The 111,022-nt window shown below is 58.3% G+C and carries 115 protein-coding genes, 3 tRNA genes and 2 pseudogenes (2 of these 120 only partly in view); 81 read left to right on the top strand and 39 right to left on the bottom strand.

The genetic code is table 11. The features are described 5' to 3' along the window. From R0140_RS12070 to gstA, 10 genes are all read left to right on the top strand, one after another. Positions 1–166 carry the 3' end of a DUF2569 domain-containing protein gene (locus R0140_RS12070; protein ID WP_008804647.1) on the top strand. It extends 275 nt beyond the left edge of the window, so 166 of the gene's 441 nt are visible here — the last part of the coding sequence; its start codon lies off the left edge, out of view; its stop codon occupies positions 164–166. Positions 167–244: 78 nt separating this feature from the next. Then, positions 245–826: an electron transport complex subunit RsxA gene (gene rsxA / locus R0140_RS12065; RefSeq protein ID WP_002907658.1), complete on the top strand. Its 582-nt coding sequence runs from the start codon at positions 245–247 to the stop codon at positions 824–826. Beyond that, entirely contained in the window at positions 826–1,404 is a 579-nt protein-coding gene (gene rsxB / locus R0140_RS12060; protein ID WP_048268499.1) for an electron transport complex subunit RsxB, read from the top strand. The genes rsxA and rsxB overlap by 1 nt, the downstream gene beginning before the upstream one ends. Continuing rightward, positions 1,397–3,352 carry an electron transport complex subunit RsxC gene (rsxC, locus tag R0140_RS12055; RefSeq protein WP_109910295.1) on the top strand — a complete coding sequence of 652 codons (1,956 nt, stop codon included), beginning with the start codon at positions 1,397–1,399 and terminating at the stop codon, positions 3,350–3,352. The genes rsxB and rsxC overlap by 8 nt, the downstream gene beginning before the upstream one ends. Then, a complete protein-coding gene (gene rsxD, locus R0140_RS12050; RefSeq protein WP_032754544.1) occupies positions 3,353–4,405 on the top strand; it encodes an electron transport complex subunit RsxD in 1,053 nt (350 codons plus the stop codon). It abuts the gene before it with no gap. 10 nt (positions 4,406–4,415) lie between these two features. Next, entirely contained in the window at positions 4,416–5,036 is a 621-nt protein-coding gene (gene rsxG, locus R0140_RS12045; protein ID WP_032691405.1) for an electron transport complex subunit RsxG, read from the top strand. A 2-nt stretch (positions 5,037–5,038) separates the two neighbouring features. After that, positions 5,039–5,737 (top strand): electron transport complex subunit E, encoded by a 699-nt coding sequence (locus tag R0140_RS12040; RefSeq protein ID WP_008804642.1) that lies wholly within the window; start codon positions 5,039–5,041, stop codon positions 5,735–5,737. A gap of 1 nt (position 5,738) precedes the next feature. Beyond that, positions 5,739–6,374 carry an endonuclease III gene (gene nth, locus R0140_RS12035; RefSeq protein ID WP_317704037.1) on the top strand — a complete coding sequence of 212 codons (636 nt, stop codon included), beginning with the start codon at positions 5,739–5,741 and terminating at the stop codon, positions 6,372–6,374. A 601-nt stretch (positions 6,375–6,975) separates the two neighbouring features. Next, a complete protein-coding gene (gene dtpA, locus R0140_RS12030; RefSeq protein ID WP_008804640.1) occupies positions 6,976–8,481 on the top strand; it encodes a dipeptide/tripeptide permease DtpA in 1,506 nt (501 codons plus the stop codon). A 110-nt stretch (positions 8,482–8,591) separates the two neighbouring features. Further along, on the top strand, positions 8,592–9,197 hold the full coding sequence (gstA, locus tag R0140_RS12025; protein WP_008804639.1) for a glutathione transferase GstA: 606 nt from the start codon (positions 8,592–8,594) through the stop codon (positions 9,195–9,197). A 42-nt stretch (positions 9,198–9,239) separates the two neighbouring features. Here the strand turns inward: gstA and pdxY are convergent, their stop codons facing one another. From pdxY to anmK, 5 genes are all read right to left on the bottom strand, one after another. Continuing rightward, entirely contained in the window at positions 9,240–10,100 is an 861-nt protein-coding gene (gene pdxY / locus R0140_RS12020) for a pyridoxal kinase PdxY (RefSeq protein ID WP_008804638.1), read from the bottom strand. A 60-nt stretch (positions 10,101–10,160) separates the two neighbouring features. Then, positions 10,161–11,435, bottom strand: coding sequence for a tyrosine--tRNA ligase (gene tyrS, locus R0140_RS12015; protein ID WP_012968045.1), 1,275 nt, complete (start codon positions 11,433–11,435; stop codon positions 10,161–10,163). A 124-nt stretch (positions 11,436–11,559) separates the two neighbouring features. Continuing rightward, entirely contained in the window at positions 11,560–12,216 is a 657-nt protein-coding gene (pdxH, locus tag R0140_RS12010) for a pyridoxamine 5'-phosphate oxidase (protein WP_032731006.1), read from the bottom strand. Positions 12,217–12,273: 57 nt separating this feature from the next. Then, positions 12,274–12,597 carry a C-type lysozyme inhibitor gene (gene mliC / locus R0140_RS12005; protein ID WP_032691200.1) on the bottom strand — a complete coding sequence of 108 codons (324 nt, stop codon included), beginning with the start codon at positions 12,595–12,597 and terminating at the stop codon, positions 12,274–12,276. 92 nt (positions 12,598–12,689) lie between these two features. Continuing rightward, on the bottom strand, positions 12,690–13,814 hold the full coding sequence (anmK, locus tag R0140_RS12000; RefSeq protein ID WP_032735788.1) for an anhydro-N-acetylmuramic acid kinase: 1,125 nt from the start codon (positions 13,812–13,814) through the stop codon (positions 12,690–12,692). A gap of 268 nt (positions 13,815–14,082) precedes the next feature. On the opposite strand from anmK, the gene slyB reads away from it, so the two are divergent. Continuing rightward, positions 14,083–14,550 (top strand): outer membrane lipoprotein SlyB, encoded by a 468-nt coding sequence (gene slyB / locus R0140_RS11995; protein WP_008804633.1) that lies wholly within the window; start codon positions 14,083–14,085, stop codon positions 14,548–14,550. Between the two features lie 220 nt (positions 14,551–14,770). Next, positions 14,771–16,132, top strand: coding sequence for a sensor domain-containing diguanylate cyclase (locus R0140_RS11990; protein ID WP_048268501.1), 1,362 nt, complete (start codon positions 14,771–14,773; stop codon positions 16,130–16,132). A 36-nt stretch (positions 16,133–16,168) separates the two neighbouring features. On the opposite strand, the gene slyA is transcribed toward R0140_RS11990, so the two are convergent. Continuing rightward, positions 16,169–16,609: a transcriptional regulator SlyA gene (gene slyA, locus R0140_RS11985; protein ID WP_008804631.1), complete on the bottom strand. Its 441-nt coding sequence runs from the start codon at positions 16,607–16,609 to the stop codon at positions 16,169–16,171. 172 nt (positions 16,610–16,781) lie between these two features. Here slyA and R0140_RS11980 point away from each other — a divergent pair, with 172 nt between their 5' ends. The 3 genes from R0140_RS11980 to R0140_RS11970 are packed head-to-tail and all read left to right on the top strand — an operon-like array spanning position 16,782 to position 19,949. Continuing rightward, on the top strand, positions 16,782–17,018 hold the full coding sequence (locus R0140_RS11980; protein ID WP_004143834.1) for a DUF1656 domain-containing protein: 237 nt from the start codon (positions 16,782–16,784) through the stop codon (positions 17,016–17,018). Positions 17,019–17,028: 10 nt separating this feature from the next. Beyond that, a complete protein-coding gene (locus tag R0140_RS11975) occupies positions 17,029–17,925 on the top strand; it encodes an efflux RND transporter periplasmic adaptor subunit (RefSeq protein WP_012968041.1) in 897 nt (298 codons plus the stop codon). Further along, positions 17,925–19,949, top strand: coding sequence for an FUSC family protein (locus tag R0140_RS11970; RefSeq protein ID WP_012968040.1), 2,025 nt, complete (start codon positions 17,925–17,927; stop codon positions 19,947–19,949). Before R0140_RS11975 ends, R0140_RS11970 begins: the two co-directional genes overlap by 1 nt. On the opposite strand, the gene sodC is transcribed toward R0140_RS11970, so the two are convergent. The 3 genes from sodC to R0140_RS11955 all read right to left on the bottom strand — a co-directional run bounded on the left by sodC (position 19,942) and on the right by R0140_RS11955 (position 21,720). After that, on the bottom strand, positions 19,942–20,463 hold the full coding sequence (gene sodC, locus R0140_RS11965; protein WP_022066457.1) for a superoxide dismutase [Cu-Zn] SodC: 522 nt from the start codon (positions 20,461–20,463) through the stop codon (positions 19,942–19,944). The two genes, R0140_RS11970 and sodC, sit on opposite strands and share 8 nt — an antisense overlap. Positions 20,464–20,532: 69 nt before the next feature. Continuing rightward, entirely contained in the window at positions 20,533–21,429 is an 897-nt protein-coding gene (locus tag R0140_RS11960) for an aldo/keto reductase (RefSeq protein WP_008804627.1), read from the bottom strand. A gap of 48 nt (positions 21,430–21,477) precedes the next feature. Beyond that, complete coding sequence (locus R0140_RS11955) at positions 21,478–21,720, bottom strand: DUF1289 domain-containing protein (protein ID WP_008804626.1); 243 nt, start codon at positions 21,718–21,720, stop codon at positions 21,478–21,480. 139 nt (positions 21,721–21,859) lie between these two features. Between R0140_RS11955 and R0140_RS11950 the strand changes: the two genes are divergently transcribed. The 4 genes from R0140_RS11950 to rnt all read left to right on the top strand — a co-directional run bounded on the left by R0140_RS11950 (position 21,860) and on the right by rnt (position 24,881). Then, positions 21,860–22,459 carry a TetR/AcrR family transcriptional regulator gene (locus R0140_RS11950; RefSeq protein ID WP_008804625.1) on the top strand — a complete coding sequence of 200 codons (600 nt, stop codon included), beginning with the start codon at positions 21,860–21,862 and terminating at the stop codon, positions 22,457–22,459. A gap of 53 nt (positions 22,460–22,512) precedes the next feature. Further along, positions 22,513–23,610 (top strand): alkene reductase, encoded by a 1,098-nt coding sequence (locus R0140_RS11945; RefSeq protein WP_008804624.1) that lies wholly within the window; start codon positions 22,513–22,515, stop codon positions 23,608–23,610. A gap of 78 nt (positions 23,611–23,688) precedes the next feature. Continuing rightward, positions 23,689–24,096, top strand: a complete 408-nt coding sequence (gene gloA, locus R0140_RS11940; RefSeq protein ID WP_002907764.1) for a lactoylglutathione lyase — start codon at positions 23,689–23,691, stop codon at positions 24,094–24,096. Between the two features lie 137 nt (positions 24,097–24,233). Continuing rightward, positions 24,234–24,881, top strand: a complete 648-nt coding sequence (rnt, locus tag R0140_RS11935) for a ribonuclease T (protein WP_008804623.1) — start codon at positions 24,234–24,236, stop codon at positions 24,879–24,881. 47 nt (positions 24,882–24,928) lie between these two features. On the opposite strand, the gene R0140_RS11930 is transcribed toward rnt, so the two are convergent. Next, positions 24,929–25,276 carry a Grx4 family monothiol glutaredoxin gene (locus tag R0140_RS11930; RefSeq protein ID WP_002907768.1) on the bottom strand — a complete coding sequence of 116 codons (348 nt, stop codon included), beginning with the start codon at positions 25,274–25,276 and terminating at the stop codon, positions 24,929–24,931. 340 nt (positions 25,277–25,616) lie between these two features. Here R0140_RS11930 and R0140_RS11925 point away from each other — a divergent pair, with 340 nt between their 5' ends. Further along, the gene (locus R0140_RS11925; RefSeq protein WP_012968037.1) at positions 25,617–26,489 is read left to right on the top strand and encodes a C40 family peptidase; all 873 of its coding nucleotides are present in this window, start codon (positions 25,617–25,619) and stop codon (positions 26,487–26,489) included. On the opposite strand, the gene R0140_RS11920 is transcribed toward R0140_RS11925, so the two are convergent. Continuing rightward, the gene (locus tag R0140_RS11920) at positions 26,444–26,929 is read right to left on the bottom strand and encodes a helix-turn-helix domain-containing protein (protein WP_032740455.1); all 486 of its coding nucleotides are present in this window, start codon (positions 26,927–26,929) and stop codon (positions 26,444–26,446) included. The two genes, R0140_RS11925 and R0140_RS11920, sit on opposite strands and share 46 nt — an antisense overlap. A 482-nt stretch (positions 26,930–27,411) precedes the next feature. On the opposite strand from R0140_RS11920, the gene sodB reads away from it, so the two are divergent. Then, complete coding sequence (sodB, locus tag R0140_RS11915; RefSeq protein WP_002907771.1) at positions 27,412–27,993, top strand: superoxide dismutase [Fe]; 582 nt, start codon at positions 27,412–27,414, stop codon at positions 27,991–27,993. Between the two features lie 62 nt (positions 27,994–28,055). On the opposite strand, the gene R0140_RS11910 is transcribed toward sodB, so the two are convergent. Then, a complete protein-coding gene (locus R0140_RS11910; RefSeq protein WP_002907773.1) occupies positions 28,056–29,222 on the bottom strand; it encodes an MFS transporter in 1,167 nt (388 codons plus the stop codon). A gap of 167 nt (positions 29,223–29,389) precedes the next feature. Then, entirely contained in the window at positions 29,390–29,482 is a 93-nt protein-coding gene (locus R0140_RS11905) for a cytochrome bd-I oxidase subunit CydH (protein ID WP_012968036.1), read from the bottom strand. A 292-nt stretch (positions 29,483–29,774) separates the two neighbouring features. Between R0140_RS11905 and purR the strand changes: the two genes are divergently transcribed. Further along, positions 29,775–30,800: an HTH-type transcriptional repressor PurR gene (gene purR / locus R0140_RS11900; protein WP_004202888.1), complete on the top strand. Its 1,026-nt coding sequence runs from the start codon at positions 29,775–29,777 to the stop codon at positions 30,798–30,800. 19 nt (positions 30,801–30,819) lie between these two features. Here purR and punR read toward each other — a convergent pair whose 3' ends face one another. Continuing rightward, positions 30,820–31,731, bottom strand: a complete 912-nt coding sequence (punR, locus tag R0140_RS11895; RefSeq protein ID WP_012541515.1) for a DNA-binding transcriptional activator PunR — start codon at positions 31,729–31,731, stop codon at positions 30,820–30,822. A gap of 112 nt (positions 31,732–31,843) precedes the next feature. On the opposite strand from punR, the gene punC reads away from it, so the two are divergent. Beyond that, positions 31,844–33,025 carry a purine nucleoside transporter PunC gene (gene punC, locus R0140_RS11890; RefSeq protein ID WP_012541514.1) on the top strand — a complete coding sequence of 394 codons (1,182 nt, stop codon included), beginning with the start codon at positions 31,844–31,846 and terminating at the stop codon, positions 33,023–33,025. Between the two features lie 293 nt (positions 33,026–33,318). Beyond that, positions 33,319–34,467, top strand: a complete 1,149-nt coding sequence (gene cfa, locus R0140_RS11885) for a cyclopropane fatty acyl phospholipid synthase (RefSeq protein WP_008804616.1) — start codon at positions 33,319–33,321, stop codon at positions 34,465–34,467. 35 nt (positions 34,468–34,502) lie between these two features. On the opposite strand, the gene R0140_RS11880 is transcribed toward cfa, so the two are convergent. Next, a complete protein-coding gene (locus R0140_RS11880) occupies positions 34,503–35,138 on the bottom strand; it encodes a riboflavin synthase (protein ID WP_012541513.1) in 636 nt (211 codons plus the stop codon). Positions 35,139–35,367: 229 nt separating this feature from the next. Between R0140_RS11880 and mdtK the strand changes: the two genes are divergently transcribed. Continuing rightward, the gene (mdtK, locus tag R0140_RS11875) at positions 35,368–36,741 is read left to right on the top strand and encodes an MdtK family multidrug efflux MATE transporter (protein WP_012541512.1); all 1,374 of its coding nucleotides are present in this window, start codon (positions 35,368–35,370) and stop codon (positions 36,739–36,741) included. Between the two features lie 177 nt (positions 36,742–36,918). Further along, the gene (asr, locus tag R0140_RS11870) at positions 36,919–37,383 is read left to right on the top strand and encodes an acid resistance repetitive basic protein Asr (protein WP_117122270.1); all 465 of its coding nucleotides are present in this window, start codon (positions 36,919–36,921) and stop codon (positions 37,381–37,383) included. Between the two features lie 140 nt (positions 37,384–37,523). Here asr and R0140_RS11865 read toward each other — a convergent pair whose 3' ends face one another. Next, positions 37,524–38,102, bottom strand: a complete 579-nt coding sequence (locus R0140_RS11865) for an LOG family protein (RefSeq protein WP_008804612.1) — start codon at positions 38,100–38,102, stop codon at positions 37,524–37,526. 254 nt (positions 38,103–38,356) lie between these two features. On the opposite strand from R0140_RS11865, the gene R0140_RS11860 reads away from it, so the two are divergent. The 3 genes from R0140_RS11860 (at position 38,357) to R0140_RS11850 (ending at position 38,595) form a co-directional block, all read left to right on the top strand. Further along, positions 38,357–38,433 (top strand) — tRNA-Val (locus R0140_RS11860). Between the two features lie 4 nt (positions 38,434–38,437). Further along, a tRNA-Val gene (locus R0140_RS11855) sits at positions 38,438–38,514 on the top strand. A gap of 4 nt (positions 38,515–38,518) precedes the next feature. Continuing rightward, positions 38,519–38,595 (top strand) — tRNA-Val (locus R0140_RS11850). 1,309 nt (positions 38,596–39,904) lie between these two features. Here R0140_RS11850 and R0140_RS11845 read toward each other — a convergent pair. Next, positions 39,905–40,657, bottom strand: a complete 753-nt coding sequence (locus R0140_RS11845; protein ID WP_012968033.1) for an SDR family oxidoreductase — start codon at positions 40,655–40,657, stop codon at positions 39,905–39,907. A gap of 98 nt (positions 40,658–40,755) precedes the next feature. Between R0140_RS11845 and R0140_RS11840 the strand changes: the two genes are divergently transcribed. Beyond that, positions 40,756–41,682, top strand: coding sequence for an AraC family transcriptional regulator (locus tag R0140_RS11840; protein WP_110184907.1), 927 nt, complete (start codon positions 40,756–40,758; stop codon positions 41,680–41,682). Here the strand turns inward: R0140_RS11840 and R0140_RS11835 are convergent. After that, the gene (locus R0140_RS11835) at positions 41,679–42,563 is read right to left on the bottom strand and encodes a LysR substrate-binding domain-containing protein (protein ID WP_032700936.1); all 885 of its coding nucleotides are present in this window, start codon (positions 42,561–42,563) and stop codon (positions 41,679–41,681) included. The two genes, R0140_RS11840 and R0140_RS11835, sit on opposite strands and share 4 nt — an antisense overlap. A gap of 156 nt (positions 42,564–42,719) precedes the next feature. Between R0140_RS11835 and R0140_RS11830 the strand changes: the two genes are divergently transcribed. Together R0140_RS11830 and R0140_RS11825 are read left to right on the top strand one after the other, a co-directional pair. Further along, positions 42,720–43,235: a DUF4286 family protein gene (locus R0140_RS11830; protein WP_008804604.1), complete on the top strand. Its 516-nt coding sequence runs from the start codon at positions 42,720–42,722 to the stop codon at positions 43,233–43,235. A 7-nt stretch (positions 43,236–43,242) separates the two neighbouring features. Further along, complete coding sequence (locus tag R0140_RS11825; RefSeq protein WP_023340263.1) at positions 43,243–44,079, top strand: MBL fold metallo-hydrolase; 837 nt, start codon at positions 43,243–43,245, stop codon at positions 44,077–44,079. Positions 44,080–44,150: 71 nt separating this feature from the next. On the opposite strand, the gene R0140_RS11820 is transcribed toward R0140_RS11825, so the two are convergent. Continuing rightward, the gene (locus tag R0140_RS11820; RefSeq protein ID WP_012541503.1) at positions 44,151–44,300 is read right to left on the bottom strand and encodes a hypothetical protein; all 150 of its coding nucleotides are present in this window, start codon (positions 44,298–44,300) and stop codon (positions 44,151–44,153) included. A 401-nt stretch (positions 44,301–44,701) separates the two neighbouring features. Between R0140_RS11820 and R0140_RS11815 the strand changes: the two genes are divergently transcribed. The 4 genes from R0140_RS11815 to R0140_RS11800 all read left to right on the top strand — a co-directional run bounded on the left by R0140_RS11815 (position 44,702) and on the right by R0140_RS11800 (position 47,363). Then, positions 44,702–45,136: a winged helix-turn-helix domain-containing protein gene (locus R0140_RS11815; RefSeq protein ID WP_012968028.1), complete on the top strand. Its 435-nt coding sequence runs from the start codon at positions 44,702–44,704 to the stop codon at positions 45,134–45,136. 45 nt (positions 45,137–45,181) lie between these two features. Continuing rightward, positions 45,182–45,898 (top strand): hypothetical protein, encoded by a 717-nt coding sequence (locus R0140_RS11810; RefSeq protein ID WP_032735800.1) that lies wholly within the window; start codon positions 45,182–45,184, stop codon positions 45,896–45,898. Positions 45,899–45,982: 84 nt separating this feature from the next. Then, positions 45,983–46,192, top strand: coding sequence for a YdgH/BhsA/McbA-like domain containing protein (locus R0140_RS11805; RefSeq protein ID WP_004202908.1), 210 nt, complete (start codon positions 45,983–45,985; stop codon positions 46,190–46,192). 154 nt (positions 46,193–46,346) lie between these two features. Then, on the top strand, positions 46,347–47,363 hold the full coding sequence (locus tag R0140_RS11800) for a zinc-dependent alcohol dehydrogenase family protein (RefSeq protein WP_196530643.1): 1,017 nt from the start codon (positions 46,347–46,349) through the stop codon (positions 47,361–47,363). 36 nt (positions 47,364–47,399) lie between these two features. On the opposite strand, the gene R0140_RS11795 is transcribed toward R0140_RS11800, so the two are convergent. Then, entirely contained in the window at positions 47,400–48,035 is a 636-nt protein-coding gene (locus tag R0140_RS11795; protein WP_008804599.1) for a carbonic anhydrase, read from the bottom strand. Positions 48,036–48,284: 249 nt separating this feature from the next. Between R0140_RS11795 and R0140_RS11790 the strand changes: the two genes are divergently transcribed. Then, positions 48,285–48,914: a LysE family translocator gene (locus tag R0140_RS11790; protein WP_032735801.1), complete on the top strand. Its 630-nt coding sequence runs from the start codon at positions 48,285–48,287 to the stop codon at positions 48,912–48,914. Between the two features lie 4 nt (positions 48,915–48,918). On the opposite strand, the gene R0140_RS11785 is transcribed toward R0140_RS11790, so the two are convergent. After that, positions 48,919–49,689 carry a DeoR/GlpR family DNA-binding transcription regulator gene (locus tag R0140_RS11785; protein WP_012541499.1) on the bottom strand — a complete coding sequence of 257 codons (771 nt, stop codon included), beginning with the start codon at positions 49,687–49,689 and terminating at the stop codon, positions 48,919–48,921. Between the two features lie 90 nt (positions 49,690–49,779). On the opposite strand from R0140_RS11785, the gene R0140_RS11780 reads away from it, so the two are divergent. From R0140_RS11780 to R0140_RS11720, 13 genes are all read left to right on the top strand, one after another. Next, a complete protein-coding gene (locus R0140_RS11780) occupies positions 49,780–50,163 on the top strand; it encodes a VOC family protein (protein ID WP_012541498.1) in 384 nt (127 codons plus the stop codon). A gap of 31 nt (positions 50,164–50,194) precedes the next feature. Further along, positions 50,195–50,878 (top strand): CatA-like O-acetyltransferase, family 1, encoded by a 684-nt coding sequence (locus tag R0140_RS11775; RefSeq protein WP_008804595.1) that lies wholly within the window; start codon positions 50,195–50,197, stop codon positions 50,876–50,878. 270 nt (positions 50,879–51,148) lie between these two features. Next, positions 51,149–52,375 carry an SfnB family sulfur acquisition oxidoreductase gene (locus R0140_RS11770; RefSeq protein ID WP_023322749.1) on the top strand — a complete coding sequence of 409 codons (1,227 nt, stop codon included), beginning with the start codon at positions 51,149–51,151 and terminating at the stop codon, positions 52,373–52,375. 1 nt (position 52,376) lies between these two features. Beyond that, the gene (locus tag R0140_RS11765) at positions 52,377–53,051 is read left to right on the top strand and encodes a methionine ABC transporter permease (protein WP_008804593.1); all 675 of its coding nucleotides are present in this window, start codon (positions 52,377–52,379) and stop codon (positions 53,049–53,051) included. 31 nt (positions 53,052–53,082) lie between these two features. Beyond that, the gene (locus R0140_RS11760; protein ID WP_008804592.1) at positions 53,083–53,859 is read left to right on the top strand and encodes a MetQ/NlpA family ABC transporter substrate-binding protein; all 777 of its coding nucleotides are present in this window, start codon (positions 53,083–53,085) and stop codon (positions 53,857–53,859) included. A gap of 52 nt (positions 53,860–53,911) precedes the next feature. Beyond that, positions 53,912–54,955, top strand: a complete 1,044-nt coding sequence (locus R0140_RS11755; protein WP_008804591.1) for a methionine ABC transporter ATP-binding protein — start codon at positions 53,912–53,914, stop codon at positions 54,953–54,955. Positions 54,956–55,103: 148 nt separating this feature from the next. Then, entirely contained in the window at positions 55,104–56,807 is a 1,704-nt protein-coding gene (locus R0140_RS11750) for an ABC transporter substrate-binding protein (protein ID WP_008804590.1), read from the top strand. Between the two features lie 45 nt (positions 56,808–56,852). After that, positions 56,853–57,812, top strand: coding sequence for an ABC transporter permease (locus R0140_RS11745; RefSeq protein ID WP_012968022.1), 960 nt, complete (start codon positions 56,853–56,855; stop codon positions 57,810–57,812). Beyond that, positions 57,809–58,759, top strand: a complete 951-nt coding sequence (opp4C, locus tag R0140_RS11740; RefSeq protein WP_012541495.1) for an oligopeptide ABC transporter permease — start codon at positions 57,809–57,811, stop codon at positions 58,757–58,759. Before R0140_RS11745 ends, opp4C begins: the two co-directional genes overlap by 4 nt. Next, on the top strand, positions 58,756–59,736 hold the full coding sequence (locus R0140_RS11735) for an ABC transporter ATP-binding protein (RefSeq protein ID WP_032754557.1): 981 nt from the start codon (positions 58,756–58,758) through the stop codon (positions 59,734–59,736). The genes opp4C and R0140_RS11735 overlap by 4 nt, the downstream gene beginning before the upstream one ends. Further along, the gene (locus R0140_RS11730) at positions 59,733–60,704 is read left to right on the top strand and encodes an ABC transporter ATP-binding protein (RefSeq protein ID WP_032754559.1); all 972 of its coding nucleotides are present in this window, start codon (positions 59,733–59,735) and stop codon (positions 60,702–60,704) included. The genes R0140_RS11735 and R0140_RS11730 overlap by 4 nt, the downstream gene beginning before the upstream one ends. A 377-nt stretch (positions 60,705–61,081) precedes the next feature. After that, entirely contained in the window at positions 61,082–61,600 is a 519-nt protein-coding gene (locus tag R0140_RS11725) for an anti-virulence regulator CigR family protein (RefSeq protein WP_008804585.1), read from the top strand. A gap of 117 nt (positions 61,601–61,717) precedes the next feature. Beyond that, positions 61,718–62,206, top strand: a complete 489-nt coding sequence (locus R0140_RS11720) for a DinB family protein (protein ID WP_032735805.1) — start codon at positions 61,718–61,720, stop codon at positions 62,204–62,206. 36 nt (positions 62,207–62,242) lie between these two features. Here the strand turns inward: R0140_RS11720 and R0140_RS11715 are convergent. The 3 genes and pseudogenes from R0140_RS11715 to R0140_RS11705 all read right to left on the bottom strand — a co-directional run bounded on the left by R0140_RS11715 (position 62,243) and on the right by R0140_RS11705 (position 64,969). Further along, positions 62,243–62,498: pseudogene (locus R0140_RS11715) on the bottom strand (transcriptional regulator). A gap of 681 nt (positions 62,499–63,179) precedes the next feature. Continuing rightward, a pseudogene (locus R0140_RS11710) lies at positions 63,180–63,293 on the bottom strand (LuxR family transcriptional regulator); the annotation flags it as partial. Positions 63,294–63,436: 143 nt separating this feature from the next. Then, entirely contained in the window at positions 63,437–64,969 is a 1,533-nt protein-coding gene (locus R0140_RS11705; RefSeq protein WP_032735807.1) for an MFS transporter, read from the bottom strand. A 116-nt stretch (positions 64,970–65,085) separates the two neighbouring features. Here R0140_RS11705 and R0140_RS11700 point away from each other — a divergent pair, with 116 nt between their 5' ends. Continuing rightward, positions 65,086–66,003 (top strand): LysR family transcriptional regulator, encoded by a 918-nt coding sequence (locus R0140_RS11700; RefSeq protein WP_048268506.1) that lies wholly within the window; start codon positions 65,086–65,088, stop codon positions 66,001–66,003. 61 nt (positions 66,004–66,064) lie between these two features. On the opposite strand, the gene R0140_RS11695 is transcribed toward R0140_RS11700, so the two are convergent. After that, entirely contained in the window at positions 66,065–67,591 is a 1,527-nt protein-coding gene (locus R0140_RS11695; RefSeq protein WP_008804580.1) for an APC family permease, read from the bottom strand. 14 nt (positions 67,592–67,605) lie between these two features. Continuing rightward, positions 67,606–68,376, bottom strand: a complete 771-nt coding sequence (locus R0140_RS11690; RefSeq protein WP_004898667.1) for an SDR family oxidoreductase — start codon at positions 68,374–68,376, stop codon at positions 67,606–67,608. Positions 68,377–68,803: 427 nt separating this feature from the next. On the opposite strand from R0140_RS11690, the gene R0140_RS11685 reads away from it, so the two are divergent. From R0140_RS11685 to R0140_RS11675, 3 genes are all read left to right on the top strand, one after another. Then, positions 68,804–69,859, top strand: a complete 1,056-nt coding sequence (locus tag R0140_RS11685) for a phosphotransferase enzyme family protein (protein WP_224252322.1) — start codon at positions 68,804–68,806, stop codon at positions 69,857–69,859. Continuing rightward, on the top strand, positions 69,849–71,186 hold the full coding sequence (locus R0140_RS11680; RefSeq protein ID WP_096834679.1) for an aspartate aminotransferase family protein: 1,338 nt from the start codon (positions 69,849–69,851) through the stop codon (positions 71,184–71,186). The genes R0140_RS11685 and R0140_RS11680 overlap by 11 nt, the downstream gene beginning before the upstream one ends. A gap of 92 nt (positions 71,187–71,278) precedes the next feature. Next, positions 71,279–72,061: a DeoR/GlpR family DNA-binding transcription regulator gene (locus R0140_RS11675; protein ID WP_004898673.1), complete on the top strand. Its 783-nt coding sequence runs from the start codon at positions 71,279–71,281 to the stop codon at positions 72,059–72,061. Positions 72,062–72,076: 15 nt separating this feature from the next. Here the strand turns inward: R0140_RS11675 and R0140_RS11670 are convergent, their stop codons facing one another. From R0140_RS11670 to R0140_RS11655, 4 genes are all read right to left on the bottom strand, one after another. After that, positions 72,077–73,066: an isopenicillin N synthase family dioxygenase gene (locus R0140_RS11670; protein ID WP_023322760.1), complete on the bottom strand. Its 990-nt coding sequence runs from the start codon at positions 73,064–73,066 to the stop codon at positions 72,077–72,079. Positions 73,067–73,086: 20 nt separating this feature from the next. After that, a complete protein-coding gene (locus R0140_RS11665) occupies positions 73,087–74,505 on the bottom strand; it encodes an amidohydrolase family protein (RefSeq protein ID WP_008804574.1) in 1,419 nt (472 codons plus the stop codon). Positions 74,506–74,516: 11 nt separating this feature from the next. Next, entirely contained in the window at positions 74,517–75,506 is a 990-nt protein-coding gene (locus tag R0140_RS11660; protein WP_012541484.1) for an ABC transporter substrate-binding protein, read from the bottom strand. Between the two features lie 295 nt (positions 75,507–75,801). Continuing rightward, the gene (locus tag R0140_RS11655) at positions 75,802–76,701 is read right to left on the bottom strand and encodes a LysR family transcriptional regulator (RefSeq protein ID WP_317704036.1); all 900 of its coding nucleotides are present in this window, start codon (positions 76,699–76,701) and stop codon (positions 75,802–75,804) included. 207 nt (positions 76,702–76,908) lie between these two features. Between R0140_RS11655 and R0140_RS11650 the strand changes: the two genes are divergently transcribed. From R0140_RS11650 to R0140_RS11585, 14 genes are all read left to right on the top strand, one after another. Further along, positions 76,909–77,877, top strand: a complete 969-nt coding sequence (locus R0140_RS11650; RefSeq protein WP_032741070.1) for a PDR/VanB family oxidoreductase — start codon at positions 76,909–76,911, stop codon at positions 77,875–77,877. A gap of 11 nt (positions 77,878–77,888) precedes the next feature. Continuing rightward, positions 77,889–79,172: an amidohydrolase family protein gene (locus R0140_RS11645; protein WP_046879009.1), complete on the top strand. Its 1,284-nt coding sequence runs from the start codon at positions 77,889–77,891 to the stop codon at positions 79,170–79,172. After that, positions 79,162–79,641, top strand: coding sequence for a RidA family protein (locus R0140_RS11640; RefSeq protein ID WP_023297766.1), 480 nt, complete (start codon positions 79,162–79,164; stop codon positions 79,639–79,641). The genes R0140_RS11645 and R0140_RS11640 overlap by 11 nt, the downstream gene beginning before the upstream one ends. Continuing rightward, positions 79,638–80,519: a creatininase family protein gene (locus tag R0140_RS11635; RefSeq protein ID WP_016161231.1), complete on the top strand. Its 882-nt coding sequence runs from the start codon at positions 79,638–79,640 to the stop codon at positions 80,517–80,519. The genes R0140_RS11640 and R0140_RS11635 overlap by 4 nt, the downstream gene beginning before the upstream one ends. Then, complete coding sequence (locus R0140_RS11630) at positions 80,519–81,502, top strand: ABC transporter substrate-binding protein (protein ID WP_016161232.1); 984 nt, start codon at positions 80,519–80,521, stop codon at positions 81,500–81,502. Before R0140_RS11635 ends, R0140_RS11630 begins: the two co-directional genes overlap by 1 nt. Beyond that, positions 81,499–82,329, top strand: a complete 831-nt coding sequence (locus R0140_RS11625; RefSeq protein ID WP_032754584.1) for an ABC transporter ATP-binding protein — start codon at positions 81,499–81,501, stop codon at positions 82,327–82,329. Before R0140_RS11630 ends, R0140_RS11625 begins: the two co-directional genes overlap by 4 nt. Position 82,330: 1 nt before the next feature. Then, complete coding sequence (locus R0140_RS11620; protein WP_004175779.1) at positions 82,331–83,146, top strand: ABC transporter permease; 816 nt, start codon at positions 82,331–82,333, stop codon at positions 83,144–83,146. Between the two features lie 26 nt (positions 83,147–83,172). Then, on the top strand, positions 83,173–84,594 hold the full coding sequence (locus tag R0140_RS11615; protein WP_163593040.1) for an FAD-binding oxidoreductase: 1,422 nt from the start codon (positions 83,173–83,175) through the stop codon (positions 84,592–84,594). A gap of 232 nt (positions 84,595–84,826) precedes the next feature. Then, positions 84,827–85,459, top strand: coding sequence for a hypothetical protein (locus R0140_RS11610; RefSeq protein ID WP_131028791.1), 633 nt, complete (start codon positions 84,827–84,829; stop codon positions 85,457–85,459). Continuing rightward, positions 85,456–85,764, top strand: coding sequence for a hypothetical protein (locus R0140_RS11605; RefSeq protein WP_129670988.1), 309 nt, complete (start codon positions 85,456–85,458; stop codon positions 85,762–85,764). The genes R0140_RS11610 and R0140_RS11605 overlap by 4 nt, the downstream gene beginning before the upstream one ends. A 74-nt stretch (positions 85,765–85,838) precedes the next feature. Further along, a complete protein-coding gene (locus R0140_RS11600) occupies positions 85,839–87,392 on the top strand; it encodes a hypothetical protein (protein WP_032741077.1) in 1,554 nt (517 codons plus the stop codon). After that, complete coding sequence (locus R0140_RS11595) at positions 87,389–88,078, top strand: hypothetical protein (protein WP_032730595.1); 690 nt, start codon at positions 87,389–87,391, stop codon at positions 88,076–88,078. The genes R0140_RS11600 and R0140_RS11595 overlap by 4 nt, the downstream gene beginning before the upstream one ends. Before the next feature lie 10 nt (positions 88,079–88,088). Beyond that, on the top strand, positions 88,089–89,024 hold the full coding sequence (locus R0140_RS11590) for a peptidoglycan-binding domain-containing protein (protein ID WP_049153698.1): 936 nt from the start codon (positions 88,089–88,091) through the stop codon (positions 89,022–89,024). A 52-nt stretch (positions 89,025–89,076) separates the two neighbouring features. Then, positions 89,077–89,556, top strand: coding sequence for a C40 family peptidase (locus tag R0140_RS11585; protein WP_032730596.1), 480 nt, complete (start codon positions 89,077–89,079; stop codon positions 89,554–89,556). Positions 89,557–89,694: 138 nt separating this feature from the next. Here R0140_RS11585 and chrA read toward each other — a convergent pair whose 3' ends face one another. The 4 genes from chrA to R0140_RS11565 form a co-directional block, all read right to left on the bottom strand. Continuing rightward, the gene (gene chrA, locus R0140_RS11580; RefSeq protein WP_048268510.1) at positions 89,695–91,062 is read right to left on the bottom strand and encodes a chromate efflux transporter; all 1,368 of its coding nucleotides are present in this window, start codon (positions 91,060–91,062) and stop codon (positions 89,695–89,697) included. Further along, the gene (locus R0140_RS11575) at positions 91,031–91,990 is read right to left on the bottom strand and encodes a chromate resistance protein ChrB domain-containing protein (protein WP_077274165.1); all 960 of its coding nucleotides are present in this window, start codon (positions 91,988–91,990) and stop codon (positions 91,031–91,033) included. The genes chrA and R0140_RS11575 overlap by 32 nt, the downstream gene beginning before the upstream one ends. Positions 91,991–92,118: 128 nt before the next feature. Then, complete coding sequence (locus R0140_RS11570; RefSeq protein ID WP_223861307.1) at positions 92,119–93,312, bottom strand: MFS transporter; 1,194 nt, start codon at positions 93,310–93,312, stop codon at positions 92,119–92,121. A gap of 186 nt (positions 93,313–93,498) precedes the next feature. Then, entirely contained in the window at positions 93,499–93,747 is a 249-nt protein-coding gene (locus R0140_RS11565) for a tautomerase family protein (RefSeq protein WP_004175772.1), read from the bottom strand. A 60-nt stretch (positions 93,748–93,807) separates the two neighbouring features. On the opposite strand from R0140_RS11565, the gene R0140_RS11560 reads away from it, so the two are divergent. Both R0140_RS11560 and R0140_RS11555 read left to right on the top strand, forming a co-directional pair. Next, positions 93,808–94,269, top strand: a complete 462-nt coding sequence (locus R0140_RS11560) for a winged helix-turn-helix transcriptional regulator (protein ID WP_009307678.1) — start codon at positions 93,808–93,810, stop codon at positions 94,267–94,269. Positions 94,270–94,446: 177 nt separating this feature from the next. Beyond that, positions 94,447–95,664, top strand: coding sequence for an MFS transporter (locus R0140_RS11555; RefSeq protein ID WP_044650154.1), 1,218 nt, complete (start codon positions 94,447–94,449; stop codon positions 95,662–95,664). An 82-nt stretch (positions 95,665–95,746) separates the two neighbouring features. On the opposite strand, the gene R0140_RS11550 is transcribed toward R0140_RS11555, so the two are convergent. Beyond that, the gene (locus R0140_RS11550; RefSeq protein WP_012967984.1) at positions 95,747–96,655 is read right to left on the bottom strand and encodes a DUF535 family protein; all 909 of its coding nucleotides are present in this window, start codon (positions 96,653–96,655) and stop codon (positions 95,747–95,749) included. Positions 96,656–96,945: 290 nt separating this feature from the next. Here R0140_RS11550 and R0140_RS11545 point away from each other — a divergent pair, with 290 nt between their 5' ends. Beyond that, positions 96,946–97,086, top strand: coding sequence for a hypothetical protein (locus R0140_RS11545; protein ID WP_002908189.1), 141 nt, complete (start codon positions 96,946–96,948; stop codon positions 97,084–97,086). A 47-nt stretch (positions 97,087–97,133) separates the two neighbouring features. Here the strand turns inward: R0140_RS11545 and R0140_RS11540 are convergent, their stop codons facing one another. Further along, positions 97,134–98,024, bottom strand: a complete 891-nt coding sequence (locus R0140_RS11540; protein WP_012967981.1) for a LysR family transcriptional regulator — start codon at positions 98,022–98,024, stop codon at positions 97,134–97,136. A gap of 140 nt (positions 98,025–98,164) precedes the next feature. Here R0140_RS11540 and R0140_RS11535 point away from each other — a divergent pair, with 140 nt between their 5' ends. From R0140_RS11535 to R0140_RS11510, 6 genes are read left to right on the top strand one after another with little or no spacing between them, the layout of a single operon-like run. Continuing rightward, complete coding sequence (locus R0140_RS11535) at positions 98,165–98,872, top strand: CoA transferase subunit A (protein WP_023340302.1); 708 nt, start codon at positions 98,165–98,167, stop codon at positions 98,870–98,872. 1 nt (position 98,873) lies between these two features. Beyond that, a complete protein-coding gene (locus R0140_RS11530) occupies positions 98,874–99,530 on the top strand; it encodes a CoA transferase subunit B (protein WP_032741087.1) in 657 nt (218 codons plus the stop codon). 9 nt (positions 99,531–99,539) lie between these two features. After that, complete coding sequence (locus R0140_RS11525) at positions 99,540–100,721, top strand: acetyl-CoA C-acetyltransferase (RefSeq protein WP_032741088.1); 1,182 nt, start codon at positions 99,540–99,542, stop codon at positions 100,719–100,721. An 11-nt stretch (positions 100,722–100,732) separates the two neighbouring features. Next, a complete protein-coding gene (locus tag R0140_RS11520) occupies positions 100,733–101,656 on the top strand; it encodes a 3-hydroxyacyl-CoA dehydrogenase family protein (protein WP_048268513.1) in 924 nt (307 codons plus the stop codon). A gap of 44 nt (positions 101,657–101,700) precedes the next feature. Continuing rightward, entirely contained in the window at positions 101,701–103,095 is a 1,395-nt protein-coding gene (locus R0140_RS11515; RefSeq protein WP_008804551.1) for a GntP family permease, read from the top strand. A 23-nt stretch (positions 103,096–103,118) separates the two neighbouring features. Next, the gene (locus R0140_RS11510) at positions 103,119–103,889 is read left to right on the top strand and encodes a 3-hydroxybutyrate dehydrogenase (RefSeq protein ID WP_032730606.1); all 771 of its coding nucleotides are present in this window, start codon (positions 103,119–103,121) and stop codon (positions 103,887–103,889) included. Between the two features lie 19 nt (positions 103,890–103,908). On the opposite strand, the gene R0140_RS11505 is transcribed toward R0140_RS11510, so the two are convergent. Then, positions 103,909–104,781, bottom strand: coding sequence for a LysR family transcriptional regulator (locus tag R0140_RS11505; RefSeq protein WP_008804549.1), 873 nt, complete (start codon positions 104,779–104,781; stop codon positions 103,909–103,911). Between the two features lie 106 nt (positions 104,782–104,887). Between R0140_RS11505 and budA the strand changes: the two genes are divergently transcribed. Genes budA through R0140_RS11490 form a run of 3 tightly spaced genes read left to right on the top strand, consistent with a single transcriptional unit; the run spans position 104,888 to position 108,150 of the window. After that, positions 104,888–105,667: an acetolactate decarboxylase gene (gene budA / locus R0140_RS11500; protein ID WP_008804548.1), complete on the top strand. Its 780-nt coding sequence runs from the start codon at positions 104,888–104,890 to the stop codon at positions 105,665–105,667. A gap of 9 nt (positions 105,668–105,676) precedes the next feature. Beyond that, the gene (alsS, locus tag R0140_RS11495; protein ID WP_023297780.1) at positions 105,677–107,356 is read left to right on the top strand and encodes an acetolactate synthase AlsS; all 1,680 of its coding nucleotides are present in this window, start codon (positions 105,677–105,679) and stop codon (positions 107,354–107,356) included. A 23-nt stretch (positions 107,357–107,379) separates the two neighbouring features. Next, positions 107,380–108,150: a (S)-acetoin forming diacetyl reductase gene (locus R0140_RS11490; protein ID WP_008804546.1), complete on the top strand. Its 771-nt coding sequence runs from the start codon at positions 107,380–107,382 to the stop codon at positions 108,148–108,150. A 94-nt stretch (positions 108,151–108,244) separates the two neighbouring features. Here the strand turns inward: R0140_RS11490 and sfnG are convergent, their stop codons facing one another. Both sfnG and R0140_RS11480 read right to left on the bottom strand, forming a co-directional pair. Then, on the bottom strand, positions 108,245–109,372 hold the full coding sequence (sfnG, locus tag R0140_RS11485; RefSeq protein ID WP_022066442.1) for a dimethylsulfone monooxygenase SfnG: 1,128 nt from the start codon (positions 109,370–109,372) through the stop codon (positions 108,245–108,247). A gap of 673 nt (positions 109,373–110,045) precedes the next feature. Further along, positions 110,046–110,912, bottom strand: coding sequence for a LysR family transcriptional regulator (locus R0140_RS11480; protein ID WP_012541460.1), 867 nt, complete (start codon positions 110,910–110,912; stop codon positions 110,046–110,048). 107 nt (positions 110,913–111,019) lie between these two features. Between R0140_RS11480 and R0140_RS11475 the strand changes: the two genes are divergently transcribed. Next, positions 111,020–111,022, top strand: the start of a protein-coding gene (locus R0140_RS11475; protein WP_032735822.1) for a quinone oxidoreductase family protein. The gene runs 978 nt beyond the window's last position; only the first 3 of its 981 coding nucleotides appear in the window; its start codon is at positions 111,020–111,022; its stop codon lies beyond the right edge, outside the window.

Raw genomic sequence — 111,022 nt, 5'->3', positions numbered from 1 at the left:
CTGGCTGCTCATCACCCTGCTGCTGGCGATAAAGGCATTTGCCTTCTCTCCCGTCTCGGATGTCCTTGCTTTGCGCCAGCTGCTGTTTCCACTCTTGGCTGCCGCGCTCCTGGCGCCCTATTTTCGCCGTTCCCAGCGGGTAAAGCGGACCTTTGTTCATCCGTAATAACCCCACACTTAACCTGTTGTCGCCGGTATCGTTTTATTCGATAATAAGCGGCTTTTTTTCGTTTCAGGTCGCATGATGGCTGATTATTTACTGCTCTTTATTGGTACAGTCCTGGTCAATAACTTCGTTCTGGTGAAGTTTCTTGGTCTGTGCCCGTTTATGGGGGTTTCCAAAAAGCTGGAAACCGCAATGGGGATGGGGCTTGCCACCACCTTCGTGATGACGCTGGCCTCTATATGCGCCTGGCTGATTGATACCTGGATCCTTATCCCCTTAAATCTGGTCTATTTACGCACGCTGGCCTTTATTCTGGTCATCGCCGTGGTGGTTCAGTTCACTGAAATGGTCGTGCGTAAAACCAGCCCGGCGCTCTATCGCCTGCTGGGTATTTTTCTGCCGCTGATCACCACCAACTGTGCCGTACTCGGGGTGGCGCTGCTGAATATTAATCTGGGGCACAATTTCCTGCAGTCCGCGCTGTACGGCTTTGCCGCCGCCGTCGGTTTCTCGCTGGTGATGGTGCTGTTCGCGGCGATCCGCGAACGCCTGGTGGTGGCCGATGTGCCCGCGCCGTTTCGCGGTAATGCCATCGCATTGATTACCGCCGGTTTAATGTCTCTGGCCTTTATGGGCTTTAGTGGTTTGGTGAAGTTGTAATGAGCGCAGTCTGGATAGCCGTGATCGCCATCAGCCTGTTAGGGCTGATTTTCGGCTTAATACTGGGGTATGCCTCCCGCCGTTTCGCGGTGCAGGACGACCCGGTGGTGGAAAAAATTGATGAACTGTTGCCGCAGAGCCAGTGCGGGCAATGCGGCTACCCCGGCTGTCGTCCCTATGCGGAAGCTATTGGTGCCCAGGGTGAAAAAATTAACCGCTGTGCGCCGGGTGGCGAAGCCGTAATGTTAAAAATCGCCGCCTTACTGAACGTCGACCCGCAGCCGGTCGATGGCGATGAACAGGAGGCGGAGCCAGTTCGTATGCTCGCGGTAATCGACGAGCCGAACTGCATTGGCTGCACCAAATGCATCCAGGCGTGTCCGGTGGATGCGATTGTCGGGGCAACCCGCGCCATGCATACCGTGATGAACGACCTGTGCACCGGTTGTAATCTGTGCGTAGCCCCCTGCCCGACCCAGTGCATTTCGCTCGTTCCGGTGGCGACCACCCCGGAAACCTGGAAATGGGATCTCCATGCGATCCCGGTGCGCAATATTCCTGTGGAACAACATGTTTAAGTTATTTTCCGCTTTCCGAAAAGATAAAGTCTGGGATTTTAACGGCGGTATTCATCCGCCCGAAATGAAAACCCAGTCTAACGGTACCCCACTGCGCCAGGTGTCCCTGCCGCAGCGCCTTATCATTCCGCTCAAGCAGCATATTGGCGCCGAAGGCGAACTGTGCGTCAAGGTGGGCGATCGGGTGCTGCGCGGCCAGCCGTTGACCCGCGGATGGGGAAGAATGCTGCCCGTACACGCCCCGACCTCCGGTACCGTTACCGCCATCGCCCCGCACACCACCGCTCATCCTTCGGGGCTGGCGGAGATGAGCGTGATCATTGACGCCGACGGCGAAGACCGCTGGATTGAGCGCGATGGCTGGAGTGATTATCAGGTCCGCACGCGCGAAGCGCTTATCGAACGCATTCATCAGTTTGGCGTCGCAGGCCTCGGCGGCGCCGGTTTCCCCACCGGCAGCAAACTGCGCGGCGGCGGCGATAAAATTAAGACGCTGATTATTAACGCCGCCGAATGCGAACCCTATATCACGGCGGACGACCGCCTGATGCAGGACTGCGCCGCGCAGATTGTCGACGGGATCCGCATCCTCGCGCATATTCTGCAGCCTGACGAAGTGCTGATCGGCATTGAAGACAATAAACCGCAGGCCATTTCGATGCTGCGGGCGGTGCTCTGCGACGCCCATGGCATCTCGCTGCGCGTGATCCCCACTAAATACCCCTCCGGTGGGGCCAAGCAGCTTACCCAAATTCTCACCGGCAAGCAGGTACCGCACGGCGGTCGTTCGTCGGATATTGGCGTGCTGATGCAGAACGTGGGGACGGCCTATGCGATAAAACGCGCGGTGATTGACGGCGAGCCGTTAACGGAGCGCGTGGTCACCCTGACCGGCGAGGCGGTCTCGCGGCCGGGCAACGTCTGGGCGCGCCTTGGTACACCGGTTCGCCATCTGCTTAACGACGCCGGCTTCTGCGCCAGCGCCGAGCCAATGGTGATCATGGGCGGCCCGCTGATGGGCTTTACCCTGCCGGGGCTGGATGTCCCGGTGGTGAAGATCACCAACTGTCTGCTGGCGCCTTCCGCCAGCGAGATGGGCGAGCCGCAGGAAGAGAAAGGCTGCATTCGCTGCAGCGCCTGCGCCGACGCCTGTCCGGCCGATCTGCTGCCGCAGCAGCTGTACTGGTTCAGCAAAGGCCAGCAGCACGATAAAGCCACCGCGCACAATCTGGCGGACTGCATAGAATGCGGCGCCTGCGCGTGGGTTTGCCCAAGCAATATTCCGCTGGTGCAGTACTTCCGTCAGGAGAAAGCGGAGATCAGCGCGATTCGCCAGGAAGAGCAGCGCGCCGCAGAAGCTAAAGCGCGATTCGAAGCCCGACAGGCGCGCCTGGAGCGTGAAAAAGCCGCCCGCGCCGAACGGCATAAAAAAGCCGCCGTTCAGCCTGCTGCCAAAGATCAGGATGCGATTAACGCCGCCCTCGCCCGGGTACGCGACAAACAGCGTGATGCCGCGCAACCGATCGTGATTCAGTCTGGCGCCAAACCGGATAACAGCGAGGCGATCGCTGCACGCGAAGCGCGGAAGGCCGAAGCCCGGGCACGCAAGGCACAGCAGCAGGCCGCGTCGGTGGAAACCCTGTCGACCGACGCAGCAGATCCACGCAAGGCGGCGGTGGAAGCCGCTATCGCCCGCGCCAAAGCGCGTAAAGCCGAACAGCAGGCCGCGCCGGTGGAAGCCCCGGTAGCCGAGCCGGTCGACCCGCGTAAAGCCGCGGTGGAAGCCGCCATCGCCCGCGCCAAAGCGCGCAAAGCCGAACAGCAGGCCGCACAACCGGATCTCGCGTCAGCCGCAGCCAATGACGACCCACGCAAAGCGGCCGTCGCCGCGGCGATCGCCCGCGTTCAGGCGCGTAAAGCAACACAGCAGGCAGTTAACGAGGAATAAATGGTTTTCAGAATCGCAAGCTCCCCCTATACCCATAACCAGCGGCAGACCTCGCGTATTATGCTGCTGGTGCTGCTCGCCGCCGTGCCTGGCATTGTGGTCCAGACCTGGTTTTTCGGCTGGGGTACCGTACTGCAGATTGTCCTCGCCGCATTGACGGCCTGGGCAACGGAAGCCGCTATTCTCAAACTGCGCAAACAGCATATTGTGGCGACCCTGAAGGACAACTCCGCCCTGCTCACTGGCCTGTTGCTGGCGGTGAGTATTCCGCCGCTGGCCCCCTGGTGGATGGTGGTGCTCGGCACTGCCTTTGCCGTGGTGATCGCCAAGCAGCTGTACGGTGGATTAGGCCATAACCCCTTCAACCCGGCGATGATCGGCTACGTCGTGCTGTTGATTTCATTTCCGGTACAGATGACCTCCTGGCTGCCTTCATATGAAATTGCCGCCCAGGTTCCGGCGTTCAGCGATGTGCTGCAGATGATCTTCACCGGGCATACCGCCGCCGGGGGCGACATGGCCAGCCTGCGACTGGGTATCGACGGCGTCAGCCAGGCCACCCCGCTGGATACCTTTAAAACCTCTCTGCATGCCGGGCATAGCGTCCAGCAGGTGCTGCAATTGCCGGTTTACGGTGGCGTACTGGCGGGCCTCGGCTGGCAGTGGGTGAATATCGCCTGGCTGGCGGGCGGTCTGTTCCTGCTGTGGCAGAAAGCGATCCGCTGGCATATTCCGGTCAGCTTTCTCCTTAGCCTTGGGCTGTGTGCCACCCTCGGCTGGTTATTCTCGCCGCAAAGCCTGGCGTCGCCGCAGATGCATTTGTTCTCTGGCGCCACCATGCTCGGTGCTTTCTTTATTCTGACCGACCCGGTGACGGCTTCAACAACCAACCGCGGCCGCCTGATCTTCGGCGCCCTCGCCGGCCTGCTGGTGTGGCTTATTCGCAGCTTCGGCGGTTACCCGGATGGCGTGGCATTTGCCGTTCTGCTGGCGAATATTACCGTGCCGCTGATCGATTATTACACGCGCCCGCGCGTGTACGGCCACCGTTGAGAGAGCGATGATGTTAAAAACGATGCGAAAACACGGCGTCACGCTGGCGCTGTTTGCCGCCGGTTCCACCGGGCTGACGGCGGCGATCAATGAACTGACGAAAAGCACTATCGATCAGCAGGCGGCCCTGCAGCAGAAAGCGTTATTTGATCAGGTCTTACCCGCCGACCGCTATAATAACGATCTGCTCAAGAGCTGCTATCTGGTCAGCGCCCCGGCGCTGGGCAAAGGCCAGCATAAAGTGTGGATAGCCAAAAATAACGACCAGCCGATCGGCGCGGTGATGGAAGCCACCGCGCCAGATGGCTATTCCGGGGCAATACAGCTGTTGGTTGCTGCCGATTTTAGCGGCACGGTCCTCGGCACCCGCGTGACCGAGCATCATGAAACGCCGGGCCTGGGCGATAAAATCGAGCTTCGCCTGTCGGACTGGATCACCCATTTTGCCGGGAAAGTCATCCACGGTCAGGGCGACAGCCATTGGGCGGTCAAAAAAGACGGCGGCGATTTTGACCAGTTCACCGGCGCCACCATCACCCCCCGGGCGGTGGTCAATGCCGTTAAGCGCGCAGGCCTGTATGCACAAACGCTGCCTGCGCAACTTCCTGAATTCACCGCCTGTGGAGAATGACCATGAGCGAAGTTAAAGACGTCATCGTCCAGGGCCTGTGGAAAAATAACTCCGCCCTGGTTCAGCTGTTAGGGATGTGCCCTCTGCTGGCGGTCACCTCGACCGCCACCAACGCCCTCGGGCTGGGTCTGGCGACCACCCTGGTGCTAACCTTAACCAACCTGACCATCTCCAGCCTGCGCCGCTGGACGCCGGCGGAGATCCGGATCCCCATCTACGTGATGATCATCGCCTCGGTGGTGAGCGTCGTGCAGATGCTGATCAACGCCTATGCCTTCGGCCTCTATCAGTCGCTGGGGATTTTCATCCCGCTTATTGTGACCAACTGCATCGTGGTCGGCCGCGCCGAAGCCTTTGCCGCCAAAAAAGGGCCGGCGCTGTCGGCACTGGATGGCTTTTCTATCGGCATGGGCGCCACCTGCGCGATGTTTGTGTTGGGCTCCCTGCGCGAGATCCTTGGCAATGGCACCCTGTTTGACGGCGCCGACAGCCTGCTTGGTAGTTGGGCAAAGGTGCTGCGCATCGAGGTTTTCCATACGGATACCCCCTTCCTGCTGGCTATGCTGCCGCCAGGCGCCTTTATTGGCCTCGGCATGATGCTGGCGGTAAAATACCTCATCGATGAACGTAGCAAGCAGCGGAAGGCGCAAGCGGCCCGGGCCGTTTCTGTCGCCCCGTCTGACGTGACAGGGAAAGCGTAACATGAACAAAGCCAAACGCCTGGCGATCCTCACCAGGCTGCGGGAAAACGATCCCCACCCCACTACCGAACTGCATTTCAGTTCGCCGTTCGAGTTGCTGATTGCCGTTCTGCTTTCTGCGCAGGTCACCGATGTCAGCGTCAACAAAGCGACAGCCAAACTCTATCCGGTGGCCAATACGCCCGCAGCGATGCTGGCGCTGGGGGTGGATGGGGTGAAATCGTATATCAAGACTATCGGCCTGTTTAACAGCAAAGCGGAAAACGTCATCAAAACCTGCCGCATCCTGCTGGAGCAGCACAACGGCGAGGTGCCGGAAGACAGAGCGGCGCTGGAGGCGCTGCCCGGCGTGGGCCGTAAAACCGCCAACGTGGTACTCAATACCGCCTTTGGCTGGCCGACCATCGCTGTGGACACGCACATCTTCCGCGTCTGCAATCGGACGCAATTCGCCCCTGGCAAGAACGTTGAGCAGGTGGAAGAGAAGCTTCTGAAGGTGGTCCCCGCCGAGTTTAAGGTCGACTGTCATCACTGGTTGATCCTGCATGGACGTTATACCTGCATTGCCCGCAAGCCGCGCTGCGGCTCCTGCCTGATTGAAGACCTCTGCGAATTTAAAGAGAAAGTCTACGCCTGATCCCTTCTTCTGAGCCATAACTTAACCCTGAGTTATGGCTCGAATTTATGCATTTAACCCGCCGTTAACACCAGAAAATGTCTCTTATGGTGGGTAATAATCCGGCTATATAACGAACAATCAGTGCTTTCATTTTTTCTCGATGCAAAATTTCTATACATTTGTGATCGAGATCATGCTCGCAACTTTATGTTGATTACATGTTGTGAAAATGAAAACAAATGTCAGGCAATACAACGATTGAGCAAAGATTACCAGGATAATAGACCATTAATTTTTAGGATAATGGACCATATCACTACCTATAAGGTCAATCAGTAGAATATGTCGCCTTTTTAACGAAATCAGACTGATGAAAAAGATAAAAATAGCAATCATAACGAAACGGTGAAATTTAACTCTGGATAACATTCATATGTCCGGAGCATTATGCCACCCACATTATGTGTAACAGTTTATTACAAAGGCCTTGCCTGATGCGCCAAGATAGTGAACATTACCTGCCGTTTTCCCTCCCAAAATAACTATAAAGGCGGCGGTCCAACGAGATTGCGCCCCGAACACCCCCCAGTAAATATGGGATGTAAAAAAAGAGGTATATGTGTCTACTGCAAACAATAAACCAGCAGAAAGCGTGAGTCTGAACGCTTTCAAACAACCACGCGCGTTCTATCTCATTTTCTCGATCGAGTTATGGGAGCGTTTTGGTTATTACGGCCTGCAAGGGATCATGGCCGTTTACCTGGTAAAACAGCTGGGTATGTCGGAAGCGGATTCCATTACTCTGTTCTCCTCCTTTAGCGCGCTGGTCTATGGTCTGGTTGCTATTGGCGGCTGGCTGGGCGATAAAGTGCTGGGCACCAAACGTGTCATCATGCTGGGCGCTATCGTGCTGGCCATCGGCTATGCGCTGGTGGCCTGGTCCGGCCATGATGCTGCCATCGTCTATATGGGTATGGCGACCATCGCCGTCGGTAACGGCCTGTTCAAAGCCAACCCGTCCTCCCTGCTTTCTACCTGCTACGACAAAAACGATCCCCGTCTGGACGGTGCATTCACCATGTACTACATGTCCATCAACATCGGTTCGTTCTTCTCGATGCTGGCAACCCCGTGGCTGGCTGCTCGCTTCGGCTGGAGCGTGGCGTTTGCCCTCAGCGTGGTGGGGATGGTGATCACGATTATTAACTTTGCCTTCTGCCAGAAATGGGTAAAACAGTACGGTTCGAAACCGGACTTTGCCCCAGTGCACATGGGCAAACTGCTGGCGACCATCGCTGGCGTGGTGGTGCTGGTCGCCATCGCCACCTGGCTGCTGCACAACCAGGGCATCGCACGTATGGTGCTGGGCGTCGTCGCACTGGGTATCGTCGTGATTTTCGCCAAAGAAACCATCGGTCTGAAAGGTGCCGCGCGTCGTAAAATGATCGTCGCCTTCCTGCTGATGGTAGAAGCGATTGTCTTCTTCGTACTGTACAGCCAGATGCCGACCTCTCTGAACTTCTTCGCGATTCGTAACGTTGAGCACTCGATCCTCGGTATCGCCTTCGAACCGGAACAGTATCAGGCGCTGAACCCGTTCTGGATCATGATTGGTAGCCCTATTCTGGCAGCCATTTATAACAAGATGGGCGACCGCCTGCCGATGCCGCACAAGTTCGCTATCGGCATGGTACTGTGCTCCGGCGCGTTCCTCGTCCTGCCTTTAGGGGCGAAGTTCGCCAGCGACGCCGGCATCGTCTCGGTTAACTGGCTCATTCTGAGCTACGCGCTGCAGTCTATTGGTGAGCTGATGATTTCCGGCCTCGGCCTGGCGATGGTCGCTCAGCTGGTTCCGCAGCGTCTGATGGGCTTCATTATGGGCAGTTGGTTCCTCACTACCGCCGGCGCGGCGATCATCGCCGGGAAAATCGCCAACCTGATGGCGGTGCCGGAAAACGTCACCGATCCGCTGGTGTCGCTGGAAGTGTACGGCCACGTGTTCCTGCAGATTGGTATCGTCACCGCGGTTATCGCCGCCCTGATGCTGCTCACGGCGCCGAAGCTGAACCGTATGACTCAGGACGACAGCGCGGACCTGAAAGCACGCGAAACCGCGGCAGCCTGACGCCGCAGGGAAAACCAATTATTTTTAAGCCGCTAACGTTAGGTTAGCGGCTTTTTTTTTACCCCTGCCGGGACTAACATACAGAAAACTGCAGCCACGAGGAGTTACGCATGAAACTGTTCTACAAACCCGGCGCCTGTTCCCTGGCCTCGCATATCGCCCTGCGCGAAAGCGGCCTGGATTTCACGTTGCAGAGCGTGGACCTGGCCAAAAAACGGCTGGAAAACGGGGATGATTATCTGCTGATCAACCCGAAAGGTCAGGTGCCGGCGTTGCTGCTGGATGATGACATCCTGCTCACTGAGGGCGTGGCTATTATGCAGTACATCGCCGATCAGGTGCCGGACCGCCATCTGCTGGCGCCAGTGGGCTCCATTGCCCGCTACCAGACCCTGGAGTGGCTGAATTACGTGGCCACCGAGCTGCATAAAGGCTTTACCCCGCTGTTCCGCCCGGATACCCCGGAAGACTATAAGCCTGTCGCGCGGGCGTTGCTCGAGAAGAAACTGCAGTATGTTGATACGTCGCTGGAAGATAAACAGTGGCTGACCGGCCATCGCTTTACTATCGCCGATGGCTATCTGTTCACCGTGCTGCGCTGGGGCTATGGCATAAAACTGGATATGGCTGCCTATGGTCATATCGACAGCTGGATGGCGCAGGTGGCAGCGCGTCCGGCGGTGGCGGCCGCACTGGCGGCTGAAGGCTTAAAATAAGGCCTGAACCTGCCCGGCGGACCGTCGGGCAGGCCCGGGGAGTTACAGCCGGGTGGCGCTGAAGCAGTGCTCCGGTACGGCAATGCGATCCTGCGCCGCCACCACCTGCAGTTCATACTCTTGCATGTTTTTGGTGGTGAGCATGATCTCGTACACCGCGGCGGTAACGTGCTCAAGCGCATCGCGCAGGCTGGCACCCTGCAGCAGTTTCACCAGCAGCAGTCCACTGGTCACATCGCCGACGCCAACCGGCTGACGCAGGCCAAAATCCACCAGCGGCCGACTGATATGCCAGGCTTCTTCGGCCGTCACCAGCAGCATCTCAAAACGATCCATGCTCAGACCGGCGCGGGAAAGATGTTTAACCAACACCACCTCCGGCCCCTGGGCAATCAGCTCCCGCGCAGCAGCTACCGCTTCGCTGACGCTGGCGACCGGATGACCGCACAGGATCTCCAGTTCAACCAGATTCGGCGCAATAATATCGCTGGCCGGCAGCGCATAGCGCACGTGGAATTCCGCCACGCCGGGCGCGACGATACACCCTTTCTCCGGATGGCCCATCACCGGGTCACAAAAGTACTTCGCCGCCGGATTGGCCGCTTTCACCTGACGCACGATACCGAGGATATGCTCGCCCTGTTCAGCGGAACCGAGGTAGCCGCTCAGAACCGCATCGCAGGTCTGCAGCTTGTCGATGTCGGCAATGCCCTGGACGATCTCCGTCAGGTGTGAAGGCGGCATCACGCAACCGGTCCATTTACCGTATTGCGTATGGTTGGAGAACTGAACGGTATTCAGGGGCCAGACATTGGCGCCCAGACGGCGCATCGGAAACTCGGCGGCACTGTTGCCGGCGTGGCCAAACACAACGTGAGACTGAATGGCGAGGATGTTCTTCATTTTCTTACCATAACCCTAAAAAGAAAAAGGGCGTGGTTTCCCACGCCCTGGTTTTATTTTTTATTTCCAGCAGACCAGGCAGTAATTCTTTTTACCGCGACGCAGTAAGGTGTAGCGGCCGAACAGACGGTCGCTGTCGCTGAATACATATTCCGGGTCGGCCTGTTTTTCACCGTTGATGGTCACCGCGTTCGAGGCAACGGTTTTACGCGCCTGACCGCGGGACGGCTGCAGCTCGGAATCCACCAACGCCTGCAGGAGATCGGCGCCTTTTTCCATTTCGATCATCGGCACGCCATCCTGCGCCAGCTGTTCGAAATCTGCTTCGCTCAGGTCGCTCAGGTTACCGTTGAACAGGCTTTCGGTAATGCGCTTCGCCGCTTCCAGGCCTTCTTCGCCGTGGACCAGGCGCGTCACCTGCTCTGCCAGCACGTACTGGGCGCGCGGCGCTTTACCGCTGTTTTTGTCTTCTTCTTCCAGAGCATTGATCTCCGCCATGTCCATAAAGGTGAAGAACTTGAGGAAGCGATAGACATCAGCATCCGCGGTGTTGATCCAGAACTGGTAGAATTTGTACGGACTGGTTTTCTTCGGATCCAGCCACACGGCGCCGCCTTCGGTTTTACCGAATTTGGTGCCGTCTGCTTTGGTGATCAGCGGAACCGTCAGGCCAAACACCTGGTTCTGGTGCAGGCGACGGGTCAGATCGATACCGGAGGTGATGTTGCCCCACTGGTCGGAGCCGCCGATCTGCAGCGCTACGCCGTGCAGCTTGTTCAGGCAGGCAAAGTCGTACCCTTGCAGCAGGTTGTAGGAGAACTCGGTAAAGGAGATACCCTGATCGTCACGATTCAGACGCTGCTTCACCGCTTCTTTGTTGATCATCTGGTTAACAGAGAAGTGTTTGCCGATATCGCGCAGGAAGGTCAGCACGTTCATGCTGCCAAACCAGTCATAGTTGTTCGCCGCGATCGCCGAGTTGTCGCCACAGTCAAAATCAAGGAACGGGGCCACCTGTTTGCGGATTTTATCCACCCACTCCTGCACGGTATCCTCGGTATTTAGCTTACGCTCAGCGGCTTTAAAGCTTGGGTCGCCAATCAGACCGGTTGCGCCGCCCACCAGCGCTACAGGTTTATGACCTGCCTGCTGGAAGCGTTTCAGGCATAACAATGGAACAAGATGCCCCAAATGCAAGCTGTCAGCGGTAGGGTCGAAGCCGCAATAGAGCGCGATCGGGCCTTGCGCCAGTCGCTCTGCTAACGCTTCCTCGTCCGTCACCTGGGCTACCAGCCCCCGCTCTTGCAATTGTTTAATCAAGTTACTGCTTGCCATCAAATTCTCCATGTATAAACGACTGCACCTCTGCCGGTACACGACTTTTCGCCAGATGCGAAAAGTACATAGAATAAAGCGCCGGCCCTTTCAGCGCCAGCGCTTCGATAACTAATTTCGGCGTTTACGGTGCCAGGCGGTCTATTTTCCAGGCGCCATTATCACGCTGGTATAAAAAGCGGTCATGCAGCCGATGTTCGCCCCCCTGCCAGAACTCCATCTGCTCGACGCTGACGCGGAATCCGCCCCAGAAACTCGGCAGCGGCACTTCCCCCTGCTGGAATTTCTGCTTCAGCTCGAGGAATTTGCTCTCCAGGATCCCGCGGGCGGAAATGCGACTGGACTGCTGGGAGACCCAGGCGCCGATTTGGCTATCGCGCGGACGGCTGTGGAAATATTTGACCACCTCCAGCGTCGACAAGCGCTCCGCTTTGCCGATCACCATCACCTGGCGCTCCAGCATATGCCACGGAAACAGCAGGCTCACCTGGGGATTTTTTTCAATCTGATGGGCTTTGCGGCTGCCAAGGTTGGTATAAAACACCAGCCCTTTTTCATCGTAATGCTTCAGCAGCACAATACGCTGGTAAGGTTGGCCGCGCTCATCAACGGTAGCAACCACCATCGCGGTCGGGTCTGCGAGTTTCGCGTCACAGGCCTGACGCAGCCAGCGTTCAAACAGCGGCAGGGGTTCAGCAGGAAGATCGTGGCGACGCAAACCGCCACGGGTATATTCACGGCGCAAGTGCGCGATTTGCTGGAGTTCGTCGTTATCAGACATGGCCATTGAGGATGTAGTCATAAGGTGGCGTTATTGTGCGCCCCCCCGACAGAAATCTCAACGTTTGGCCGTCTGCAGCTGACAGTTATCGAGGATGATGCGATCGCGTTTATAGACGGTAGCGGTATCGCCCTTCGACCAGAAGACGTAGACGCCGTCGGTGTAGCGCGCCCCCGAAGCCGACAGCCCCTCAGCCAGGTTCAGTTGCTGATTATCATAGATAAAACTCACCTGTTGGCGGGTGTTATTGCGATGGACCGTTAACGGTTTCTGGTCGCATTGATACTCCAGCGTGTCCGTCTGCATCCGCTCGACAAACTGGTTGTAGTAGCTACAGCCCGCCAGCATAAAAGGTACAACTGCGATAAGAATTTTTTTCATTCGTTTGCCTTCGACTTTCCCGGTCACGGAGGGCACTCCGCCCACCGCTTAACTTGTCCAGTTTACCGGTCGCGCCGTGTTTAAGATTTCAGTTAACTCCGATTCTGCGGCGGGTTAGCCGGGAAAATGGCGCCCAGCACCGTGGCTTCGCTGGCGCCGGTCACTGAGGGAAGATTACCCGGCAGCCCCGCCAGCGTGCGCCAGGCCAGCCAGGCAAAGGCCAGCGCCTCCATATCATCGCCGCTGATCCCCGCCTCATCGGTGGTGGAGACTTCGGTTCCCGGCAGCAGTGCCGCCAGGCGCGCCATTAACAAGGGGTTACGCGCGCCGCCGCCGCACACTAACAAACGCTCGCAGCCGCCGCTTAACAATACCTGCTCACTGATGGTCACAGCGGTTAATTCCGCCAGCGTGGCCTGCACATCCTGCCCACGCAGTCCCGAATAACGGGCCAGATGTTTTTCCAGCCAACCGTAATTGAAATATTCACGACCGGTGCTTTTCGGCGCCGGTAAAGCAAACCACGGATCGCTCAGCATGTCCTGCAGCAGCGGCAGCATCACTTTACCTTCGCTGGCCCACTGGGCATCCTTATCATACGGTTTACCCTGCTGACGCCAGATCCAGGCGTCCAGCAACATATTTCCCGGCCCGGTATCATAGCCGCGCACCGGCTGCCCCGGCACCAGCAGCGACACGTTGGCGATACCACCGATATTCAACACCATCCGCCGTTCAATGGGATGCGCCAGCAGCGCATGATGAAATGCCGGGACCAACGGCGCCCCCTGCCCGCCAAGCGCCATATCACGCCGGCGAAAATCCCCCACCACCGTGACGCCGGTATGCGCGGCGATCTGGTTGTTGTCGCCGATTTGCAGCGTGTGCGGCGCGTCGCCTTGCGGTTCATGCCATACGGTCTGTCCATGGCAGCCGATAGCGATAACGTCGGTGGGCTTGAGATATTCCTGGCGCATCAGCGCCAGTACGGCATCGGCAAACAGCCGCCCCAGACGAGTGTCCAGACGCCCCAGTTGTGAGAGGGTCAACGACTGGCCCTGGCAAATCGCGAGGATCTCTTCTTTTATTGGGTGTGGTATGGGCCAGGTGAGACTGGCCTGCTGCGCCACGATGTTTTCGTTGATGGCGGCCAATACGACATCGATACCATCAAGGCTGGTACCGGACATAACGCCAATAAAGCGACCCGATCTCATACGTTTTTCCTTCATTCCATGACCCTCGTATACGCCTCACTCCACCATAAAGCGCCCGCTAATGCTATGTTGTTATAATACTTTTTAACAATAGAGCGACATTTCAGAGAACACCGTAAAGAACCGGCGTTTAGTCTAGGTTGAAGCATCATTAATTATTATTTTTTGTATAGTCAGGGCGGAAGCTATGCCCGCCGGCGACTAAATGCCATATAATTAACCGTATGGACGTTCAATTGAACACCTTCGGTGAACAGGAGATTCATAAATGATTTTACGTGTTTTGGCTGTATCGATGATTGGTTTTACGCTCGCAGGCTGCGTGAGCAGCAGCGGCCTGTCCGGCGACGTTTATTCCGCATCTGAAGCCAAACAGGTGCAGAGCGTAACTTACGGTACGATTGTGCATACGCGCGCCGTGCAGATCCAGAGCGGCGACGACAGCAATGCCATCGGCGCCATTGGCGGTGCAGTGCTCGGCGGGTTCCTCGGCAACACCATCGGCGGCGGTACCGGACGCTCTCTTGCCACCGCGGCTGGCGCGGTCGCGGGCGGCGTCGCAGGCCAGGGCGTTCAGGGTGCAATGAACAAAACCCAGGGCGTAGAACTGGAAATCCGTAAGGATGATGGCAACACCATTCTGGTGGTGCAGAAACAGGGCAGCACGCCGTTCTCTGTGGGTCAGCGCGTCGCCATTGCCGGCAGCGGCAGCCAGGTCACCGTTTCTCCTCGATAACACCCCTTGCGATGCGGCCCGTTGCGCCGCATCGTATTTTTCAGCCGCGGTTATTCCACCGTAATAGATTCGTATTAGCAATCAGATATATTATATTCAAGTAGTTCATCAATCATTGCGCCTGCGCAATATCTTATCTCACCGCCCCCACTACTCTCAGATTGTCATAATACTTTGTCGACTGAACGTCGCTGTTGGTTTTCTCTCTGGGATCTTGCCTATGCTCAAACATGTCAATCATGTTGCTAAACGTTTTATTATATATGTTTTTATTTGCTTACTGGCCGGGTTCGGCATTGCCGGAGTGACCGCTTTTTTTCATACCAGTTTCAGCACTACCTCATCAATATTATTTCCTCTACTGACCAGCTTTCTGATGGTCTTTCATATTACTATTGCCTGTTTTATGGGCATGAAATACTGGAGCAACAAGCGCCGCCTGTACCTTACACCTGTTGCTTTCGGCTTTGCCTGTTCAGCGCTGCTGATGCTGGGCACCCTCAGCAGCTATCCGGACTGGCTTACCTGCAGCACGACCCCGGTCATTAATCAAAATGACGCCGTTATCTATTATTTCTTTCGCAATATAATGATGGCTGTATTATTCATGTCATCTATTGTTTTGTATTACTTCCGCCAGCGCATCATGCACTCGCTGAAAGCACACATAATTACATTCGCGGCATGTATCGTTTTTACATTAACAATTATTTTTTTATCGTGGGTGTACTCCAGCCACTCGCCGTGGCTGAGCGTCAATTTTATCGACGATCTTAGCCATACCTTCACGCCACTGTGGCAAAGTATTATCGGCTGGCTGCTGATGGCTATCTGGTTTATCACGCTTATTTTATTAATTAGCCTGAGTAAATTACGCAATATTTTCTGGTTTAGCGGCGCTTTTTTTTGCAGCGCTTATCTTTACACCCTCTTCCAGCTAGTCTCCACCGCCGGGGACCTCGATCAGACCTGGTACCAGGCGCGTTTTTTCGAAACGCTTTGTACCCTGTTCCTGATTCTGGTGCTGCTGGTCGACGTCTTTATGCTCTACCGTGAGTCTAACCATAAGTATGTCAACTCGTACCAGAACTCGATTCGCGACCCGTTGACCCGGCTTTATAACCGCAGCTTCTTCTACGACACCCTGAACCAGCAGCTGGCGAAGGTAAACCCCCAACATCCGCTGTCAGTGATTATCAGTGACCTCGATCATTTCAAACGCATCAATGATAACTACGGCCACGTCGCCGGCGACAAGGTGATCCAGTTTGCCGCCTCGGTGCTGGAGAACCATTCGCGCGTGGATGACGCTGCTGCCCGCATTGGCGGTGAGGAGTTTGCCCTGCTGCTGGTCAACACCGCCGAGAAAGACGCCCTGGCGATCGCCGAGCGTATCCGCCTGGCCGTCAACGCTGAGCAACACCCTCTGCCGGAGCGAATGACCATTAGTATGGGGTTGTATACGACGCGCGATAGAAGCGTGAGCGCAGAAACGTGCGTCGAGCGCGCAGATGCGGCCATGTATGAAGCGAAAAACAGCGGGCGTAATCGGGTGGTGGTCTGGCGTCACCCTGGCGACTAAAAAAAACGGCCCGGGGCAACCCGGGCCGCTAAAAAATTAATCTTTTGCCTGGAGATCGAGGATATTTTGTTCAAGTTTACGAATTAAGTGGAGCAACGTTTCCACTTCCTGCTTTGACACCCCCGACAGGATTTCATCGCGGGTCTTGCCTATCACCTCTTCCATCTCATTGATCAACGGTTCAGCTTTTTCAGTGAGCTTGATGCGTTTGGCCCGCCGGTCGCTTGAACAGGTCTGGCGAGAAATAAGCCCTTTCTCCTCCAGCTGATCGAGCGTGCGCACCAGCGACGGCTGTTCAATGCCGATGGCTTTCGCCAGCTGGATCTGCGACTGCTCAGGCGGCAGCTGGTGGATGTTATGCAGCGTGACCCAGTGAGTCTGCGTTAACTCCAGAGGTTTCAGGCGATGGTCGATTAGCGCGCGCCAAACGCGGACTAAACGTGCCAGATCAGAACCAAGTGGCGATTCCAATTTCATCTCCTTATAATTAGCTTGCTAAGTTATTATACTGATTTTAGAATAGTGTGCAGCATTTGAATTATCAAAACAAATGAATTACTTGATTCAACAAAAACCAAAACAATGATTTACACTGTTATAGCGTAGCACGCTCTGAGGTTACCCCTGTAATGGCAAAGGATTTTTGCTTGTGAAACTGAGTCTTAACACATCCGGATTGCCGCTGCAGGACCTGGTGTTCGGCGCGTCCGTCTATTTCCCTCCGCTGTTCAAAGCCGTCTTATTAGGTTTTTTTATCTGGTTGTTTTTACATCGTCAGCTGCGTGACTGGATGTATGCCGGCGACATCTGGCATCCCCTGCTGATGGATCTCTCCCTGTTCGCGCTCTCGGTCTGTCTGGCCCTGGTGTTACTGATTGCCTGGTGATGTCCTTGCTATGAAAAAACTAAAATATCTGTCAACGCTGTTGGTTGCGGCCATCGCCCTGATCGCCGCATGGCTGTTATGGAATTTCTACACCCAGTCCCCCTGGACCCGCGACGGCAAAGTGCGTGCAGAGCAGGTCGGGATCACCCCTCAGGTCTCCGGTAGCATTCTGCAGTTGAACGTGACGGACAACCAACGGGTCAACGCCGGGGATGTTCTGTTCACTATCGACGACACCCCCTACCGTATCGCCGTGCTGAACGCCCAGGCGCAGCAGGCGAAAGCGCAAGCCGAGGTAGCGAAAGCGCAGGCTGAGCAAACGAAGGCCGCCAGCGAGGCACGTCGTCGTCGCAACCTGTCGCAGAATGCGATCTCGGCTGAAGATCTTGAGAATGTCAACACCGCGCTGAATACGGCCACCACCAACCTGGCGGCCGCCAGAGCGGGACTGGGCGTCAGCGAAGCGATGCTGAAACATGCGCAATGGCAGCTAAGCCAAACAACGGTCAAAGCGCCAGTGGACGGCTGGGTGACCAACCTCTCCACCCGCGTCGGCGATTACGCCACTACCGGCCACCCGGTCTTTGCTCTGGTAGACAGCCACTCGTTTTACGTGCTGGGCTACTTTGAAGAGACCAAACTGCGTCATATCCGCATCGGCGATCCGGCGCAGATTATTCTCTACAGTAATCAGCAGACGCTGCACGGGCATGTCGCCAGCATCGGCCGGGCAATTGTCGATCAGAGCGTGGAACAGGGAACCGGGCTGGTGGCCAACATCAAACCGAATATCCCCTGGGTACGCCTCGCGCAGCGCGTTCCGGTGCGGATTGCCTTTAATGAGCTACCGGCGGACGTCACTCTGGTCTCCGGCACCACCTGCACTGTCTCGATCGGCGGGCAGTAATGAATCTGCAGGCCCTGTCGTGGCGCACACTGCCCTGGGTTAAAGCCACCCGTCCACAGTGGCGATACGCGTTGCGTAACGGCATCGCTATGTGTCTCGCGTTAAGCATCGCCTACGCGCTGGATCTCGATGAGCCGTACTGGGCGATGACCTCCGCGGCAGTGGTCAGCTTTCCCACCGTCGGCGGCGTGATCAGTAAAAGCTTTGGCCGCATCGCCGGCAGCCTGCTCGGCGCCTGCGCCGCCCTGCTGCTGGCGGGCCATACGCTGAACGATCCCTGGCTGTTTCTGTTCAGTATTTCCGGCTGGCTGGCGCTGTGCACCTGGGCCTGCGCGCTGTTCACCAACAACGTGGCCTACGCCTTTCAGCTTGCCGGCTATACCTGCGCCATCATCGCGTTTCCGGTGATTAACATCAGCGACAGCTACGAACTTTGGGTGATCGCTCAGTCGCGCGTCTGCGAAGTCATCGTTGGGATCCTCTGCGGCGGACTCATGATGATGATCCTGCCCAGCACCTCCGACGGCAGCAACCTGCTGACGGCCCTGAAAACCATGCACGCCCGGCTGCTGGAGCACGCCAGCCTGCTGTGGGTGCCGGAGACGACGGATGCCATCCGCACCGCTCACGAAAGCGTGATTGGTCAGATCCTCACCATGAACCTGCTGCGCATCCAGGCCTTCTGGAGTCACTACCGCTTCCGTCGGCAGAATCCCCTGCTGAACTACCTGCTGCATCAGCAGCTCCGAATGACCAGCGTCATTTCCAGTCTGCGACGTATGTTGCTGAACTGGCCGGACGCGCCGGCGAACACTCGTCAGGTGCTGGAGTCGCTGCTTGCTGAACTCGCTGCTCCCCATGCTGACAGCTATCATGTCGCCCGCATTCTGGCGCCTCTGGCGCCGCCGCCGGAGGCCGATTACCGTCATATCGCCTTTTGGGCGCGACTGCGCTATTTCTGTCGCATTTATCTGGAAAGCAGTCGCTGGATCCGCCGGGTAGAGAATGCGTCGGCGATCGCCGAGTTCAACGTACCTTCGGCGCCAGCCCTGGCCCGCCACACCGACCAGGCAGAGGCCTTGCTCAATGGCATCCGTACTTTTTGCGCGCTGGTGGCGATTGGCGCATGGGGGATCAGCACCCAGTGGACCAGCTGCGCGGCTGCCCTGACCCTGGCCTCCATCTGCTGCGTGCTCTATTCGGTCTCGGCTTCGCCGTTTCGATCGCTGACGCTGCTGATGCAGACCCTGGTGCTGCTGTCGCTGTTCAGTTTTGTGGTGAAGTTCGGCCTGATGGTGCAGATAACCGACCTGTGGCAGTTTCTGCTATTTCTGTTCCCGCTCCTGACCACCATGCAGTTGCTCAAGCTACAGTGGCCCAAATATGCCGGCCTGTGGGGACAGCTTATCGTGTTTATGGGCTCGTTTATCTCCGTCACCAATCCGCCGGTGTACGACTATGCGGCTTTTTTCAATGATAACTTAAGCAAGATTGTCGGCGTGGGCTTTGCCTGGCTGGCTTTTGCGGTGCTCAGCCCGGGATCGGATGCCCGTAAAGGACGGCGCCATATCAGAGCGTTACGGCGTCACTTTGTCGATCAGCTCAGCCGCCATCCCCAGCACAGCGAACATGAATTTGAATCGCTGGTGTACCACCATGTCAGCCAGCTCAGTCAGAGTAAAGATGCCCTGGCACGGCGCTGGCTACTACGTTGGGGGGTGGTGCTGCTCAACTGCTCGCACGTCGTCTGGCAGCTTCGGGAATGGGAAACCCGCTCCGATCCCCTCGCCCAGGTGCGCGACCTGTGCATCAATTTGCTGCGCGATGTGATGAGCGAGCGCGGCGTGCAGCAGCGCCCGCTGGCCTCCACCCTGCAGGAACTGCTGCGGATCTGCGACGTCCTGAACCACCATCATCAGCCAGCGGCCCGGGAGCTGGCCGCCGCAATCTGGCGACTGTATTGCGCCCTGTCACAGCTGGAACAGGCCCCGATCGCCGGCACGATTGGCGAAAAGACTACTTAATCACCCCGCAGGCAAACCGCTCGCCGCCGCCGCCCAGCGGCTGCGGGTTGTCGGCCATATTATCGCCGCCCACGTGGACCATCAGCGCTTTCCCCTTCACCTCATTCAGCATTTTCAGACGTGGGGCAATAATTGGCTGGTCGGCCACGCCCGCGTCGTTGACCACCAGCAGAGGCAGATCGCCAAGATGCCCGGTGCCCAGCGGCCCTTCGTGTTTCCCGGTATGTTGCGGGTCATAATGTCCGCCCGCCGCCCCGGCGGCCACCGCTTTGCCCTCTTTCATCGCCGGCTGGCAGCTGCCTTCGGCATGAATATGAAAGCCGTGCTTGCCCGGCGGCAACGCCCGCAGTTCGGGGGCGAACTCGAGGCCGCGGTCGGTTTCGGTGATTTTTACACTGCCGATGGACTGCCCGACGCCCTGGGGCGTCACGAGATTAAGTTGAACATCTTCACTGACGGCCTGTGCGCCAGCGCAAAATGCGAGGGATAAGATCGCGAGAATACATCGTTGCATAACACCTCCGGATGGCTGTCTCCCTGTTAAGTGTAAACCAGGAACGCCTTTCCGGAGGCGAAATGCCCGTTACGGTACGTCGTAACCGAGCGCGGCTTTGCGGATACGGAACCACTGCTGACGGGTCATGCTAAGTTTTTCGGCCACGATCGCGGAACGCACTCGTTCGATTTTGCCCGAGCCGATAATCGGCAGCGGCTGCGAGGGCAGACGCAATATCCAGGCGTAGACCACCTGCTCGATGCTGTCGGCATTGAGCTCATGCGCTACCTGCGCCAGCTCATCGCGCAGCGGCTGGAAGCCCTCTTCATTGAACAGGCGTCCGCCGCCAAGGCAGGACCACGCCATCGGACGAATACGCAGCTGCTGCAGCTGATCGAGCGTGCCGTCGAGCAACAGCGGCTGATGCACCGGCGAGATTTCGACCTGATTGGTGGCCAGGGTAAACGGCAGACGCGACTGCAGAAGAGTGAACTGGGCTGGGGTAAAGTTAGATACGCCAAAGTGGCGCACTTTTCCGCTGTGATGCAGCGCGAGGAACGCCTCAGCCACTTCATCGGCATTCATTAGCGGATCCGGCCGATGGATCAGCAGCAGATCGAGATGGTCCGTCGCCAGATTACGCAGCGATTGCTCAGCGCTCAGCACGATGTGGTCGCGGTCGGTGATATAGTGGCCGATGGTGTTTTCAGCCCGCGCCCGGGTGGCGATGCCGCATTTGCTGACAATTTCCATGCGATTACGCAGATGCGGCGCCAGCTTCAGCGCTTCGCCAAAGGCAGCCTCACACTGATAATCGCCATAGATATCGGCGTGATCGACAGTGGTTACGCCTAAATCGAGATGCTGTTCAATAAAGCTGACCAGCTCGCCTGGCGACATTTTCCAGTCCATCAGACGCCAGTAGCCCATCACAAAACGCGAAAATTCCGGCCCCTGGGGAGCCATAGCAATACGCTGAACCATAACCGCTTCCTCAATAAAAAAGTGTACTGAGTATACGTACTTTTTGGTTTAAAACAGTGAGGGTTGCTGCGGTTCTTCCGCCGGTTCCGGCTTGTTCGCGCGTATTTTGCGCAGCAGCCGTTGGCGGCAGAGACGCAACACCTCCTGTTTCTGCGCATCGCTCATCGTTTGCCAGTTAAAACGTTCCTCACGGCTGCGGAAACAGCCGCGACAGTAGCCGCGCTCGTCGGTCTGACATATTCCCCGGCACGGGCTCTGCACCGGGAAAAACTCTAACTGCTCTGCCACCACACGCCTCCTGTCCCCTCGTCTCCTTTCATTGAAGACGTTTCCCCGCGCCGACGCAAATTTTGTTCACTACGTGCTGCGCCAGCTAACATTTTTCCGCCGACGCTTGCATTAGACCAATCGGTCTACTACAGTGTGCTCCATGAACAGACACAGCGAATGCGATACCCGAGAACATATCCTGGTCACCGGCGAGCAGCTCTGTATGCATCGCGGTTTTACCGGAATGGGCTTGAGCGAACTTCTGAAGACGGCGGAAGTGCCTAAGGGCTCTTTCTACCATTACTTCCGCTCTAAAGAAGCCTTCGGCGTCGCGCTGCTCGAACATCACTACACCGGATATCTGCAGCGCCTGGTCGACCACTTCGATCATGGCGACGGCAACTATCGTGACCGCCTGCTGGCTTATTATCAGCACACGCTGAATCAGTTCTGCCAGCAGGGGATTATTAGCGGCTGTCTTACCGTCAAGTTGTCGGCAGAGGTTTGCGACCTGTCGGAAGATATGCGTACCGCCATGGACCATGGTGCCAGTCAGATTATCGCCCTGCTGGGCGACGCGCTGGAGAAAGGACGTCAGGAAGGCAGTCTGGCGTTTGACGGCGAGGCCATGACCCTGTCGCAGGTGCTGTATTCCCTGTGGCTCGGGGCCAACCTGCAGGCCAAAATTACGCGTAGCGCAAGGCCGCTGGAAAGCGCCCTTGCCCACGCCAAACAGATTATTGCGGCGCCTGCGGTATAACAGGCGTTTTTATTTCATCAGTTACTAGACGACCGGTCTACTCAGGAGTCACTATGTCGGAAGCAAAATTATTCAGCCCGTTGAAAGTCGGTGCGGTCACCGTCCCTAATCGCGTATTTATGGCGCCGTTGACGCGTCTGCGCAGCATCGAGCCGGGCGATATCCCTACCCCGCTGATGGGCGAATACTACCGCCAGCGCGCCAGCTCCGGCCTGATCATCACCGAAGCGACGCAGATTTCTGCCCAGGCCAAAGGCTATGCCGGCGCGCCAGGCCTGCACAGCCCGGAGCAGATTGCCGCCTGGCAGAAAATCACCGCCGGTGTTCATGCGGAAAATGGCCGTATCGCCGTCCAGCTGTGGCACACCGGGCGTATTTCCCATAGCAGCCTGCAACCTGGCGGCGCCGCGCCGGTAGCACCGTCTGCGCTGAGCGCCGGTACTCGCACCTCCCTGCGCGATGAAAACGGCCATGCTATTCGCGCCGACACCTCGATGCCGCGTGCCCTGGAAACCGAAGAGATCCCGGGGATCGTCGACGATTTCCGTCAGGCGGTCGGCAATGCCCGTGACGCTGGCTTCGATCTGGTTGAGTTGCACTCGGCCCACGGCTATCTGCTGCACCAGTTCCTCTCGCCGTCGGCGAACCAGCGTACCGATCAGTACGGCGGCAGCGTGGAGAACCGCGCCCGTCTGGTACTGGAAGTGGTCGACGCCGTGAGCAAAGAGTGGAGCGCTGACCGGATCGGCATCCGCGTGTCGCCGATTGGCAGCTTCCAGAATGTGGATAATGGCCCGAACGAAGAAGAAGACGCACTGTATCTGATTAGCGAACTGGCGAAACGCGGTATCGCCTATCTGCACATGTCCGAGCCGGACTGGGCGGGCGGCAAGCCGTACAGCGAAGCCTTCCGTCAGAAAGTTCGCGACCGCTTCCCGGGCGTGATCATTGGCGCTGGCGCCTACACGGTAGAAAAAGCCAACGATCTTATCAATAAAGGGCTGATTGATGCTGTGGCCTTTGGCCGCGATTATATCGCCAACCCGGATCTGGTGGCCCGCCTGCAGAAAAAAGCGGCACTCAACCCGCAGCGCCCGGAAACCTTCTATGGCGGCGGCGCGGAAGGCTACACCGACTACCCTACGCTGTAATCCCTCCATTGATAGCGGCGACGTATCGCCGCTATACTCAAGGTTCTGATCTATCAAATAAACTGCATAGGGGACATTATGCGCTTACTCCACACCATGCTGCGCGTTGGCGACCTGCAACGTTCTATCGACTTCTATACCAACGTGTTGGGCATGAAGCTGCTGCGCACCAGCGAAAACCCGGAATACAAATACTCCCTCGCCTTTGTCGGCTACGGCGAAGAGAGCGAAACCGCGGTGATCGAACTGACCTACAACTGGGGCGTGGACAGCTATGAGCTGGGTACGGCCTACGGCCATATCGCGCTGAGCGTCGACAACGCCGCCGAAGCCTGCGAACGGATCCGCCAGAACGGGGGCAACGTCACCCGTGAAGCCGGCCCGGTAAAAGGCGGCACCACCGTCATCGCCTTCGTGGAAGATCCGGACGGTTACAAAATCGAGCTCATTGAAGAGAAAGATGCCGGCAAAGGTCTGGGCAACTAACGCTTCCCGAGCCAGGCCTCTTTAATGCCATGGCTCGCCCGGGCGCTGCGGCGCCCGTTGTTTTCACCCCTGCCTGCTGCAAGCCGCGGCAAAATTTGCCATAATGCGCGCTACTTTTTTCCAGCTAAGAGAATCTGATGTCCGAGAATGCTCAACTGAATGGTCTGTGCGACCGTTTCCGCGGTTTTTATCCGGTGGTGATTGATGTTGAAACCGCAGGATTTAATGCCAAAACCGACGCCCTGCTGGAGATCGCCGCCATTACGTTGAAGATGGATGAGCAAGGCTGGCTGATGCCCGATGAAACGCTGCATTTCCATGTTGAACCTTTCGAGGGCGCCAATCTGCAGCCCGAAGCGCTGGCCTTTAACGGAATTAACCCGCACGACCCGGAGCGCGGCGCCGTCAGCGAATACGATGCCCTGCATGCCATCTTCAAAATGGTACGCAAAGGGATGAAAGAGAGCGACTGCAGCCGGGCGATCATGGTGGCGCACAATGCGACCTTTGACCACAGCTTCACCATGACCGCCGCCGAACGCGCGGGGCTTAAACGCAATCCGTTCCATCCGTTTGTTACCTTCGACACCGCCGCGCTGAGCGGGCTGGCGCTGGGCCAGACGGTGCTGTCGAAAGCCTGTATCGCCGCGGGTATGGCCTTCGATGGCGCGCAGGCCCACTCCGCCCTGTACGATACCGAGCAGACGGCGCAGCTGTTTTGTGAGATTGTGAACCGCTGGAAGCGTCTGGGCGGCTGGCCGCTGCCCGTGGCCACCCCGGAGTAATAAAAAAAGCGACTTCCAGGAAGTCGCTTTTTTACGGATGGCGGGAATTACTCCGCTTTCGGCTCGTCGGTGTGGTACTTCGCCGCCGTCTCTTTGATCAGCTGCTGCAGTTCACCGCGCTGGTACATTTCGATGACGATATCGCAGCCGCCCACCAGTTCACCGTCTACCCACAGCTGCGGGAAAGTCGGCCAGTTGGCGTATTTAGGCAGCTCGGCGCGGATATCCGGGTTCTGCAGGATATCAACGTAAGCAAAACGTTCGCCACAGGCGGACAGCGCCTGAACGGCCTGGGCAGAGAAACCGCAGCTTGGCAGCTTCGGCGACCCTTTCATGTACAACAGGATCGGGTTTTCAGCGATTTGGCGTTGGATCTTTTCTAAAGTCGAGCTCATTGTCGTGCTTCCTTAAACTTCTTTCTACGGCAGTAACTTGTCATTGTAGCGTCCTGTAGGCAGGACGGATAATAACATTTTTTTCACTATTCATATTTTATCTTCTGTTGCGCGAAGTTGCCTTAAAAATATCATTTTGCCGTCGCAGGCGGGCGCTCATTGCGCATTTTCTGTGCGAGACGGTCAATGTCTGACGCGTTTTCTTGCAATCGTTAACCAATCGACATTTTTGATACAAAAGAATATTAACTTTCCGGGTTTTTATGCTTTAGAATCATTCCGGTTTGTCATTCATCGTCAGGCATTTGTACATGTCTGTAATTAATCAGGGGATTGCTCAGTGGCGCGGCTAAACAAAATCGCGATATCGCTCTGTGCATTACTGTTCACATCTATCTCATTCACGCCACTGGCTCAGGCGTCAGGGCATACGCACGCCTCCGCTTCGCCAAAGGCGTTGCCCGCGAAAAGTGGCTCAGAGCGCAAGAAAAAAGCTACCAGTCAAAAAAGTAAAACCACCGCTAAAACCACCAGTAAAAAGTCCTCGAGCACCCGGCTCCCTTCCCGCACTACCGCAGCAAGCCAAACCGCACTTCATCGTCAGGCCGCCGGCGCGACGAAAAAATGCGTGCTGCGTAAAGGTTATAAAAAGCAGTGCGCGAAAACAGTCGCCGCCAGCGCCGAGCCGACCCTGGCGCTGAACAGCGTCAAAAGCAAATGCGTGGTGCGTAAGGGCTATAAAAAACGCTGTAAACCTGAGGCCAGCGATGCGAATTTAACGATCGCCGACGCCCATAAAGTCCGGGTGCAGAAAGCGCAAAGTACCGCCATGAACAAATTGATGGGCCAGTTGGGTAAACCCTATCGCTGGGGCGGCACCTCGCCACGTACCGGTTTTGACTGCAGCGGACTGGTTTATTACGCCTATAAGGACCTGGTCAAAATTCACATCCCGCGTACGGCTAATGAAATGTACCACCTGCGCGATGCGCGTCCGGTGGATCGTGATGAACTGCAGAGCGGCGATTTGGTCTTCTTCCGCACCCGCGGACGCGGTACTGCCGACCACGTTGGCGTCTACGTCGGCAACGGGAAATTTATTCAGTCACCACGCACAGGTCGTGATATACAAATCACCTCCCTGAGCGAGGATTACTGGGTTCGCCATTATGTTGGCGCTCGTCGCGTCATGACTCCGAAAACCATTCGCTGATCCTGGTCTGCCGCTACGGCGGCAGACCGCCTCATCTGCGCGTCTTTCCCTTCTACCGTCAAAGGATACTGCATATTCATCTCCTTGCCCGGCGCTTCCCGACGATAGCGGGTGGGCGACATACCAAAGTGACGGTGAAAGGTCCGGCAGAAAGCGGCCTGTCCGTCGTATCCCAGGCACTGAGAAATACTCTGTATCGACGCTTGCGTCTGCGTTAAATAGATTGTCGCAATGGTCATTTTTCGCCGACTGACGTAGTTCGCCAGCGTGCAGCCGGTCACCATGGCGAACTGCCGCTGGAAATACCAGTGCGAATAACCGGACTTTTTCGCAATCGTGCTGACCGGCAGGGTGTCTAAAATATGGGCTTCGATCCAGTCAACGATCCCCTGCACAACCGGGATCATCTTCGGGCTCACCGCCTCACCTGTTTTTGCCATCGTAGCCATCCTGTGGGAAATTCATGTCGGCGGTCATATTTGTCATACAAATAGCAAAATAGACAATGAATTATTGGCATAGCGGCGATTGCCTGGGCGCATATTTTAATTAAACCATTAATTTTAAAGACATATCACCCTCAACCATGATGCGCGGCTGCGATCGTCAGAGAAAAACAGAAGACGTTAAACCTTCCCTGCGAGAGTCGGAAAAGCGCAGACGGCGTCTCCTTATACATTTTTGCAACATCTGCGAGCGGTTTGACGCCTCGCCCCGTAGAAAACGGTTAAGCCTTCATCAGTTGCGCCTGCGGCAATAGCCTTTATCGTTGTAAGGCTTTTCACTGCTTGCGGCAAATGTTAACATTCTCAATACAATAACAGCCCGTGACGCGACAGCGTCGGGTGGCCAGAACACGATTCAGATGAAAACCTCATCTTGTCAATGTGAGATAAAACAAAAAGTTATAAGGAGAGTAGCAATGTCGTTTGAATTACCTGCATTACCATATGCAAAAGACGCCCTGGCGCCGCACATTTCCGCAGAAACCCTGGAATATCACTACGGTAAACACCACCAGGCGTATGTCACTAACCTCAACAACCTGATCAAAGGCACTGCGTTCGAAGGCAAATCTCTTGAAGAGATCGTCCGCACTTCTGAAGGCGGCGTATTCAACAACGCAGCCCAGGTCTGGAACCACACCTTCTACTGGAACTGCCTGGCGCCGAACGCCGGCGGCGAACCGGAAGGCGAGTTAGCGGCCGCGATTGCCAAATCCTTCGGCAGCTTTGCGGATTTTAAAGCCAAATTTACCGATGCCGCAGCGAAAAACTTCGGCGCGGGCTGGACCTGGCTGGTCAAAAATGCCGACGGCAGCCTGGCTATCGTCTCCACCAGCAACGCCGGTACCCCGCTGACCACCGACGCGAAGCCGCTGCTGACCGTTGACGTCTGGGAACACGCCTACTACATCGACTACCGCAATGCCCGTCCAAGCTACCTGGACCATTTCTGGGCGCTGGTTAACTGGAAGTTTGTTGCGGCCAACCTGGCGGCATAAACGACAAACCGCAGCAGGGTCTCCCCGGCTGCGGTTTTTTTTAGCCCTTCCCTACACTCGCGTTACTGGCTGGCAAAGGCCTCTTCCGGCTGCGCTCGTCCGCTGAACCAGACCAGCAGCAGCGCCAGACCGGCGATAATCGCCCCCATCACCGGCACAAACGCATAGCCCAGTCCGCCAGAGATCACCGCCCCACCGGCGGCGGCGCCCAGCGCGTTGCCGAGGTTGAACGCGCCGATATTCACCGAAGAAGAGAGCCCCGGCGCTTCATGCGCCACGCGCATGACCCGCATCTGCAGCGGCGGAACCACCGCAAAGGTGGCTGCGCCCCAGACAATCATGCTGATGGCCGCTCCAGCCTGGGATTGCGCCAGCAGCGGGATCGCCAGCATGATCGCCATCAGCAGCAGCAGAAAGCCTTTCAGCGTGCCAGAGACCGACCGGTCGGCGAATTTGCCGCCCAGATAGTTGCCCAGCGAAAAACCAACGCCAATCAGCACCAGCATCGCGGTAATAAACAGCGATGAAGCGTGGGTCAGCGTATTGAGCACTGGCGAGATATAGGTATACAGCGTAAACATTGCCCCGGCACCGAGCACGGTAGTCAGCAAGGCGGAGAGTACCTGCGGGCGTAGCAGGACTGAAAGCTCTTTTTTGACATCCGGGCGCTCACCGGCGCTGCCCTTCGGCAGAGAGAACCACAGACTGACCATCGCCAGCAGGCCTAACCCTGCGGTGGCCAGGAAGGACATCCGCCAGCCGATGGTTTCGCCAAGCCAGGTCGCCGCCGGTACACCGCCGATGTTGGCGATGGTGAGCCCCATAAACATCGTGGCTACCGCGCTGGCCTGCTTATGCTTTGGCACGACGCTGGCTGCGACCACTGATCCCAGGCCAAAGAAAGCACCGTGGTTAAGGCTGGTAATAATGCGCGACAGCAGCAAGGTGGTGTAATCCGGCGCAATGGATGACAACAGGTTGCCGACGGTGAAGATCCCCATCAGAAAAATCAGCGCATTGCGCCGTGCGCGATGCGACAACAGCAGCGTCATCAGCGGTGCGCCGACCATGACGCCGATGGCATACGCACTGATCAGCATTCCCGCTACCGGTATCGAGACGTCCACACCTTTCGCAATCACCGGCAGCAATCCCATCGGGGAGAACTCGGTGGTACCGATGCCAAAGGCGCCGATCGCCAGCGCAAGTAAAGGAAAGTTGATTTTCATTCAATGACTCCATCAGACCGTCAGAGACGACGGCGTAACATCAGAAGTCAAAAGCATGACATCAATCACAAAAAAACAAAAGTGAACGAAATGACAAAAGATTTTTGCAGAATTGATAATAATGGCGGGATACGGGGAGGAGGCCGCGCTCCTCCCTCACTGGAACATTAGTGCAGTATGGCGGTCAGGCTGAAAGCGACGATCACGCCGAGGGCAATAACCGTGGTGATCAGCGAAAACTTTAAATTGGTATCCATCATTTTTCCCTCTTGTTATCCCCACACCAAAAGTGAGCTTGCTCATTTTTGCACAAAAAATCGCAAAAATCTTCCGGGATTTAGGGCGATGCACATTTTTGCTCTTCCACTTTGCCCCAAGATCGGACAAAATCCCACGCTAATTTAAAAGCGTATCGGCCATTGACCCCTTCCTGTCGTTCTGTGTCGTTTTCCCGACGTGATGCAATGTTGAAAATTGTATTCAGGGTGTGTGTAGGCAAACGTTTACGTATCGATGATCAGGCGATCAGGTCAAGGCATGGAGTGAGATGTAATGGCAACTATTAAAGATGTAGCGAAGCGCGCAAACGTTTCCACTACAACTGTATCACATGTAATTAACAAAACCCGTTTCGTTGCCGAAGAGACGCGCAATGCGGTGTGGGCGGCGATTAAAGAGCTGCACTACTCGCCGAGCGCCGTGGCCCGCAGCCTGAAAGTCAATCATACAAAATCGATTGGTCTGCTGGCGACCAGTAGCGAAGCCGCCTATTTTGCTGAAATTATTGAGTCTGTTGAAAAGAGCTGCTTCCAGAAGGGCTACACCCTGATCCTCGGCAACGCATGGAACGATCCGGAAAAACAGCGCGCCTATTTGTCGATGATGGCACAGAAGCGTGTCGACGGCCTGCTGGTGATGTGTTCCGAATATCCGGATTCGGTATTGAGCATGCTGGAAGAGTATCGCCATATCCCGATGGTGGTGATGGACTGGGGCGAAGCAAAAGCCGACTTCACCGATGCGGTGATCGATAACGCCTTCCAGGGCGGCTATATCGCCGGACGCTACCTGATTGAACGTGGCCATCGTGAAATCGGCGTGATCCCGGGTCCGCTGGAGCGCAACACCGGCGCAGGCCGCCTGGCCGGCTTTATGCAGGCGATGAAAGAGGCGCATATCAGCGTGCCGGAAAACTGGATTGTGCAGGGCGACTTCGAGCCGGAGTCCGGCTACCGCGCTATGCAGCAGATCTTAAGCCAGCAGCACCGTCCGACGGCGGTGTTCTGCGGCGGCGATATCATGGCGATGGGCGCTATCTGCGCGGCGGATGAAATGGGGCTGCGGGTGCCGCAGGACATTTCGCTGATCGGTTATGATAATGTGCGTAACGCCCGCTATTTCAGCCCGGCGTTAACCACTATTCATCAGCCGAAAGATTCCCTGGGCGAAGCCGCATTTAACATGCTGTTGGATCGTATCGTTAATAAGCGTGAAGAGTCGCAGTCTATCGAAGTGCATCCTCGTCTGGTCGAACGCCGCTCCGTGGCGGATGGCCCGTTTGTCGATTATCGTCGGTAAGGCATCTGGCGGGCGCGGATCACTCCGGCGCCCGCAGCCATTCCCGATTCAGCGTGTCGCTGTCCCCCAGATAGTCGAGCATCCAGTTCAGCGCCGGTGAGGCATCACTCTGCTGCCAGGTCAGACAGCAGGCGGCATCCGGGAACGGATTCTCCAGCGCCAGCGCGGTCCACACGCCGCGATCTACCCATGGTCGGGCGAAATGGCTCGGCACCATGCCGACGCAGAGGCCCGCCGACAGACAGGTGGCCGACGATTCCCAGTCGGGGACCACCACCCTCTTCTGGTTATCCAGCAGCCAGGTTGTTCGTTTGGGCAGTGAACGTGACGTATCCTCCCGCACCAGCGACGGCCAGTTACGCAGGACATCATCGCTCAGGGGTCCCTCCATCTTCGCCAGCGGGTGATCGCTCGCCACCACGCAGTCCCAGCTCAGCATCCCCATATCGCGAAACGCATAGCGGCCCCCGACCGGAATAGATCGCGTTGCGCCAATCGCCAGTTCTACACGGCCGTCGGCCAGCGCATCCCATACGCCGTTGAACACTTCCTGGAAAACGATGAGCTCGACGTCGGGAAAATGGCGATAGAAATCGACGATCATCTGGCGCATCCGCGCCGGTTTCACAATATCATCCACCGCGATCGACAGCTGCCCGCGCCAGCCGTTGGCGATTTGCTGGCACTGCTGGCGGGTGATCTGCATTTTTTTGATAACAGAGCGCCCTTCCTGTAAGAACCAGACCCCTGCGGGCGTCAGCTCCACATCACGATGGCGGCGCTCAAACAAGGGAACGGCCAGCCACTCTTCAAGCTGACGCACGGTATAGCTGATGGCGGAGGGCACCCGGTGCAGCTCCTGCGCGGCCGCGCTGAAGCTGCCGTTGCGGGCTACGGCATCAACCACTTCCAGAGAGTATTCAGACCACATTTTCTGCCTGCAAAATTTTTGAATGCATGTGACAAATATTAGCGTTTCACAAGCCACAATGCACTCCCTACACTCTGCGGCATCGTACCTGTACTCCAAAAATGAGAACGTTATGTCACAACCTGGGAAAGGATTTTTAGTCTGGCTGGCCGGCCTGAGCGTGCTGGGCTTTCTGGCCACCGATATGTACCTGCCGGCGTTTGCCGCCATGCAGCAGGATCTCAATACCTCCGCTGCCTCCATCAGCGCCAGCCTGAGCCTGTTCCTCGCCGGCTTCGCGCTGGGGCAGCTGTTCTGGGGGCCGCTGTCGGACCGCTATGGGCGCAAACCGGTACTGTTGAGCGGCCTGGCAATTTTCGCGGCCGGCTGTCTGGGGATGCTGTGGGTGCACAACGCTACCCTGATGCTGGCGCTGCGCTTTTTGCAGGCGATTGGCGTCTGTGCCGCGGCCGTTACCTGGCAGGCGATGGTCACCGATTACTATCCTGCCCAGCGCACGAACCGCATCTTCGCCACCATTATGCCGCTGGTAGGACTGTCGCCAGCGCTGGCCCCGCTGCTGGGTAGCTGGCTACTGGTGCACTTCGAGTGGCAAGCCATCTTCGCCACCCTGTTTGCCATCACTCTGCTGCTGATGCTGCCTGCCCTGCGCCTGAAGGCAGCCGCAAAGTCGGTAGCAGTGACGCAGCAGAAGATCACCTTTCTCGCGCTGCTGCGCTCCCGGGAATACAGCGGCAACGTCCTGATCTACGCCGCCTGCTCCGCCAGCTTCTTCGCCTGGCTTACCGGTTCACCTTTTATCCTGCACGAAATGGGCTATGGCCCAACCGCTATCGGCCTGAGCTATATCCCACAGACCATCGCCTTTCTGGTGGGCGGCTATGGTTGTCGCGCGCTGCTGCAAAAATGGTCAGGACAACAGATGCTGCCGTGGCTGCTGGTGGTCTTCGCCGTCAGCGTTGCCGCCACCTGGCTGGTCGGCCTGCAAACGCATGCCTCGCTGGTGGCGTTAATGATCCCGTTCTGCATGATGGCGGTGGTCAACGGCGGGATCTATCCCATTGTGGTCGCCCAGGCGCTGAAACCCTTCCCGCAGGCAACGGGCCGCGCGGCGGCGCTGCAGAATACGCTGCAGCTGGGATTGTGCTTCCTGACCAGTTTGCTGGTATCGGCGCTGATCGCCACGCCGCTGCTGACCACCACCAGCGTGATGCTGGTCTCGATTGGCTTAGCCGGAATCGGCTATCGCCTGCAGCAAACGCCGGAGCTGACCCCCCACTCTTCCCACGCGTAACGCCCATCGCCGTTGCCCGGACCAGTCGTTAGCATGCTAAGAAAATTTTATTGAAAGCCAGTACTTAGCGTCCTATACTGGATCCGGGTTCACATAAATAGAAAATAGTTAAATATTAACGGATGCAGGATGCCTCCGTTTCACCATGGAAGGCCTTTCGGCAAGGGTTATCTCCCTTCCTCTGTTCTACGTCGGATAGCGACTTCACGGATTATCCGTGAGATTTCTCACAAAGCCAAAAAAGCGTCTACGCTGTTTTAAGGTTCTGATCACTTGGGCGTGATGGAGAAGCTATGAGTTCATCGTGTATAGAAGAAGTAAGTGTACCAAATGATGACTGGTACCGGATTGCAGCTGAATTATTGGGCCGTGCGGGAATAGAAATCAATGGCTCCGCGCCGTCAGACCTGCGAATTAAAAACCCTCTTTTCTTTAAACGTGTCCTGCAGGAGGGGTCGCTGGGGTTAGGCGAAAGCTATATGGACGGCTGGTGGGACTGCGAGCGTCTGGATATATTCTTCCACAAAGTGCTTCGCGCCGGACTGGAAAAACAGCTCCCTCACCATTTCAAAGATACACTCCGCATCGCAGGCGCTCGCCTGTTCAATCTGCAAAGTAAAAAACGCGCCTGGATTGTTGGCAAAGAGCATTACGATCTCGGCAACGATCTCTTCAGCCGAATGCTTGACCCCTACATGCAGTATTCCTGCGGATACTGGAAAGAGGCGCAAACCCTCGAAGCGGCGCAGCAGGCTAAACTGGACCTCATCTGTCGTAAGCTGGAGCTTGAGCCGGGGATGCGGGTACTGGACATCGGCTGTGGATGGGGCGGGCTCGCCGAGTATATGGCGCGAAATTACCAGGTCAGCGTTGTCGGCGTGACCATCTCCGCCGAGCAGCAAAAGATGGCCCAGGCGCGCTGCGCTGATCTTGACGTGGAGATTCGGCTCCAGGACTATCGCGATCTGCACGACAGCTTTGACCGTATCGTCTCCGTCGGTATGTTCGAGCACGTGGGACCGAAAAATTACGCCACCTACTTTGAGGTCGCGGATCGTAATTTGAAACCCAACGGCCGTTTCTTACTGCACACCATCGGTTCCAAAGTCACCGACCATAACGTCGACCCGTGGATCGATAAATATATCTTCCCCAACGGCTGTCTGCCGTCGGTTCGGCAGATCGCCGATGCCAGCGAGAAGCACTTTGTGATGGAAGACTGGCATAACTTCGGCGCCGATTATGACACCACCCTGATGGCCTGGTATGAGCGTTTTCTCGCCAGCTGGCCGGAAATTGCCGATAACTATTCTGAACGTTTCAAACGGATGTTCAGCTATTATCTGAACGCCTGCGCCGGCGCCTTCCGCGCCCGTGACATTCAGCTCTGGCAGGTAGTGTTCTCGCGCGGCATTGAACATGGGCTACGCATCGCCCGCTAACAAAATCTCCCCCGCTCACCGGCGGGGGATTTTTTTCAGGCTTCATTCACCTTAGACGCAACGTCTTTCGCGGCCAGCACGCGTTCAACCGTATCGACAACCGCCTGAGTTTGCGGGTCAATCTCAATATTGACGCGGTCACCCAGCTTTTTCGCGCCCAGCGTGGTCCGCTGCAGCGTTTCCGGGATAAGATGCACGCAGAAGCGGGTTGCCGTCACCTCGCCCACCGTCAGGCTAATGCCATCAATACCGATGAAACCTTTATAAAGGATATATTTCATCAGCGTCGGATCCTGCACTTTAAACCAGATCTGACGGTTATTTTCGGAAGTGAGGATCTTCACGATTTCCGCGGTGGTCATAATATGGCCGGACATCAGATGCCCGCCGATTTCATCACTGAATTTCGCCGCCCGCTCGACGTTCACTTCATCCCCGATCTGAATATCGCCGAGGTTGGTAATCCGCAGCGTCTCTTTCATCAGATCGAAGCTGATGTGCGCGCCGTTTATTTCGGTCACCGTCAGGCAACAGCCGTTATTGGCTACCGAGGCGCCGGTTTCCAGCCCCTCCAGCATATGCGCCGGTAGCTCCACCACATGGGTGCGAAAATTGGGTTTATCATCAATGGAGACCACTTTCGCGGTTCCCTGAACAATACCAGTAAACATGTTAGGCTCCTGTTGAAAATCATGACGGTATCATTACCGTTTTCGCTATCGGGAACAATAACAGGAGGGCAAAGCGGTTGCCAGCGCGCTTCGTGCCTCGACTCTTTTTTCACTGGCTTAATGGCTAATCCTCGCTACAATAGACTGGAAATTCCTCATTTTTATCCCCTTGCTGCCAGTTACGGCGGCTTTTTTAGTCTCAAAATAACAACAAAATAAAGGTGTTCACGTGCAGAAGTATTTCGTTGAAGCGCGTCAGTTATTAGCTCTGGCTATACCCGTCATCCTTGCGCAGGTGGCGCAGACAGCGATGGGTTTTGTCGATACCGTGATGGCGGGTGGCTACAGCGCCACGGATATGGCCGCCGTGGCCATCGGGACCTCCATCTGGCTGCCGGCGATCCTCTTTGGACACGGGCTGCTGCTGGCGCTGACCCCGGTGGTGGCGCAGCTTAACGGCTCCGGACGGCGGGATCGCATCGCACAGCAGGTGCGTCAGGGCTTCTGGCTGGCCGGCTTTGTCTCGGTGCTGATTATGGTCGTGCTGTGGAACGCCGGCTATATCATCAGCTCCATGCATAATATCGACCCGCTGTTGGCTGAGAAGGCGGTTGGCTATCTGCGCGCGCTGCTGTGGGGCGCGCCGGGCTATCTGTTCTTCCAGGTTGCCCGTAATCAGTGTGAAGGGCTGGCGAAAACCAAACCCGGGATGGTCATGGGCTTTATCGGCTTACTGGTCAACATTCCGGTGAACTATATCTTTATCTATGGTCATTTCGGCATGCCCGAGCTGGGCGGTGTCGGCTGTGGCGTAGCGACTGCTTCGGTTTACTGGGTGATGTTCGCCAGCATGCTGTGGTGGGTGCGTCGGGCGCGTTCGATGCGGGATATCCGCTGCGCCGAGCGCTTCAGCCGCCCCGATGTCGCCGTCCTGTTACGGCTGGTGCAGCTGGGGCTGCCCATTGCTCTGGCGCTGTTCTTTGAAGTCACGCTGTTTGCCGTCGTCGCGCTGCTGGTCTCCCCGCTGGGGATCATTGACGTCGCCGGTCACCAGATCGCGCTTAACTTCAGCTCATTGATGTTCGTTCTGCCGCTATCGCTGGCGGCGGCGGTCACCATTCGCGTCGGCTTCCGTCTCGGACAAGGCTCAACGATCGATGCCCAGGTTTCGGCCCGCACCGGCGTGGGCGTGGGCGTCTGTCTGGCGGTATTTACCGCTATCTTTACCGTGCTGATGCGTGAACAGATTGCCCTGCTGTATAACGATAATCCCGAGGTGGTGCTGCTGGCCTCACACCTGATGCTGCTGGCGGCTATCTATCAGATCTCCGACTCCATCCAGGTGATCGGCAGCGGCATTCTGCGCGGCTATAAAGATACCCGGTCTATCTTTTTTATTACCTTTACCGCGTACTGGGTGCTGGGTTTGCCGAGCGGCTATCTGCTGGCGTTGACCGATATGGTTGTGCCACGCATGGGGCCCGCCGGTTTCTGGTGTGGATTTATCATCGGCCTGACCTCCGCCGCCATCATGATGATGCTGCGGATGCGTTTTCTACAGCGCCAGCCCTCCAGCATCATCTTACAGCGCGCCGCGCGCTAGTCCCTGCAAAGCCCGCCCCTCCGGCGGGCTTTTTCGTTCTCCGGCATTGCGACCACGTTGTACATTCCGTTACTCCCCGACACCAAAGACTCACTGATGGCACTCCCCGAGACGCATATAGTGTGGTCAACAGCCCCGCAGTGGGGTTACTCAAGAAACCAATTCGAGGATTTCAGAATGAAAAAAGTATTAGCTCTGGTTGTTGCCGCTGCTATGGGTCTGTCATCAGTTGCTTTCGCTGCCGATGCCGCAAGCGCCACCCCGGCCGCAGCTGCCAGCCATACCACCGTTCACCATAAGAAACATCACAAAGCGGCCGCGAAACCGGCAGCCGAGCAGAAAGCCCAGGCGGCGAAGAAACACCACAAAGCCGCTGCAAAACCGGCTGCTGAGCAAAAAACCCAGGCGGCGAAGAAACACCATAAAGCCGCTGCGAAACCGGCAGTAGCGCAGAAAGCCCAGGCGGCGAAGAAACACCATAAAGCCGCTGCGAAACCGGCAGTCGCGCAGAAAGCGCAGGCTGCGAAGAAACACCACAAAGCTGCTGCGAAACCGGCAGTCGCGCAGAAAGCGCAGGCTGCAAAGAAACATCATAAAGCGGCACACCACGCAGCTAAACCGGCGGTTAAACCGGCGGCATAATGGTCAGGGCGTTAAGGTGATAAACCGGCGCAGAACAGCGCCGGTTTTTTTTCAGGAGGACATCATGCTGCAACGCTATCGCTTCGAATTGCTGCTGTTACTGCTCATCGTCTGCGCGCTGTTTACCCTGCGCTTGATGTTTAAATAGCGGGCTGCTGAACCCATTTACGGGCCGGCGGCGTATAGTCGCGAAAACCGGCGATAATCTCGTCTGCCGAGGTAGCAAACGGCAGCATCTCCGCGTAGCGCGGGTGCATAAATCCTTCCCGTACCATGTTGTCGACCATCGCCTGAAGCGGATCGTAATAACCCTTGATATTCAGGAACGCGCACGGTTTCTCATGGATCCCCAGTTGCGCCCAGGTCCATTGTTCGAAAATCTCTTCGAGCGTCCCCGCCCCGCCCGGCAGGGCAATAAAGCCATCCGCCAGCGCCGCCATTTTGGTTTTCCGTTCGTGCATATCCTCTACCACATGCAACTCCGTCAAGCCGCGGTGGGCAATTTCCCGCTCCACCAGGCCGCGCGGCATCACGCCGATCACCACGCCACCGGCCTCCAGCGCCGCATCGGCGACCGCCCCCATCAGACCGACTTTGCCGCCGCCATAGACAAGCGCCAGCCCCTGCTGCGCCAGCGTACGTCCGACCAGACGGGCGGTGTCGAGATACAGCGGATGTTCGCCAGCTGAAGAACCGCAAAAAATACCAATCGATTTCATCTTCGTTATGACTCCTTCTCTTCTGGTGGCCGATAATTTAACACAACGGCAACCCTACCGCGCAGAGTTAGACGGGCAGAAAAAAGCGAGTCATGACGCTCGCTGGCGAAGAAATATCCTTGTGGTTCAGTAAAATATATCCGGAATGGGTAAAAGTTCCGCAATCGCATGCAATGTGCAAGAAAAGTGACGTTTACCTCTTGCCACATCCTCTCCCTGCCGCTAATATGCGTCCCCGTTGTCACCACAACATTGCGTTCGTAGCTCAGTTGGTTAGAGCACCACCTTGACATGGTGGGGGTCGTTGGTTCGAGTCCAATCGAACGCACCATAATGCGTTTATAGCTCAGTTGGTTAGAGCACCACCTTGACATGGTGGGGGTCGTTGGTTCGAGTCCAATTAAACGCACCATAATGCGTCTGTAGCTCAGTTGGTTAGAGCACCACCTTGACATGGTGGGGGTCGATGGTTCGAGTCCATTCAGACGCACCAATCAGTTATCCTTCTGTAATTTCTGTGTTTTATCACCTGCCCCCCGATGGTATTGCTGACTTAAAATGTTGTGTATTGGCAAAGATTTTTCCTTGCATATTCCACACTCGTGCAGGGGAAGCCAACCCTTTTAAGTACATTTTTGAGCACATCGAAATGGCGCTTTAGTCCACGAACGACGGGAAAAGTATCATTGCAGCAAGGCATTTTTTCCCGGCGGAAAACATTTCAGGCTTCAAAAATTCAGGCGTTGACGTTACAGAATACTGCAGACAAAACTAAGGTGACGACTATGCCATTACCGACACGGCCATTCGTAACGCTGCGATTCATCCTCAAAACTACTCTCTGACCGACATGGAAGGCCTCTCCCTGTTTGTCAGCAAATCAGGAAGCAAAAATGGCACTTTCACTACTATCATAACGGAAAACAATGCCGCATGAGTTTCGGCCTCTAACCTGAAATTTCACTCAGTGTGGCCCGAATTTTACGTCATGAAGCCCGTTCACAAATTGCACTGGGTCTCGTCCCTCAGATTCAGACAAAATTAACGCTGGCAAAACGACACTTCTAGTATTTGAAAGGGCACCCATCACACTCATATTTTTACTCCACAGTCATGAGCATCAAAAATCGATCAACAGACCACGCCGTTTAATTTTTAATGATAATCATTCCATTCATCATAAATATATGCATATGAAAATCGATATATCAGATACCCCACCAGGAATTCCACAACTGAAAGTAAACCCCAGAGAAATTTATATTCATTTACTGAGAAAAAAAGAACCAGCCAGCCAGCGCGATACCTGAAGTACCTAATCCCATACCTGCTCCCCTGATAACACGGGAAAGTATGATGAGTAATGTTCGTTTTATATTCATAATCCACCAAAGAAATATTCCATAATGGAAACTATTCCCTGGCGTAAAAAAGCGAGCGCGGTACAGCAGGGATGAAACCATGCCACAGTAGAATAAAGAAAGTCCAGCCCCGACTGGGCCAGACTAACTTTTTAAGATTAACGCCCGAATTACATTGAGAAATTACATATAAAAGACCTGAGCCATTGATGATGTCATAATATGGCGGGCGGTTCGCACATATCCAGAATAAGCGGCGAAAACGCACCATGAAAGACATTGGTATCCTGATTTACATCAGTAAGCGCCGCCTGACCGTTATTTCGTATAACCCGCTAATATTATCCAGTCGATACTGACAGGGATAATATTCCCCTGGCCATAAAGCGCAGCGGCAGCTTGCGCACCTACCGTCTGACAGACAAAACCCGCATATTGTCTTCAGACACGGCGAAGACTGGCCTGCGCCATCGCCAGGGCATCTTCCCCTGCCGGCAGCCGCGAAGGGGCCTGAGGATCGTTCACCATCCGCCAGACGGCCTGAGCCACATCGACAGCCTGCGTCACGCTGGCGTTATCCTGCATGCTGTCGAGGATCTGCTGGCCGAGCGCCGCATAGCTCTCCGGGAGCTGGCCCATCGTTCGACGAGCGTTTTCCCCGAAGCGGGTCTGCGGGGCGCGTCCCGGCAGGATTAGCCCGACGCGAATATTAAAAGCACGGAGCTCCAGCGCCAGCGACTCCGTGAAGGCATTCACCGCCGCCTTACTCGCGGTGTATACCGCCAACAGGGGCATCGGTTGCAGGGTGACCGCCGAGGTAATGTTAACGATGGTCCCGCTTCGGCGCGCTCTGAACCGGGGGATCACCGCCTGGGTCATGGCAATCGTTCCCAGGGTATTGGTGGCAAACAGGTCTGCTATCGCCTCGCGCGACGCGCCCTCCAGGGCATTAAGCATCCCCACCCCGGCGTTGTTAACCAGCACATCAATCTCTCCGGCTTCGGCAATGGCCTCTGCGATACTCTGCGCCGAAGTGACGTCAAGACGCACCAGCCGCAGACGGTCGCTGGCGGGCAACACACCTTCCTGCGGAGCGCGCATCGTGGCAATAACCTTCCAGCCTTGCTCGAGAAAATAACGCGCCGTCTCCAGGCCAAAACCCGATGAACAGCCGGTGATCATTATCGTTTGCATATCTCTGTCTCCGAATGGCTTCTTCCTTTTGATCATAGACAGGCCGTGTCGGACGATATAGGGTCAATAATCCATCATTCTTTAGCAGGAGTCCGGAAATGAGCGATCCGTTGGCGGAGGTTATTGCCATGCTAAATCTCAGAGCGGTGCTGACCAAAACCGTTGAGGGGGCGGGAGACTGGCGAGTGATACGCTCGGACCAGGGGTTGTCATTTTATGGCGTCGTGCTGGAAGGCGGCTGTCGGCTGGAAATAGACCAGCATGAGCCGCAGATCCTGCGCGCCGGGGATTTTATTCTGATCCCGGCGGCGTACCGCTTCGCGCTAACCAGCCTGACCCCGCCCCCTTCACCGGCGCTGGAGACCATCCCGGTCCAACTGGCGGAGGGACACTTTCGGCTTGGAGCCCTCGACAAGCCTGCGCAGATGCAGGCGCTGATTGGCCACTGCGCTTCCGGTTCAACGAACGCCAGCCTGCTGGCCTCGCTGTTGCCAGCCTTTGTGGTGGTCCGCAATCAACCGCGGCTGGCCACCTTTGTCGGGCTGCTGAAAGAGGAAGCGAAGGCGGATCGCGCGGGCAAATCTTTCGTTCTGGCGCGGATGGTTGAGCTACTTTTTATCGAGGCCATCCGTTCCTCCGGCACGCTCGCCACCCCCGGTCTGATGCGCGGGCTGAGCGACCCGCGGGTCGCCCAGGCAATCCGCCTGCTGCATCAGGCCCCCGCCAGACGCTGGACGGTCAACGCCCTGGCCGCCGACTGCGCGCTGTCTCGCTCGACGTTATTTGAACGCTTTACCGACCTGACCGGGATGACCCCGATGGGCTATCTGTTAGGCTGGCGAATGACCCTGGCCATGCAGTGGCTGAGCGAGACGGGCATCAGCATTGCGGATATCGCCGAGCGCATCGGCTATGGCTCGGCCAGCGCGTTCAGCGTAACCTTTACCCGCTATACCGGGATATCGCCGGGGAAATATGCCCGCCAGCGGGCGACGCAGCCTCCCCCCGGGCCAGCCCTGACTTAACCGGCTGCAATCTCCGTCTGCAGCCAGCGCTCAAACACCTGCAGCGCCAGCTCTCCCTCCCCGCCACCGGGTTTGATCAGACAAAAGCGCTTGGCCAGCGTCGGGGAGCCCGGCCACGGAGCGACCAGCGTCCCGGCGCGCAGCTCGCTTTCCACATACATCTTCGGCACCAGCGCCACCCCCTGCTGACTCAGTACCGCGGCGATGGCCATCTCATGCAGATCGTAGCGCGGCCCCTGCGCCGGATTATCCAGCGCCAGCCCGCATTCCCGGGCATAGAGCAGCCAGGCGTCAGGGTTCTGCCGCCGGTGAATGCGCGGCAATCGGTTCAGTTGCCCGGGGAGATCGTCATTCGTCAGCAGCGCCGCATGACAGACCGGCAGCAGATACTCCTCGAACAAAAAGGTCACATCCATGCCAGTCCACGCCGGGTGATCAAAATGGATGGCGGCATCAAAACCGCTGCCCGGGAGGATGAAGGGATCGCTGCGGGCGGCAATATTGACCACGATATGCGGATGCTGCGCTGCAAAGCGTCCAAGCCGGGGAATTAACCAGCGGCTGGCAAAGGTGGGGAGCACGGCGATCTCCAGACTATGTCCATCGGAGGGCATCCCGCTGACGTCGTGGGTGTCCCGCTCCAGACGGGCGAGGATCTCGCGGACCTGGCGGGCATAGCGGGCGCCAGCCGGATTGAGCCGCACCCGGCTCCCCGTCCTGTCGAAGAGTTTACTGTCGAGGAGCGCTTCCAGACGGGCAATCTGCCGGCTGATGGCCCCTTCCGTTAACGCGAGTTCCGCCGCCGCGCGGGCAAAGTTGCCGTGACGGGCAGCGGCCTCAAAAGCCAGTAGCGCAGCGCTGCTGGGGATTTTACGACGCATAGCCAATGCTCCTTGTGCAGGCTCACCGAAAGTCAGTGACAGAATATCACTGACCATTGAATTAACATCGTTTTTCAGCGCCATTTTTAGCCGATAGGATGATGAAAAGTCACTAAAGCGCTTTGCGCGCTCAATCATCTGTCCATCGAGGTCACTATGCTCTATGTCGTCGAATGCGCCTACACCGATCCCCAAAGCGAAACAGCGTGGAATACCTTTTACAATCAGGAAAAACTGCCGGCGCTGGTCTCTGTGCCCGGTTTTTACGCCTCTCAGCGCTTCCGCGCCCTCAGCGAGGAGTGTCCCCGCTACCTGGCGCTGCACGATATCCACGATGCTACCGTCATCGACAGCGACGCCTACCGCCGCAACGGTGGCGGCCATTTTGCCCGCTGGCAATCGGCGATCACCGACTGGCACCGCCACCTCTATGTTGCAGATAGCGGCGTGCGGGAGGTCCGGTCTGATGAGGTGCTCCTGCTGAGCGATACGCCTCAGACGCTACCCATCTCCCCGGCAATCGTCCTGCTGCCTGGCGGCCTGGCGACGCAACAAACCCGGTATGCCGCCATCGTCCCGCGTGACGACCTGCATCACCTGGCCACGGCTGCCGCCGTCTTTATCTATCAACCCATCACCGCCCGGTTACGTAACCCGGCGCAACGCGCGTGAGGTCGCCATGACACCAGCTCCCTTTTATACGTTGACCGCAGGCGATCTGACGGTGACCGCCGTCAGTGATGGTCAGATGTCGGCGCCACTGTCCTTACTCTCGGGTATCACGCCTGAGGAGGCGGAGCGCCTGCAGCGGAACGCCGGGTTAGCCTCACCGGAGGCCATTGCGATCGGCGCCTATCTTATCCGCGGACGCGGGCATACCGTACTGGTGGATACCGGCACCGGGGGAGTCAATGGCGTCGGCGGTGCGCTTATCGCCACTCTGGCGCTGCTCGGCGTACGCCCTGAGGAGATTGACACCATCCTCCTCACCCACGCGCACCCGGATCACATCGGCGGGTTGCTGACGGCAACCGGCGCCCCGGCGTATCCCAACGCCACGGTGTTCCTGCCTTCGCGGGAACGCGCTTACTGGCTGGCGGAATCCACACTGGACAACGCCAGCGATCGCGGCCGGCGCAACGTGCTGCTCGTCCACCGCGTACTGGCGATCTGCGCGGCGCAAATTCGCGAAGTTGATGGTGAGGAGACGGTCGCCGGGATCCACCCGTGCCCTCTGCCCGGCCATACGCCCGGCCATACCGGGTATCGTCTCGAGACGGGCGATACCTCGCTGCTGATCTGGGGGGATATTGTCCATTTCCCGACCATTCAGACCACCCGGACGTCGGTGTCGGTCGCCTTCGACGTCGATCCTGAACAAGCCCGACAAACCCGGGAATGTCTGCTGCGCCAGGCCGCCAGCGAACAATGGCTGATCGCCGGCATGCATCTTGGTCTGCCCGGCTTTGCCAGGGTGGTGGAGACACCTTATGGTTATCTGTTGCAGTCGGTGTAAAGGTCGCAGAGGTAAGCCCTGCTTGTCCGCAGGGACAAGCAGGGCTTTATGTCAGGGGGTTGGGCAGGCCGCTAACTGCGGCTTTTCCAGGCTTTTTTGCTTTTGCAGCTGGCTTTGGTGGCGACCCACGGGTGGCGTAGCTGAGTCAACTGAAGATCCTGGGAGGCCGGGCTGGCCGACCAGCGTTTGTTACACAGAGGCTTACGAGTTGCAATGACCATAAAAACGCTCCTGAAAAGTAATGAACAATTCCCTGGGTAGTTCCATAAGTTCAGAATCAGCTTATCATCGCGTAACGGAAGTTATTTCAATCTTTGTTTTACTATGTAAATGGTGAAAGCCTCCTGAAATGAGCAAAATTGATCTAGATCAATATAAGTGCATTTAGTTTTTCCTGACACCTATATATTCAACCGCTTACCAGCGGCTGACGTTTGTTTAAGACTTTTCCTATACCATACAATCCTGCAGAGCAATAATCATTTATCAGATTTTTATTCTACTTATGTATACAAACATGGTTATTTGTTTTGATTATTCTAACAAATAAAATTCACTTGGTCAGTCAGCAGCAGGCAGGTACTCTGCACCGGCAATAACTGGATTTGTCAGGGAGTGGTGGATGACTAAGGGCTATAAACTGCTTGGCTATAAGTTAGCAGATAATATTTTCTACTGCCTGCATCATCGGGAAATTATCGCGCTGCGAGGGACGCGAACGCAAGTTCAGCTACGCAGTACCATGGCCTGTTTACTGGAATATCTGTTGGCGCATGGCAGAGAACGGGTGGTCAGCGATGAAGAGTTGATGATTAACGTCTGGGAAAAAAATAACCTTCGCCCGTCTGCGCAGCGATTATGGCAGGTTATTCAGACGTTAAAATCCCGTCTTAGCCAGGCAGGCGTTGAAAGCGCATTAATTATTCGGGTCAAGTGCGCAGGGTATTATATTAACAATGCTGTCGTAGCCGAAATTTACTCATTCAAACCACCGGGCATGATGAATTATATTAATGCCTCGCCTGCTGATATGAATAAACTTCTGGTACGCAGCTAATCCCCTCTCCGCGCCGTTTACATCGCTTGTAACAGGGTTTATCCGTTGAATATTTTAATTCACAGCAATAATCTTTTTTTTAATATCGGCCTCGCCCAGTGTTTCAGAGATATTCAGGAGACCCTGCCCGGGCTGAACATTATTCATTCGCTGCCACTCAGCCATTTTCCCGATCCGGCTGGGCTGGATGTGATTATTTTATCGCTGGAAAACTTTCACGATTATCAGGCCGCCGCTGAATTAGCCCTGCGTTATCAGAGTCTGGTGGTCGGCTTTACCTCGGCCGGCAACGTGAGGCGCGGACGCGCCTTTTTCGCGGATACCCTCCTGTGGGTTAGCCAGCGGGAAAGCGTTCCGGAGGTTGGCCGCCTTTTGCGCAGGCTGGCCGATCGTCGCTGGCCTCTGGTGCCGCGTCATCAGCGTCAGAGTACCTCTTCCCGTCAGCGAGCGCCCCTCAACCTTCTGGAAAGGCGGATAATCGCCGCCACCATGAAGGGACAGTCGGTGAATCAACTGGCGGCCACGTTGGGGATCAATCGCAAGCGAGTCTATAACGGACTGGAACGGATTAAGGTTAATTTTCACCTGGTCAGCCATGCTCATTTTCATCATTTTATGATCTCCGGGCCAACGTTTAACCCGCTCTCACCCGACCTTGCCAGTTATACGCCAGGGGCAAAGCCTGCCCGACAGCGGCAGGCTGCGTTGCACGCGGCGAAAAATCATTCATATTATTTGAATAAGATTCGCAAATTGTTTTGATTTTAGCCTGCAACATTCAAGCGTATTCTTTACCACATCAGGGCGAAAAGCCCTTTATCAGACACCAGATTAAGGAATACGACCATGAAATCCATCAAAACTTTCGTTGCAGTTGCGGCACTGTCTCTGTTCTCTTCCGTCAGCTTCGCCCAGAGCGTCAGCGCTACCGCCTCGACCCTGGACCGGGCTGAAGCAAAAATCGCCGCCCAGGCCGCGGAACAGGGTGCATCCTATAAAATCACCAGCGCCCAGTTTAATAATCGCGTCCACATGACGGCTGAACTGAGCAAATAAGCCTTTTAGCCGTTAGCGATAAATACAGCGCCGTTTTTAACGGCGCTGTATTTTTTTCCGCCTTTCCCTTTTCAGCGTTTTGCCGACAGGCATGCTGTGGCGCTCGCTCCATTCCCGACCAATACTGACTGTATCCTCCAGAAAAGAGAGCCTGATGATGAAAGCCTGGACAGTCAAAAAACCCGGTTCGCTTGAGAACCTGCAGCTTGTCGATCTTGCTGACCCCGGGGCGCCCGCTGCAGGAGAGATCCGGGTGGCGCTGCACGCCACCTCGCTGAACTACCATGATTTGCTGGTCGCAACGGGGGTAATTCCCACCGCCGATCGGCGGATCCTGATGGCGGATGGCGCCGGCGTGGTGGAAGCGGTTGGCGCCGGAGTGAACGAATTTCAGCCGGGTGACCGGGTGGTCGCTGGCTTTTTCCCGCAGTGGCTGGATGGCCGCCCCGGTCCGCTGGTGAGCGACTTCAGTCAGACCCCGGGCGATGGCGCGGAGGGGTTCGCCTGCCAGTATGTCGTCAGGCCGGCCAGCCATTTTACCCATGCGCCTGAGGGGTGGAGTTTCAGGGAGGCGGCAACCATCACCACCTCCGGTCTTACCGCCTGGCGTGCGCTGGTCGTCGAAGGACGGTTAAAAGCAGGCGATACGGTGCTGACGCTTGGCACCGGCGGCGTGTCGATAACCGCCCTGCAGCTGGCGAAAAGTATGGGCGCGCAGGTGATCGTCACCTCGTCGTCAGATGAAAAACTCGCCCGCGCTCGCGCCCTGGGGGCCGATCATCTCATCAATTACCGCACCACCCCGGCATGGGGCGCCGCGGTGCAGGATATCACCGGCCATCGCGGGGCCGATCTCATTCTGGAGCTGGGCGGTCCGGGCACCCTGGGGCAGTCGTTCGAGGCGGTCAGTGTTGGCGGACACATCGCCCTGATCGGCGTCCTGACCGGCTTCGAGGGCCATGTCCCCACCCATCTGCTGATGAGTAAACAGGCCCGACTGCAGGGGCTGGTGGTGGGTAATAGACGGCAACAGCAGGACTACGTCAACGCCCTGAACCTTCAGGCGTCGCGGCCGGTTATCGATAAAGTGTTTGATTTTACAGCCTTACCGGATGCCTTTCGCTATCTGCAAAGCGGCGCCCATTTTGGCAAAATTTGCGTGGAGTGGTGAGGGGATGAACAGGGCCTCCGTGCCCTGAGAACGGCTTTATTCGAAGAAGACGTCCGGATTTTCCGACAGCGAAACAAAGGATTTCGTGTTTTTATCCAGCGCCTGAATGTCGCCGCTTTCAATGTCGTAGAACCAGCCGTGCAGGCGCAGGGTATGGTCGCGCAGACCGACCGCCACCGACGGATGGGTTTTGATGTTGTTCAACTGAGCGATGACGTTTTCCTGCACCATGCCGTTGACCTTATCGGTTTCGCTGGCCCAGGTTTTCTTTTCCACCACTGCTTTCGCGGCATCAGCATAGCGCAGCCAGTGGGACACGGCCGGCATCGGCTCAAGGCACTGGCAGGTGGCGATCGCTTTCATCGCGCCGCAGTTGGAGTGGCCGCAGATCACGATATCCGTCACGCCCAGCGCAACGACGGCATATTCGATGGTAGCAGAAACGCCACCTGGCTCCGGCCCGAAAGACGGCACGATATTCCCGGCGTTACGAATGACAAAGAGCTGTCCCGGCTCCTGCTGGGTTACCAGTTCAGGCACCAGACGGCTGTCTGAACAGGAGATGAAAAGCGCTTTGGGATTCTGGCTGGAGGCCAGGCTACGGAAGAGCTCTTTACGCTGGGGGAAGATCTCTTTCTGGAAGTTGAGGAAGCCCTCAATGATATGTTGCATAGCAGTGTCTCTTCTCTGTAGTTATTACGGTATGACAAAGATCACAGTTATTCAGTTTACCATTGATGACAAGAATGGGAATCGTTATTCAAACAGTTGCGCAGAAAACGCGCGCCGCCACCGCCCGCTCCGCCCTGCCTTATCCACACCTTTTTGACGTGATTTCCTGAACCAGTTTGCTACTCTGTCTACCCCAACCGTTCACAGGTTACCGACCGCCTGCCGGCGGCGGACATCACAGGAGTCGCTATGTTCTTATCCAGCCTGATGGCCATTGCCGCGGTGCTGATCATGGGCGTGATCAGTCCCGGCCCAAGCTTTATCTTTGTCGCGCGCAATGCCGTCGCTCGCTCGCGCGTGCACGGTCTGGTGACCGCCCTCGGTAATGGCGCCGGCGCCGCCATTTTTTCCATTATGGCGATGCTGGGCCTGCAGAAGGTGCTCACCGCGGTGCCGGAGCTGTTCATTGGCCTGAAAGTAGCGGGCGGGCTCTACCTGTTATGGCTGGGCTATAAGATTTTCCGCGGGTCGGCGCAGCCGATGGACTTTTCCGCCAGCGGCATGGCTGGCAACCATTCGCTGCTGAAGACCTTCCGCGATGGGCTGTATACCCAGCTGAGCAATCCCAAAACCGCGCTGGTGTTCGCCTCAATTTTTACCGCTCTGCTGCCAGCGCAGATCCCCACCGCGTTTTACTACATCGTGCCGCTGATGAGCTTTCTGATTGACGTCAGCTGGTATTCGCTGGTGGCGCTGGTGCTGTCTGCCGATCGACCGCGGCGCGTCTACCTGCGGCTGAAGCGGCGGATCGACATCGCCACCGCGACGGTGCTGGGGGCGCTGGGCCTGCGGCTTATCGCCACCTCCCTCACCCGCTAACGGGTTACACGGTATGGATGCGAATATCGTGCTGCTGAAAGGCAACGCGATATTCGCGACTGATGTTCTCTTCCACCACCAGCACATCGATATCGCTGCTCGCGGCCACCACAAACCGTGCCACTGCCGGAATTTTATCCGAGGTCAGGCCGATGATAATTTCGCTGCACTGCTTAATCACCGCTTTCTTGAACTCGCAGTCGGCGTAGTCAAAACCGGTCAGGCCCGACTCTGGCGCCATGGCGCAGCCGCCGATAAACCCCTGGTCGAATAACATGCCCTGCACCTGAGCCACCGCCGCGGCGCCGACGCAGCCGCCGCTCGCCCGCTGCACCTGGCCACCGAGGATCACCACGTCATACAACGGTTTTTTCACCAGTACCGCGGCGATCTCCGGGGAGTTCGTTACCACCGTCAGCGCCAGCTCAGCGGGTAGCGCCTCGGCCATCGCCAGATTGGTGGTCCCGGTATCGACGAAAATCGTGCCGCCGGGCTTCACCAGCCTGGCACACTGTTGCGCGATCCTGAGTTTTGTTGCTCGATTTTTATCTTTCCGTTCACTATAGTCCCCGGCTTCCGGCAGGCTCAGCACCGCCCCGCCATACACCTTTTTACAGAACCCTTCGCGACTGAGTTCATGCAGATCGCGGCGGATGGTGTGCTCCGACACCTGAAGCCGCGCCGCCAGCTCCGCGCACACCACTCTGCCATTTTCCTGCAGGATCTGGCAAATCAACGCTTGTCGCTGTTGGGGAAAAGCAGCATAATCGAGCACGATAACTCCTTAAATTATCAAAAACGAGCAACAGCAAGCATGATCGTCTGCGCTGCTTTGATTGTCAATGTTCCTGCCCGGAGGTTTACCATGAAAATTGCCCATTTCGCCCTGTGGACCCAACAGCTCGACGTCCAGGCCCGCTTCTGGGTGGAGTTCTTTGCCGCCAGCATCAATGAAAAATACCTCAGCCAGACCAACCCCGGCTTTGCCTCCTATTTTGTCACCATCGACGACGAGGTGGTGATCGAGCTGATGACCAAGCCTGGCCTGCAGCCGGCCAGCGCGGATAATAACCATACCGGCTGGGCGCATCTGGCCCTCTCGGTAGGCGGGGCGGAACAGGTCGATGCCCTCGCCCAACGCGCCGAGGATGCGGGGATACTGGTTTCGCCGCCGCGTACCACCGGCGACGGCTATTATGAGGCGGTGATCGCCGATCCCGATGGCAACCTGATTGAAATCGTCGCATAGTCAGCAGACCGCCAGTATTCAGGAGGTATTCATGGCACATTACCGAATTATCGACACCGCGACCTGGCCCCGCCGGGACCATTTCACCTTTTACCGACAATTTGCCAACCCCAGCTTTAACCTCTGTGTCCCGATAGCGGCGCAGCGCCTGTACGAATGTGCGAAGGACCGTCGGGTCTCGTTTTTTCAGCTCGCGCTCTATGCGCTACTGCGCGCGGCAAACGGAGTACCGCAGCTACGGCAGCGCGTGCGCAATGATGAGGTGATTGAATATGACAGCCTGGCGGTAATGACGCCGGTGATGACCGTCGAGGAAGGATTCCGCCAGGTATGGTGCGACAACGCCCCCGAGTTCACCACCTTCAGCGATGCGGCAACGCCGAAGATCGTCGCGGCAAGAGAGACAACGCCGGCGCCGCTCATCGTCGATGGCGAGCATTTTATCTGCGCCAGTTGTCTGCCGTGGCTCCACTTCACCTCGATGACCCATGCGGAATATGCCGTAGGCGCGGCGGTGCCCGCGCTTACCTGGGGGAAACTACAGAACGGCGTGATCCCGGTGGCCGGGCGGTTTAACCATGCCTTCGTCGACGGTCTCCACGCCAGCCGCTTTTTTGCTCTCGTGGAAGAGGGATTTAGCGACCCCGAGCGGCTCTGGCAACCGTTAACCGAGACCGCACCCTCACTGCTCGCCCCTGCGGCAAAGAAACGCTGAGGCCCTCGCCACGCTCACCGCCTGACTTCCTTCCTTCGGTCCGGCGGTCGCTTTCCTCTCCTGTTGCCTTTGCAACAGCCGGCGCAAAACGGCGCTGCATTTGCAGCAGTCCGCTCCATCAGCTGACATAGCCAACCCGCTTCCTGTCACGACTGCGCCTTCCTCTCTCACTGGCACGTGTTTTGCTTACCCACACATATAACCCACAGGCATTATGAATTATTTATTTATCTAATTTGTGCATAAGCTATTCACTGAATAAGAGAGAAGATGATGTCAGCCAGTTCACCCGCACAGCCTTACACCCAGTCCACGCCGCAGGCGCATATTATTGCCAGCGATGCGGAAGCCCTCGCCATCGCCCATGAGATCGCCGCCGTGCTCAAACCCGGCGCCGCCGAGCGCGACCGCACGGGCATTGTCCCGGCGGAGATCGTCAACACCTATTCCAACAGCGGACTGTGGGGCATCACGGTGCCGCGCCGCTTTGGCGGCGCCGAGGTCTCGGCCGCGACCCTCGCGCAGGTTATCGCCATTCTCTCTGCGGCGGATCCGTCGTTAGGCCAGATCCCCCAGAACCACTACTGCCTGCTGGAGGATATTCGTCTGCAGGGCAGCGACGACCAGCAGGCGTTCTTTTTCGCCCAGGTATTACAGGGCTATCGCTTCGCCAATGCCCTGTCGGAAACCGGGGGGAAAACGGTCCTTGACATTCGTACCCGTATCGAGGAAGGCGCGGACGGTCTGCGGATCAATGGTCGTAAAGGCTACTGCACCGGCTCGCTGTACGCCCACTGGATTGGCATTCTGGCGCTGGACGCCGACGATCGCGCCCAGCTCGCTTTCGTCCCCCAGAACAGCCCGGGGCTGACGGTGGTCAATGACTGGGCGTGCCTCGGTCAGCGCACCACCGCCAGCGGCACCGTGCTGGCCGATAATCTTCCGGTCAATCCTTTCCACCTTTTCCCAACCTGGAAGTCCTACGCCAGCCCGACTCTTGCCGGCCCCTTCGCCCAGTTGACCACCGCGGCAATAGATGCCGGGATCGCCCGCGCGGCGCTGGACGATACCGTGGCGTTTGTGCGCCACAGCGCCCGGCCGTGGATCGACGCCGGTGTGGCGCGGGCGAGCGACGATCCGCTGACTATCTACCATATCGGTCAACTGGACAGCCGCCTTGCGGCAGCCGACGCGCTGCTGGAGCGGGCGGGACGGGTGCTCGACCGCTATAAAAATGACCTCAGCGAGGAGCATGTCGCCGAGGCGTCGCTGGCCGTCGCCCGCGCCAAAATCTGGACCACCGAAGTGGCGCTGGAGGCCGCCAGCCGCCTGTTCGAGCTGGGGGGCACTCGCGCCACCGGTGAGTCGCTCAATCTAGACCGCCACTGGCGCAATGCCCGGGTGCACACCCTGCACGACCCGGTTCGCTGGAAGTATCAGTTGCTTGGCAACTGGGTGCTGAACGGCATTCGCCCGCAACGACATGACTGGAACTGATATGACGAGTCTGCTGGCGTTTTTCGCGGAAATCGACTGGAACGATGTGGCCCAGGCCGCCCTCGATACCCTTACCATGCTGGCCTGGTCGCTGGGATGGACCGTACTGCTGGGGCTTCCGCTGGGGATTGTGCTCTATCTCACCGGTGAGCCGCGTTTGCTGTACGCCCCGCGCCTTTACCGCCTGCTGTCATTGTGCGTCAACGTACTGCGATCCCTGCCGTTCATCATTTTGCTCATCGTGATGATCCCGGTGACCACGTTGCTGACCGGCACCTCGCTGGGGGTGGAAGGAACCATTCCGCCGCTGGTCGCCGGCTGCGCCCCGTTCTTCGCCCGGCTGGTGGAAACCGCCCTGCGCGAAGTGGAGCACGGCCTGGTGGAGGCCAGCTGGTCGATGGGCGGCAGCACCTGGCAGCTTATCTGGCACACGCTGCTGCCGGAGTCGCGGGCCGGGCTGATCGCCGCCGTGACCGTGACGGCCATTTTGCTGGTCGACTACACCTCGATGGCGGGGGTGATCGGCGGCGGCGGGCTGGGCGATCTGGCCATTCGTTTTGGTTATCAGCGCTTTCAGACTGACGTGATGGTGGTCACCGTCCTGATGCTGATTGCGCTGGTACAGCTTCTGCAAATGAGCGGCGACCGCCTGGTGCGCTACGTCAGCCGCAAATAACTTACCCTTCTCTGCTCAGGAAACCCTTATCATGAAAAAATCCATTATTGCCGCCGGACTGCTGGCCCTCTTCTCCACCGCAGCGCTGGCTAACGAGACGCTGATCGTCGGCGCCACGCCGGTGCCGCATGCGGAAATCCTTGAATTTGTGAAGCCGGTGCTGGCAAAGGAAGGCGTCGATTTACAGGTCAAGGTGTTTAACGATTTTATTCAGCCTAACCAGCAGCTGGCGGAGAAACACCTCGACGCCAACTACTACCAGTACCGGCCATTCCTCGATAACTACAACCAGACCCGCCACACCAACCTTGTACCGGTGGTGGGAGTGCATATCGAGCCCTTCGGCGCCTACTCCAGCAAATACACGACCCTCGCCGCGGTGCCTGACGGCGCCACGATCGCCATCCCTAACGATCCGGTGAACACCGGCCGCGCGCTGGTGATGTTAAGCAACGCCGGGCTGATTACCCTCAAGGATCCGCACAACCCGCAATCGGCAACCAAGGACATTACCAGCAACCCGCATCACTTTAAGATCCGCGAACTGGAGGGCGCCATGCTGGCGCGCGCGGTGAAGCAGGTCGACCTGGCCTTTATCTTTGCCAACTATGCGCTGGAGGCCGGTATCGACACCGATAAAGCGTTGCTGGTGGAAAAAGGCAGCGATCTGTACGTCGAATATCTGGTGGCGCGCCCGGACAATATTCAGGACCCGGGCATTCAGAAGCTGGCGCAAGCGCTGCATTCGGACGCAGTTCGTCAGTTCATTCTGACGCGTTATCAGGGCAAAATTTTACCTGGATTCTAATCACCGCGGGCAGCGGCGTCAGCCGCTGCCCGGGCTAACGGAGCGCATCATCGTGACGCATATCCCCGCCCCACCGACCCACATTGAGTTTGCTGGTATCAGCAAAGCCTATCCTAACGGCGTGCAGGCGCTACAGGACATTGACCTGACCATCCGTCAGGGCGAAATTTTCGGCATCATCGGCCGCAGCGGCGCCGGAAAATCCACCCTGCTGCGCCTGTTTAATCGTCTGGAAAATGCCGACAGCGGCGAGATGTTCATCCACGGCGAGTCAACCGTGCGCTACTCCACGCGCCAGCTGCGCGATCTGCGTCGGCGGGTGGCGATGATTTTTCAGCACTTTAACCTGATGGCCACCAAAACCGTGGCGCAGAACATCGCCTTGCCGCTGAAGATGGCTGGCGTCCCGGCCGGCGAACGCCAGCGTCGGGTCAGCGAGATGCTTGAGCTGGTGGGCCTCAGCGCGCTGCGCGACAGCTACCCGGCCCGCCTCTCCGGTGGCCAGAAACAGCGGACCGGCATCGCCCGGGCGCTGGTCACTCAGCCGGAAATTCTGCTGTGCGATGAGGCAACCTCGGCGCTGGATCCGGAAAACACCCTGTCGGTGCTAACCCTGCTCAAGGAGATTAACCAGCGCCTGGGCCTGACAATCGTGCTGATCACCCACGAAATGGAGGTCATTCGCACCCTCTGCGATCGGGTCAGCGTGCTTGAGGGCGGGCGCATTGTCGAACAGGGCGATGTCTGGCGCGTGTTTGGCAACCCGCAGCACCCGGTGACGCGCGCCATGCTCGGCCTGCAGCACCCCGATCGCCCGGAGGCCGGGCCACCGCTGCGCGACGGCGAGCAGATCGTGACCTTACGTTTTGACGGCAGCAGCGGTCGCGAACCCAATCTGCAGCATATCGCCAGCCTGCTGGGAGGCGACGCCCGACTGCTGTACAGCAACTGCGAGCGCATTCAGGGCCGGGTGATCGGCCAGCTGCAGGTCCGGCTGAGCGGGCCGCTGGCCGCCAGCGCGCTGGCGCAGGATGGCTGGGTCGCAGACAGCATTCTGACCCACCATCATCAGACAGCGGAAACCACTGCTTCTTAGCCATCGAATGGGATTATATTCCCGATCCTTTGCTAAGGATAATTAGTTATAAATCATAGCGTTTCAGTGTTAGACAGGGCGAAGTGCGCCTCTTATCTTTCGTCATGAATTGTAAATAACCACGCAATTATTTGATGAGGTAGCACTTTTGTCCAGATTACAACAAGGATTAAAAACCCGAAAAACCCGCTTCGCCCTGGCGCTAAAAGTGGCCCTGCTCGGCGGCGTGGTAGCATTTTCTTCTGTTGCCCATGCGGAAGGGATCCTGAAAGAAGGCATCACCCCGGCCACCGACGCCAGCCAGATCCCGGCCAGCGCCAAACTGCGGAAAGACACGGTGGTGGCCGGGATCTCCGAGCCGCAGGGGATCTTTAACCCCTACTTTTTCGTCAACGGCTGGGATGAGAACGTGACTAACGTCATTTTTTCACGCCTGATTGACTGGGACAGTCAGGGTAAGCTGGTCCCGGGACTGGCGGAGAGCTGGACGGTCAGCCCGGACAGTAAAGTCTATACCATCAAATTGCGCCCTGGCCTGACCTTCAGCGACGGTTCACCGCTGACGGCGGAAGATGTCGCCTTTACCCTGACGGTCCTGCTCGACCCCAAATATGATGGCGATACCGACATCACCCTGGCCAATATCGCCGGCGGCGCGGACTACAAAGCCGGCAAAGCTGACAGCGTCAGCGGCCTGAAGGTCATCGACCCGCTCACCCTGCAGGTGACCACCACGCAGCCAGGCGCCACCACGCTGGCCAAAATTGGCGGGCCGGTGCTGTCGAAAGCCTGGTACGGCAAAGGATATCAGCGGGGAAATCTCGACTATCTGCGTTCACTGCACGGCAAGCCACTGGGCAACGGCCCTTACGTGTACGACAAATACATTCCCGGTCAGGAAATACGCTTCCATGCCAATAGCCATTTTTACCGCGGAACGCCGCCAACACCGCGCTTTATCTACCGCGTGACCAATCCGTCGACCAACTTCCAGCTGTTCCAGACCGGGGAGACCGACTATGACGCCTTTACCTCACGCCCCGACGATATTGAGCAGCTGAAAATGCTCGGCTTCGCCAACATTAATCTTTACGGCTCCAGCGACTACAGCCAGGTGGAGTTCAACGTGCATCGCCCGGCGCTGCAGGATAAGCGCGTGCGCCAGGCGCTGATTTACGGTCTGGATCGGCAGAAGCTGATCGACGTGGTCTATCAGGGGTACGGCAAAGTCGCCATCGAGCCGATCGCCCCAATCTCCTGGGCCTTTAACGCTGAAGGCGTCAACCCTTACCCTTACGATCCGGCACAGGCCAAAAAGCTGCTGGATGAGGCCGGCTGGAAACCTGGCGCCGACGGTATCCGCGCCAAAGACGGCCAGCGCCTGGAGCTGACCCTGCTGGTGAGCAAGAAGGTGCTCAACGACGCTCTGATCCCCATCGCCAAGGAGAACTGGCGGCAGATTGGCGTACTGCTGAAGCCGCAGGTGGTGGATTTCAATGCCCTGATGGCGCAGCGTAAAGCCGGAAATTACGATCTGGCCTCCTTTAGCACCAGCACCCTCAACGACCCGCACGATGGGGTATGGGATTTTTACAGCAGCGAAGCTAAAGAGTCCGGCTACCATAACGCGGAAGTCGATAAGCTGATTAACGCCGGCAACGCGGTGCTCGACATTGAACAGCGCAAGCCGATCTACCACCAGCTGTATAAAGTGCTGGCCGACGATCCGCCGGTGATCCTGCTTGGCTATCGCAACATTCTTTCCGCCAGCAGCGCCCGCGTCAGCGGCTTTAAGCCGGATATCTACAACGGCCTGACCGGCAGCCTGCCGGATGTAAAAATCGTCAAGTAAATCCCCCTGGCCGCCGGGTTAACCGGCGGCTGATGTGAGACCATCATGAAAAATTTCATCCTGAGGCGCTTGCTGCAAACGCTGCCGATGCTGCTGCTGGCCTCCTTCATTATTTTTATGCTGTTTGCCAAAACCCCCGGCGACTTTATCGATGGCAATGTCACCCTGACCGCCGCCCGCGCCGCAGAGCTGAAGGCGATTTACGGCCTCGACCAGCCGCTGTTCACCCGCTACCTCCACTGGCTGGGACAGCTGCTGCGCGGTGATTTAGGCTTTTCACTGCAGTATCAGATCCCGGTCAGCCAGTTGCTCAACCAGTACATCTGGAACTCTTTTCTGCTGGCCAGCGTCGCGCTGGTCTTTTACTGGGGCATTGGCCTGGCGGTCGGCGTGGTTTCTGCCCTGCGACCCGGCTCCTGGTTTGATCATCTGGTGAGCGTCGCGGTGTTTGCCGCCATGTCGTTCCCCACCTTTTTCCTCTGCCTGCTGCTGATTAAATGGTTCGCCGTCGATCTCCACTGGCTACCGGTAGGCGGGATGACCAATACCGGCAGCGACGAGAGCGGCTGGCAGTATGTGCTGCAAGTGGCCGCCCACCTGGCGCTGCCGGTGCTGGCGCTGGTGATGCTGCAGGCGGGCAGCCTGACGCGCTATGTGCGCGCCAGTATGCTCGACGTGGTGAAAATGGATTTTATCCGTACCGCCCGCGCCAAGGGATTGCAGGAGCGCACGGTGATCCTCAAGCATGCCCTGCGCAACGCCCTGCTGCCGATTATCACCCTGCTGGGCTTCGAGCTGCCGGGGCTGTTCTCCGGGGCGATCATTACCGAAAAGGTGTTCAACTGGCCGGGGGCAGGCCACATCCATATCGACTCGCTGGCCGCCCGCGACTATCCGGTGCTGATGGGGTTTACCCTGTTTCTGGCGGTGCTGACGATCGTCGGGAATTTGCTCGCCGACGTGCTGTACGCCTGGGCCGATCCGCGTATTCGGGTGAGGTCATGATGATCCTGTCTTACTTTGCTTCCCGTCGCCGCCAGCGGCAGGCGGCTATCCCGGCGCTGGCGCATATTCCCCCCTCTCCCTGGCGCCAGGGGTGGCGACAGCTGCGCCGTAACCGGCTGGCCATGTTCTGCCTGATCCTGCTGGCGGTGATGGCGGTATGGTGCGTGCTGGGGCCCGTCTGGTCGCCATGGAGAGATGATGCCACCGATGCCCTGAGCATCAACCAGCCGCCCGGGGCGGAACACTGGCTCGGGACCGATTTTCTTGGTCGCGATGTCTACACCCGCCTGCTGCTGGCCGGGCGCATCTCGCTGATTATCGGCCTGCTGACCATGGTGATGTCGGTGTGCCTCGGCTACCTGCTCGGCGCCCTCTCAGGTTATGTCGGCGGGTTAACCGACAAACTGATCATGCGGGTGGCCGACCTGGTGATGACTATCCCCGGGTTACCGCTGTTGATCGTCGCCGGGGCGATGCTTTCTGAGCTCGATTTTTCCCCGGACTCGCGCATTTATATGGTGGTGGTGATGCTCAGCCTGCTGGAGTGGCCCCGACTGGCGCGGCTGGTGCGCGGACAATGTCTCTCCCTGCGCGAACGCGATTTTATGCTGGCCACCCAGGTGCTGGGCCTGTCGGCGCGTCGCCGGCTGTTTGGCCACCTGCTGCCGAATACCATTCCGATTCTGGTGGTGATGGCGACCATGGCCGTCGCCAACGCCATTCTCAGTGAATCCGCGCTGAGCTATCTCGGCCTCGGCGTGGTACCGCCGACGCCGTCGTGGGGCAATATGATGGATGCCGCCAATAGCCTGATCGATTTCCAGCGCCGCCCCTGGCTGTGGATGCCGCCGGGCATCGCCATCTTTATCACCGTGATCGCCATCAACGTGCTGGGCGATGGCCTGCGCGATGCCATGGATCCCAATATGAAACCGAGGCTGAAATGACCACGCCGTTAGTCGCCTTTAATCATCTCTCCGTCTCTTTCGCTGGCGAACGCACCCGCGTGCGCGCGGTGCAGGAGGTCTCTTTCACCATTCAGGCCGGTCAAACCGTTGGCGTGGTGGGCGAATCCGGCTGCGGCAAAAGCGTCACCGCCATGGCGCTGATGGGTCTCCTGCCACCGCAGGCGGCGCGCATCGACGGCGGCGAGATCCGCTTCGCGGACCGCGATCTGCTGCGGCTGAAAGCCAGACAGATGGCCGACCTGCGCGGCCACCAGCTGGCCATGATCTTTCAGGAACCGATGTCGGCCCTGAACCCGGTGTTGACCATCGGGGAGCAGCTGTGCGAACCGCTGATCCGCCACCTCGGCGCCACGCCGAAAGCCGCCTGGCAGCAGGCCATCCAGCTGTTAAGCGAGGTCGGCCTGGCGCGCGGCGACAGCCTGATGACCCGCTATCCTCACCAGCTTTCCGGCGGCATGCTGCAGCGGGTAATGATCGCCATGGCGCTGAGCTGTCAGCCCAAACTGCTGATTGCCGACGAACCCACCACCGCGCTCGATGTGACCGTGCAGGCGCAAATCCTGCGCCTGCTGCGTGACCGGGCGCGGGCCAGCCAGATGGCGATGATGCTGATTACCCACGATCTGGGGGTGATCGCGCAGATGGCCGAGCAGGTAGTGGTGATGTATGCCGGACGGATCGTGGAACAGGGCGCCACCGCAGAGGTGCTACGGCATCCGCAACATCCTTACACGCGTGGGCTGATCGCCTCCCGCCCGGTGCCGGGTGAGCGGCGTCGGCGGCTGTACTCTATTCCCGGCCAGGTGCCGGATCTGGCCGCTCTGCCGGCGGGCTGCGCCTTTGCCGGGCGCTGCGAGCGGGCGACGGCGCGCTGTCGGGAGGCGATTCCGCCGCTGCTCGGTGAGCGCCAGCGGGCCGCCTGCTTTTACAGCAAATTTGCGGAGGCGACAGCATGAGCGAACGCTATGTTATTGAAGTGGATGGATTGAAAAAATATTTTCCGCTGCGCGACGGCCTGTTTGGCCAGCAGACTGGCGAGCTTCGCGCGGTGGACGGCGTCAGCTTTAACATCCGTCCGGGCACCATTTTTGGCCTGGTGGGCGAGTCCGGCAGTGGTAAAACCACCGTCGGCCGGACCCTGCTTGGCCTGTATGAGAAGAGTGCTGGCAGCGTGAAATTTCACGGTCAGGAGCTGGCCGACCTGACCGCGCCTGCCCTGCGCGCCATCCGGCCCAGAATGCAGCTGGTGTTTCAGGACCCCTATAGCTCGCTGAACCCGCGGCTGCGTATTGGCGACGCGATTGGCGAGGCCATGCTGCAGCACAAGCTGTGCACCCGCGATGAGCTGTATGACCGGGTGATCGCCGTGATGAAGATCTGTGGCCTGGCGCCGGAACACTATGCCCGCTTCCCGCATCAGTTCTCCGGCGGCCAGCGCCAGCGGATCGGTATTGCCCGGGCGCTGATCCTCAATCCGGATTTTATCGTCGCCGATGAGCCCATCTCGGCCCTTGATGTGTCGATTCAGGCGCAGATCATCAATTTGTTTTCCGACCTGCGCGACGAGCGCGGCGTCACGTTCCTGTTTATCTCCCATGACCTCGGGGTGGTGGAACATTTATGTGATGATGTGGCGGTGATGTATCTGGGACAGCTGGTGGAAAGCGCCAGCCGCGATGCGCTGTTCAGCTGCCCCCTCCATCCCTATACCCGCGCCCTGCTGGCCGCGGTGCCAACCCTCGATCCGCACAGTGAACCGCAGGCGCTGATGCAAGGTGAGATCCCGGATCCGGCCAATCCGCCCCCCGGCTGCCGCTTTTCATCCCGCTGCCCGCAGGTCAGCGAGCGGTGCAGGAGAGAAGCTCCGGCGCTGCGCGAGGTGGCCCCGGGCCATCGGGTCGCCTGCCATGGGGTCGCGTCCTGAGCACAGTCGATGGGGTTATTTATTTCTAAACAACCGTCCGATTGTGCGCGGCAGCGCCAGGATTTACTATCCGCCCCGTCTTGTGAGACGCGTTATGAATGAAGCGTAATATTTTTGTTCATTTTTGCCCGATGGCTTCGGGCATTTTTTTCTCTACGCCCGGGAGCGATCCTGTCGGCAACACATTTAGCGGGGCGCGGTCGCCCGTCTGTCAAAACGCAGCAATGGAATTGCTTGTCCGCGTCCCGCTATCCCTTTCCCTTTATCTTCCCCGCCGGTGATTAAAAACCGGCAAAAAATAAGAAATGATGAGATTGCCAGGGGTATAGCTTTCTCTTATGTTTTAAGCGTGTACTCCCCATTCAGGAAACAACATCATGCTTAAGCGTCGCACTCTCAAAACAGCACTGGCGGCGGTTATTTCTCTTGCCGTCATGGCCGCGCCGGCGTATGCCAATCCGGGTAATGGCAACGGTAATGGCGGTGGTAATCACGGGAACAGTGGTAACCATGGCAATAGCGGCAATCATGGCAATAATGGCGACCATGGTAATAAAGGCCAGAATAAAGGTCAGTCTGCTGACGAGCATGGCAACCGCAAAAACTATGGTAAACCCGACCACGTCGACAGCGATATTAGCTTCTCACGGGCGCGCTCCCTTGCCGTGAACTACGGTCTGGTCGGCTATCAGGCGCTGCCTCCGGGTATCGCCAAAAATGTTGCCCGCGGCAAACCGCTCCCTCCGGGTATCGCGAAAAAGACCCTGCCGGCTTCCATGATTAACGACCTGCCCTATTATCCAGGCTATGAATGGCGCGCGGTCGGCGATGACCTGGTGCTGGTCGCCCTGAGCACTGCCATCGTCACCGCCGTGATTAACGGTGTGTTTGACTAAATCACCTGCTTATTGAAAAGCCTCGCCCCGGCGAGGCTTTTTTGTGCCTGGCGCTGGAGAATGACAACTCACTGGCATAATCGCTAAGATAATGGCTCAACCAACCCGGGACAGACTATGGACAAAGACACAGTAGTGACGCTGTTGAAATACAAGCGCTGGATTGACCTTGCCACCTTACAGGCGATCCGCGCAATTGACGGTACGGTATATGGCGAAAAACGTCACCTGACCATCAGGCTGATGAACCATATCCATGTCGTTGACATGATTTTCCGGGCGAACCTGCGCGGCAGGCCGCACGGTTACACCGCGCTGAATACCCCCGAGACGCCAACCGTTGATGAGCTGGAAGCGGCCATGACCGCCTGTACGGACGAATACATTCAGTACGTCAGCGCCATGACCCCCGCCGATTTCCACGAACGTATCGCCTTCAAATTTGTCGACGGCGGTGACGGCAATATGACCGCGATGGAGATGCTGAACCACATGCTCTTTCACGGCGCCTATCACCGTGGGGCGGTGGGCTGGATGATTGGCGAATGCGGCGGTGTGCCGCCGAAAGAGGTGCTGACGGTTTTCCTGCGCGACCATCATTCCTGAGGATGCGAAACCATCAGCCGTGAATCGCGCGGAGGATCAGCAGAAGTTCTGCCTGATGACGAGTATGGGTTTTCCGGTACAGGGCGCTGAGGTGGGTTCTGATGGTGGCGATGGATACGCCCAGATGTAAGGCGCATTCATCCGGGGTCATGCCCCGCACCAGCAGCTCCGCCACCGCATTCTCGGCGGGCTTGACGTTAAACAGCTCCATCAAGGCGCTGCCGGTGAGAAACGGCTCGGGAATAATCACGCAGGCGACCCCGGCAAGACGGGCTGCCGGGATCACGAGGATCGGTTTCGGCTGACGCCCGGCGGTATAGCACAGCCCTGCCTTCGGCGGCTCTGCCGTCCGGGTGGCCTGCTCGATGGCGCGTTTCAGCTTTTTACTGTCGGTATCGAGGCACAGCGTATCGCCCCCGCTATACCAGGAGAGGCGGGCGTTGGCGCGCAGGTAGCGTTCGGCATGCGCGCTGGCGTAGAGAATTTTACCGCCATGATCCACCAGCCATACCGGGTAGATCCCGTTGTCCATCACCGCGCTCTGGTATTTTATGGTGTCCCGCAGCTGTTCAAAGCGGGCGTGAAGCTGGCAGGCGGTTTTTAACGCCGGGATCAGGCGCCTGAACAGTTCAAACTGCACCGGCTGCGGATAAGCCGCCGTATTGGCCGTCATCAGTGACAGATAGGTGGCATAGCCATTGATGGTGCACAGCTTGACGCTGGTGAGATGATTCAGGTCGTTGGGGTGATGAAATTCATTGTAATAGACGCTGCCGGCAATAAACTTATCGCCTAAATATTCCCGGTCCCGATATATTTGCCCGACCGGTAACGCGGTCAATATTTTTTCGGCGGGATCGATAGCCAGAAATACATCGCGATAGGCGGTAAAGACCTTCTCCTCGAGCAGGAGTGAATCAGTCAACAGATGGGCATTGCCTTTGTCGTAAAACAGAAATGCCGCGTACTGATGGCCGGTCAGTAACGCCAGTTTCTGCAATGCCGATTTCCACAAATCGGGATCCAGGGTGGCCGTCAGCACCGTTTCCAGGATCTCGATGTAAATCAGTTCCGGATCAATCGCCATACCGCCACCTGTGAGTCACTGTTTCCGCGGCCGGGGCGGCGCATGTGGCCGCTCTAATCAGCATAGTTCCGCCAGTGAAACAATGACAGTTCAGGTTCGCTGAGCAGCCCGGGAAGCGTGACGCCACCGCGCTATCAAGGGGTTCAGGATCCACTGTCGCGGGTTTGGATAGCGCCCGCCTTCCGGCATAGCGTCCGCCAGACCATCAGGGCGCACACCAGGGTGACGACCGCCAGCCCGCTAAACAGTAGCGTATAAGCAGAGTCATAGCTCTCGCGCAGCGCCCGGAGGGAAAAGTCAGGCAAAAGCGCAGCCGCCTGCGGCATATTGCCAGCCCCCAGCCAGCCTGCGGCGCGGTCAATCACCTCAGGCGCATACCCGTGAACGCGACTTTGCAGGGTCAGGTTATTGCTTGCCGTTAATACCGCCGAAACGACCGCCAGGGCGATCCCCTCGCCGGCAACGCGAACGGTATTGAACAGGCCTGCCGCCATACCGGCTTTCGCCATCGGCACAGCGGAAATCGCCAGGCCGTCCATCAGCCCCCAGGGAAACGCCGCCCCTGCTCCACAGAGGATCAGCGCCAGCACCAGCTGCGGGAGATGGTGGCTGTGAAAAGCGTTCCCCAGCAACAGCAACCCGATGGAGGCCATCATCAGTCCCGCCGTGGACACGTGCCCCGGTGAAAACCAGCGGGTGAGCAGGGCCGCAACGGATGGGAAAACCAGCATCGGCGTGGTCAGCGCCATCAGATACAGTGCGCTCTGCGACTCACTCATCCCCTCTCCGCCCATAAAATGCAGTGGAACAATAATCAGCAGGACAACGTAGCAACAGCAGGTGGCGACAGGCAGCAACAGTACGCCGACAAAACGCGGATGGCGCAGCAGGGAGATGTCCAGCACCGGGTTGTTCACCCTCCGGCAGCGTACGACGAACGCCACGAACAGCCCCCCCGACGCGATGAGCAAGGCCAGCGTGGTCAGGGATAAAAAACCGCGGGCCGGAATGACCATAAGCGATGCAGTAAACAGCATCAGGGCCAGCGTAAACAGGAGTAAGCCGAGGTTGTCGGGTGTCCGCGGCTCGCTTTTTTCTGCCGCAGGCAGATACGCCAGACCGATAAGCAGAACTATCGCCGAGAGCAGCGCAAACAGGGCGTATACGCCGCGCCAACCCACCGCGTCGGTCATGAAGCCGATCAGCAGCGGGCCAAACGCCAGGCCGGCGCCGAACACCGTGCCCAGGATGCTGAATGCCCGCGTCCGCTGAGCGCCATCATACAGCTGGGCCAGCGCCGCACTGCCGCTGGCTAAAATCATCGCCGCGGCCAGGCCCTGCAGAGCCCTCAACACGCCTGACAGGAAGAGATTGTGCGTCAGGCAAAACAGCAGGCTGCTCAGGCAAAACAGCGCGGCGCCGGCGATAAAGATGCGTTTTCTGTCGATGGCATCCGCCGTCACCCCTGCGGCCAGCAAAAAGCTGCCGAAAGTCAGCATAAAGCCATTGGTCAGCCACGACAGCGCAGCGGGAGAGCCGCCCAGCGACTGCTGTATCGCGGGGGTGGTCATGACGCCGCCGGTAAAACTTAACGGCAGCAGCAAGGCCGCCATAAAGACAGAAAGCGCGGCCAGGGCGCTGGCGTATCGGGAAGGTGTTCTGGCGGTGAGTAACATCGGGCGGCCCTCATCAGTCGGCAAGAAATGAATAAACTGTCGCCATCCTATTGCGGATGTTAATGCCGATAAATAGACTGAAAATATCTTCTTAAGAGACATAAGGTTTATAATCGATGGACAGCCTCACCTCGCTGACGTCCTTTGTCCGCACCGCCGAAACGCTAAGCTTTGTTCAGGCCGCCAGGCTGCTGGGCATATCTGCCTCGGCGGTGGGTAAGAATGTCGCCCGGCTTGAGCATAAACTGGGGGTCCGGCTGTTCAACCGCAGCACCAGAAACGTCAGCCTGACGGCGGAGGGGGCCGCGTTTCTGACCCGCTGCCAGAGTATCCTGGAGCAGATCCAGGAGGCCGAGTCAGAGCTGACCAGCAGTCTCTCACAGCCCACCGGCAAACTGAGGATTTCACTGCCCGTCATTGGCTACCGCCTGTTGCTCCCCGCCCTCACCGCTTTTACCCGTCTTTATCCGCAGGTTGAACTGGATCTCGACTTTAGTGACCGGCTGGTCAATCTGATCGATGAGGGATTCGATGTCGCTATCCGCAGCGGTGAATTAGCGGACTCCCGGTTGATCGCCAGAAAGCTGGGAGGCTTTCGTTTTGTGCTCTGTGCCAGCCCGGCCTATCTGGCGGAATACGGCGTCCCCGGCTCGCCAGCGGAATTGGCGGCGCACAAGTGCATTTTTTTCCGCTTCCCCTCGACGGGGCTGATCCAGCCCTGGGAACTGCGCGATATGCGGCTGACGGGAGATTTCAGGGCCGCGGCCGTTGTAACGGTCAATAACATTGAGGCCGCCATTCGCTTAAGCGCGGCGGGGATGGGCATCGCTTATGTGCCTGATTTTGTCGTGCGCGAGGCCATGGATGAGGGACAACTGCAGGAGGTGTTGCCCGGCTGTTGCGTCAAGGATGGGCATTTCTCGGTCCTGTGGCCCGCCAGCCGCTACCTGTCACCGAGAATACGCTGTTTTATCGATTTTATGGCTGCGGCAGAGATACCTTTGTCACCCGCATCGGCAACCCCTCCCCTCTGAAAAGCCCTGCGCCGGATATCCTGCCGCCCGGCCAGCGAAAGCCGGCGGCAGGTGCGCATCATCAATCATCCGTCAGTACAATGCGTCCTATAACCCGGTACTTTTGCGCATCAAAGAGGTAAAACCAGACCGCGATGGCGGCGCCAAAGCAGAAGCAGGCCAACACGATCCACGGAATGGCATGATAAAAGGAGGAGCTGGCGGCAGCGCCCGCGGCAAACGCCATATTTTTGAATAACAGGTAGACGATATAGATCATCCCCATCCCCCCAAGCAACGGCGCAACGCCTGTTTTAAACCAGTGTCCTTTGCCAATATTTTCTTTATTGCCGTGGAAGTAAACGATCACCGCAAAGGCGCAGAGCGCCTGGACAATCATAATGCCCATCGTACCCAACAGCGCCAGCAGGGTGTAAATATCCGCGTAAGGATCTTTACCGGTGATAAAGAATAGCAACACAATCAGCGTGGCGATAACGGTCTGCACCGTAGAGGCAACATGGGGGGAGCCGTGGCGCGAGTGTGAACGACCCAACGTGCGCCCGGCAAACGGAAACAGATTTTCCCGCCCGAGCGCGTAGAGATAGCGCGCCGCGCAGTTATGAAACGCCATCCCGCAGGCAAAAGAGCCAGTGATCACCAGCAGCTTAAACACCCCGACCGCCCACTCCCCCAGATACTGGCGAGCCGGACCGTAGAAAATCTCTCCTGCGCGGTTAGGATCCTGCGCAAGGGCAATAGCCTGCTCCGGTCCCGTTCCGGCAATCGCCATCCACGAAATGAACACGTAGAACACGCCGATACCAATCACGCCCAGCAGGGTAGCCAGGGGAATGATCTTTTTCGGGTTCTTCGACTCTTCACCGTACATTGCCGATGACTCAAAGCCCACCCATGACCAGAAGGCGAAGAATAATCCAATTCCGGCACTGGCGCCGACCACCCCTTTCGCCGGGGTAAAGGCGTTCAGAGGGTTGATCGACTCGGGGACAAAACCCTGTGGCCCTCCGCCATGGATCAGCACCGCCACCGCGACGGCGGTGAGGATCAATATTTCCAGTACCAGGCACAGGCCGAGCACCCGGGAAGTGAGCGAAATATCGAAATAGCTCAGCACTCCGGTAGTCATTAGCATGGCGAAGGCGAAGATGAGCCAGGGGATATGTACGCTGAAGACCGTATTGATTAAATCCTCACAGAAAAAGGCGAAGATCCCGACCAGCGCAGCCTCAAAGACAATGTAGGTCATGGTCACCGTCACTCCTGACGCCATGCCAACGATCCGCCCAAGGCCGTGCGAAATAAAGCCATAAAATGCGCCGGTAGCGGTAATAAACCTGGCCATCTGCGCATAGCCGATGGCAAACAGGGCAAGGATAAGGGTGGCGACCATAAACCCCGCGGGCGCAAACTGACCATTACCACTACCCACCGCGATCGGCACATTGCCCAGCATCGCAGTGATCGGCGCTGCCGTGGCGATAGTCATAAACAGCACCCCGCCAAGGCCTACCGCATTTGGCCGCAGCCGCTGCACAACATGTTTTTCCGCCGCTGGCGCGGGATTGGCAAGAATTTCATTGCTCATGATGAACGCTCCGTTCAGTTCAGGCACGCGGCGGATTCAGGCAGGATCTGCCCACCGTCAACAATTAGCGACTGGCCGGTGATGTAGCCAGCCTGACGGGAGGCGAAGAACAGCGCTGCCGCAGCAATATCTTCCACCGTTCCGAGGCGTTTGAGCGGCACGGCGCTGGCCATCCCGGCGATATAGTCCTCGCCCATATCCCTCAGCCCTTCCGTGACGATATTCCCCGGCAGGACGGCATTGACGGTAATGTTGTCGCCGGCCAGTTCCAACGCCGCGCTACGCATAAAACCCAGCTGGGCCGCTTTGCTGGCGGCATAGTGAGCCCAGCCCGGATAGCCCGTTACCGGCCCGGTAATCGAAGAGGTGAGGATGATGCGACCATACTCTGCACGTTTCAGCCATGGCAGCGCCGCCTGAACAGTTAAAAAAGTCCCTTTACTGTTGATCGCCTGCACCTCATCCCACTGCTGTTCGCTCATGTCTGCCAGCGGCGCCGAAGGAAAAATCCCCGCGTTGCAGCAGACAATATCCAGACCACCCCACTGCTGTGCGGCTTCTGCCACACAGGCTTTTACCTCTTCGGCATGACTGACGTTGCAGGTCAGACCACGTAGCGTTAATCCCTGCTCCGCCGCCTGGCCGATCGCGCTATCGATACGCGATGGTGTGCGGGCGGTAATGGTCACCTTCGCCCCGGCGCGGGCAAAGCCGAGTGCAATGCCAAGACCGATCCCACTACTCCCGCCGGTCACCAGCACATGTTTGTTCATAAAATCTGACATCATTTTTCCCCGTCTGTGAAAGTTCTGCGATCCCATCCGTTTGGCCTGGCCGTGCAGCGATCTCCGTCGCTGGCAGGAAAAGAATAATCACGTAAATGTTGAATGTTCAACATTTTAATGTGAGATTTCAGCATAAAAATAATGCGCTATGATTGGGCACAAGACTGGTGCAATAGACAGATTAATTTATTTATATACATCAATTAATTAATAAGAAATATCACGCTTTGATTACGCCTGAATGAGAAAAACACACATTATACGTTCCGTTATGGTGCAACCGGCTTAATCCAGCCAGCTAAATCAAACTAACTTACTGTAATTAAAATAATTAATAAACAAAAAGCATAATTGAAGCGCAACAGGAAACAAAAAAACCTCACACATCTTGCAAATCCCGCAACCACAACATAAAAATGTGTTAAGAGTGTCATTTCAAATTGAGGACAGCATGTTTAACGACGAGTATTTAACAACACTTACCCTGAAGCTGCGGCCGCTCCTGCCCCGCTGGGGCCTCAGCGAAGGCGCAGAGATTGGCCTGCTGACGGTTTCAGAAAATGCCACGTTTCTGGTCAGCGATAAGATGACGCAGAGAAAGATCGTGCTGCGAGTGCATCGCCCAAACTACAGCTCAGCGGTGGAGATCCATTCTGAGCTGATGTGGCTAAACGCCCTGCATGCCCGGGGAGATATCAACATCGCCGTACCGCTTGTACTGGATGATGGGACCTGTATCGCCAGCCTCGTCGACGGCGAAACGGTCACCCACGTCGTGGGATTCACCTTTGTTGCGGGCAGCGAACCTGATACCGGTAGCCATCTCACCGGCTGGTACCATGCCCTGGGACGGGTTGCGGGAGAACTGCACAGGCACAGCGAAGGCTGGGTAAAACCCGAGGGTTTTCATCGCAAGGTGTGGAACACCGAGACGATTATCGGACGTCATGCCTGGTGGGGCGACTGGAGGAAGATGACGCAACTGAGCGCCGACGATATTACGCTGCTGGAGGCGGTGGAGGCCACAGTGGTCGCCAGACTGGAAGCGTACGGACAGGGCGCCGACCGCTATGGGCTGGTGCACTGCGACATGCGGCTGGCCAACCTGCTGGTGAATGATAATTCGCTGACGGTTATTGATTTTGACGACTGCGGCATCTGCTGGTTTGGCTGGGATTTTGCCACCGCCGTCAGTTTTATTGAAGACGACCCGGCCCTTGCGGACTACCGCGCTGCGTGGCTTGCGGGCTACCGTAGCGTCCGTCCCTTCAGTCAGCAGGACGAAGTGATGCTTCCGGTGCTGGTGATGCTGCGCCGCTTACAGCTGACGGCCTGGCTGGCCAGCCATAGTGAGACAGCCACCGCCCGTCGCTACAGCCCGCAATGGGGCGCCATCACCGTACGCCTGGCCCAGGCGTTTCTCCCCCAGGCGTCACCGCTTAGCGCTACCGTTAACTGCAAGGAACCTGCTGATGAACAATAAAACCCCCATTCTTCAACTGAACCGTTTTGACGCGCTGACCGGCGTGGCCGACGAAAACCTGAGCCGACAAATTGCCCGTCGCCACGCCACCCAGGGGACCGGTTCGGTGCTGTTTTATCCACAACCGATCGTCATGGCGTCGGCCTCCGGAGCCTGGATGGAGGACTCCGCCGGCAAGCGTTATCTGGATATGTATAACAACGTGCCGGGCGTGGGGCATTGTCATCCGCATATCACCCAGGCGATGGTGCGCCAGGCCGGGTTACTGAACACCAACACCCGCTATCTGTTCCCGGTACTGGAGCAGTACGCGGACAGCCTGCTGGCGACGTTCCCCGCCGGGCTGTCGAATGTGATATTTACCTGCACCGGCAGCGAGAGCAACGACATCGCCCTGCGGATGGCCCGCTTTATCAGTGGTCGGGAGGGGATCATCGTCACCGAGAGTGCCTATCACGGCAATACAACGGCGGTGATGGAGGTCTCTCCCTCCGGGCACAAAGAGGCCCTCCTGCCTCCGTGGGTACATACCATTCCCGCCCCTGACCTGCGCAGGCTGTCAGCGGGCCAGACGCTGTCTGACCTCTTCGCCGCCGACGTTGAGCGCGCCATGGACGAGCTGGATGAGCGGGGCTACGGCTGCGCGGCGCTACTGGTGGATACCATTTTTTCCAGCGACGGCGTTTTCGCCGATCCGCCGGGATTTCTGGCCCAGGCGGTAGCCCGCGTACAGGCCCGGGGCGGACTGTTTATCGCCGATGAAGTCCAGCCGGGCTTTGGTCGGACAGGCTCTCATTTCTGGGGCTTCCAGCGTCACAGTGTGCAACCGGATATCGTCACGCTCGGCAAGCCAATGGGGAACGGTTTTCCCATGGCCGCGGTGATCACGCGTCCGGCTATTCTGCAGGCGTTCAGCGAAAAGACCGAGTACTTCAACACCTTTGGCGGTAACCCGGTGGCTGCCGCCGTGGGCCTCGCGGTACTGGAGGTGATTGAACAGGAGGCCCTGATGACCAACGCCCAGCGCAACGGGGACTATCTGCGTGCCGGACTGCGCCAGCTGGCCCAGGATTTCCCGGCCATCGCCGACATTCGCGGCGCCGGACTGTTCAACGCCATCGAGTTTGCCCGGCCAGACAGCGGAGAGCCGGATCCGCAGCTGACGAGTCGCGTTATCTATCACCTGAAGCTTGAGGGCGTGCTGATTGGCGCGGCCGGTCGCTTTGGCAACAGCCTGAAGATCCGTCCGCCGCTGTGCTTCAGTCGCGATGATGCAGATTTCTTCCTCGAACGGCTGGCGAAAGTCATGGGCCGCCTGAACGGATAGTCTAACCGACAGGGCAAACATCCAGTTTGTTTGCCCTCGGCGTGCAGGTATATTAACGGCATCAGCGACTTCAGGGAGAGTAACCAGCGTTCATGTCGAAGAGAAAAGAAGACCGTCAGCAACAGATCCTGCGCGAACTGGCTGAGACCCCGACCCTGCGGATTGGGGATATGGCGCGCACCCACGGTGTCTCTACCGAAACCATCCGTCGCGATCTCGACGAACTGACCCGCCGGGGCGTACTGAACCGAACTTACGGCGGTGCGGTGCGGGCCATGAACAGTGAACCGACGGTCACGGAGCGCCACCAGCTGTTTACCGAAGAGCGCGAGCGCATCGCCCGGGATGCCGTCCATTGTATGCGCGAGGGCAAAATATTCATGATCGGCTCCGGCGCCACCACGGTACATGTTGCCCGCCGGATGGCCAGCGAGCTGCGGGATATCACGGTCATCACCCACGCCTTCGGCGTCGCAACGGTGCTGTCGATGAATCCAACCATCCGGGTGATCGTCGCTCCCGGGGAGTACTGCGCTACCGAAGGGGCAATGACCGGTGCGCAGACGCTTCAGTTCCTCAGCCAGTTCACGGCGGACTATACGTTACTGGGGGCCAGCGGTATCGCCGCCGATGGGCCAAGCGAGGCGTTAATCGACAGTGGAACGGTTTACCGGGCGATGATCCAGCGCGCCGCGAAGAGCATTGTCGTCGCCGACCACTCGAAGTTCGACCTCACCTATCCCTACCACTACGCGGGCTGGTCGGGCATCAGCCGTTTAATTACTGACCAGCCCCTGCCCGACCATCTCGCTACTGTACTCGGCCGGGAAAAGGTGGTCGTGGCGCGTGGTCATGCCGCTCCTGAACAGCAGTGACCCGCGCCGGTACGTTTACCCTTTGGCAAAATTGGCCTGGATCCGCTGCTGCAGATAATCCTCGGCGCTGATGGGCGGGTACTTTCTCTGCGGCCCGAGGATCTCGACATCTTTATTGGCCTGGCAGAAAAACGCCAGGCTGTAGCGCGGCCCCTGATATTCGTGGGGCAGCGGATTTCTCACCCGGTGGAAGTTAGACGGCAGCTGGTCGTCGCTCCAGCGCATCAGCATATCGCCGATATTACAGGTGATCACCTCCTCGCGCGGCTCAATGCTGGTCCACTGCTGGCTTTCGCGGTCTTTACCGGGACAAACCTGCAGGCCGCCCTGGCCGGGGCGCTGGAACAGCAGCGTCAGACAGTCAAAATCGGTGTGCGCGCCGGCCCGCCACATCCCCTGCTGCGACTGCTCAGTTGCATAGTAATGCAGCATACGCAAGGTGCTCTGGTAGGTGTCTCGCTGCGGATCGTGCGCGGTGGTGAAAAACGATTCCGGAAAACCAAGCTTCAAAGCAAAGCAGGAGAGGATCTTCATCCCCAGCTGCCAGCACTGCGATTCAAACCCGAGCATCGTCTGCTTGAATGCTGGCAACTCCCGATCGCTGGGCCAGCGCCCGGCCATCAGCGGCCGCGTTATCTGATACGACTCTTTTTGATCCGGCGTGCGGGTCGATGGCCGAACCTGCGCTTTGCTCTCCCAGCCGGCGTTGCCGGCCAGCGGATACTGGCGCTTCACCTCGTCGGGCAGGTCGAAAAACGCCTCGGTCATGCTGAACGCCTGACGGATATCCGCCAGCGGAATACCGTGATGGCTGACCTGGAAGAAGCCGATCTCCACCGCCGCCTCCCACAGTTGTTCGGCAATGTCATTTTTTCTTTCGGCAAAGTTCGACAGGTCGATACAGCGCACTTCGCGGGCGAAGGTCTCTTCGCCCTGGGCGCCCATCAGCGCCTCTTTTTCCAGTTCCTGTAAGGCGTAGCGTTGATTCTGGGTGGTTGCGTTCATCGTCATTATCCTGTTATCAGTTAAACAGCGGCGCGCTGTTGGAGGGTACGGACGGCCGCCAGCGCGTCGTGGCGCATCGCGTCAAGGTCGAGACCGGGAATGGCGTCGTCTTCCACGATGGGGCGGCCATTGAGCAGCAGCGCCTTCAGCGCGGCGCGCCCACCGCAGGCCACCGGCCCAATGGCCATATCGTGCAGGCCGAAGTAGCGCGGATCGTCCAGCCGGTAAATGGCGAGGTCCGCCTGCATCCCGACCTGCAGGGTGCCGGTCTGCGCTAAGCCAAGGATCTGCGCGCCGCCGGCGCTGCCCCAGCGCACCACATCCTCCACCGTGGCCGCATCGGCCCCACCCTCGAAGGTGCCCCCGGCGTAGCGCGGCTGCGCCAGCATCCCCTTGCGCGCGCGTTGCAGCAGCCATGCGGCATGGGCTTCGCTTTGCATATCCGCCGCTTCATTGGAGGCAGCGCCGTCCACCCCCAGCGAGACCGGGACCCCGGCCTGCTCCAGCGCCAGCAGATCGGCGATGCCGCTGCCCAGCCGGCCGTTGCTTTGCGGGCAGTGGGCGATGCCGGTTCCGGTACGGCCCAGCAGGGCAATCTCCTCCGGCAGCAGCTTCACCAGATGGGCAAACCACACGTCATTTCCCAGCCAGTCGTGTTCCGCGCAGAACTGAACCGGCGTCATGGCGAATTTCTGCCGCGCGGCGTCGAGATAATCGACGGTTTCCGATAAATGGCTGTGCAACCGGATCCCCAGCTGGCGGGCCAGCTTCGCCATCTCCCGCAGCTGGGCGCCCGGCGCGGAGTGCAAGACGGTAGTGGGCGCCATCACCACCCGGCGCAGAGAATCGGGCCGGGGGTCGTGATAGCGGCTGACCAGCCGTTCGATATCCGCCATATAGCCGTCGAAGGTTTCCGGACGCAGCGCCACAGGCAGATCCTGTTCCACCGCCCGACCCTGGGTCGCCCCACCCCGGCACAGAACGATGCGCATCCCCAGCGCTTCCCCTTCGCTGAAGACAATCTCCGAGGTATCGAAAGGCATATCCGGCCAGTAAAGGTAGTTGTGATCCGCCACGCTGGCGCAGCCCGAGCGCAGAAGCTCCACCAGGCCGATGCGCACCGCCAGACGAAAGGTATGTTCATCGAAAGCCGCGCGAAAGCGGTACGGCGTGGCGCTCAGCCAGGCCGTCAGGCTCTGGTTCAGCCCCTGCGGCTCGCCCTTCAGCAGCGACTGAAAAAGGTGGTGGTGCGTGTTCACCCATGCCGGATAGATCACGCAGTCGCGGGCATCGATCTGTCGCTCTTCCGGCAGCGGCGTCAGGCTGCCGATGGCGGCAATCTTGCCGTCGCGGATGCGAATATCCGGCCCGGCCAGCCGCGCCGCCTCTCCGGGCAGACCGCTGAGGATGGCATGGGCATTTTTAATCATTAATGACATGGCGTCGCTCCTCAGGGTTTAACCTGCATGGCCTGAACAAATTCGGTGGTGTAGGCCTGTTTCCAGTCGGTGGCCGCCGCCAGCAGACCGGCGCTGACCATAAAATCGCGGGTCTTCTGCCAGCGCGCGTCGGTCATCGTGCCCCAGCCCTGGCTGGCGGCATCCCCGCCGTCGATCAGGTGATGCTCACGGATCTGGGTCACGCCCCAGGCGAGCAGATCGTCGGTCATTTTCGGATTGTCCTGCTTAATCAGCGCATTTCCCGGCGCCGGATCCTTGAGATAGCTCACCCAGCCCTCCATTGAGGCGCGCACAAACTTCGCCATCGCCGCTTTACGCTCGGCAATCGTATCCGGGCGGGCGATGAGAATGCCGCCGTAGGGGGGATAGCCGTGTTCGGAAAAGAGGAAGAAGTTCGCCTTCACCCCGGCCTTCTGCACCTGGAACACCTCGGAGCTGACATAGGCCTGCTGGGCGACAGCGTCATCGACGACAAAGGGTTGAATATTGAAGGTATAGGGGCGAACCTGCGCGTCGCTCAGCTGGTATTGCGCCTTGAGCCACGGCCACCACGTCGCCTGACCGGAGCTGGAGACCAGAAGCGTTTTGTCTTTCAGCCCCTGCAGGGAGGTGACATCGGCGTGGGTCAGCAGCCCCTGGGGATCGTACTGAAAGGGCGCGGCAATGGCTTTCGCCTGGAAGCCGCGCTGAATGCCTTCCAGCAGCTGCAGGTCGTAACCGATGATCACATCGGCCCGCTTCGACAACAGCAACTGCATGCCGTTGACCTGGGGGCCACCGGAGCGGATCTCGACGTCGAGACCATATTTTTTGTACAGCCCAGTGGCCTGGGCCTGATAATAACCCCCCTGCTCAGCCTGAGCGTACCAGGAGGTCAGCAGAACGATTTTCTCCTCGGCCTGAACGGCCAGCGAGACACCGCCGAGAGCCATCAGGCCCAGCCAGCGAAAGCCCCGGGGAAGGCGTGCACGACTTTTCATTATCCCTCTCCTCTTCATGCCGGGAGAGGGGCGAGCAAACCACGGCTCAGCCTCCCATCCCGGTCAACATTGAACCGCGACATGGTGACTGAGCAATGTCCCGTATGGATAACCCGTACTGACCGCTTCTACTCACACTCAGCTATACAAAAACAATGCCAGATTTGATCGCCCACGAGCGGCCGCGAGAAATCGCCTGCGCCGCCGCCCACGGGTATGCAACCTTTGATTCATGCACACCAAAAACGCACCATCATGGTGCGTTAATGAATGATTTTAGTGCCTGCCCGGTCGCTCACAACTGACTGAAGAGCATCTCCAGCTGGTTCAACATCATCGAGGCGGCGAGGGAAAGCTGGCGGGCGGGCGAGACGCACAGCGCCAGCGTGAAAGGCTTAAGCTGCGGATCGTTTAGCGGTACAAACGCCAGCTGGCCTGACTCGATCTCATCGAGAATATCCAGCCGGCACAGGATGCCGATGCCCATCTGCTCTTTGATCAGGGTGCGGATCATGTGAATGTTATTCGACACCGCCACCTCCTTCACCTCGTTGCCGCTGATGTTCACCAGCGCCTCCACCGGCTCGCTGATCATCAACGGGGCGGACGGCAGGATAAACGGGTAGTCGATGCACTGACTAAAGCGCACCGCGCTGCGGCTGGCCAGCGGATGGCCGGTCGGCACCACGATACCCATATTCATCTCGGCAAACGCCCGCACCTGCAGTTCGCGGGAGGTCTGGGGATTGAGCATGATACCGAAATCCGCCTCGCCAGAGATCAGCGCCTGCTGAATGTGGATATTGTTGATGGTGGTCAATGTAAAAGAAATGTTGGGATAATGTTTATGCACCTCTTTGAGCATCGTCGAAAAAAAATGCCGGTTAATGGCATCGATGGTAGCGATGCGCACATGCCCCCGCCGCAACCCGCGCAGGTCATCCAGCTGTTCGCAGACTCGGGTAAAGTCCTTTTTCCAGTTATTGGCCGCGTGCAGGAGTAGCTCCCCGGCGGCGGTCAGCCGCAGCCCGGTGGGGTGGCGCTCGAAGAGCGGCATCGCCAGCTCCTGTTCCACGCGCAAAATCTGACGGTCGATGGAAGACGCCGACACATGCAACGCCTCTGACGCTTTACGAAACGATCCCTCACGGGCCACTTCGGTGAAATAGAGCAGAAATCGGGAGAAGGCAAACATGGTTTGGGTGCTCTCTTTTTTGCAACGGGTTGTGCGAATCAAAGCTCTGGACGCAACAGTTTTATCACAATACCGTAGCATTCATAGCGGAGAAACGATCGTTTCACCCATTTTCTTGCACGCCGGACAGTTTACCGCGAAGAGGAGTTATCTCTTCGCCGACCCTGGCCGCCCTGCAGACAGCGGAATGAGGGAGAGTAAACGGTAATGCACAGCCACGATCTTATTTCGGTCTCGGTCGGGGAAATACGCCCCAACGGAGAGGGAAATCTATCATTAATATTGCAGGCGGCGGCCGGGGAAATATTACCGGCCTACTCTGCCGGGGCGCATATCGATATTATTATTCCCGGCGTTGGCCCCCGGCAGTATTCCCTGTGCGGCACGCCTGACCGCAGTAATACTTATGAAATTTGCGTCAGGCTGACTGACACCTCCACCGGCGGCTCACGCTATATGCACCAGCAGCTCAAAGCCGGCGATCGGCTCGCCATTTCGCCTCCGCGCAACCATTTTCCCCTGCCGCAGGCCGGGCGCTACCTGCTGTTTGCCGGCGGTATCGGCATCACGCCGTTGCTGGCGATGGCTGAAGCAATTGCCGCCAGAAAGGGGGCGCTGGAGCTGCATTATTATGTCGCCAGCTCGCGCCAGACGGCCTTCTCCCCGCGCCTGACCCAGCTGGCTGCGGGCGGCACGGTGGCGATCCACTGTAGCGAGGAAGGCGCGTCGTTTCGCCAGCGGATCCCCGCCTGCTTAACCACACCCGATCCTGATACCGCAGTGGTCGCCTGCGGCCCGGAGGGTTTTATTCAGCGACTGCAGTCGGTCATGGAGGAATATCGCTGGTCGCCGTCGCAATTCGTCTTCGAGCGTTTTACTCCCGCGGCGGAAAATAATACTGCGGCGAAAAATGCGTTTTATATTGAACTGGCCTCCAGCGGGCAGCGCCTGCAGGTCGCCGCGGATCAAACCATTGCTCAGGTATTACAGCACGCCGGGGTGGAGGTAATGCTCTCCTGCGAACAGGGAATGTGCGGCTCCTGTATTACCGGGGTCCTCGACGGGATCCCCGAACACCGGGACAGCGTGCTGACGGCGGAAGAGAAAGCGGGCAACGACCAGATCACGCTCTGCTGTTCGCGGGCGAAATCCCCGGTTCTGGTTTTGGATCTGTGAGGAGACTGACGATGACGTTCCCCTCCTCTTTCGCACCGCTCGCCGGTATCAGCCGCGCCCGACTCCCGGCCTGGGCGCTGCCCGACGGCTGGCCGACGCAGGCCAACGGTGAACCGCAGCTGGCGGACCTGGCCTTTCGCGACGGCCGGATTGCCGCATTGACCCCGACCGACCAGCCGACTCCCGGCCTGTGGGACCTGGCGGGGGCCCTGACGCTCCCCGGCCTGGTGGAACCCCATGCCCATCTGGACAAAACCTTTACCATTGAACGCTGCCGTCCGGCGCAGGCCGGGCTGCTGGCGGCGATCCACGCTATGCACGAGGATCGCCAGCACTGGACCAGGGCGGATATTCAACGTCGGGCGTCCGCCGCGCTGGCCCGGGCGGCAGCAAATGGTGTGACCCATTTGCGTAGCCATATCGACTGGTTTACCGCCGACGCACCGGACGCCTGGCAGGAGATCGCCCGCCTCGATACCGTCGGCATCACCCTGGAGCGGGTGGCGCTGGTCCCGCTGACCCTGTTTCGCGATCCGGCGGACGCCGGGGCCATTGCCCGAACGGTCGCCACCAGCGGGGAGGGCTGCCTGCTGGGCGGCTTCATCCACTCCTCCAACTGGGACGCCGCCGCCATGGCAAACCTGCTGGATAGCGCGGCCCGCTGGGAGCTGGATCTGGATTTGCATATTGATGAGGAGCTCAGCGAAGTGTCTCAGGGGCTGACCTGGCTGGCGGACCATCTCTCCCGCCACCCTTTTCCCGGGCATATCTGCTGCAGCCACGGCTGCGCGCTGGCCGCTGGCAGCGACCAACAGGCGGCGCCGATCCTGCGCCAGCTGGCGGCGCACGGCGTCACGCTTATCGCTCTGCCGATGACCAACCTGCTGCTGCAGGATGCGACGTTCGGTCGCACGCCGCGCCAGCGGGGGATCACGCTGCTGCACGAGGCGCAGGCCGCCGGCGTGGCCACCCTGCTCGGCTGCGACAACGTGCAGGACGCTTTTTGTCCGGCGGGAAGCTATGACCCGCTGGACACCCTGGCCTGCGGCCTGTTCAGCGCTCAGCTCAGCGACCTGTTCGACCGGCAGTCGCGGCTGATCTGCGATCGCGCGGCGCTAACCGGTTCGCCGGCAGACGCGGCGCCCTTTGCCATCGGCGCGGCGGCCAGCGTGGTGATTTTCCCGGGTAGCGACCGTTTTACCTGGCCTTTAAACAGCGCCGCCCGTCTGGTGGTTAACCACGGCAGGTTAACCCACCGGCGCGTGTGGCAAGAGGAGATGGCACATGAGTCTTGAAGAAGGCGCGGGGGCGCCGCTGGCGCGGTATGCCGCCTGGCGCAGAGCCGGCGATTTTATCTTTCTCTCCGGCATTATTCCGGTCAATCCCCTGACCGGCACCATCGTCAACGGCTTTCAGGATGTGCCTGAGCCGGTGCGGGAGCTGCTGGGGGCGACCGGCGAATTTTCAACCGATGCGAAACAGGGCCCGATCCTCGCCCAGAGCTGGTACGTCCTGGAAAGCATCCGCCACACCGTGGCGTCCGCAGGAGGGCAGATGAGCGACGTTATCAAGCTGGTGCAGTACTTTCGCAACCTTGACCATTTTCCCTATTACAGCCGGGTCAGAAAGCTGTTTTATCCCGACCAGCCGCCCGTTTCCACCGTGGTCCAGGTCAGCGAAATGCTGCCCGACGCCACGGTATTGATTGAAGTTGAAGCGACCGTCTGGTTACCCCAGCCAATTCACTCCGAGGCACCGCGATGATTAACGGTTACATTCCTGCAGCGCGCTTTCTCCCTTTCCTGAGCTGGACGGACGTGGCCGCCCTGCCGGATAAAAGCAATACGGTTATCGTCCTCCCCACCGGGGCGATCGAACAGCACGGCCCGCATCTGCCCTGCTCGGTGGACAGCGTGATATCTTCCGGCGTGGCGGGCCATGCCCTCGCCCGGCTGCCGGCGGCGATCCCGGCCTACGCCATCCCGCCGATCGTCTACGGTAAGTCCGAGGAGCATCTGCATTTTCCCGGCACCCTGACCCTCAGCGGCGATACGCTGCTGCATACCCTGCTGGAGATCGCCGAATCCCTCTATCGGGCCGGTTTTCGCAAGCTGCTGATGATCAACGGCCACGGCGGCCAGCCGCAGATCCTGCAAATCGCCTGCCGGGAAATGCGCCTGCGCCACGGGGATTTCATCGCCATCCCGCACGATGTGTTCAACGTACCCAACTGCGAAAAACAGTTTCTCAGCCCGCATGAACAGCGGATGGCGATGCACGCCGGACATAGCGAAACGGCGCTGATGCTGGCGCTGGCCCCGGAGTGCGTTCATATGGAGCGGGCGGTCGCCAACTTCCCGCCGGAATTCCCCTGCCCGACCCTGTCGAAAGGCCGCCCGGCGGCGGCGTGGGCGTCCTATGACTTTGGCCCCAGCGGGGTGATTGGCGACCCGACCCCGGCGACGCGGGAGCAAGGCGAAGGGCTTCTCGACTCCCTCGCCGCCAGCTGGGCGCAAGCGATCATCGAGATCCACCGCATGGCCTGGGTCGAACGTCACGAACCGACCTGGGGCAAACAGCACTGGCACGGCTTTGTGCAGTCCCTACCCCCCTCTTTCGCTGCTGAATCCAAGGAGCCATGATGAATACCAGACCGACGCTCGTTTTTACCCTGCTGACCGTGGCCGCCCTCGCGACCTCAGCCTCCTGCTTCGCGGCGGAGAAGTTTACGTTTCTCACCAACTGGTATGCCCAGGCCGAGCACGGCGGGTTTTACCAGGCCCAGGCCACCGGGCTGTATCAGCACGCCGGTCTCGATGTCGAGATTAAAATGGGCGGCCCGCAGATCAACGTCATGCAGTTGATGGCGGCCGGTCAGGCCGATTGTACCCTTGGCGACAACGGTCAGGCGCTGGAGACCTGGCAGGCCGGGGTGCATGCGGTGACCGTCGCTACCGTGTTCCAGCACTCGCCGACGGTGTTTATCACTCATAACAAAGTGGAGAACCCGGCGGAGCTTAAAGACAAAACCTTCCTGCTCGCTACCGAGGCCTATACCTCTTTCTGGCCGTGGGCGAAGAGCGAGCTGGGTCTGGCTGGCAGCAAAGTGCGCCCCTATACCTTTAACGTTCAGCCGTTCCTCGCCGATAAAAACCTGGTGCAGCAGGGCTACGTGACCTCCGAGCCGTTCTCCGTCGCCAAAGGCGGGCAGCCGTTCTATGTCTATCCGCTCAGCGACTGGGGATATCCGCCCTACGGCAACTCGATTATCTGTATGGCCGACACCATCCGCAAACGTCCGGCGGCGGTGGCAGCCTTCGTCAAAGCCTCCATGGAGGGCTGGAAAAGCTACCTGCAGGATCCCACCCCCGGCAACAGTCTGATCGCTAAAGCAAATCCGCAAATGAGCGCCGAGCAGATCGCCTTTGGTATTGCCCAGATGAAGCAGTACCAACTGGTGACCGGCGGCGATGCCAAGACCGGCGGCATCGGCATCATCACCGAGCCGCGGCTGAAGAAAACCTGGGACATGCTGGTGAAAAACAAGCTGATCGACGCCAGCAAGGTGCCGTTTGAGCAGACTTACACCCTGGAGATGGTCAAAGACGCCGGAGTGATGCCATGAATACCGCCCCGAAACTGACCGTGATGAGCGACACCCGCTTTATGCCCGCCTCTGCCACCCCGGCCATCGAGGTGCTGTCGGCGGAGAAGATCTACAGCAACGGTACCCGGGCGCTGCTGCCCGTCAACCTGACCATCAATCAGGGGGAGTTTATTACCCTGCTCGGCCCGTCCGGCTGCGGGAAGAGTACGCTGCTGAAGATGGTCGCCGGCCTGGTGGAGCCCAGCGACGGCAAGCTGATGCTGTGGCGGCGCGACAGTCGGGAGAAAGCCCAGCATCCGCTCTCGTTCGTCTTTCAGGAAGCCACCCTGATGCCGTGGAGCAGCGTGCGCAATAACGTCAGGTTGCCGCTGGATCTGGCCGGCGTGCCGCGCACGGAAGGTAATACCCGGGTGAGTGAAGTCCTTGAGCTGGTGGGGCTGGGCAAATTCGCCGACGTCCTGCCGCGCGAACTCTCCGGCGGCATGCAAATGCGCGTCTCCATCGCCCGCGGCCTGGTCACCCGGCCAAAGCTGCTGCTGATGGATGAGCCCTTCGGCGCACTCGATGAAATTACGCGTAACAAACTCGACAGCGACCTGTTGCGTCTCTGGCAGGAACAGAACCTGACGGTGGTGTTCGTCACCCACTCGATCCACGAAGCGGTGTTTCTCTCACAGCGGGTGATCATGATGGCGGCCCGTCCCGGACGGGTGGTCGAAGATATCGCCATCCGGGAGCCGTTCCCGCGCAGCGAGGCGTTCCGCGTCAGTCCGGCCTTTTCCCTGTATGCCCGTCAGCTGCAGGACAGTCTGTTGCAGGCCAGCCAGTCCGGTATGGAGTCATAATATGAAAAACACAACCTCAACGCCGTGGGTCCAGCATCCGCGTTTTCTCAAAATTCTCTATCCGACCCTCGTCGCGGTGGCGGTGGTGCTCCTGTGGCAGGGCGCGGTGAGCTATTTTCGCATCCCGGCCTTTCTGGTGCCGTCGCCGCTGGTGATGCTGGAAAGCCTGTGGACGCATCTCACGCCGCTGCTGCTGGCGCTGCTGTTCACCCTCAAGATCACCCTGATCTCGTTTCTGCTGTCGATTGTCATTGGCGCCGCGGTGGCGTTTATCCTGGTGCAGAACCGCTTTGTGGAAACCGCCCTGTTTCCCTACATCGTGTTTTTGCAGGTGACGCCGATTGTCGCCATCGCCCCACTGATCATCATCTGGGTGAAGGATGCCACGCTCTCGCTGGTGGTATGCGCCACCCTGATGGCGGTGTTTCCCATCATCTCCAATACCACTCAGGGGCTGCGCAGCGTCTCCCCCGGCCTGCTGAGCTATTTTCGCCTCAATCACGCCAGCCGCTGGCAAACGCTGGTGCGGCTGCGTATCCCCTCGGCGCTGCCCTATTTCTTCGGCGCGCTGCGTATTTCCAGTGGGCTGTCGCTGATTGGCGCGGTGGTGGCGGAGTTTGTCGCCGGGACCGGCGGGACCAATACCGGTCTGGCCTATCAGATCCTGCAGGCTGGCTACCAGCTGGATATCCCGCTGATGTTTGCCGCGCTGCTGCTGATCTCTCTCGCCGGGATCGCGCTGTTTGGCGTGATGTCCTGGGTTTCGCGCCGGGCGCTCAGCGCCTGGCATGAAAGCGAAGCCGTGCAATCTCATTAATATTTTGCTGACGAACAGGAAGAAAAATGATGACTGATGAGCAGCGTCAACACGCGGTCGCGGCGATCCAGCAGACACTCCCGACGCTGGAGTGGACCATACAGCCGGCGAAGATCAAACGGCTTTCCCGCGATTTTCACTGGTTCAGTCCGGTACTCACTGAGCAACTGGCGGGGAAACAGGCGGACGCGGTGGTTCGCCCACGCGACGAAGAGGAGCTGCGCCAGCTGGTCGCCGCCTGCGCGCAGCACCAGCTGCCGCTGACCCTGCGCGGCAGCGCCACCGGCAACTATGGCCAACTGGTCCCCCTCGAAGGCGGGCTGCTGGTCGATATGACCGGACTCAACCAGATCGTCGCCCTCGGCAACGGCACGGTGCGCGCCCAGGCCGGCATTCGTCTGGCAGACATCGAAACCGCCGCCCGCCCAACGGGCTGGGAGCTGCGCTGCATGCCGTCGACCTACCGCCTGGCGAGCCTGGGCGGCCTCTACGGCGGCGGGTTCGGCGGCATCGGCTCCATCAACTATGGGCCGCTGGCGGCGCCCGGCAATGTGCTCAGCGTCAAAGTGATGACCGTCGAGCCGGTCCCCCGCGTGCTGACCGTCCCGGCTCCCGAAGCGCTGCTGCTGCATCACGCCTACGGCACCAACGGCATTATCCTGGAGGTTGAGCTGGCGCTGGCGCCCGTGCACCAGTGGATTGAACGCCTGGACGTGTTTGACGATTTCGCTGATGCGCTGAACTATGCCAACGCCTGCGTCCGTTCGCCGGGGCTGGTAAAACGTCAGGTCGCGCTGCTGGCCACGCCGATCGCCGACTACTTTAGCCACCTCAACGATCGTTATCGCACCGGGCAGCATGCGGTTATCAGCCTGATCGCCGAGGAGAGCGAAGGACTCTGCGCCAGCCTGTTACAGCGCCATCGCGGGAGCAACGCCATCCGTCAGGCCAGCGACGAGGCCCGGACGCAAAACGCCTCGTTAATGGAATACTGCTGGAACCATACCACCCTGCATGCGCTCAAGGTGGACAATACGCTGACTTATCTCCAGACGGCGTTTGATCCGCTGCGCTATCCGCAGCAAATTTTACAGATGGAGCAGCACTTCGCCGGGGAGGTGATTTCCCATATTGAATTCCTGCGCGATATAGAGGGCAATCTCACCGCCAGCGGTCTGCAGCTGGTGCGCTATACCACGCCCGCGCGGCTCAACGCCATCATGCAGATATTTCGCGACAACGACGTCAAGATTAACAACCCCCACGTGCTGCAGGTCGAGGACGGCAAACAGGGCGTGATTCGCCCCGACGTCGTGGCGGTGAAACAGTCTCTCGACCCGGCGGGATTGCTTAACCCCGGCAAGCTGCGCGGCTGGGCGCTGCGCGACCAGCTGGAACTGGACAGCAACCCGCTGGCGCGAGCCACCCGCGAAAGCCCCACGACCTGAGCGTCCCATTCCGGGGCGCGCTAACCGGTCGCTGGCCCGCTTCTCTTCCTCCTGCCCGCGCGGCGAGTTTTTTTACGCCACTCATTCATATGAATGAGTGGCGTCTCTGTTTCCTCCGTTATACTCATCAAAAAAGCGACGATAAATTTATTATCACGGGTTAATTCCGCGGATAGATATACTTGTTCTGACCATTATTTTTTATCGGGCTCACTAAAAATCACTGGTGAATATGATGAAGAAAATCACGCGCAGCGCAGTCATTTTTTTATTTGGATTACTTCTACCGCTATTTTTATTGGTGGGGGCATATACTCACTTGACCGAGTTTGATACCAAAATAAATAATATTGACACATCTCAAGAGTTACAACACAACTATGATGCATTAAAAGGGAATTTAGTTTCCGCCAATGATTATGTTTTATATTCGTTGATGTTTGTTGAACAATCCAACCAAAGAACAATGTTAAATAAACAATCAATGAAACTCACAATTATTCACATTGGCCTTGCAGTGATAAGCGTTGGCATGATGTTTATTATTTTAGGTATTAATGATGGCGGCGGTGAAGGAGGTGTCAAACTTTCTGGCATCGATTTTAATTTCAAAACCGTATCATCAGGGCTGGCTATTTTTATTGCCGGTGCACTCATGGCCTCTGGGGGGGCATTAATCAATAATATTTACACAACTGCCGCCGTACCTGGCTACGTTCAAATTCTCTCACCTGAGAGCAAATCAGATGATAAAACAAATAACCTGGTAAAGTTCTATAAAAGTTGCAGGCAATACGAAGATGATAAATTTCAGCGTTGCTTGGTCAGTATGGTTCAACAAATTTATAAAGAGGAATTACAATGAACACCAATTGCAAAATATTACTCTCAGCATTTATCTTTATTGTTACAGTACCAACAACTCTTGCTGAAAACACAAAGAAAGAGGTGAGTTGCTATAAATGGGATGAAGGCACGCAATGTGTCCCAGATAATCATAGCGGAAATGGTAATGGTAATCATACTCCGATAGTTATTATCACCAATCCGTCTCCGGGAGGGGCAAATAAGGTGGAGCACGATACATGGTCAACGTTAATACAAGATCAGGATACCATGTCAATCCAGCGGGCCATAATTACCCCCCCTACACCGGTTAATGTACAGTAATAATTAAATAGCAATATCCAAGACGCCTTGTCATGACGTCCTGCCAATAACGGTCCCACATCGATGAGGTGACTATGACTGACCAATCAAAAATAAACTGGGCAAGGATTTTTAAACTCCCACTGCAAATTTTGATGATGGGTATATCGATATTTATCGTTGCCAAGCTTTTTACTTATCTCGGTTTACACCCCATTTCCTGGCCCTCGAAAGAGACTGGCAGCGGGTTCAAGGCCTTTATTGCCCTCATCGTTTTCTTAGTCGGCACTGGTATGGTGTCTTTTCTCTGGTGGCTATCTTCTCGCTATTTTAGGCTGCTGGGGTGCGCCGGGGAAAATATCGATAAGGTGGCGCAACTCAAAGACCTGCCCATGGGGCTGCCTGAAGGCACAGTCCGGGCCGTTTTAGCGCTGATCGTGGCCGTTGTAGGCCTGCCTCTGTTGCTATTCAGTTCTCAACTGAGCGCCTCCCCGGAGATTGCCGGGTATCTCAATGGCATTATTACCGGCGTTTTTGGCTATTACTTTGGCACCAGGGCGGCAGCTTCAACGGCTACGACAAATAATATCGTCGCCAGTGCACAGCAAGCGGCGCAAGAGCAAACCAGGCAAGCGGAAAGAGCGCAAAATGATGCCGACCAGAAAATGGAGCTTGCCGAAAAAATACAAAGTACGGCGGATGTCGATTCTCTGCTCGACAAAACGCAACGGCAGTTAGCCTTAGCGAAGGCATTACTGGCAATGCTCCCACAGACTAACTCATTACCTACTGGACTGGGAGATGTTCTACCCGGAGACCTGAACAATACTATTACCCGCGCAGAGAGCATTATTAATGCCTTGCGTAATCTCAGCAAGAAAGATGTCACGCCCGATCAACTAGACGAACTCAATCAAGTCGTCAATATCCTGACCGGCGCCACTTCACCATTGAGTGTCCTTTTAAGCAAAGCGGCACCCTTAGTGGCACCGGCCATGCCGGCATTAGGCCCCATCGCGGGGATCGTGATGCTGCTGGGTGTCGGCGCTAAACTGGGTTCCGATCAGTTCAAGCGCTGGCGCGCTCGCGTACTGGCAGCCCCGCTGGCCCAAGGGCTGGTTGAAAGCGGGACACTCACCCTCCCCCTGACCCGTGCCGCCCTGGAGAACGCCCCAGCAGCCATCCCCTTTTTTGCCGCACGGCCACCGGCAGAGGTGGATAGCGTCCTGGCGAATGTGCTGGCAGCCGACGATCCTGTGTCTGTGCTCAATGAGGCCTATGGGCCCAACGGAAACGTCGCTGCTGACATCGTCCATGACGGCGAGGAAGCCACATCTATCGTTACCGCACTGCAGCAATCTCTCCTCGCACTCTATGGCAAGGGTGACATTACGGAAGAGATCGCCAGCAAAGTGCGCGCAAGCCTGACATCACCGGCGTCTCAAGCCTTGGGCGCAGCCAGCGCAGCGTTGAGCAATTTGAGTGCTACGGACATCAATCAACTTATCAATCTGGTCTCTGGTGTTTCAAGCATGGTCACCAATCCCGCAGACAGCAGGGCTGCATTCGACCTGCTGATCATGCTTGTCGATGCTGCACGCCGGGCGAACGTCGACTTTGTCCAGGCCATTGCGGATCTCAAGTTATGAAGCTGATGCAACGTTACATCAACCTGGCCAGCTTGCTATGCCTGCTGACTGCCTGTGCCACCATGCAACTGGCCCACATGAAACAGTTGCAAAACAACGGGCGGTACGACGCAATCATTGCGGAAACACCAGCGACGTCCTGCAACGATCCCTCTCAGAGTAGTGAAGTCTGTCGGCAGTTCTACGCAATTCGGGGCCATGCCTACCTCAAACTCGCGATGAATGAGTCTCAGGCGGGGGCTCGCTGTCCAATGCCGACCCCATCGGCCCGGGCCAATATGGACAATGCGGTAAACGATTATGCGCTTGCATCTTCTGCCGCCGCCAGAGGCAGCGAAGATGAGACACATCTGATAGAAAACCAGGTCCTTGCTTTGACCTGCTCAGCCCCCTTTAAGCAACCCGCTGAGGCGGTGGCAATGACACATGAAGCCGTGGCAAAACTGGACCAGTTACCGCCGAATCCATCCCGCGCGCTTACCACCAGTAATGCATTCCTCAGTCTGGCTCAGCGTACCGACCTGCCTCAGGCCGAGCGCTGTCAGGCCGCCCGTGATGCCCGAATACGCGCCCTGGGCGGTCTGAAGGGGCAACCGCCAGCCACGGGCGAGATAGCAATACGTCTCCAGCAGACCGTCAATGCCGCTGCCATCGGTGGCCCAGGTCTTCCCTCCACCTGTGTATAAGGTTGATACCATGAGCGAACCACGTGACCTGTTTTATTGTTTTCCGCTGATGCGGGGTGAAGATGTACGTGCCGTACAAAAGGCGCTGACCACTCTCGGAGTGCAACCCCCTTGTGGAACTTCGGACGGTATTTTTGGCAATGCCACTCGGCTTTCAGTGGAAGCCTTCCAGCGTAGCGTACACGATTTAATTGTCGATGGCGTCGTGGGCAGGTTGACCCACGATGCGTTATTCGGCAAGGCAATAGCGGCGTTTCCTGAGCCGAAAACCGGGATAGCACCGGCTCAGTGGTCCCCCCCGGACGTCTCTTCGTTGATACGCTCAACGGCTTCAAAACCGCCTCTCCGTCGTGACCAGGCCCTTCAGTGCCGTGACTGGTTAATGCAACACTTTGGTTCCGAGATAGAGAAGGCCGTATCTGGCACCCCTTTCGATGCTTTGCTGATTTGCGCTATCGCCGCCAAGGAAACCGCCCCGATATGGCTAAACTGGATAAATCAGATGAGTGCCGACGAAATTGTTGCCCGCTGTGTTTTTGATGCCAGCGGTGATGCCCCAGGCACCAGCCGTAACGCGTTTCCTGCAAATACCGCCATTTTTCGTAAGAAGTATGGCGATCAGGTCACCGCTGAGTTTATCGATGAGGCAAACCGTACCAGAGCGCTCAGAAAGATGGGACCTAAGGATTGGGTCTATAAAGGTTACGGAATATTCCAGTACGACTTGCAGCACATTTTGACAGACCCCAGCTTTTTCCTGAACAAGCAATGGCGAGATTTCCCAAGTTGTCTGGCGCGGGTGATGAGTGAATTAAAACTCAAAAACCAGTCCACCAGTGGGGATTTACGCGAGACGATCCGCCGCTATAACGGCAAGGGCGAACGGGCACAAATCTATGCAGACCATGTCCTTATTATGTACGACTGGATGAAGAAAAACTCGTAGCAGCTATCTCTATATTCACGATTACACCAACCAATATGACGAGGATAAGACCATGCCTAATGGTAACGACTTGATAGAAAAAGCAAGAAGTCAGCTTAATGTCAAAGAGCAGCCGCTTAACAGCAATTCTGGCCCGATGGTAGATACCTATCTCAAAGCGGCGGGCAGCGCACCCGGCTCGCCATGGTGTATGGCTTTTGTCTACTGGTGTAGCTGGCAGGCTGGCATTCCCGGCCTGCCTAAAACTGCCAGCGTAGAGAAATTCTATCAAGAGTCATTAGCACTCGGGAAAACAATAGCAATTTCTGACATTGCCGTTGGCGATATTGTTTTAAGAGTTGATTATCCCGTCCAGGCTAATGGTCAAAAGCCAGGAGATCATGCCGGCATTTACACAGGTATAGTTGATGGAGTGCCACAATATATCTCGGGGAATACGGTCTCCGGCAAGGATTCAAAAAATGATGGAACCAGTTCCTATGTCGACGAACATCAAATGAAGCATTTTAATTACGCCGCCCGATTTTGGTGATGAGGTTATTCAGTGGGAGATATTTAGCACGCTTTGAAAAATAAAGACATTGCCACCCATCCGGCCAGGGCCTGCTCAGGCACTGGCCTCCCTCCCCAATCCCCATCTGTCCACGTTTCTCTCAGCCCAACGCCGACCTTATCCTGCGCCGGACAGTCCCGCCATATGGACGATAAGCCCCACCGCGGCGGCGGCGGCCAGTACCCAGGTCAGCTTCCACTTATAACGAAACAGCAGCCCGGCGGCGCCCAGGGCAATGGCCGCAGACCACGGGTCGAAACCGGATGGTCCCCAGACGCTATGCCAGATAAAAAACAGCGCCAGATTCAGGATAACGCCCACCACCGCGGCAGTGATGGCGGTCAACGGCGCGGTAAATCCCACCTTATTATGGGTCGTTTCAATAAACGGCCCGCCGGCGAGAATAAAGATAAACGAGGGTAAAAAAGTAAACCATGTCACCAGGCACGCCGCCGCGATGCCCCCCAGCAGCACATCATCGACGCCCAACACCGCTTTGGTGTAGCCGCCGACAAACCCGACAAAGGTCACCACCATGATCAACGGTCCGGGGGTCGACTCCCCAAGAGCGAGGCCGTCCATCATCTGCCCTGCCGTCAGCCAGCCATAGTGGGTCACCGCCCCCTGGTAAACATAAGGTAGGACGGCATATGCCCCGCCAAAGGTCATCAGCGCGGCTTTGGTAAAGAACCAGCTCATCTGGGTCAGCGGATGCGCCCAGCCCAGCATTAGCGTCAGGGCGGCCATCGGCACCAGCCACAGCAGCATCCCGGCGATCAGCACCTGAGAGGTGCGCCGCCAGCTGAAAATGGCATGGGCCGGGATCGGCGTCGTGTCATCAATGATGGCGGCTCCGCCAGGGTGACTCTGCGCACGGTGGGCGTCCGCTTTGCCGAATATCGTCGGCGCCAGCCGTCCGCCGATAAAACCCGCCAGTGCCGCGGCGAGGACGATCAGCGGAAAAGGAACGTTCAACGCAAAAATAGCGACAAAAGCAGCGGCAGCGATGGCCCAGTAGGCGCCATTTTTCAGCGCCCGCGAGCCGATGCGGTGCGCCGCCTGCAATACTATCGCCGCTACGGCGGGTTTGATGCCATAAAAGATCCCCGCCACCACGGCGACATCCCCCCAGACGAGGTAGATCCACGCCAGGGCGATGAGTAACACCAGCGAGGGCAAAATAAACAGCACCCCGGCGATGACGCCTCCCCAGGTTTTATGCATCAGCCAGCCGATATAGGTCGCCAGCTGCTGGGCCTCCGGCCCCGGCAGGACCATACAAAAATTGAGCGCATGCAGGAATCGCCCTTCCGAAATCCAGCGTCGGTTATCCACCAGCTCCTGGTGCATCATGGCGATCTGCCCGGCAGGCCCGCCGAAGCTGATGAAGCCAAGCTTGAGCCAAAAGCGAAATGCCTGCCAGAAGGAGACGGAAGCGACGACGGAAGGACTGTCAGTCTGCGGAAGAACGACCGTTTTGCTCATGATTGCCAGACCTCATTTCACAGGACCTCAGTAAGCCGTCGAACAGCGAGCAAGCTGTCGCCAGCAGTTGGTCATCGTCCGTAATGGTTTCCCGCAGCCCTGCAAGAACACTCTCCACGCCCGCCGCCTCCGGGGTCGGTACCCCACCGACGTCCAGGAAGTGGATCAACCGCCCCAGACTGTCGGGGATAACCGCTTCCAGCGCAAAACGCCGCACCAGTACTTCAAAGGTCACCAGCGTGCCAACATGGCTGAATGGCGCGCCGTCAAAATCAAAACCGACCGCCGTCGCCGGACAGGTCTCGGGCGCGGCCAGCCACAGGAACCGCGCCTCATCGTCAATAAAGCGCCGGATAAGCCAGGCGCTGGCCAGACGATCGACCCACGGGCGTCGGCGGGTGGCCCACAGCCGGCCGCGAAAGGCGCCTCTGTCCAGCAGGCTCAGTTCGCCCGCCACCGACTGCGGCTCGTTCGGCGATAGCCGCTGATTAATGACCTGCTCGATAGTGGCCAGTCGCTCAGCGGCTTGCTCCCGGGCGGCCCCCGGAAAGAAATCAATGGCCTCGATCCGCCGGTAGTCACGCTGAATTTTACGCAGTTGTTTGAGCTGAGCCGCCAGTTCGTCGTTGGATAACGTCCCCTGCAGCGCCTGCAGATCCTGCAACAGTGCGTCGTACTGTTCACGACGATCGAATAGCGGCCTGAGCGCCTCTTCTTCCGCCGCCTCAATCGTGAAAACATACCCGGTCCCCCCTTCCGCGCGGATCGCCTGGCAGGTGCTGAGGAAAGTGTCATAGCCCTGGCGCACGTCGGGCAGCAGATAGACCCCATCGCGCAGGACCGCTGCCCCGCTCTGCTTCAGGGTTCGCCAGACACGCATGCGCAGCGTGGCTTGAGACGTTGTCAGGTTAAGGATCAAGAGATGCATTGTCATGTTGTAGAGATTACTACAGCATGTAGCGTCTGTGACGTTTTTACGCGCAAGGAGTCAGATGAATTTCAGCAATGCATAGCTGAAAAAAGCAAAAGACGGCCTGCGCAGCGGCAGGCCAGGCGCTAAGCGCGGGGTGGGGATAAGGGGCGCAGCAGCAGGGTCAACAACGCCACCGCAACCGGGACCAGGGAGCCCCACAGCACGGCGTTCCAGCCGAAGGCGTTGAGCAGAACCCCGGACGAAAACGACCCCACGATCATCACGCCGAAGACCAGAAAATCGTTGAGCGACTGAACCTGGGTCTTCTCTTCCGGGCGGTGGAAATCGATGATTTTCGCCGAGGCGCCGGTGAAGCCAAAGTTCCAGCCGATGCCGAGCAAAATCAGCGACAGCCAGTAATGATACACGCCGAGACCGCTCAGGCCGACCGCCACCGACGCGGCGGTGATCAGCAATCCCGCCGCCGCCATTCGCACTGCGCCGAAGCGCTGGATCAGCCGGCCGGTGAAAAATCCCGGGCCGTACATCGCCATCACATGCCACTGGATCCCAAGGTTGGCGGCCTGCTGGGAAAGACCGTGCATATGCATGGAGAGCGGCGCGGCGGTCATCAGAAAATTCATCACCATATAGGCCACCGCGCCGCTGAATACCGTGGTGGCAAAACCCGGCTGGCGGACAATCTCGCGCAGCGGCCGCCCTCCGCGCACGCTGGCCGCGGTGGGCTCCGCCGGCGTCACCCCTCTCAACAAAAAGGCGGCCAGCACTGCAACCAGCGCCTGAGCGAGGAAGGTGACGGCGAAGATATGTGCCGGCCAGAGGTGCATGGTGCCGGTGACCAGCATCGGGCCAATGATCCCGGCGGCCACACCGCCGCCCATCACCAGCGACAGCGCGCGAGCCCGGCGCGCCGGGGCGACGCCGTCGGTGGCGGCAAAACGAAAACTGAGCGCCACGGCGGCATAGGCGCCGCCGAGCATCGCGGCGAGACAAAACAGCAGAAAAGAATTCAGCACTACCGCCAGGGCGGCCGCCAGTCCGGTCACCATCCCGGCGCCGGTGCCGAGCCTGAACGCCGCTTTGCGGCCCCGCGTTCGCGCCAGCGCGCCGAAAGGCAGAATGGAGGCCGCCATCCCCAGCACAAACAGGGTGATCGGCAGCGTGGCCAGCGACGGGCTGGGGGCAATCGCGTTACCCACTATCGCGCCGGTAGCGTAGAAGACCACCGAGTTGGCGCCGGCCAGCGCCTGAGCGGCAGCCAGGCGAAGGATATTTTTGTTCTGCACCGCCAGCGGCAGCATGTGTTCTGTAGACATCCGTTGTTTTCACCGGTTTGAGAGTGGCGCCAGGCTGGCCGTCTGGCATCGCGCCCTGTTTGTTGGGTTCCCTGACCGTTACCTTAGCCGCAAAATACGCTTTTGCACCATAGCGAATCGCAATATTACCCGGCGATCTGGCCCCTCTTCTGCGTCAGATCGCCGGGCCGGGCTTCGCCGCCCGTTTTATTCCGGGGATCCGTCGCGCCGCGCGGCGGCAAATTTCGCCGCGATCATTGCGGCCGTCGGCTGGACGCCGCCCAGACTCCACTGCTCCGGGTCATGTTCGTCAATGCGGATCCAGACGGACTGACGGAACTGCGGATCGCCCTGCCCCTCAATCTCCACCAGCAGATCGGTCATCCGTCGCAGCAGCTCACTTTTCTGTTCCGCGGTCATGATCCCTTTAATGGTTTGCACGTTAACAAATGGCACGCTATTCTCCTTAGCATCTAGGTCTAAAATTCAAACTCAGAGTAGAAGGTCAATCTCGCGATGTCAAAAAATAAATCACTGCCCTACCTCGACCCGGCGCTGTGCGGCCTGGCGGAAGGGGCGAAAATCCTCGGCGACCGCTGGGTGCTGTTGATCCTCCGCGAGGCGTTTTACGGCGTGACGCGCTTTGAAACGATGCTGTCGCACACCCATATTACCCGCCAGACGCTCACCACCCGGTTAAAAACCATGACCGAAACGGGATTGCTCAGCAAAGTGCCCTACCGGGAAGCCGGCTCCCGCGAACGGTATGAATATGTTCTGACTGATAAAAGCCGTAGCCTGGCGCTGGTGCTGTTCGCCCTGATGGAATGGGGCCATCAGCACGTGCTGCACAGTGCGCCGCATATAGCATTGGTGGACAGCGCCAGCGGCGAGGCTGTCCATCCGGGGTTTATTACTGCCAGCGGCACCGTGGCGAGCCCCGCCGCCCTGCAGATCGTCAAGGCAGACGAACGCTAATAGCGCCGCTACAGAACTTTCGTACGCCTCTGGCGAAAGCCGCCGCAAGCGGGTATGTTGCATAGCCACGGTACCCGACGAGCGCGGGACATTTTTGTTTCATCGAACTGTGCGATAAAGGATGAAGGTATCCGGTGACCATTCCGACGCGCAGATCGCGCATGCTAAAGGTAGAAAATGTCGCTTCGTTCTCTGCGGGCTTTATGTCTGACCAGCTTTTTTATTGCCGACGTGCGCGACGGCCTCGGCCCGTTTCTGGGGATCTTTCTCACCCAGCGTCACTGGCAGGCGGAGGACATTGGCCTGCTGATGTCCGTCGGCGGTATCGCCGGCCTGCTGGCGACCCTGCCCGCCGGCTTCATCACCGACAGCACGCGGCATAAGCGCTTGCTGCTGGCCGGGGTCTGCCTGGCGATCACCTTCACTACCCTGTTGCTCTGGTTTAGTCAGAAGACCAGCGTGGTCGCCCTCTCGCAAGTCGCCAGCGGCATCTGCGCGGCCTTTGTCGGACCGCTGATCGCCGGGATTACCCTCGGTCTTGCCAGACAGCGCGGCTTTAGCGCCCAGATGGGGAAAAACGAAGCCTTCAACCACGCGGGGAATTTCTTCACCGCGCTAATGGCCGGGGCTATCGCCTGGTACTGGGGCATCGGCGGCATTTTCATTCTGATGGCCTGTACCACGCTGCTTACCCTGGTCGCCCTGCTGGCGATCCGCGGCGGCGATATCGACGATGACGCCGCCCGCGGCATCGAAGCGGCATCCACGCCCTCCCTGCCGGGGTTTGCCATCCTGTTCCGCCATACGCCGCTGCTGATCGCCGGCGTAACCCTGATGCTGTTCCATCTCGCCAATGCCGCACTGTTGCCGATGCTGAGCATGCGGATCGCCGCCGCGCCGGGACACCTCAATCCCGGACTGTTTGCCGCCGCCACGGTGATTATTTCGCAGGTGGTGATGATCCCGGTGGCCATCCGGGTCGCCGGCAGCATCGACAAATACGGTTACTGGCGATGCATCCTGCTGGCGCTGCTGATCATGCCCATCCGGGCGGCGCTGGCGGCGTCCAGCGACGCCCCGGCGATGATGGTCCCGGTGCAAATTCTTGATGGCCTGGCGGCAGGGATTTTGGGGGTGGCGGTGCCCAGCTTTATCGTCTCGCTGCTGCGCGGCAGCGGGCACGTTAACGCTGGACAGAGCGTGGTGATGCTGATGCAGGGCGCCGGGGCGGCAATGAGTCCGGCGTTAACCGGGTCTATCGCCGGGCTCTACTCCTATGCCACCGCCTTCGGCGTGCTGAGCGTTATCGCGATTGTCGCCCTGATGGTATGGTGGCGCAGCGCTCCGCTGCTCACCGTCTCCGCGTCACCGCCAATCGGCGAGAGCGGGCAGTAACCTACGGCACAGCGACCTGGGGAGAGAGGAAATCGCCAGCCGGGTAGCAGCCCCCTGCAGCCCGGCTGGCGTATGAGAGGCGTTAATTCACCCGTGCTTGCAACGTAATGTGCTGCAGGGCGTTCGCCATATCTATCTGAATCAACTCCTTGACACCTTCGCGCTTAATAAACTGGCTCCGGTGCTTACTTTTCACCTCTTCAATACTTTTTTTGATCTCTTGCGCCGGCAATTTATACCAGCCGCGAGCCTGTTTCTCACCGCCCATTTCCAGCCACAGCGATGAATAACTGGCTTTCACCAAATCGCTTTTCACGTGGAAATCGGAATCGATCGCGTAGACGGTGGTGATGCTGAAATAACGCAGGAAACCATACAGCACGCTCATGATGATATTTTTCGGCCGCGCGCCATGCAGCTCTTTAGTCAGCACCTTCACTTCGTCATTGGTGATATCTTTCCCGCCCTGGATGCCGCCAATATAGGCGCGGCCATCGTCGGTACAGGAAAAACAGACGCTATAGACGCGCCGGTCGCCGAGAAACAGCTGCAGCATCAGCTCGCCCTCCTCCTGAAACGGCGACGCCAACAGTTTAACGTCAAGATTATCGCCATTTTTCAAAGGAATAGAGAACATCGCGCGACCAAAATCCGCCACATTGTACAGCTGCGGCAGGACATCAGGGTGAAACGTTTTCTCAATAAAATTCAGTGAACCGTGGGCAATATCCAGCTTGCGTCGTTTTGACAGCCGTTTATTGAGATACGCTTTAAACGGTTTATCCTCAAAAGGCACCAGCCCTTTGGTCACGGCGGTCAACCGCGCACACTGATATTTTGCACAAAGTTCTTGATATTCTCTGTATTTACCTCCTGCGAGCGAGAGCTCTCTGCATTTTCGTAAAACTTTTTTATAGTTTATTTTGACCTGACCGATCACTTTATTATGTTTACGCCATTCTTTGATGGCGCCTGCAACAGTATGTTCCATTGATTAAGATCCATAGATTCATCCATAATCGCGGCCATATTAACATAAAAGCTTTTCGTCAACGCTTAATTACTCCTTCGTTGTCCTTTCATTTAATATATACACAGGAAATCATTCTGTATGGTGATTAATAAAGCCAACTCCCGCCTGTCAACGGTTATTTATGGTAGGGAAAGCCTGCCGCCCCGCGACTTAACGCTCTGTGCGTTCGGCGCGGAGAGCGGCTACATCCGCTGGCGGTTTTGCCCTATACTTGACGCTGATTAAAAACCAGCAACGATAGGTAACTTATGGAAATTGATCTCGACAACCTGGTCTTCAGCGGCCTGGATGAAGCAGAAGAACGCAACGCGGAGCGTCTGGAAGAAGCGGACAAAAAAGCGCAGGCGATCGTTGCCGATGACGATTGCGGCGACGCCTGCAAAATCTGATTGTCAAACCGGCCAGCAGGCCGGTTTTTTTTGCCCCTCCCGCCTGCTCAGGCCGGCAAGAAGCCTTTCAGCGTATCCAGCAGCGCCTGCGCCGCCTTCGACAGCGGCATATGCCCGGCATGGATCGCGCCGACGCACTTCTCAATCGGCGGATCGCTGAGCGGGATGCAGACGGCCCCCAGGGAGGTCATCTGCGTTTTACACAACGCCGGCACCGCGCTGCCCCCCAGGCCGCTGGCCACCATTCTCCCCACCGTCACCAGCTGGTGACTCTCCAGCGCTACGTCCAGCTGGCGACCGCTGCGCGCCAGCGCCTCCTCGAGCATCAGGCGTACCGCTGAGGGACGCTGCAGGGTAATAAAATCGAGGGTCAACAGCTCCTGCCAGGTGAGCTGCTTTTTCTTCGCCAGCGGGGATTGCCGGGGAACGATCGCCACGAAGCGGTCCACCGCCAGCGGGGTAAACAGCAGGTTGTGGGTGGGCGATGGCTCGAAGGCAATACCCATCTCCACTCGCCCCTCGCGCACCATCTCGATCACCTGCTCATTAATCACATCATGCACCGTGACGTTCACGCCGGCATAGCGGTCGCGAAAGGCCTTCAGCGCCTCCGGCAGGACGTTGGCCGCAAACGACGGCATCGCGGCCACCGAAATTTTACCCCGTTGCAGGGTAAAGCTCTGACGCATGGCCTCCTCGACGTTATCCCAGTCGGCCAGCAGCTGACGGGCCATCGGCAGAAAGAGTTCCCCCTCCTGGGTAAGGGTCACTTTGCGGGTGCTGCGCTGCAGCAGCGCGCCGCCCAGCGCCTCCTCTAACCCTTTGATGGTCAAACTGAGGGCTGGCTGCGACAAATTGAGCCTTTCGCTGGCGTGGGCGAAATTCAGAGTGTGAGCTACCGCTAAAAACGCGCGTAACTGTTTGACACTCATTCTCATTTTCCTTCCTGTTAACTAATTGAAAAAAATTAGTTAACAGGAAATTAATTAAAATTCCAAATGAGTGGGTCACAAATTCAAAATTATCAAATCAGTCTCCAGCGCCAATGATAAGGCTATCGCAAGGCAGGAGAGACAAGATGGCAGGACTGGATAAACGCGTCGCCAGCTATGAAGCGGCGCTGGAAGGGTTAACGGACGGCATGACGCTGCTCGCCGGCGGTTTCGGCCTGTGCGGCATTCCCGAGAATTTGATCGCCGAGGTGCAGCGTCGCCAGGTGCAGGGGCTGACGGTGGTCTCCAATAACTGCGGCGTCGACGGCTTCGGTCTCGGTATGCTGCTGGCGTCGCGCCAGATCAGCAAGGTGGTGGCCTCTTACGTCGGGGAGAACGCGCTGTTTGAACAGCTGGTGCTGAGCGGCGAGCTGGCGGTTGAGCTCACTCCTCAGGGAACGCTGGCCGAAAAAATTCGCGCCGGCGGCGCCGGGATCCCCGGTTTTTACACCGCCACCGGCTATGGCACCCCGGTCGCCGAAGGCAAAGAGGTGCGCCAGTTCGACGGCAGGCACTACATCCTTGAAGAGGCGATCCGCGGCGATTTCGCGCTGGTCAAAGGCTGGAAAGCCGACTGGTACGGCAATGTGGTTTATCGCCATACCGCGCAGAATTTCAACCCGCTGATGGCCACCGCCGGACGCATTACGGTGGTGGAGGTGGAAGAGATTGTACCGCCGGGGGAACTGCCGCCCTCCGCCATCCACACCCCGGGGATCTATGTCGACCGGCTGATCGTCGGGCAATTTGAAAAACGTATTGAGCAGCGCACCCTGCGCGCCGGAGGGAAGTGAGATGCTGACCCGTGAACAAATGGCGATGCGCGTCGCCCAGGAGCTGCGCGACGGCGACTACGTCAACCTCGGGATCGGTATCCCGACGCTGGTGGCCAATTACATTCCCGCCGGTATTGAGGTGATGCTCCAGTCGGAGAACGGCCTGCTGGGGATGGGCGAATTTCCAGACGAAGCCACGATCGACGCCGACATGATTAACGCCGGCAAGCAGACCGTCACCGCGCAAACCGGGGCGGCCATCTTCGACTCCGCTCAGTCGTTCGCCATGATCCGCGGCGGCCACGTTGACCTGACCGTTCTTGGCGCCTTTGAGGTCGACGTCGCGGGCAACATCGCCTCATGGATGATCCCTGGAAAAATGGTCAAGGGGATGGGCGGCGCCATGGACCTGGTAGCCGGCGCGCAGAACATCATCGTGGTGATGACCCACGCCTCAAAAAACGGCGAATCCAAACTGCTGCCGCAGTGCACCCTGCCGCTCACTGGCGTGGACTGTATTCGCCGGGTGCTCACCGATCTGGCCCTGCTGGACATTGTCGACGGCGCGTTTGTCCTGCGTGAAGTGGCCCCGGGGGTGAGCCCCGACGAGGTGATGCGTAAAACGGCGGGACGACTGATCGTGGCCGACGATGTGCGCGAAATGCGCTTCAGCTAAGGAGAGACCATGACCGATATTGCCATTGTTGCTGCAGTACGCACCCCGGTAGGCAGCTTTCGCGGCGCCTTCGCCCCTCTTTCCGCCGTCGACCTCGGCGCCGCGGTGGTGCGCAGCCTGCTTGAACGCGGCCATCTGCCCGCCGCGGCGGTGGACGAACTGATTTTCGGCCAGGTGCTCACCGCCGGCTGCGGGCAGAACCCGGCGCGCCAGACCGCGCTGCGGGCCGGCCTGCCGGTCGACACCCCGGCGGTGACCGTCAATCTGGTGTGCGGCTCCGGGCTGAAAGCGGTTCAGCAGGCGATGCAGGCGATCCGCTGCGGCGACGCCGAGATCGTCATCGCCGGCGGCCAGGAGAGCATGAGCAATGCCCCCTATCTGATGCACGGCGCCCGCGACGGCCTGCGTTTCGGCCACGCCAGCCTGCAGGACAGCATGATTCTGGACGGCCTGTGGGACGCCTTTAACGACTACCACATGGGCATTACCGCCGAGAATCTGGCTGATGCCTTCGACATCAGCCGTGAGCGCCAGGATGCCTTTGCCGCCGGGTCCCAGCGCAAAGCGGCGGCCGCCATCGCCGCCGGACGCTTTCGCGAGGAGATCGTCCCGGTCAGCGTCCCGCAGGGCAAAAAGCCGCCGCGTGTCGTGACTGACGACGAGCAACCGCGCCCGGAGACCAGCGAGCAGCAGCTGGCCCAGCTGCGCCCGGCGTTTCGTCCCGCTGACGGCAGCGTCACTGCCGGAAACGCCTCGTCGCTGAACGATGGCGCCGCGGCGGTCCTGCTGATGCGCGTCGATAAAGCGCACGAGCTCGGGCTACCAGTGCTGGCGCGCATTGTCAGCTCAGCGGTCGCCGGGGTCGACCCATCGGTGATGGGCATCGGCCCGGTGAGCGCCTGCCGTAAAGCGCTGCAGCGCGCCGGCTGGACGCTGGACGAGGTGGATCTTATCGAAGCTAACGAGGCTTTTGCCGTCCAGGCGCTGGCCGTCGGTCAGCTGCTTGAGTGGGATAGCGAGAAGGTCAACGTCAACGGCGGCGCCATCGCCCTTGGCCATCCCATCGGCGCCTCCGGCTGCCGGATCCTCGTCAGCCTGGTGCATGAGATGCAGCGCCGGGGCGCCAGCAAAGGGTTGGCAACCCTGTGCGTCGGCGGCGGCCAGGGCATCGCCATGACTCTACAACGTTAACAGGAGCCACTATGTTTACACCACGCCTGGCGGTACTCGGCGCGGGACTGATGGGCGTCGGCATCGCCTGCCATTTCGCCCGTCACGGTCACGTCGTCCGCCTGTATGACACCGACCCGCAGCGTCTCGCCGAGGTTCCGGCGGTGGCCAGCGCCATCCTGCGCGAGCTGGAGGCGAGCGGCCAGCAGGATCCCGCCGACCGCGACGCTGTGCTGGCCCGTCTGATCCCCACCCCGGCGCTGAATGCCCTGGCCGATGCCACGCTGCTGATAGAAGCGATCCCCGAGCGGCTACCACTGAAGCACGCCCTGTATGCCGAACTGGAAACGCTGATCGCCGACGAGGCGATTATCGCCAGCAACACCAGCGGCCTGCCGCCGGACTCGCTGGCGCAGGGCATGCGCCACCCTGAACGGTTGCTGATCGCCCATTTCTGGCATCCGCCGCACCTGATCCCGCTGGTGGAAGTGGTGCCCGGGAGCGCCACACTGCCCCATCTGGCGCGCCAGGTGAGCGACTTTTGCGCCGCCTGCGCGCTGGAAGCGGTGGTGCTCAATCGCGCCGCGCCGGGCTTTGTCGGCAACCGGCTGCAGTTCGCCCTGCTGCGCGAAGCGCTGCATATCGTCCACAGCGGCATTGCCTCTGCCGAGGTAGTGGACCAGGTGATGCGCGCCTCGCTGGGCCGCCGCTATGCGATGGTCGGCCCGCTGGAGGCAGCGGACATGACCGGGCTGGCGACGGTCCAGGATATCTGCCAGCACCTGCTGCCGGAGCTGGCCAGCGGGAGCGAGATGATGTCGCTGGTGGCGGAGAAGGTGGCGCGAGGCGACACCGGCGCCCGCAGTGGACAAGGCTTTTACCGCTGGGATGAGGCGCGGCAACAGCGCATCCAGTCGCGCCGGGAACATCAGCTTCGCTACGCCCTGAAGCCCTAGTATCGCGTTCTGTACCCCTACAATAACAATGAGAGTGAGACGTCGTGATGAGTGTGATAATTGCCCTGGCCGCACTGGCGTTACTGATGCTGGCGGCCTACCGTGGATACAGCGTGATCCTCTTTGCGCCGATCGCCGCCCTCGGCGCGGTGCTGGTCACCGACCCGGGCGCGGTCGGCCCGGCCTTTACCGGCCTGTTTATGGAAAAAATGGTCGGCTTTGTGAAGCTCTATTTCCCGGTGTTTCTGCTGGGCGCCGTGTTCGGCAAGCTGATTGAGCTGTCGGGATTCTCGCGGTCGATTGTCGCCGCCGCCATCCGCATCCTCGGACGCCGCCACGCGATCCCGGTGATCGTGCTGGTGTGCGCCCTGCTGACCTACGGCGGGGTGTCGCTGTTTGTGGTGGCTTTTGCCGTCTACCCCTTCGCCGCCGAACTGTTTCGCCAGAGCGGGATCCCCAAACGGCTGATTCCGGCCACCGTCGCCCTCGGGGCATTCTCGTTTACCATGGACGCCCTGCCCGGCACGCCGCAGATCCAGAATATTATCCCCACCAGTTTCTTCGGCACCAACGCCTGGGCGGCCCCCTGGCTGGGGCTTATCGGCTCGCTGTTCATTATCATTTTTGGCTTGCTGTGGCTGGAGCGTCAGCGCCGCAAAGCGCAGGCCCGCGGCGAAGGCTATGGGACCGACCTGCAAAATGAGCCGGAGACCCCGGATGACATCGATCTGCCGCATCCGCTGATCGCTATCGCCCCGTTGCTGTTAGTGGGGGTGCTGAATCTGCTGTTTACCCACTGGATCCCGCAGTGGTACGGCGCCAGCCATGAGCTCACCCTGCCGGGTCTGGCGAAGCCTGTCGTCACCGAAGTAGGGAAAATCACCGCTATCTGGGCGGTGCAGGCGGCGCTGCTCTCCGGCATTGTGCTGGTGCTGGTCTGCGGCTATCGCAATATACGCGGCCGGTTGGCGGAGGGGAGCCGAACGGCGGTGGGCGGGGCTATTCTCGCGGCGATGAACACCGCCTCTGAGTACGGATTCGGCGCAGTTATCGCCGCCCTGCCGGGTTTCCTGGTGCTGTCGAAAGCCCTCGCGGCCATTCCCAATCCGCTGTTAAACGAGGCGATCAGCGTCACGGTGCTGGCCGGGATCACCGGCTCGGCCTCCGGGGGGATGAGCATCGCGCTGGCGGCGATGTCCGAGACCTTTGTCGCCGCCGCCCACGCCGCCAATATTCCGCTCGAGGTCCTGCACCGTGTCGCCGCCATGGCCAGCGGCGGCATGGACACCCTGCCGCATAACGGAGCGGTGATCACCCTGCTGGCGATCACCGGCCTGAGCCATCGCCAGGCCTACGGCGGTATTTTCGCCATCACGGTGATCAAAAGCCTCGCGGTACTGTTTGTCATTGCCACGTTCTATGTGACCGGCATTGTCTGATACCCGATTGAAGGAGTAATAAAATGAATTTGCACGGTAAAACAGCGCTGGTCACCGGCTCCACCAGCGGGATCGGTTTAGGGATCGCCAAAGTGCTGGCTCAGGCGGGCGCGCAGGTGATCCTCAATGGCTTCGGCGACAGCAGCCACGCCCGGGCTGAAGTCGCCGCGCTGGGTAAGATCCCCGGCTATCACGACGCCGACCTGCGCGACGTCGGGCAGATCGAGACGATGATGCACTATGCCGAAAGCACCTTCGGCGGCGTCGATATCGTGATCAATAACGCCGGCATCCAGCACGTCGCCCCGGTGGAGCAGTTCCCGGTGGACAAATGGAACGACATCATCGCGATAAATCTCTCCAGCGTCTTCCACACCACCCGCCTGGCGCTGCCGGGCATGCGCCAGCGCAACTGGGGGCGCATCATCAACATTGCCTCAGTGCATGGCCTGGTGGCGTCGAAAGAGAAATCGGCCTACGTCGCTGCCAAGCACGCGGTGGTCGGGCTGACCAAAACCGTGGCCCTGGAAACCGCGCGCAGCGGCATCACCTGCAACGCCATCTGCCCGGGCTGGGTGCTGACCCCGCTGGTGCAGCAGCAGATCGATAAGCGCATCGCCGAGGGGGTCGACCCGGAGCAGGCCAGCGCCCAGCTGCTGGCGGAAAAACAGCCCTCCGGGGAGTTTGTCACCCCGCACCAGCTGGGCGAAATGGCGCTGTTTCTGTGCAGCGACGCCGCTGCCCAGGTGCGCGGCGCCGCATGGAATATGGATGGCGGCTGGGTGGCGCAGTAAGCCGCTGGCGCCGCGAAGATCAGAACATCGCCAGAAAGCGTTTCACCGTGCGTGAGCGCTCGAAGCGCCGCCAGGCGATGGCGATATCGGTCTTCAGCGGCGCCCCACTGAGCGGGTGATAGCTGACGTTCGGCTGTTGAATGCAGGTCATCGACTGCGGGACCAGCGCGAAGCCGAACCCGGCATTGACCATGCTCAGCGACGACGAAATCTGCGACGACTGCCAGGCACGCTCCATGTCGATCCCGGCGCGCAGGCAGCTGTTGTACACCAGCTCATACAGCCCGGGGGCCACCTCCCGCGGGAAGAGGATCGGCGCCACGTCGCACAGCTGTTCCAGGGCCAGGGTCGGCTGCGTCGCCAGCGGGTTATCGCGCGGCAGCGCGATGACCATCGGCTCCTCATCAATAATCCGCAGATTAAAGGCTTTACTGCTCTCGCACGGCAGACGGACGAAGGCGATATCCAGCTCGGCCTCGCTCAGGGCGGTCATCAGATTGGCCATATTGTCTTCCATCTGGTGCAGGGTCACCCCGGGGTGGTCGAGCTGAAAACGGTGCAGCAACGTGAAGATTTGCGGATGGAAAGCATCAGAACTGGTAATGCCTAGCGACAGGCTGCCGTTCATCCCGCGCGCAATGCCCTTGGCCTTCTCCAGCGCCGCATCGCTCATGGCGAGGATCTGGCGGGCATCCTCATAGAACGACTCTCCCGCTTCCGTCAGCTCCACCCCGCGGGTTAAACGCCGAAACAGCGGGGTCCCCACCTCTCGTTCAAGTCGCTGAATTTGCTGACTTAACGGAGGTTGTGAAATACCCAGCTCCTTGGCGGCCTGGGTGAAGTGCCGCGTCCTGGCGACGGCGACAAAATAACGAAGATAACGAAGTTCCATATCGAAAACGTCTCAAACCAGCATGGTTTCTATATTGGAACTGTGAGCTGAATCGGGTCAACATTTATTTAACCTTTCTTATATTTGTTGAACGAGGAAGTGGTATATGAATCACTCTGCTGAATGCACCTGCGAAGAGAGTCTGTGCGAAACCCTACGGGCGTTTTCCGCGCAGCATCCCGAGAGCGTGCTCTATCAGACATCGCTAATGAGCGCCCTGCTGAGCGGGGTTTACGAAGGCAGCACCACCATCGCGGACCTGCTGAAACACGGCGATTTCGGCCTCGGCACCTTTAATGAGCTGGACGGGGAGCTGATCGCCTTCAGCAGTCAGGTCTATCAGCTGCGCGCCGACGGCAGCGCGCGCAAAGCCCAGCCGGAGCAGAAAACGCCGTTCGCGGTGATGACCTGGTTCCAGCCGCAGTACCGGAAAACTTTCGACCATCCGGTGAGCCGCCAACAACTGCACGACGTTATTGACCAGCAAATTCCCTCTGACAACCTGTTCTGCGCCCTGCGCATCGACGGCCATTTCCGCCATGCCCATACCCGCACCGTGCCGCGCCAGACGCCGCCGTACCGGGCGATGACCGACGTCCTCGACGATCAGCCGGTGTTCCGCTTTAACCAGCGCGAAGGGGTGCTGGTCGGCTTCCGTACCCCGCAGCATATGCAGGGGATCAATGTCGCCGGGTATCACGAGCACTTTATTACCGATGACCGCAAAGGCGGCGGTCACCTGCTGGATTACCAGCTCGATCACGGGGTGCTGACCTTCGGCGAAATTCACAAGCTGATGATCGACCTGCCCGCCGACAGCGCGTTCCTGCAGGCCAATCTGCATCCCGATAATCTCGATGCCGCCATCCGTTCCGTAGAAAGTTAAGGGGTTCACATGGACAAACAGTATCCGGTACGCCAGTGGGCGCACGGCGCCGATCTCGTCGTCAGCCAGCTGGAAGCGCAAGGCGTACGTCAGATCTTCGGTATCCCCGGCGCCAAAATCGACAAGGTGTTCGACTCACTGCTGGATTCCTCGATTCGCATTATTCCGGTACGCCACGAAGCCAACGCCGCGTTTATGGCCGCCGCGGTCGGACGCATTACCGGCAAAGCGGGCGTGGCGCTGGTCACCTCCGGTCCGGGTTGTTCCAACCTGATCACCGGCATGGCCACCGCGAACAGCGAAGGCGACCCGGTGGTGGCCCTGGGCGGCGCGGTGAAACGCGCCGATAAGGCGAAGCAGGTCCATCAGAGTATGGATACGGTGGCGATGTTCAGCCCGGTCACCAAATACGCCGTCGAGGTGACGGCGCCGGATGCGCTGGCGGAAGTGGTCTCCAACGCCTTCCGTGCCGCCGAGCAGGGCCGCCCGGGCAGCGCGTTCGTCAGCCTGCCGCAGGATGTGGTCGATGGCCCGGTCAGCGGTAAAGTACTGCCGGCCAGCCGGGCTCCGCAGATGGGCGCCGCGCCGGATGACGCCATCGACCAGGTGGCGAAGCTTATCGCTCAGGCGAAGAACCCGATCTTCCTGCTCGGCCTGATGGCCAGCCAGCCGGAAAACAGCGCGGCGCTGCGCCGTTTGCTGGAGGCCAGCCATATTCCGGTCACCAGCACCTATCAGGCCGCCGGGGCGGTGAATCAGGATAACTTCTCTCGCTTCGCCGGTCGGGTCGGGCTGTTTAACAACCAGGCCGGGGACCGTCTGCTGCAGCTCGCCGACCTGGTGATCTGCATCGGCTACAGCCCGGTGGAATATGAACCGGCGATGTGGAACAGCGGCAACGCGACGCTGGTGCATATCGACGTGCTGCCCGCTTATGAAGAGCGCAACTACACCCCGGATGTCGAGCTGGTGGGCGATATCGCCGGCACCCTCAACAAGCTGGCGCAAAATATCGATCACCGGCTGGTGCTCTCCCCGCAGGCGGCGGAGATCCTCCGCGACCGCCAGCACCAGCGCGAGCTGCTGGACCGCCGCGGCGCGCAGCTGAATCAGTTTGCCCTGCATCCGCTGCGCATCGTTCGCGCCATGCAGGATATCGTCAACAGCGACGTCACGCTGACCGTGGACATGGGCAGCTTCCATATCTGGATCGCCCGCTACCTGTACAGCTTCCGCGCCCGCCAGGTGATGATCTCCAACGGCCAGCAGACCATGGGCGTCGCCCTGCCCTGGGCCATCGGCGCCTGGCTGGTCAATCCTGAGCGCAAAGTGGTCTCCGTCTCCGGCGACGGCGGCTTCCTGCAGTCGAGCATGGAGCTGGAGACCGCCGTCCGCCTGAAAGCCAACGTGCTGCATCTCATCTGGGTCGATAACGGCTACAACATGGTGGCTATTCAGGAAGAGAAAAAATATCAGCGCCTGTCCGGCGTCGAGTTCGGGCCGATGGATTTTAAAGCCTATGCCGAATCCTTCGGCGCCAAAGGGTTCGCCGTGGAAAGCGCCGAGGCGCTGGAGCCGACGCTGCGCGCGGCGATGGACGTCGACGGCCCGGCGGTGGTGGCCATCCCGGTGGATTATCGCGATAACCCGCTGCTGATGGGTCAGCTGCATCTGAGTCAGATTCTGTAAGTCATCACAATAAGGAAAGGAAAATGAAAAAAGTCGCACTTGTTACCGGCGCCGGCCAGGGGATTGGTAAAGCTATCGCCCTTCGTCTGGTGAAGGATGGATTTGCCGTGGCCATTGCCGATTATAACGACGCCACCGCCAAAGCGGTCGCCTCGGAAATCAACCAGGCCGGCGGACACGCCGTGGCGGTGAAAGTGGATGTCTCCGACCGCGATCAGGTATTTGCCGCCGTTGAACAGGCGCGCAAAACGCTGGGCGGCTTCGACGTCATCGTCAATAACGCCGGTGTGGCACCGTCTACGCCGATCGAGTCCATTACCCCGGAGATTGTCGACAAAGTCTACAACATCAACGTCAAAGGGGTGATCTGGGGTATTCAGGCGGCGGTCGAGGCCTTTAAGAAAGAGGGGCACGGCGGGAAAATCATCAACGCCTGTTCCCAGGCCGGCCACGTCGGCAACCCGGAGCTGGCGGTGTATAGCTCCAGTAAATTCGCGGTACGCGGCTTAACCCAGACCGCCGCTCGCGACCTCGCGCCGCTGGGCATCACGGTCAACGGCTACTGCCCGGGGATTGTCAAAACGCCAATGTGGGCCGAAATTGACCGCCAGGTGTCCGAAGCCGCCGGTAAACCGCTGGGCTACGGTACCGCCGAGTTCGCCAAACGCATCACTCTCGGTCGTCTGTCCGAGCCGGAAGATGTCGCCGCCTGCGTCTCCTATCTTGCCAGCCCGGATTCTGATTACATGACCGGTCAGTCGTTGCTGATCGACGGCGGGATGGTATTTAACTAATAAAAAATAAGCTCTGACATGGCTTGCCCCTGCTTTCGCGCAGGGGCTTTTTTTGGTTTGAGTGTAAGTGTAAGCATCCCGGGGAAACGAAGCATCAATACTTGAGGGCTTCTGGCACGACGTGGGCTATGGCAGGCTGAGATTGCTTTTCCAGCTCACGCACCCGAGGGATCACTTCCCTTCCGAAGAACTCGACTTCCTCCTGGAAATGCAGGAATGCCAGCAGCAGCAGATTGACGCCTGACTGTTTGAGCGCAATGATGCGCTCTGCAATCTGCTGCGGCGTGCCAATCAGGTTGGTTTTAAAGCCGTCGTTGTATTGCACCAAATCTTCAAAGCTGGATTTGGCCCAGTTGCCCTCGCCCTCCGGCGATGCGCTGCCGGCGTTTTTCACTTCGTGCTGGAACCCTTTCACCGCGTCCGGATTGGCGTTATCAATAATTTCCCGCAGCACCGCCTGCGCCTCTTTTTCGCTTTCACGCGCAATAACGAAGCCGTTAACCCCGATCTTCACCTGATGCTGGTTTTGTGCCGCCTTACGCTGGATGTCATCCACCTGTGCTTTGATGCCTTCAGGCGTGTTGCCGTTGGTGAAATACCAGTCGGAAACGCGCGCGGCCATGTCCCGCGCGGCACGCGAACTACCACCCTGGAAAATTTCCGGCAGCGGCGCCAGCGGCTTGGGCTTGAGGGAATAATCACGAAAGCGATAGAAATCGCCGGCAAAGGTAAAGCTGTCTTCGCGCCAGATGCCCTGCAGGCAACGGATAAACTCTTCTGAACGCAGGTAACGCTCTTCATGGTCTAGCCAGGGTTCGCCGATAGCTTTAAACTCACCACGGAACCAGCCGCTGACGATATTGACCGCGATGCGCGGGCCGTACAGATGACTGATAGTGGCGATTTGTTTTGCCGCCAGAGTGGGGTTCCAGGGGCCGGGAAGCAAGGCGGCGATCACTTTCAGATTTTCAGTTGATGCGAGTAGCGCCTGCGAAAAAGAGACCGACTCATGTTGGTTGTCGGCACCATAGCCGGCCGTAAAACGGATCTGCGTAAGCGCATAGTCAAAACCGGCACGTTCAGCAATTTGCGCCAGCTTACGGTTGTAGTCGATATCCCAACTGGTACGCTGCGGGATATTACTGATCACTAACCCGCCCGACACGTTCGGCACCCAATAGGCGAACTGCAGCGGATGATTACCTGGCTCTGAAATGGACATAGGGCACTCCCGTCATTGATGAATTTATCTGTCCGCCTTACAACGCGTCGCAGGCGAGTTGCTGTAGCCGCGAATTACCATCTTTCTATATAACGATTTTTGCCTTTCGAAAATAAAAAGACAGCTTTTGGTTATAAAGGTGTTTGCAGAATGCATGCCAAAACAGGAGGCGAAATAATTTTTTTAAAAACAGCTAATTATAAAAAAAGAAAGGAACTTATCTGCTGCATTTGCAACATGCCTGGTTACGCATATGTTGCAAATGCAACTTATACAACTTGCCGGAAGATAAATTTATCCTGACATTAATTTGGATAACAGCAGGTCTGATTACGGATGCTGTCGTTTCTGACAAGCATGAAATAAGCAACTACGACGGCAATTTCATTAACCCCGCAGTGGTTTCGTCGGCTGAGACCAGCTAAAGTCGAAAGGTCAAAAATACAGCCTTAACGTACAATATTTTTTGATATCCAAACTGCCCCCTTAACGGTACGTCTGTCTTCGACGGACTTCAGAACGGCAATGATCTGGTGTTCGATGAATCGGGCTTTACGCATGGTGATCTCCTCAGAGGACATAATCAGTATGTCGGAAGATCTCTAAACGTGAATGGTTCGTTTTACCGGGAAACCCTGCCAGTCATATAACATAAGTAATTAACAAGAAAAAATCAGATATCCTTGCCAGGTGGGCAGGACCGGCCAATGATTTCAGCCAGGAAATCCATCACCACGACAGCAGAGCGATCGCGCTTAATTTCAGGGTAGGCAACCAGCCAAATGTTCCTCACGGGCGAAGGCAGATTTTCCGGCAGCCTTACCAGTTCGCTGTCATTATCACCCATAAAGCAGGGTAAAGTAACGATGCCCAATCCTTTCCGGGCTGCCTGTTGCTGCGCCATCAGATCGCTTGCCCGAAAGATAACTCGTCGCCCGTTCAGCAGTGATTCCAGCCATTGCTGCTGCGTGACATGTGCAAGCGTGCTGTCATAAGCAATAAATACCCAATCTTCTTGCGGAATTTCTTGCCAGAACTGAGAAGCATAAAGACCAAAGCGCATGGTACCTATACGCCTTGTCATCAGGTCTGGATCGTCAGGCCTTTCCAGGCGAACCGCAATGTCAGCCTCACTTTTATTCAGAAGAACATGGTGCGAAACGCCGGATAATGACAACGTGATACCCGGATGTTTCCGGGTGAATCCTGCTATAGCAGGCGCAATGAGGTGTGCTGCAACGGCAGGTGACGCGCTGATATTTATAGGCACGGCCGGTTCGGCACACAATGACCTCGCCTGGATTCGAATACGGTCTGCAATACGGTACATTTCGTCAGCGCCGGAGGCGATAATCCGCCCATGCCCGGTGAGCGTGGTACGGCGTGGCAAACGCTCTGTGAGCCTCAGGCCCAGAGAACTTTCAAGGGCCGCAATCCGGCGGCCCACAGTGGCATGGTCTACGCCAAGTTCCCTGGCTGCGGCCGACAGGGAACCACACCGGGCAAGGGCGAAAAAAAAATGTAAATCCTGCCAGTCCATATCTCACCTCGTGTGCATTTTTACACATGTATGGTGCTTTTATACCTGTATTCTTCCTGTAATAAACTCATTTATAGTTTTCTCACTTTATAAGTGAGGAAAAAATAATG

Origin of the sequence: Klebsiella sp. w6 (genome assembly GCF_033100215.1) — a bacterium.
In the GTDB taxonomy this organism is placed as follows: domain Bacteria; phylum Pseudomonadota; class Gammaproteobacteria; order Enterobacterales; family Enterobacteriaceae; genus Klebsiella; species Klebsiella variicola.
The sequence above is the reverse complement of the archived record's forward strand: the minus strand, read 5'-3'. Positions and strand labels throughout refer to the sequence as shown.

Excerpts from the sequence above, each read along its gene's own strand:
- rsxA (WP_002907658.1), top strand. The coding sequence starts at position 245 with ATGGCTGATTATTTACTGCTCTTTATTGGTACAGTCCTGGTCAATAAC.
- rsxB (WP_048268499.1), top strand. The coding sequence starts at position 826 with ATGAGCGCAGTCTGGATAGCCGTGATCGCCATCAGCCTGTTAGGGCTG.
- rsxC (WP_109910295.1), top strand. The coding sequence starts at position 1,397 with ATGTTTAAGTTATTTTCCGCTTTCCGAAAAGATAAAGTCTGGGATTTT.
- rsxD (WP_032754544.1), top strand. The coding sequence starts at position 3,353 with ATGGTTTTCAGAATCGCAAGCTCCCCCTATACCCATAACCAGCGGCAG.
- rsxG (WP_032691405.1), top strand. The coding sequence starts at position 4,416 with ATGTTAAAAACGATGCGAAAACACGGCGTCACGCTGGCGCTGTTTGCC.
- R0140_RS12040 (WP_008804642.1), top strand. The coding sequence starts at position 5,039 with ATGAGCGAAGTTAAAGACGTCATCGTCCAGGGCCTGTGGAAAAATAAC.
- nth (WP_317704037.1), top strand. The coding sequence starts at position 5,739 with ATGAACAAAGCCAAACGCCTGGCGATCCTCACCAGGCTGCGGGAAAAC.
- gstA (WP_008804639.1), top strand. The coding sequence starts at position 8,592 with ATGAAACTGTTCTACAAACCCGGCGCCTGTTCCCTGGCCTCGCATATC.
- pdxY (WP_008804638.1), bottom strand. The coding sequence starts at position 10,100 with ATGAAGAACATCCTCGCCATTCAGTCTCACGTTGTGTTTGGCCACGCC.
- tyrS (WP_012968045.1), bottom strand. The coding sequence starts at position 11,435 with ATGGCAAGCAGTAACTTGATTAAACAATTGCAAGAGCGGGGGCTGGTA.
- pdxH (WP_032731006.1), bottom strand. The coding sequence starts at position 12,216 with ATGTCTGATAACGACGAACTCCAGCAAATCGCGCACTTGCGCCGTGAA.
- mliC (WP_032691200.1), bottom strand. The coding sequence starts at position 12,597 with ATGAAAAAAATTCTTATCGCAGTTGTACCTTTTATGCTGGCGGGCTGT.
- anmK (WP_032735788.1), bottom strand. The coding sequence starts at position 13,814 with ATGAGATCGGGTCGCTTTATTGGCGTTATGTCCGGTACCAGCCTTGAT.
- slyB (WP_008804633.1), top strand. The coding sequence starts at position 14,083 with ATGATTTTACGTGTTTTGGCTGTATCGATGATTGGTTTTACGCTCGCA.
- R0140_RS11990 (WP_048268501.1), top strand. The coding sequence starts at position 14,771 with ATGCTCAAACATGTCAATCATGTTGCTAAACGTTTTATTATATATGTT.
- slyA (WP_008804631.1), bottom strand. The coding sequence starts at position 16,609 with ATGAAATTGGAATCGCCACTTGGTTCTGATCTGGCACGTTTAGTCCGC.
- R0140_RS11975 (WP_012968041.1), top strand. The coding sequence starts at position 17,029 with ATGAAAAAACTAAAATATCTGTCAACGCTGTTGGTTGCGGCCATCGCC.
- R0140_RS11970 (WP_012968040.1), top strand. The coding sequence starts at position 17,925 with ATGAATCTGCAGGCCCTGTCGTGGCGCACACTGCCCTGGGTTAAAGCC.
- sodC (WP_022066457.1), bottom strand. The coding sequence starts at position 20,463 with ATGCAACGATGTATTCTCGCGATCTTATCCCTCGCATTTTGCGCTGGC.
- R0140_RS11960 (WP_008804627.1), bottom strand. The coding sequence starts at position 21,429 with ATGGTTCAGCGTATTGCTATGGCTCCCCAGGGGCCGGAATTTTCGCGT.
- R0140_RS11950 (WP_008804625.1), top strand. The coding sequence starts at position 21,860 with ATGAACAGACACAGCGAATGCGATACCCGAGAACATATCCTGGTCACC.
- R0140_RS11945 (WP_008804624.1), top strand. The coding sequence starts at position 22,513 with ATGTCGGAAGCAAAATTATTCAGCCCGTTGAAAGTCGGTGCGGTCACC.
- gloA (WP_002907764.1), top strand. The coding sequence starts at position 23,689 with ATGCGCTTACTCCACACCATGCTGCGCGTTGGCGACCTGCAACGTTCT.
- rnt (WP_008804623.1), top strand. The coding sequence starts at position 24,234 with ATGTCCGAGAATGCTCAACTGAATGGTCTGTGCGACCGTTTCCGCGGT.
- R0140_RS11930 (WP_002907768.1), bottom strand. The coding sequence starts at position 25,276 with ATGAGCTCGACTTTAGAAAAGATCCAACGCCAAATCGCTGAAAACCCG.
- R0140_RS11920 (WP_032740455.1), bottom strand. The coding sequence starts at position 26,929 with ATGGCAAAAACAGGTGAGGCGGTGAGCCCGAAGATGATCCCGGTTGTG.
- sodB (WP_002907771.1), top strand. The coding sequence starts at position 27,412 with ATGTCGTTTGAATTACCTGCATTACCATATGCAAAAGACGCCCTGGCG.
- R0140_RS11910 (WP_002907773.1), bottom strand. The coding sequence starts at position 29,222 with ATGAAAATCAACTTTCCTTTACTTGCGCTGGCGATCGGCGCCTTTGGC.
- R0140_RS11905 (WP_012968036.1), bottom strand. The coding sequence starts at position 29,482 with ATGATGGATACCAATTTAAAGTTTTCGCTGATCACCACGGTTATTGCC.
- purR (WP_004202888.1), top strand. The coding sequence starts at position 29,775 with ATGGCAACTATTAAAGATGTAGCGAAGCGCGCAAACGTTTCCACTACA.
- punR (WP_012541515.1), bottom strand. The coding sequence starts at position 31,731 with ATGTGGTCTGAATACTCTCTGGAAGTGGTTGATGCCGTAGCCCGCAAC.
- punC (WP_012541514.1), top strand. The coding sequence starts at position 31,844 with ATGTCACAACCTGGGAAAGGATTTTTAGTCTGGCTGGCCGGCCTGAGC.
- cfa (WP_008804616.1), top strand. The coding sequence starts at position 33,319 with ATGAGTTCATCGTGTATAGAAGAAGTAAGTGTACCAAATGATGACTGG.
- R0140_RS11880 (WP_012541513.1), bottom strand. The coding sequence starts at position 35,138 with ATGTTTACTGGTATTGTTCAGGGAACCGCGAAAGTGGTCTCCATTGAT.
- asr (WP_117122270.1), top strand. The coding sequence starts at position 36,919 with ATGAAAAAAGTATTAGCTCTGGTTGTTGCCGCTGCTATGGGTCTGTCA.
- R0140_RS11865 (WP_008804612.1), bottom strand. The coding sequence starts at position 38,102 with ATGAAATCGATTGGTATTTTTTGCGGTTCTTCAGCTGGCGAACATCCG.
- R0140_RS11845 (WP_012968033.1), bottom strand. The coding sequence starts at position 40,657 with ATGCAAACGATAATGATCACCGGCTGTTCATCGGGTTTTGGCCTGGAG.
- R0140_RS11840 (WP_110184907.1), top strand. The coding sequence starts at position 40,756 with ATGAGCGATCCGTTGGCGGAGGTTATTGCCATGCTAAATCTCAGAGCG.
- R0140_RS11835 (WP_032700936.1), bottom strand. The coding sequence starts at position 42,563 with ATGCGTCGTAAAATCCCCAGCAGCGCTGCGCTACTGGCTTTTGAGGCC.
- R0140_RS11830 (WP_008804604.1), top strand. The coding sequence starts at position 42,720 with ATGCTCTATGTCGTCGAATGCGCCTACACCGATCCCCAAAGCGAAACA.
- R0140_RS11825 (WP_023340263.1), top strand. The coding sequence starts at position 43,243 with ATGACACCAGCTCCCTTTTATACGTTGACCGCAGGCGATCTGACGGTG.
- R0140_RS11820 (WP_012541503.1), bottom strand. The coding sequence starts at position 44,300 with ATGGTCATTGCAACTCGTAAGCCTCTGTGTAACAAACGCTGGTCGGCC.
- R0140_RS11815 (WP_012968028.1), top strand. The coding sequence starts at position 44,702 with ATGACTAAGGGCTATAAACTGCTTGGCTATAAGTTAGCAGATAATATT.
- R0140_RS11805 (WP_004202908.1), top strand. The coding sequence starts at position 45,983 with ATGAAATCCATCAAAACTTTCGTTGCAGTTGCGGCACTGTCTCTGTTC.
- R0140_RS11800 (WP_196530643.1), top strand. The coding sequence starts at position 46,347 with ATGATGAAAGCCTGGACAGTCAAAAAACCCGGTTCGCTTGAGAACCTG.
- R0140_RS11795 (WP_008804599.1), bottom strand. The coding sequence starts at position 48,035 with ATGCAACATATCATTGAGGGCTTCCTCAACTTCCAGAAAGAGATCTTC.
- R0140_RS11790 (WP_032735801.1), top strand. The coding sequence starts at position 48,285 with ATGTTCTTATCCAGCCTGATGGCCATTGCCGCGGTGCTGATCATGGGC.
- R0140_RS11780 (WP_012541498.1), top strand. The coding sequence starts at position 49,780 with ATGAAAATTGCCCATTTCGCCCTGTGGACCCAACAGCTCGACGTCCAG.
- R0140_RS11775 (WP_008804595.1), top strand. The coding sequence starts at position 50,195 with ATGGCACATTACCGAATTATCGACACCGCGACCTGGCCCCGCCGGGAC.
- R0140_RS11770 (WP_023322749.1), top strand. The coding sequence starts at position 51,149 with ATGATGTCAGCCAGTTCACCCGCACAGCCTTACACCCAGTCCACGCCG.
- R0140_RS11765 (WP_008804593.1), top strand. The coding sequence starts at position 52,377 with ATGACGAGTCTGCTGGCGTTTTTCGCGGAAATCGACTGGAACGATGTG.
- R0140_RS11760 (WP_008804592.1), top strand. The coding sequence starts at position 53,083 with ATGAAAAAATCCATTATTGCCGCCGGACTGCTGGCCCTCTTCTCCACC.
- R0140_RS11745 (WP_012968022.1), top strand. The coding sequence starts at position 56,853 with ATGAAAAATTTCATCCTGAGGCGCTTGCTGCAAACGCTGCCGATGCTG.
- opp4C (WP_012541495.1), top strand. The coding sequence starts at position 57,809 with ATGATGATCCTGTCTTACTTTGCTTCCCGTCGCCGCCAGCGGCAGGCG.
- R0140_RS11735 (WP_032754557.1), top strand. The coding sequence starts at position 58,756 with ATGACCACGCCGTTAGTCGCCTTTAATCATCTCTCCGTCTCTTTCGCT.
- R0140_RS11730 (WP_032754559.1), top strand. The coding sequence starts at position 59,733 with ATGAGCGAACGCTATGTTATTGAAGTGGATGGATTGAAAAAATATTTT.
- R0140_RS11725 (WP_008804585.1), top strand. The coding sequence starts at position 61,082 with ATGCTTAAGCGTCGCACTCTCAAAACAGCACTGGCGGCGGTTATTTCT.
- R0140_RS11720 (WP_032735805.1), top strand. The coding sequence starts at position 61,718 with ATGGACAAAGACACAGTAGTGACGCTGTTGAAATACAAGCGCTGGATT.
- R0140_RS11705 (WP_032735807.1), bottom strand. The coding sequence starts at position 64,969 with ATGTTACTCACCGCCAGAACACCTTCCCGATACGCCAGCGCCCTGGCC.
- R0140_RS11700 (WP_048268506.1), top strand. The coding sequence starts at position 65,086 with ATGGACAGCCTCACCTCGCTGACGTCCTTTGTCCGCACCGCCGAAACG.
- R0140_RS11695 (WP_008804580.1), bottom strand. The coding sequence starts at position 67,591 with ATGAGCAATGAAATTCTTGCCAATCCCGCGCCAGCGGCGGAAAAACAT.
- R0140_RS11690 (WP_004898667.1), bottom strand. The coding sequence starts at position 68,376 with ATGTCAGATTTTATGAACAAACATGTGCTGGTGACCGGCGGGAGTAGT.
- R0140_RS11680 (WP_096834679.1), top strand. The coding sequence starts at position 69,849 with ATGAACAATAAAACCCCCATTCTTCAACTGAACCGTTTTGACGCGCTG.
- R0140_RS11675 (WP_004898673.1), top strand. The coding sequence starts at position 71,279 with ATGTCGAAGAGAAAAGAAGACCGTCAGCAACAGATCCTGCGCGAACTG.
- R0140_RS11670 (WP_023322760.1), bottom strand. The coding sequence starts at position 73,066 with ATGAACGCAACCACCCAGAATCAACGCTACGCCTTACAGGAACTGGAA.
- R0140_RS11665 (WP_008804574.1), bottom strand. The coding sequence starts at position 74,505 with ATGTCATTAATGATTAAAAATGCCCATGCCATCCTCAGCGGTCTGCCC.
- R0140_RS11660 (WP_012541484.1), bottom strand. The coding sequence starts at position 75,506 with ATGAAAAGTCGTGCACGCCTTCCCCGGGGCTTTCGCTGGCTGGGCCTG.
- R0140_RS11655 (WP_317704036.1), bottom strand. The coding sequence starts at position 76,701 with ATGTTTGCCTTCTCCCGATTTCTGCTCTATTTCACCGAAGTGGCCCGT.
- R0140_RS11650 (WP_032741070.1), top strand. The coding sequence starts at position 76,909 with ATGCACAGCCACGATCTTATTTCGGTCTCGGTCGGGGAAATACGCCCC.
- R0140_RS11645 (WP_046879009.1), top strand. The coding sequence starts at position 77,889 with ATGACGTTCCCCTCCTCTTTCGCACCGCTCGCCGGTATCAGCCGCGCC.
- R0140_RS11640 (WP_023297766.1), top strand. The coding sequence starts at position 79,162 with ATGAGTCTTGAAGAAGGCGCGGGGGCGCCGCTGGCGCGGTATGCCGCC.
- R0140_RS11635 (WP_016161231.1), top strand. The coding sequence starts at position 79,638 with ATGATTAACGGTTACATTCCTGCAGCGCGCTTTCTCCCTTTCCTGAGC.
- R0140_RS11630 (WP_016161232.1), top strand. The coding sequence starts at position 80,519 with ATGAATACCAGACCGACGCTCGTTTTTACCCTGCTGACCGTGGCCGCC.
- R0140_RS11625 (WP_032754584.1), top strand. The coding sequence starts at position 81,499 with ATGAATACCGCCCCGAAACTGACCGTGATGAGCGACACCCGCTTTATG.
- R0140_RS11620 (WP_004175779.1), top strand. The coding sequence starts at position 82,331 with ATGAAAAACACAACCTCAACGCCGTGGGTCCAGCATCCGCGTTTTCTC.
- R0140_RS11615 (WP_163593040.1), top strand. The coding sequence starts at position 83,173 with ATGATGACTGATGAGCAGCGTCAACACGCGGTCGCGGCGATCCAGCAG.
- R0140_RS11610 (WP_131028791.1), top strand. The coding sequence starts at position 84,827 with ATGATGAAGAAAATCACGCGCAGCGCAGTCATTTTTTTATTTGGATTA.
- R0140_RS11605 (WP_129670988.1), top strand. The coding sequence starts at position 85,456 with ATGAACACCAATTGCAAAATATTACTCTCAGCATTTATCTTTATTGTT.
- R0140_RS11600 (WP_032741077.1), top strand. The coding sequence starts at position 85,839 with ATGACTGACCAATCAAAAATAAACTGGGCAAGGATTTTTAAACTCCCA.
- R0140_RS11595 (WP_032730595.1), top strand. The coding sequence starts at position 87,389 with ATGAAGCTGATGCAACGTTACATCAACCTGGCCAGCTTGCTATGCCTG.
- R0140_RS11590 (WP_049153698.1), top strand. The coding sequence starts at position 88,089 with ATGAGCGAACCACGTGACCTGTTTTATTGTTTTCCGCTGATGCGGGGT.
- R0140_RS11585 (WP_032730596.1), top strand. The coding sequence starts at position 89,077 with ATGCCTAATGGTAACGACTTGATAGAAAAAGCAAGAAGTCAGCTTAAT.
- chrA (WP_048268510.1), bottom strand. The coding sequence starts at position 91,062 with ATGAGCAAAACGGTCGTTCTTCCGCAGACTGACAGTCCTTCCGTCGTC.
- R0140_RS11575 (WP_077274165.1), bottom strand. The coding sequence starts at position 91,990 with ATGCATCTCTTGATCCTTAACCTGACAACGTCTCAAGCCACGCTGCGC.
- R0140_RS11570 (WP_223861307.1), bottom strand. The coding sequence starts at position 93,312 with ATGTCTACAGAACACATGCTGCCGCTGGCGGTGCAGAACAAAAATATC.
- R0140_RS11560 (WP_009307678.1), top strand. The coding sequence starts at position 93,808 with ATGTCAAAAAATAAATCACTGCCCTACCTCGACCCGGCGCTGTGCGGC.
- R0140_RS11555 (WP_044650154.1), top strand. The coding sequence starts at position 94,447 with ATGTCGCTTCGTTCTCTGCGGGCTTTATGTCTGACCAGCTTTTTTATT.
- R0140_RS11550 (WP_012967984.1), bottom strand. The coding sequence starts at position 96,655 with ATGGAACATACTGTTGCAGGCGCCATCAAAGAATGGCGTAAACATAAT.
- R0140_RS11545 (WP_002908189.1), top strand. The coding sequence starts at position 96,946 with ATGGAAATTGATCTCGACAACCTGGTCTTCAGCGGCCTGGATGAAGCA.
- R0140_RS11540 (WP_012967981.1), bottom strand. The coding sequence starts at position 98,024 with ATGAGAATGAGTGTCAAACAGTTACGCGCGTTTTTAGCGGTAGCTCAC.
- R0140_RS11535 (WP_023340302.1), top strand. The coding sequence starts at position 98,165 with ATGGCAGGACTGGATAAACGCGTCGCCAGCTATGAAGCGGCGCTGGAA.
- R0140_RS11530 (WP_032741087.1), top strand. The coding sequence starts at position 98,874 with ATGCTGACCCGTGAACAAATGGCGATGCGCGTCGCCCAGGAGCTGCGC.
- R0140_RS11525 (WP_032741088.1), top strand. The coding sequence starts at position 99,540 with ATGACCGATATTGCCATTGTTGCTGCAGTACGCACCCCGGTAGGCAGC.
- R0140_RS11520 (WP_048268513.1), top strand. The coding sequence starts at position 100,733 with ATGTTTACACCACGCCTGGCGGTACTCGGCGCGGGACTGATGGGCGTC.
- R0140_RS11510 (WP_032730606.1), top strand. The coding sequence starts at position 103,119 with ATGAATTTGCACGGTAAAACAGCGCTGGTCACCGGCTCCACCAGCGGG.
- R0140_RS11505 (WP_008804549.1), bottom strand. The coding sequence starts at position 104,781 with ATGGAACTTCGTTATCTTCGTTATTTTGTCGCCGTCGCCAGGACGCGG.
- budA (WP_008804548.1), top strand. The coding sequence starts at position 104,888 with ATGAATCACTCTGCTGAATGCACCTGCGAAGAGAGTCTGTGCGAAACC.
- alsS (WP_023297780.1), top strand. The coding sequence starts at position 105,677 with ATGGACAAACAGTATCCGGTACGCCAGTGGGCGCACGGCGCCGATCTC.
- R0140_RS11490 (WP_008804546.1), top strand. The coding sequence starts at position 107,380 with ATGAAAAAAGTCGCACTTGTTACCGGCGCCGGCCAGGGGATTGGTAAA.
- sfnG (WP_022066442.1), bottom strand. The coding sequence starts at position 109,372 with ATGTCCATTTCAGAGCCAGGTAATCATCCGCTGCAGTTCGCCTATTGG.
- R0140_RS11480 (WP_012541460.1), bottom strand. The coding sequence starts at position 110,912 with ATGGACTGGCAGGATTTACATTTTTTTTTCGCCCTTGCCCGGTGTGGT.